The sequence below is a fragment of the Yersinia mollaretii ATCC 43969 genome (genome assembly GCF_013282725.1).
GTDB lineage: Bacteria > Pseudomonadota > Gammaproteobacteria > Enterobacterales > Enterobacteriaceae > Yersinia > Yersinia mollaretii.
In genome coordinates, this window is record NZ_CP054043.1 from 1,672,474 (window position 1) to 1,787,816 (window position 115,343).

Sequence of the window (115,343 nt, forward strand, 5' to 3'; positions counted from 1 at the left end):
TCCAGCAGGGCGATCGCTTGACAGTTTTGCGCTCGTAGATGCCCACTGAGGCCCTGTTTTTCGCGCAGATTAAAATAGCCGTGACGATGAAAACCACTCGGCAGCGGGCCTTTGTGCTCCAAAATAATATCGGCGGTATGCACTAAGGTGGTGACATCGCCCCACTCGGTCATGCTGTCCCAGATGCGGTCAAATTGATCGGCATCGACTAATACCCGCTGCGGCAAGGCGCGTACCACCTCTAGTGGGCTAACCTGATAATCCTGCGCAATTTGCTCCAGCGTGCCATCAGGTTGTGTGGCAAGGAATTCCGCGAGTGGCAGTGATGATTTGCTCATGAGTGATTTTCCGTAGTGATAAGTGAAGGGATAAGCTGTTGCAGCGCCTGCATCATATTGCTGGCCCAAAAACGGCCGCTGTCGGTCAGTCGCAGACAGAAGGTATTATCTTTCAGCAGGTTGTGTTGGTGCCATTGCGCCACTAGGGGCATTAGGGGGTAGGGATTGGCAATCAGCTCGCTCAGATCCAAACGGCCCACTTCAATGCCACTCTGTAATTTGGCCCACCACGGATGCTCGCCGCTGGCTTGCGTCATCATCATCAGCGGTTTTTGTCCGCTATCGATTAATTGATAGTAGTTATCCAGACTGCGATGCTGCATATAGGCGTGCCCCTGCAAGGAGCCGCCCGCTCCGCTACCCAGCGCAAGGCAATCGGCCCCTTGCTTGATCAGCAGATTGTACAAATTGCGTTCACGGGTGGTGCGCGCCCAGTGACTGTTGCTCAGTTGATGCCAGCCCGCCTGCGCAAGGCTATCGGCACCGCTACAGTAAAAGTCGCACTGCTGCGCCAGTGTCGGCAACGCTATCCGGTTATTTTCCACCGATTTTGCCAGCGGTGTGGTCGGCAACAGATTAAGGGCATAGAGATCAACACCATCCAGTGGTAACTGGCGCACGATAGCCAAATCTTCCTGCCAGGTTTCAGGGGTTTGATGGGGTAAGCCGAACATCAGATCACAGACCACCGCCGCACGATCACGGGCGGCCAGATCCGTCAGAAAGCGGATCGCCTGATCGCGATCCGCCTTGCGCCCCATGCGCTGACGAATGCGGGTGTTAAACGTTTGGATACCGATGGAGAAACGATTCGCCCCCGCTTCTAAGCAGGCATCGATCCGCTCATCATCAAAATTAAAAATGCGCCCTTCAACGGTAATCTCACAATCCGGTGCCAGTGGTAAGGTTTGGCGTAACTCGCCGATAATGCGGTGCAACTGTTGTGCGGAGAGCGCGCTGGGTGTTCCCCCACCGAAGTAGATGGCATGAATCGGCCCCCCTTGCAGTAGCGGGCTGTGGGCCTCCATGCTCAGTTCGCGCAGCAGATAATCGGTATAGCGCGCTGTACTTTCGGGTTGCAGCGGGTTTTGGTAGAAGCCGCAGAAGGTACAGTGGGTGGCGCAGAAGGGAATGTGTAAGTAGAGCAAACGTTTATTGCGGGGAAGCGCCTTTTGTAGCAGTGATTGCCAGCTATCTTGGAGCGACTCCGCAGGAAGCGGTCGGCTGTCGCGCCACGGCATGGTCGCCCAGCGCTTGGGGAAAGGCAGCAGCCCCGGTTGTGCATGATAGGGAACGAGATCAATATTCATAATTAACCTGTTAAGCGATAGATACGAAATTAAATGATAATCATAATCATTCAATCAATAGCTAAGGTTAGATATATTGATCTAAGTCAGAAAAGAAGGGCAAAAAGTGTTCAAATAGAGTGAAATGGAGCAAAAGGCTAACACCGTGCGAGCGATATCAGCCCTGCCCGTGACTCAGGAGAGGTAGCGTTGGAACCACGCGATGGTGCGTTCCCAAGCCAGATCGGCGGCGGCCTTGTCATAGCGCGGGGTCGAATCGTTATGAAATCCGTGGTTTACGCCGGGGTAGATATAGGCTTCGTAGCGTGTGCCTGCGGCCTTCAGTGCGGCCTCATAAGCGGGCCAGCCCGCATTAATATTGGTATCTAGCTCGGCATAGTGCAGTAACAGTGGGGCTTTGATGCGGGGGACATCTTCCGGTTTCGGTTGTCGGCCATAAAAGGGCACGGCAGCGGCCAGTTCGGGGTAGGCGACCGCCGCCGCATTTGCCACCCCGCCACCATAGCAAAAGCCGGTGATGCCGACCTTGCCGGTGGTGCTTTCATGGGTGGTCAGAAATTCTATTGCGGCGAAGAAGTCATTCATCAGCTTGGTTGGGTCTACCTGCGCTTGTAATTCACGCCCTTTATCATCATTACCGGGATAGCCGCCCACAGAGCTAAGACCATCGGGAGCCAGCGCGATAAATCCCGCTTTCGCCACGCGGCGAGCCACATCCTCAATATAGGGATTTAGCCCTCGATTTTCGTGAACCACCACCACCGCAGGCAGCGGGCCAGTTGACTTGGCGGGGCGCACCAAATAGCCGCGCACTTCGCCGTGACCATTGGGTGAGGGGTAGGTGATATAGGTGGCGATGATATCGGGATCAGTGAATTCCACTTGCTGAGCCAGCGCATAGTTTGGGCTGAGTTGGCCGAGCAGCGCCACAGCGGTCAGGCCGCCGACGGTATACTTTGTCGCCAGCTCAAGGAACTGCCGCTTGGTCATCCTGCCGTGGGCATAATAGTCATAGAGTTCAAGCAGTTCAGGGGGGAAATCTTTCGCGGTGAGACGGGTCATCGGCATACTCCTTCCATCGTGGGTTAAATCATAACTGAATAGATAGCAGAGTGTCGGCTGATTGCTTTTTCACCGCTTACGGCTGTTTGGCAGCCCACCAAGAGAGTAGGCGCAAGCAGGAGGAGTAATAGTCCTCTTCCGGCAGTAAAGTGGTGGTCAATTGGCTCAGATTGCCCAAGGTCAGGTCACGTACCGCGAGCATACCCGGCGGCAGGGAGTACTCGGCGGTGGCTCCGGTCACGACATTCACCCAAGCGGGCGTTTCCAGCCGTGCGAATCCTTGCCAATAGCGAGTGAACGGTGTCAGGGCATTTTTATTATTTGCCCCCCAACTGAGATAGAGCGGAATACGCACCGCATCGAAACTAAAGCGGGCAGGCCAGCCATTGGCGGGGGTAAAGCTGCCGTCAGACTGTATTGCCACCCAATCGGTTGGGAGATTCACTTTCCCCAATTTCATCGTGGATAATTGTTTTATCGCGTCACTGTTCAGATCTTGCCATATTTTTAAATGGCTATATTGGTAGAATGCTTGCCATGCCGGGAATATATAATAAGAGGGGTTTACGACGACATAACTGGTGTGATTAAAGCTGCTCGCCCCCGGCAACATAATATGATAACCAGCAAAGTTAATCACCGTATGCTTAATCACCGCGCTCTGAATTTTATTAGATTGCGTGATGTAGTCGCTATTCTGCCATTTATCCCCAGCCAACAAGAGCGCCCAAGCAATAAGGACATCGCCATCCGTCGCGTTATTTTTGTCCGCGACTTTGACTTTGGCATTTGGCTCATATCGCCATGAGAATAACTCGGTATCCTTATTGTAGAGAGTTTTATTTGTCCAATTCAGTAATGAATCAAATGTCGGTTTATCATCATTCAATACGGCCAACAGCATACCAAAACCTTGCCCCTCGGTATGGCTAATATCGTGATTGCCGCTATCGACAATACGCCCGTCGGGCTTAAGAAAACGACTTTTGAATTGCTCCCAACCGGGGTCCTGTGCCTGTACAGCGGCCGAAAATAGTAGGCCAAATAAGACACAGGCGGTAAAAACAAAACGCGTTGTTTTCTTGATTAGCATGATTTTCCTTAAATACCGCTCTTGTAACGGAAGACCAGTGGGCCTTCGATGTCACTCTCTCGCCACTGGGCATTCACTTCAGGGTGCCCCCCTTGCTGACTCAACCACTCGCCATAAATCCCGGCTAAAAAGGTGGCGAAGGCAATTTTCCACTGTTTTTGTTCACCGGCATTATCCGTGTCGGGCCAAGCACAGTGGGTTAATCTTATCTCTTGTTCATTGGCATCAAGGCGCACAAATCCCCAGTGATAGCTGGCCCATAACTGATTAATGTTATCTTCCAGCTCCCCCACGGTGTGGCTGAGAGGCAATGGCTGCTGTTGTGCCAATTTAGCTCCCATGCTGTGAAGAAAAGCGCGGGCATCAGCATCTTCAGCATTGGCCTGAATGCCTAAGAATAGGACTTGTACCACATTTTGCCACCCTGATTGATGCTGGCGTTGGCGGTAATAATCCTGTTGTTCTGAAAGATAGTTATTCTCTTGCATGATTATTTCCCATCCAACAAGTATCTGAAATAGACTAAGGCAGTGGTTTCGGAGTAGTCACCAAAAGTATCGTAGCCAACTTGACCGCCGATCTGCATATTTTTCTGTAAGTTATAGCTGCCATCCGCTTTAAAGTTATAGCCGATACCATTTTTACTTTGCGCCGCATAATGGGATTCGGTGCTATAACCGTCGCGGACATATTGCTCAAGCTGTGCTTGTAGTTCTGGATTATTCGGGAAGTACTTACTCTCATCCTGAGAATAGGACTGATAACCCACGGCCCCGCCCAATTTATAATTCCAGTTGCCATAATGCTGGCTATATTCCACCGGGAAGGAGACGCTGACATAATCTTGTGGGCTGAAGTAACCCCCTTGCCCAAAGCTGAAGTAGCTGAGATTTTTGGAGAAATTCATATAGCTGATGTTGACGCCGGTTTTTAATTCGCGATCGTCATAGCGATAAGGGCGAATATAAGCGCCGACCGAGGAGGTAATAGAACCGTTGCTCGGAACATTATCACCCAAATAGTTGTAATAATTGACGCCCGCATAAAGGCCCGCATCGCCATCATCATAGCTGAGGTTTAAGCCACCGCCATTTTTGGTCACCGCCCCCCACTGTTTACCGCTGATTCTATCTGTGGAACCCACATAGGAGAGCAAGCTGTCGGTTACTGGGCGGCGCTCGGCGGTCATGGCTAACTTAGCAAATTGCCCCAGTTTAGGTGCCCACTGCACGCCACCAATCAGGGAGCTCATATCTTGCCCTAATGGGGTGGTGCCGATATCGGCTTTATAATCTTCGCCCGCCAGAGCTAATGCCAATTCGACGCCCGATTCCTGTTGGGAACCCGGAGAGTCAGCGGTGAAATCATTGGGGTTAAAGGTTTGGGCGGTGGTTCTATTGCTCTCAGCCAATTGTCTTGCAAGAATGCCAGCATTTTCATTATTGGTAGCATCAAGACAATCCTGTGCTACTGCCGGAGATCTACAAGCGGCTTCTCTTGCAGTTTGAAGCGGTATCAAGGCCGCTGTAGCGTCTGCCAACACTTTGCCCGATGCCGCCGCCGCAAGTGCCGATGCCTCACTGGCGTTTTTGACTTCCAACCCCTGCTGCAATGCCCCAGTACCAAAGCGGTTGCTACCAGTGCCCGAGGTGGAACCGGCATTCAGTGAGGTGGGGGTGACGGTAAAGCTCAGGCGCGAGGTATCAAAGGGCACGCCAGCGAAGGTCAGCGGCGCTTTTGCTTCGGTCAATTGACTTAGGCCAGACTCCCCATCACGGCTGCGAATACTGATATTGCCCTGTGCCCAACTGGCGGTTTTATCCTGCAAGCTGTCCATCATCTGATCGACTTGTTTCAGCGTGCTGTTTTGCGCCACGTTGGCGGTGGCGGCGAGATTATTAACCCCGCCCGCCACCACATTGCCCGTGGCATTTTGCCACGGCAACACCGCGCCATAGATGGAACCGGTACGCGCTTGGGTGCGAGTGGTTTGATTAATAAAGGGATTGTCGGTTAACTGTAAGCCAGCAATATTGGCTCCACTGACACTGTCCGCGCCCTCCAGCCCAATCATCTTCCCTTTGGCTGAGCGCAATAAGGCCAGCGCTTGCTCGTGATCCCCCTCGGCCTCCGCAACTCTGGCTGCCAGTAATAAGCGCTCTGGCGTTCTCGGCCCACGCATCCCCAACATGAGTTGCCGGGCGCTCTGGACATCACCTTTTGCCAGTGCCACGTTAACTGCGCCCACCCGCGCGCCTTCATTCGCCGGATCACGTTTTAATAAGTAGGCATACACTTTGCCCGCTTCATCATTCATTTTGCCGGATTGATAAAGTCGGCCCATCGCCAGCATTAGGTCAATATTTTGCGGATCACTTTGCAGCGCCACAATCAACTTGTCATAGGCTGCCGCATATTGGCCCTGTTCCCGTAACTCATCGGCCTGATTGATGGCACTTCCCATGCGTAACCGACTGATTTCAATCGGCGAACTGCTGCTCTGAATCGCGGGGTTACTCAGCAAAGCTTCCGCTTCTTGTGTCAGGCCAGATTGCGTCAGCACACCAATCTGTGCCGCGTAATCGCCCGCTTTGCCATGAATGCCGCTACTGATATTTTTACGCACTAAACTCACCGCCGTGCTGCTGTCACCAGCGGTCATCAAATCTTTAGCCAGATTGCCGACATCAGAGGGGGCCGATGGCGGATTTTGTGCCAGCCCGCGCAAAATGACGGCAGCACTCGCCGAGTCGCCATTCGCCAGATAGGCTTCTGCGCTGGCCATTTTTTGATTAAATTCGACGCGCTCACTTAGCGCTCTAATCTCTTTAGTTTGGCGAGCCGGAGGGATCTGATTCAATAGGGCATTGCTGGTGGCCCAATCCTTATTTTCGGCCGCAAACAGGGCCGCCGCAAACACATTATCTGCTGGCGCACCCGGCGCTGAAGCTTCTGCCATCAGACTTTGCGCTTGAGCCGCATTGCCCTGTTGTTGCAGGATTCTGGCCATATCCAGACGCACCCAGATATTGGCGGGCTGTTTCGCCAGCGCTTGTTGCAGCAAGTTTAATGCGGCTTGTGGATCATTGCGCTGCAAGGCCAATGCCGCTTCACGGCGGATAGGTTCCACATTAATCCCGGCTGGCGCGGCGGCAGGTCTGAGGTTGCTCGGCACTGTTTGCAGAACTTGCTGCGCTTCAGCCCCCTGTTTTTGTTGCTGCAACACATAATAGAGACCCAGCTTGGCATCGTTATTTTGCGGCTGTTGCGCCAGTAGGTTGCGATATGCTTGCTCGGTGGCGCTTAAATCGCCTTTACGCCGCAACAGATCGGCCCGGAATAGCGCCACTGCCGTGCCTTTATCACCGGTGGCTTGCGCCAGTGGGGCGCTCAAGGCCAACGCGCTATCAATATTCCCGCTGGCGAGGGCTTTCTTGGCTTTATCCAGCTCGCCATAGAAATGCGCATCCTGTGCTTGGGCGGCCAATTGTGCGCTGTTTGCGCCACCTTGTTTCGCCGCCTGATTCAGATAATTTTCAGCATTGGCAAAATCACCGCTGCGTAAAGCAATAAACCCTAAGCCGGCTAATGCATCACCATCATTAGGGTTGATCGCCAGTACTGACTCAAATTGACTTTTTGCACTGACTAAATCGCCGCTATTGAGCTGGCTGTAACCTTGGCCTTTAGCGGCTCCACCAATATTTTTGTTATAATAATCAGCCACAACCTGATCATCAGGATGGCGCTGTTGATAAGCCTGATACAGCCCCTCATCGGCGGGCTGTGGTGTTATCCAGAGCAGCGTCTGCCGGAGAGCGGCATCAGCCTCACGATTATTTGCTGCCATACTATTGAGTATGGCAATACCATCGCGGCGTGTGGTTTGTTGGTAAGTCAGTGCCTTACCCAGTGCCACGCGGGCAGCAGTATCATTAGGGAGTTGTGCCACCCGCTGCTGTAATTCCGCGATAGCCGTTGGCAATGTGGCGGCATCACCCGCCATCGTTAAATAATATTCTACGGCCAAATTATCCAGCGGCTTATTACCGTTAAATAAATTCTGATAGCTCTCAAGCGCCTTGGGAATATTGCCCTGACTGGCGAACTGACGTGCCGCCGCCAATTGGCTTGGTGAAATGGACTGCATGACTTTGGCATTATCCAGTGACTGCAAACGTGGATCTTGCGGGGAGGCGGCGGTCAATTTTTTACGCCACTCGAGTGCTTGTTCTTTATCCCCTTTCTCTGAGGCGTAAAGTGACATCAAATAGAGCGCATCGACATTGTTAGGGTCGACCATCAAGATCTTCTGCAATGCATTTTCAGCCAGATCGTTATGCGCTTTCTCATGCCAATAGGCGGCCTGATCTAACAGCGCTTTTACCGCTGGTGTATTCTCCGCCGCTTGTACTAAAGCAGGAAGTGCAGCAAATCCGATCATCCCTGAGAGGTACAAGGCATTCATCACGGATGACTTTAGTTTACTTGACTTCATATCGCCCCCTGCTCGCAATAGTAAGGCCACGCCATCAACAATTTTATTATCATTTTTCAGGATCTTTACCCAAGCGTAATGCAGCACGGCGTTTTAATAGGCCATACATACTCAAACCAATAATGACGGAAATTAGCAGGGCGAGGAGTGCCAGAATTATAATATGCTGGCTGGCATACCAAACAATCATTTGATACCAAGGTAATTCCCCCCGAGGGAACTGCTCCCCGACGCTAAAACTGCGCACCCCATTTTCATTGGTAATAATGGCTAAATCACCCCGGACCCCAGCATTAACGGTGGATGATTTCAAATCGCCATGAATATTGGCTAATTGGTCATCACCCGTGGCGGTTGCCATTACCACGACTTTCTGTGGATTCCAGCTAGAGCGGAAACTCAGGAAACCCCGCCAATTATCAGTGGAGGAGAGGTAGCGGTCGGCTTCAACTTGCTGACGGAACCAAAAGCCGGTGAGGTAATCCATGACTTTTTCCACGGCTGACGGCTCTTTTACCGACAACGCTCCATTATCCAGACTGAATGATGTTCCGGTTAATAACGTCTGGGCGAAATTAGCCTTATCTAGCACCGAGACCACCAAAATATCATTTTCGGTAAAGAGCGGATCGCTGGAGGCATTATCTGGCACGCCCAGCTTGACGTTGACATGGATAATGGGTTTACCGGTTGAATTACCTGCGCGGGCAGCCAAATCCAGTAAAGTACGCACTTCAGTTTTACTCGGTTTTTCCGGCAATATAATTAAGGTTTGCGAGAAATCAGCCAAGCGGGTGAAAGGGAAGGATGCGCCGACAAAATATGAGAGATTCGGTAACAAGGTAAAGTGATGGGTGTGGCTCAAATCGATATAAGAATCTGGTTCAATTCGGCTTTTAATATTGTTGTTATTTAATAAATTGCACGGGGTGCCCGCTTTCGGGTTAATTGCGAAATAGAACTCCAGTTGGTTATCGCCATAAATCAAATAAGGGGATAGCCGTAGAGTGTAACTCTCCTGACGGGTATCACCGCCTACTGCCCGCCACAAGGATTCAACCAGCCCCTTCTTATTGACCGGCAAGTTATACAAAAACGTATCGTTAATAGACACGTTAAGCTGGGAGGTATTCTCATCAATCCAATTTTCAATGGGGAAGCGGTAGCCAATATGGATTGGAATGGTTTCGCCATCCCACATAAAGAGATCGGGTGCTGCGCGGAAACCCACACGAATGCCATCATGGTATATGCCATTGGCGGTCAGATCGTCGAGGCTGGGCACTAATGATTTCAGTAATACCGGATGTTCCGTATTAATCCAGCGTGGGGCGTCATAGGCTAGACTTTTCGGAATAGATTGCGGTTTAACATCCAGACTACTGACATCCTGTGGGAGTGCCGCTGATGTTAAACGCCATACAGCCTGTCGTAACTCTTCATCATTACGGCCAATGACCAAGAGTAATTTAGCCACCGGATTTTGCGGGTTATCAATTAATTGCAGACTCGGACCATTGCTGGGCGGCAAGACCAAATCCCCAATATGCTCGCCCGGCTTGCCAAATAGAATCCCATTCCCCTCAGGTAATGAATCAAATTGCACTGGGAAATCAATATCACGGTAATTGGCTTGATAACCAAACCAAGAGGCAACCCCTGCTGCAGCGGCAATCACATCAGCACGGATATTGGCTGGGAATGCCATCACCACTTTGGTCTCTTTCATCTGCATGATGTCAAAGAAGGGGCGGGGGAATATCCCCAGATTCTTACCAAGATTAAGTTGCTGCCCCTCTAAATGAATACTGGAGGTCGGTAAAATACTTACCCAGAACTTATTCAATTGGTCGGTTTCGCACTGCAACGCACTGTTGTCGCCAGTAATGCTCATGCTCAAATTATTCGTAGCAACCACCATCGCGGCGGGAACATCAACTTGATATATCGCGCTTTTATCGCTTGTTTGATTCAGTGGTATCGCACCTAAAGGTTGCCCGTTTAGCATTAACTGCAAACTGTAATTTTTGCTCGCTAATTCCGGCGATATTTTGAGTGCTAGTGATAACTTGGCGTTAGTAATCACCAAGTCATTTGGCAAAGTGAAAACAATACCGGATTGCAACTGACCCCCACTTAATAGCAGCCCGTTGGGTTGCCCCATATCCTTCACGGTAATATTGGTATTCACGATGGCATTATATGAAACCGGGCGCGTCACCAGAGTGGCATGATCCGTATTTGGCGCGATCGGCACTTCGGGTAATAGGCGATCTTCCGGTGCACTCACGGCCGCAGGATAATTCTCTGACGGAGGCACCCTCTCCTCTGAAACTGGGCTATCACTTTGTGGACGAGGTAATAAAGGGAAATCACCTTCAGTTGCCGCATCTGAAGTTTGTTGTTCTTGTCCTGCCCCCGAATGTGTGTCGGCAGCCAACCCACTGACAGGAATAAAAATCAGAGAATAAGAGGCCATCACAGTGGCAAACCAAACTGACGGCAATAGTTTGCTCAATGTTACCTTCATGCCTCATTTCCTTTTTCCAGCAGAACACGATTTTTCTTCTTGGCCCGGCGCTCTTTCCAAGGCAAATAAAAGAGTTCGAATGCGCAACGGGCAATACTACCCAATGAATGTAATGGCCGATCTTGAGGATGGGGATCAGTAATCCATGCATCAGCCCGCGCCAATACAATACGAACTAGCTCGCGGCGCTTATCCAACGGGATCTCACCAAACATCAAACGGACAGCCTCTGGCTCCACGTTAATCAACTTAACGGGCAGGCTGACGGCACCTCGGTGTAATAGTAATTCCACCTCTTCGATTCCTTCCGTCGGGTAATTATCTTTGGTAATTGCCAAACGAACGCCACCCATTGAAAGGTCGAGAGTGTGAGTACGCAGTGATATTCCATTGTCATAATGAATAATGGCGGGAACTTGAACATCAATCCGGATCGTTTTACGTGTCTGCCGCGTCTCTCTCGCGACAGAAATAGCAGCCAGTAAGATGATAACGCTGAAAGTGGCCCACGCCACGTTGAGTGCAATAACATTAGGATTAACGCCAAAGTAATCTGGCATTGCGACCCTAATTAAGCCCCATACAATACCCAGAAACATCAGAACGACCGCAATAATATGTGGGCGGACGATATTAAAATCGAAAAAGCTTTTATCGAGGAGATCGCCTTTATCTGTAACGTTAAATTTGCCACGTTTAGGTGAAATCATCGTGACAATGGTTGGAATAACCAAATGGAATGCCATCACCGTTTCGTAAACCTCACCCCAGAAGGAGTAGCGGAAACGGCCGTTACTGCGAGAGTTGATGGCAAGAGACATAATTAAGTGAGGCAGAACGTAAGCGAATATCAACTCTGCTGACGAGGCAATAATGCTCTGGTTAAAGAGCAGATAGCCGAGTGGGGCGAGTAAAAATATGACCCGTGGCAAACCAAATTGGTAATAGATCATGGCGTTGAGGTAGCACAATCTCTGAGGAAGAGAGAGTCCGCGACCTAGCAGGGGATTATCAACCCGGAAAATTTGTGTCATCCCCCGCGCCCAACGAGTTCGTTGGATGACATGCAGTGCTAGACGCTCAGTGGCTAAACCGGCGGCCAATGGGATAGCAATAAAAGCAGAGTTCCAGCCTAAACGCTGTAATTTCAAGGCAGTATGTGAATCTTCAGTCACCGTTTCTACCGCAAAACCGCCAATTTCATCCAAGGCACTGCGGCGAATGACCGCGCACGAGCCACAGAAAAATGCGGCATTCCAGTTATCATTTCCTTGCTGAATAGGGCCATAGAAGAGTGCGCCCTCGTTAGGCACATTACGACCCGTTGATAAATTACGCTCAAATGGATCGGGAGAATAAAAGTAGTGCGGTGTTTGTATCAGCGCGAGGCGTTTGTCAGCCAGAAAACTGCCTACTGTTGCTTGCAAAAAGCCTCGCGTGGCAACATGGTCGCAGTCGAAAACACAGATTAACTCACCGTGGGTAATTTTCATCGCATGATTAAGATTACCTGCTTTGGCATGGCGGTTATCATTACGCGTGATATAACCGACCCCAACATCCGCCGCAAATACGGCGAACTCAGTGCGTTTCCCATCATCCAAGACATATATTTTTAATTTTTCTTTCGGATAATCAATGCACTGAGCTGCAAGAATAGTGTCTCGGACCACATCAAGACTTTCATTATAGGTTGGGATATAAACATCAACGGTTGGCCATAAACTCGTATCTTCGGGAAGGGGTTCAATTGATCTTTTGAGTGGCCAGATTGTCTGCAAATAGCTAAGTGAGAGGATCACCCAAATATAGAGTTCAGCCGTGTAAAGCAGAATACCCAATATGGTTTCGGTCACTGAGCCAAAATGAAGGGTCTCAGTCGTCCGCCAATAGATATATCGAGATGACATCAAGAATGACAATACAGTCATCACAATGGTGACTTTCCTGCTTTTGCTTAAGCCAAGCAAAAAGAAAGCTGCAATGCTGAATATCCCAAAGATATACTGTTTATTACTGTCCATCGGAGTAACGATAACCAATATAGCAATCGGGAATAACAGTAATAACAGAAGATAAAAATGAATTTTCTTCATATTGAATTCAACCGCTAATTGTATAAGTCATGTTTAGGTGTCGAGTAAACTTCACCCCCACCGATTGTTATTCCCAAAATGGCAGCAATTTTTTTGCTAATAAGCTCAATATCAAATGCTGCCGCTGACACGGGACTGAAATCAATAATAGAACGTTGAGAAGCATTGGCTTCCGGGACACACTCATCCCGATGGATCATCCCTAATAACTTATCGCCCAAGCGCTGCTCAAAAAATTGCGATACATCATGGTTAATTTGGCGACGATTATCACTTTGGTTAACCACAAAATAGGTGCCTACTTTATTATCTAGCGGTGCGCCAATGAGTTTGCCTTTCTCCACCTGAGGTAGCAGCGATAAAGAGGCGGTGTCGGCTAGCATCACAACCAAATGCATATCGGCAATGCCCTGCATGGCTTTTAATGCTGGGCTGGGTCCCGGCGGAAAATCTGCAATGACCACTAATCCGGGATAATTCAAAACTGAATGCAACCCGCGTTGTAAAAAATGCGGGTCAGAAATTAATTCGTGTTCAAACGCCAGCCGCTTAGCTTCGTCAACATCACCATAAGGCAACACAAAAGTATTGGTGCCAGCCTTAAGAATAAATTGGCTCCAGTCGGAGGCATGGTCTGATTCAGAGACATAACCGCGCTCATCTGATAACGGCACACCAAAATGCAGGCGCAGCGCATTTTGTACATCAAAATCAATGACTAAAACTTTGCTACCACTGCGAGCCAGTGAGTGTGCCAAATTGGCGGCAAAAGTTGTTTTACCTACACCACCTTTCGGTGAACATATACAAACTAACGGCATAAGGCGATGCTCTCTAGCAGAGATTGTAAAGGAATATCCCGTGAGGACTCGGCAAAATCAGCCTGATGCGGTTGAGGCCATTTTGGCGAGAAAATATGTTTAAATTCAGTCTTATGATCTGAATCTAACTTATCAGATGATGAGGATAAAATTCGGGTAGCTGGTTTTGATTCAGCCATAGGCTGAATGACGGTTGAATGCCCAGAATGTGACTCAGGCGCTGGTGTGATCGGCGCAGGGAAAAGCGACTGCATGATGGCAGGGCGCGCGGTTGTTCTGGGATTCTGTAACACGTCATTATTGACCGACCGCGATCCACTCATCTTTTGTAGCGCGTCAGGTTCGGCAAACTCAGAGGCTGAAATAGGCTGAGGTGTCGGTTGTGTTGTCCGACCATTTTCTAGCAGTGAATTGTTCTCTTGCGATGACATCTGTTTTATTAATGCCCATGCAGATCCACTTTTTTGGCTTTCACTCTCAGATATTTCTTTATAATTAATGTCTTGCATATCTATTTTATCTTTAAACTGCTTAATATCATCATATTTATTCATCAGTACGCACCACTTTTGATACAAGACGTTTAAAATAAGTTAGGCCATAGCCTATTTTTCTGAGGTTTGCCTAGTAAAAATCTCATACAAACAATAATAGTTCCATAGCTTTATGATTATAATCTGATTAATACACTGTAATGCCATAAATATAGGGCGATATCACAAATTTTTTAGCATAACGTCAGATAAACTGGATTAACATTTTTTTCGGCGGATCGTGGTTTTTCTGCTCGCGATGCACAGTGGCGGTGCTAGTCGGCATAGGCATCAGAAAGCAAAAAACCAGCGGTTAGGCTGGTTTAAGGTTATTGGCAAAGTGCCAGCGGCAGAGTTGAACGTCGCTGGCGGCAGTTCCGCAGGGGAAGTGTCCCGCTTGTAGAGCGAATAACCGAACCAAAGACTCGGGTCAACGTCAGGCGATCATTGCTCTTCCTTATCGAGTACTTATCCTGAAAACAGTGCAATGAATATTTATTTGTAAATACTGATTAACTTCTCATGTATCAACTATTACTCTTATTTCTAATTTTCACTTTTCTATCAATTCTCTCCCCAGAAATCTTGTCATAATATCTCGAAGGCCATATTTCCGATGGATGTATACTTAAAAACTCTGCAATTATATATTCGCCTTTAGGCCATGGTCTTGTTAATGCATTTGCAAGAGTACATGAACTTAAACCAGAGTTTCGCGAAACAGCGGAGAGAGTAGATCCTTTTTTTCGGATCGCCGCTATTATATCTGAAGGATGCCAGTCCGGTATTTTATTAATCATAGTATTCCCTTTGATGTGATTTATACATGAATGCTATACAAGCATTAACAAACAACATCATAATACAATGTTGTTTTATGAGCTTATTCTAAATATTATACAGATACGGATAAGCAATAGATGGACACTAAAGTACAATATAGGACTGTACCTTAGAATGGATAATTAACTTTAAATAATAGTAAAGTGAAAATGTCAGATTGATTGTTAAACTTCTCCTATGTCAGACCTATGCATATTTAACTGTGCTATTATTATAAATAATTTGGTGGGCATGTTTTTAAAGAATGCAGAGATAATAGGATGAACATACATTTATTATAATAATCGGAGCAATAAATTAGTCTGTTATTGTTATTTTTAGGGGGGTGAAATAATTACATTCCATATACTGCAATATGAATGAAAAATTTTTATTAAGGAGGATGAAAATTGGCTAGGTTATTTTTCAATAACGAATTAATCAATACTACTATAAAGAAGCAACTTGAACAAAAACTTGAAAAGTATAGGGATATAAAGTATGCATATGCAATAATGAATAAAAAGAACCCATCTGATTTTGTGGTTATTTCCAATTGGAAGAAATGGTTTGAATTTTATACACAAAACAATTTCCAGTTTACAGACCCTGTTCTTCTCATGGCCGCACATCGAATTATGCCATTCTCTTGGGATGAGAATATTATACTTAAGTTTCCAAGGTTATTCGATATGGCAAAAGAGTATAATATGATTAATGGATATACCTTTGTCCTACACGATCAACATTCAAATTTGGTCGTTCTCTCTCTTAGTGCTGATAAAAATATAGATGTTGAGGAGATAATTGGTGATGATAAAGGTAATATTCAGTTGCTATTGATGATCACGCACGAAAAAATGACTTCACTTTATAAAGATCTGAATAGTAAGAACAACTATTATAAAATGAATGGAAATGAAATTTTTTCAAACCGTGAAAATGAAATTATTTACTGGGCGAGTGTGGGTAAATCCTATCAAGAAATAGCGCTTATTTTAGGAGTAAAACTAACCACAATAAAAAATCATATGGGGAAAGTAGTTAGAAAGTTAGGAGTAACTAATGCCAAGCATGCTATAAGTATTGCAGTTGAGCTACAACTGATTAGAACGGTTATTCCTAATATATAGAGGTGGCAGCCCAATTAAGCCTATCTTTAAATACATTTTTCCTAAGTAGAAACAATTCACTAGCGAGACCGTCGGTTAAGATTTTATAACTAACGTCAAATATTTCCATATTTTTATACATTCCATAGCTAAATTAATGTGAGGCCAAGTATTAAAAAATGCGAAGAGTCGCCTCAAGTCTTAATATATAAAACTCAATAAGTATAATCTTAACCGTATCCATAATAGGTTATACTAACTGAGACTAAAGATCCACCTTGGCTCACAAAGGATGAATTGCAAAATAAATATACCCACTCCCTATGTCCGTATGTGCTATATAAACACGTAGCGGTTATATGTTGCATTACACAAATTTAATTCTCGTTTTTTCTTTATAATGGACGAATAAATAGAATAATTCACAAAACGACCTGCTATTTAGGGGAGTAAACTTAGCATTCATCAGAACTTTTTTAGGAATATCAAAACAGATAGTTAATTTTTTACTAGGGGAAAACGCCTATAGGCTAGGTATTGACCTTATTGGCAGGAGGTAAACGGTGGAAGGTCCGAATGCCGTTGCTCTCTACACGCTACGATCCATTAATGCCGGAAAATTAGGGGAAACACTTTCATGCTTCCTCTTGTTGTAACTGAATGGAAAATATCCCACAAATGAAATGAATTTAACCTACATACTATTGATGGGTGAAACTATATTGTAAGGATGGTTATGTCTCAGTTATTTTATTATTAACTATAAATAACTATTTTTAAGGCTATAAATATTCTGGTGCTGACACTTATTTCTTCGTGTGAGTCGATATGGTATCCCACTTTTAAGATGTTTAAAGTATTTTTAATAAAAGGTCATTTTATGAAAAGGAATATTCATCCGCCCTATCTGTTCGCCATTTTGTTTCCCGTAATACTTATCTCGCCAGCCCTAGCAGAAACACCTTTCAAACCAGAACGAATTAGTGTTGAAAAAGAGCTTAGGTCAGGACCAAGTCTGTTTGTTATAGATCAAAGCTGGAGCGGCACGAGTAGCATTACTGTACTGTCTGCGGATGATTTGAAAACAAAAGGTAGTATTTCCACTGGCCTTATCGCACAGTTCCTTTTGTCAAAGAACAACAAGCAACTCTATACCGCCTCGGTATACCCGAAGCGCATTGTTTGGGGGCCAGTAGAAGCCGTCGTCCAGCAATTCGATGTGAAAACTCTGTCATTAACCAAAGAAATACCAACGTCACCGAAGATGGCGCAAGTATCGGCCAGTATTAATAGCTTCAGGTTATCGGCTAATGAAAAATATGCTTTTGTGCAAAATGCTACCCCCGCAGCCTCCGTCAATGTCATCGACATCACCAGCGGTAATACGTTGTTGGAAATTCCAACGCCTGGATGCTGGGGTATCTATCCTTCTGCTGATGATAATCGCTTCAGCGCGTTATGCGGTGATGGCACTGTTGCCAGCTATCAAATCGCTACCGACCAGAAAGATTATAAAGTAACCAAAAGCGACACTATTTTTGACGCGGATAAAGACCCGTTGTTTATCAGCTCACAGCGGGATGGCGATACGCTGATATTTACCTCTTTCAACGGCAATATGTATCTGCTGAATGACAAAGAGATAAAAGTGACACTGACCGATAAGTTCAGTTACACCAAAGGAATTAAAAGCCATTGGGTACCAACGGGCTTTGAAATTCTTGCCTTCAATAAGCCCAATAATCTGATGTTCATCACTATGTCCCCAAATGGTAAGGAAGGTAGCCATAAATATGGCGCAAAAGAGATCTGGGGAATTGATATGGCCAGCCGCAAGGTAATTACCCGTGTGAAAACTGTCGATACTATTTCGTTGGCCGTTTCACAAACCCAAAAACCAGAACTATTCGCACTGAGCGGAGGGGAGGGCGGCTCTGGCGGCACGGTGCTGAAATATATTTTCATCGGTCCTCAATTTACAGGGAAGGTCGTAGGAAAAGCAGCCAGATTAGGGACATTCAACCAATTTCTGATGGTGGATTATTAGTATGGCTTCCCAACTAATGGCGCTATGTCACTTTATGCTAATAACATTCATCGCTCTGTTATTTATTCAAACCGCCTTGCATAAAGGAAGTGATGTACGTCGTTTTTCAGGTTATGTGGCGAATTATCATCATTTGCTACAGCCATTCAGCCTGCCGCTCGCTTATCTGCTACTGACATTGGAAATAGCTGCTACCGCGCTGGCAATATTCCCCGCAACATCAGTATTTGGGCAAAGTCTATTCCTCATGCTTTTGGCACTGTACACCTTGATGATGATACTTGGTGTTATCGGTGGTAAACGCGCTATTGACTGCGGTTGCAGTGGCACCCCGATTATGGTGTCGCCGCAAACCGTGGTGCGCAACCTTTGCCTGATCATGCTGTGTGTGCTGATGATCGTGCTACCAGCAGTACCTATCAGCCAACCAACACTGACCGCCGCGATTATTGCCGGCTTCATATTGTGGATGGGATACCTCCTTACCGAACAGTTAATGCGTAATAGCGATCTGATAAATCGTTTCAGATATTCGCTTCATGATCAGGAGGCGCGATGAATACCGTAATTATTTTTGTTCTTGGAATACTTTCCGTTTTAGTTCTCTTATTAATTGTTGCTTTTATTGCCTTATCACGTCAGGTGGGGGTGCTCTTTGAGCGTATTACTCCTGTAGGAGCAATGCTAAATAATAATGGTCCTAAGACCGGTGAAATAACGTCAATTTACCGATTACTTTCGCTGAATAACGGTGAGATAACTATTGGGGGCCAGAAAAATAAGCATCAGTTGGTGCTGTTCATTTCCCCCACCTGCCCGATTTGCAAAGTGTTGTATCCCGTCATTGGCAGTATCAAAAAATCCGAATCGAAATGGCTTGATATTGTGCTGGCCAGCGACGGTGATGAACAGCAGCATCGTGCGTTTATCGAACAACAGCAGTTGGGTGATATTCCCTATGTATTATCACCGGAGTTGGGAATAGCTTGGCAGGTTGCCAAATTACCGTTCGCGGTATTGCTGGACGAGCAGGGAAAAATTATCTCAAAAGGACTGATTAATAATCGGGAACAATTAGAAAGTTTATTCAACGCCAAAGAAACCGGCTTCGCTTCCCTGCAAGACTATGCGCAAAAAGGCGCGCTCAACGTCAATCATTAACGATATTGGAGAACCACGATGAAATTACTTTCACAATTTTTTAGTTTATTGGACAAACTATCGGAAAGAAGTGTACGCCATTCCGCGCGCCATATTGGTCGCCGCCATTTTTTGACTAAAACCGGTGCTTTTCTCGTCGGCGCGGGCGTATTACCGCTACTGCCCTTCGATCGTTCGTCAGGATCAGCGTTTGCCGCCGGTAAACCAGCAGATGTAAATGAATGCAACTACTGGCGCTACTGCGCACTGGACGGCAACCTTTGTTCCTCTTCTGGTGGCAGCATTACGACTTGTCCGGTCGGCACTGAAACGTCCAAAACATCCTGGGTCGGTACTTGCCGTAACCCGCATGACAACAAAAATTATCTGGTCTCGTATAACGACTGTTGTGGCAAGACAACGGTAGCAAACTCTGTGAACTGCTTTAACAATCAAGGAGAGCGCCCTGGCTACCGTATGGGATTGCATAATGATATCAACTGGTGCATGGCGAATACCAATAAAGGCTACCACTGCACAGTTGCAACATTAGTGGGAATCGCTAATGAGTAAAAAAATGCGGCTCTCAGCGATAGCCTGTCTTCTGGTGGTAACGTGCTATGCCTTGCCAGCCAGTGCGTTTGATGGGCATGACAAGTTTGTCGCTAACTGTTCAGGGTGTCACGGTGAGAATGCAAAAGGCATTGAGGGTATGGCGCCATCACTCTATAACCCTGAACTGTGGGCCAAATTGGGAGACAAGCGTAATGACTATATTGCTGGTGTGCTCACCAGCGGGTTAAGCGGTACGCTAAAAACCAGTAACAGCAGCTTTGATGGCATGGTGATGCCACCACAGGACTTTATTGACACCGCGGATCTGGTGGCGATCACCCATTATATCCTCAATGAGATAAATCATGTAGAGGGTGGGCCGGGGCCGGATGCCGTGCTGATCGATAAGCTGAAAAGCGCCCCGAAATCTCACAAGGATTTACAGGCATTGCGTAATGGGGACTAAAAGATGGCGATCGGATTATTCAATGTGAACGCGCTACGAATCATTTTTACGCTTGTGTTGTTCTCCTGCCCGTTATGCCATGCCCTGGGTAATACGCCCGAACAGAATTATATCCTGAAGTGCTCTGGTTGCCATGATATGGACGGTTCAGGCTCAGTGGCGGGGGGAATCCCCCCTCTGCCGGGTTATCTAGGAGCATTTGTCAACGATGCGGATGGTCGTTTGTATCTGATGCATGTCCCTGGCATTGTCGCCTCTGGGTTAGACGATCAGCAAATCGCACAGCTAATGAATTTTCTCAATCAAAAGTGGGGTGATGTGCAGCAAGGTTCTCCTTTCACTGACGCAGAGGTAAAGCAATTACGCGCCATGCCTATGACAGATGTAGTGAAGTTACGCCGTCAGATTGTGCAACGCTTTCTCAGAGAAGGTATTGCGACCGGTGATTACCCTTGGCCCTGAATGTAACCAAATAATATATAGGTACTGTCATGGAAAGACGCCAATTCTTTAAATATTCTCTGTCCTCTCTGATGCTAGGAGGCTTGGTTAATCAGGTTCAGGGTGCAGATGCTCCGCATATTGACACGCCCGATGCCGACCTGTTGCCTGAAAATGCCCTAATAGCAGACCAGCCGCTTAAAATATTGGCGAAGCTGGCTAATGAGTCAACCAACAAAGGTGAATTTATCGCGGTGCTGACCGCCGAAGAGTGCCTCGTTCAACTGACGCACAATACCGCCCCCACCATTTGCTATGCCTATAATCAGCAGGTACCCGGCCCGCTGATAGAGCTAGAGGCCGGCATGAAAGTGCGGATAACCTTTGTCAATAACCTCAAAGTACCCAGCACTATTCACTGGCATGGACTACCGGTGCCACCCAATCAGGATGGGGGGCCGGACGATCCGGTCGCGCCGGGCACCACCAAAGTCTATGAGTTTCAATTACCGGACTCACTCTCCGGCACCTATTGGTATCACCCACACCCGCTTAAGGGTACGGCGGAGCAGTTCGCAAAGGGGCTGGCAGGGCCGATGGTTATCCGTCATCCGCAGGAGTCTCTGGGCGACTTACCGGAAACCCATTGGGTAGTCAACGATCTGCGGCTGGATAGTACCGGCAAGGTGCCGCCGCATACATACGCAGACTGGGTTGATGGCCGTGAAGGCGAGTTTGTGCTGCTTAACGGCCAGTACAAACCGCACATGACCCTGACCAGCCAGCAGCGGATTCGTATCTGGAATATGTGCAGTGCGCGCTACCTCAATCTCTCACTGCCGGGTTGCCAGTTGATACAGGTTGGTTCAGATGGTGGGCTGATGGAAAAGGCGTTGGCATCACAACACGACATACTGCTGTCACCCGGTGAACGTATGGAGGTGTTGGTCACCGGCGAAAGCGGTGAGTACGGCATTAATCTGCTGCCTTACAATCGCCATCCAATGATAAGCAAACCGCCGGAAACCGCACAGATAATCGCCAATGTCAGTTTCAAAAAAGAGGTTTCACCTACCGTAATCGGTATTGCATTACGGGCGATTGAGCCACTACTGGAGGGGACTAATGTGCTGCGTGCCATTATGAGCGAGAAAATGGCGGACATTATGAAAAATAAAGGGGGTATTCCACCACGCGCATTTCTTATCAACGGTAAAGACTTTGAGCTTACACGTATGGATCTGTACAGTCAGGTGGGTAAAGTGGATCACTGGCAGATTATTAATGCTACGACGATGGATCACCCATTCCATATACATGGTGGGCAGTTTCAGATAGTGCAACGAGTCTATCGTGGCCAGAAAACATTATCGGAGTGCCTTGCCTGGAAAGATACAGTCAATGTACGTCCCGGTGAGATCGTTCATTTGCTGATGCTACAGGATAAGCCGGGAATGCGTATGTTCCACTGCCACATTATTGAACACGAAGAACTGGGCATGATGGGGAATTTGATGGTGGTATAAGCCAAGTAAATCGCTGTCCATGGTCTGGTGAAGTGAGTCGATTAATTGTACTGAACTGGCGACAGGTCAAAGGATTGCGAGTGAATATGTAAGTTATAAGGTTAATGTATGTAAGATTATTCATTTTGTTATTTGACAGCAATACTCATTTAACTTGTTTTTTGGCACTTATTAATCCAATAAGTAATAAAAATAATTACAAACATAAGCATTATGAAATATTTATCATGTCTTATATTAAAGTGAACTTTAAGGTTTTAGGGGGTTTTATTTTTAATTAATAGATTTGGATTATAGGTTAAATGGAAATTACCTACAGTGTTGCGATGCTAAAAAATTAGGGGCGGTCGCGACCTTTCTAGCAGAATATACCTTAGCCTACTGGTATCGTTTTATTTCTCATTATTAGTTTAAGAAAATCTAACCAGTTGCCTGGTCAGATTTACCGCTATACTCGTTGGCCCTCGGTGCGATTAATTTGATAGTGCGTGTTGCGGGTGTACTCCTAGCCATCCAGGAGATGGTTCGCCTTTTACTTCTCCGAGATATAAACCAATTTGCGTACGGAAACGCTCCACAGCAGCACGGTCATTCATAAAGGCTTCAAAGGCTTTATGGCTGGTATTTTTGTATTCCCATATCGGTTTATATCCCTCGGGTGGTGTAACATCGGTACGTACAGACCACATGTACCATACTTCTTTCTGCGTTTTTTTGTCCAACAGCCAGTTTAGATAAAGTTTGGCTGCTTCTGGATGCTTGGCCTTTTTGAAAATGGCAGCCCGCTGTGCCCACGAAATAAAGGGATCATGCTCTGGCAAAATAAATCGTGAACGGGCCTTAGCATCAGGGACCAATGCCCCATCAGTCGAAAAGGTCGCCACAGCCTTACCACTTTCAACATCATCTGCTGGAGCTTGAGTTCCACGAACGTAGATAGGATTTTGCATGTTGAATTTTGCTACATAGTCCCAGCCATAGTGCTCTACTGCCTGTTTGAACCAAAAAAGAACGGCATCATCGTCATTAGGATAGGTGACTACAATTCTTCCTTTTAGCTCTGGGCGTAGATAATCTTTCATTTCGCGCGGCCAGTCTTTTTGTGCCAACAGCGTTGTGTTAACAACATTACTGAAAGCATCTACAAATACACCTGTCCAGGCTCCATCTTTATCGCGAAAATCCGGCCAAATCTTATCCCAACCCACCGGTTTGTAATTGAGTAATAGGCCATCCTGCTTCCAACGTGGATAATCTTGCAGTGTTTGTAATTGTGCGATATCGGGTATTAGCGAGTCCGTTGCCAGTTGATTATCAATACGAGCGTCATGGAACTTACTGTAGTCAACGATAACGTCCAGCTTCATCCCAGGGAATCGGTCTTCAAATGCCTTTTTAATTCCATTTTGCTGCGTTGACGTGTCTCCACCTGCGTAGACAATAACGGTACCTCCTTCATCTAGCGCGCTTCGATACAGTTCATCCAGAGAACGCGTTTCTTGCACTGCCGTTGCCTGCGTGGAAAACGAGATCATCGTCGACATAACCACACAACATGCAGTCGCTGCTTTTATCTTGTTATTCAATAAGTTCATAATGTGCCTTGATTGTATTTTTATCCATTTATTATTGTTGGATGAGGGGCTATAAAACACATACAATGCCATCCGTTATGGCATTTACCTCCGGATGAAGAAGATAGAGTCAGTAGAGATTCGCTATATTTATGTCATTATGGCATGTACAAGTCTCCACAAAATAAAAAACAGATATACCGTAAAAATAACGAACCAACTCTTATCAGAGTCTCTATTGCTTTTATATAAAGATAGAAGATAAGACCAAACTTATAAATTAACTACCACCACACTCTACTTGAAATATAGTGATAACATCACGTAATTATTTTAAGGTAATAAGAGACTACCATCAATTATTAAAACATTGTGCTTAACTTAGTAAAATATACAAACCACCCATAACAAAAATAGCTACAATGCAACACATTGTTTTTATTTTACTTTTATAGCTTTACGCATGAAAATAACGATAATTACTGAAAACCAAAAACTATCGGCGTATCGCCTTTAAGCAAGACGCATTCCGTTACAGAATAAAGTAAATAGAAATGTTTAATTATTGATATTTGTATGACATTTTATTTTTGATGTTTATAGAACATTTAATGGCTAAATCATTTTATTTTTCATAAAAACTATTTAGTATTGTACGTCTAATTAAAAATGCAACTTTAAAGCTATGTTCTGATTAATAAGAAACCATGCCTGAAAATATCGCTGATACATTTCGTAAGTCCTATCGCTGCTAATAACTAGTAGCTTAATATTATCCCACAAAAAATGAAAAACAATGACAACAAATATTGACGTACCACACACGGCAACGCCCGACTCAAGCTTGAGTTGGAAACATTTTCCAGCGGGTAAAGATGGCTTCTATCGCTCTCCGGTTTTGATAACTGGTGCCAGAGAAGCAGTGCTCATTGATGGCGGTTTTACTTTATCTGATGGCAGGTATTTACTTGAAGCTATCAAGGAAACAGGGAAAAAGTTGACGACTATCTACATTAGCCAAAGCGATCCAGACTATTACTTCAGCCTTGCCCCCATCAAAACCGCATTTCCAGATGTACGCGTTATCGCTGCACCAGAAACCATCGACGCTATCAAAAAAAGTGTTGATAAAAAAATTGAGGCTTGGGGAACTCAGCTTAAGGATAACGGACCTCAATCCTTTGCTGATATTGTTATGCCAGAACCATTTGATGACCCAGAGATAAATCTGGAGGGCCATTCTCTCAAGATTATCAATGCCGTAGGTCTTGCCAATCGCCGTTACATCTGGGTTCCTGCTTTGAGTGCTATTTTCGGTGGCGTGTTACTGTTTTCTGGCACGCATGTCTGGACTGCTGACACCGTAGGTGCTGAAGCCCGTGCTTGTTGGCTAAAAAATCTAGAGTCGATGGCATCATACAAACCCACTGTTGTCATCGCTGGGCATATGGAACCAGAGGCAGCTATTGATAATTCGGCGATAATTTATACTCGGGACTATTTACTGGCCTTCGAAGATGAACTTGCAAGGGCCAGTGATAGCGTAGAACTTATCATAGCAATGACACGCCGATATCCCGATGCTGGGATGGAGATTGCACTGAAAATTGGTGCAAAAGTTGCTAAAGGCGAAATGAGTTGGGGGTAAGAGCACTGATCCTTTTATAGATGACGCGCAGGTGATCCATAAGGTCCACTTTTTAAACTGTGGCCGTTGTGTTTACCGTGACATCTTGGGCCTCAACGGCAGTAAGGCGACGGCCCCGTAGGGGTGAGTCCTGCTTGCAGGGCGAATAATCGAACGGCGTTCGATGGAGAGTCCAGACGCCAGAAAGCAAAAAACCAGCCGTTAAGCTGGTTTCTTTAAATATGGTGCCCGGACTCGGAATCGAACCAAGGACACGGGGATTTTCAATCCCCTGCTCTACCGACTGAGCTATCCGGGCAACGGGGCGCATTAAACCGTATTGGCCGCTGATCGTCAACGAATTTATCGCTTAAAACCGTTAAAACTGTGCTGATCGCTCTCTTTTCAGGCAAGAACAGGTGAAATCCACCTAAATTGCCCTCAAATTCTATTTGAAGTCGTTAGCTCAATGCGCCATTTTTACGGCATTGGGCGACATCCAATACATCTTCTGCCAGCTGTTTAGCAACGTCAACATCTTGTAGTTGGCGCTTGACCAGTAGTTTGCTCAGGCAACCTTCCAGAATCAGCTCCATCTGTTGTGCGACCATGCCCGCATCATCGGCATCCATTTCACGCAACAGCTCTTGCGTATAGAACAGCGATGCTTGTTTTTGCTGTTCTGCCAACTGGTGAATCGGGTGTTGATCATCGGGATAGAAACTGCACGCAGCAATAAACAGACAGCCGGGATAGCGCTGATTCTGTACTTGTTCACTGAGCGTCTGATAGCGTGCTAACAGTTTTTGCTTCGGTGATAGGGTTTCGTCTAGCTGCAACTGACGCCGCCAAGTATCTATTTGCTGGCCATGGTAGCGCAGGCAGTCATACAGCAGAGCCTCGCGATCGGGCCAAAAACGGGTTAGGTCACTGACTTCAACCGAGACCTCTTTTGCCAGCATCTCCAGAGTGGTATTTGCCAGTCCTTGTTGCTCTAACAGATTGAGCGCACTGCTTAATACTTGTTCACGTTGCACGTTGCTCTCCTCCAACTTCGTCTCTGGCAAGTGTGGTTTACCTTGGCCTATTGCGCAAATAGTGCCAGCGGCAGAGAGTTCAAAACGGATTAACACTCTCCACCTGCCGACTCTGTACCTTATCACTACTGTGGCGAGATCTGGCGAACTCTTTAGTGGCTTATCGATAGCATCCTAATCGTTAGGTGATTTTCCGTGCCCAGAGTCTGTGAAGCAGTCCGCATTGTATTGTGCATCTGCCTATAAGCATTCGCGAATAACTTATTATTCCTGTTCTTTTGCCCGATGGTTTATTGGAACGTGGTTTCTATAATGATTACCGTGAATTGTAGCGATACTGAATCGTACAGAAACAGGCACAAAATTAAGCCACAAAATGCTGCGGTGTGTGCTGGCAACCTGAATTGCATAACGTCCTGCATCGAGCCTTCGTTCAGACCGGGCGTTCTATCATAAGGATCGAAAATGAGTCTCCCAAATTATCCTAATCAGTTCCGCCGCAACCTACAGCAAGGGCAAACCCTGATTGGCTGCTGGAGTGCGCTGGCAAATCATATCTCAGCGGAAGTTCTGGGTCTGGCGGGGTTTGATTGGTTGGTATTGGATGGTGAACACGCCCCGAATGATGTCACGACATTTATTCCGCAGCTTATGGCACTGACAGGCAGCGGCAGCGCTCCCGTGGTGCGCGCCCCTTGCAATGAGCCAGTTATTATTAAGCGCTTATTGGATATCGGTTTCTACAACTTCCTGATTCCTTTTGTTGAGAGTGAAGAGGAGGCTATCCGAGCAGTGGCCTCAACCCGCTATCCGCCCGCAGGGATTCGCGGGGTTTCCGTTTCCCATCGTGGCAACCATTACGGCACTGTGCCGGACTACTTCGCCACCATCAACGACAACATTACTGTGCTGGTGCAAATCGAAAGTCAGCAAGGGGTCGATAATCTGGATGCTATCGCCGCCGTCGAGGGGGTGGATGGCATATTTGTCGGGCCGGGGGATCTCTCCGCTGCGCTGGGTTATTTGGGGCAGCCAAACCATCCCGAAGTACAAAAAGTGATTCGCCATATTTTTGACCGCGCCAAAGCGCAGGGTAAGCCGAGTGGCATTCTGGCCCCCGTTGATGCTGATGCCCGCCGCTATCTGGAGTGGGGTGCCACCTTTGTGGCCGTCGGCAGTGATTTGGGGGTATTCCGCAGTGCAACTCAGGCGCTGTGCGACAAATTTAAGAAATAGTAGTGATTAAGAAATAGCAGTGAGTCTGTTTCAAGCATTCAGCGCTGCCGTATTGACGGCCTTGCGACTTAATTGAGGAGTGACAAATGAAAATCGGCTTTATTGGTTTAGGGATTATGGGAAAGCCAATGAGTAAAAATCTGCTGAAAGCAGGTTACTCATTAATGGTCCTTGATCGGAATGCTGCGGCACTGGATGAGCTGCTCAGTGCTGGCGCGACAGCGGCTGCCACCCCAAAAGCGCTGGCAGCAGAGTGCGACATTATTATCACTATGTTGCCTAACTCACCCCATGTGAAAGAGGTGGTGTTAGGTGAGAACGGCGTGATTGAAGGGGCAAAACCGGGGGCTGTGCTGATTGATATGAGCTCGATTGCCCCTTTAGTCAGCCGTGAAATCAGTGAAGCACTGGCGGTAAAACAGGTCGCCATGTTAGATGCGCCGGTCAGTGGTGGCGAGCCAAAAGCCATTGATGGCACCTTGTCCGTGATGGTCGGTGGTGATAAAGCGGTGTTCGATAAGTGCTTCGACATTATGAAAGCCATGGGGGGTTCCGTGGTGCATACCGGAGATATCGGTGCTGGTAATGTGACCAAACTGGCTAATCAGGTGGTGGTGGCGCTGAATATTGCGGCGATGTCTGAAGCGCTGGTCTTGGCGACCAAAGCGGGCGTGAATCCTGATCTGGTGTTCCAAGCCATTCGTGGTGGGCTGGCGGGCAGTACTGTACTGGAAGCCAAAGCGCCCATGGTGATGGATCGTAACTTCAAACCGGGCTTCCGCATTGATTTACATATTAAAGATTTGGCTAATGCTCTCGACACCTCCCACGGTGTGGGGGCGCAATTGCCACTGACTGCGGCCGTCATGGAGATGATGCAGGCGCTGAAAGCGGATGGATTGGGTGATGCCGACCACAGCGCGTTGGCCTGCTATTACGAGAAATTGGCCAAAGTTGAAGTGGCACGTTAATTGTTGAAGTGACACGTTAATCAGTGGCGTCGGCACTCTCGGGTGCTGACCATTGAGTAGCAAAGCTATACTGATAAGCATCCCGATATCCTGAGCGGCTGGTTGATAAAGTCGGAGCCTGCGTGACGTCGGATAGCTCATGAGATTGAATCATTTATGAAAATAGTCATCGCCCCGGACTCTTATAAAGAAAGTTTATCCGCGCTAGAGGTTGCGGTGCAGATTGAAGCGGGTTTTCGCACTCAGTTTCCTGATGCGCACTATATCAAGTTGCCGGTTGCTGATGGTGGCGAAGGCACAGTAGAAGCCATGGTCGCAGCAACCGCAGGTCGGATTATCAAGGTCGATGTGACCGGCCCGTTAGGGGATAACGTCGATGCTTTTTACGGGATCTCTGGTGATGAGAAGTGCGCCTTTATTGAAATGGCGGCCGCCAGCGGGCTAGAGCTTGTGCCGCTGGCGCAGCGCAATCCACTGAAAACCACCTCCTATGGCACGGGTGAACTGATTTTGCATGCGCTGAATCAGGGGGTGAAACATATCATTATCGGTATCGGTGGCAGTGCAACCAATGATGGCGGTGCGGGTATGGTACAGGCGTTGGGGGTTAAGTTGCTGAATAAGCAGGGCCAGCCGCTGGGGTTGGGGGGCGAGAAACTGGCTGATCTGGATGTGATTGATATCACCGCTCTCGACTCCCGAATTCAGCAGTGCCAAATTGATGTCGCCTGTGATGTCACCAATCCACTGACCGGCCGTGAAGGGGCCTCGGCAGTTTTCGGGCCGCAAAAAGGCGCGACACCTGACATGATCGCTCAACTGGATGAGGGGCTATCGCACTATGCTGGCGTGATTAAACGCTATCTGGATATTGACGTTGATCAGGTCGAAGGGGCGGGGGCGGCAGGAGGGTTAGGTGCGGGACTGCTCGCATTTTGTGGGGCGACCTTAAGCCCCGGCATTGATATTGTGACGGATGCACTCGGTCTGGACGCACTGGTGCGGGACGCCACTTTTGTGATTACTGGCGAAGGGCGCATCGACAGCCAAACCATTCACGGCAAGGTCCCTATTGGGGTCGCCAGAGTGGCTAAACGTTATAACAAGCCAGTGATTGGGATTGCCGGGAGCCTGACAGACGATGTGGATGTGGTCTATGAGCATGGTCTGGATGCGGTATTTAGTGTGATTTACAGTATTTGCACCTTAGAGCAGGCGCTAGATAATGCCGCCGATAATGTGTTCAGAACCGCACGGAACATCGCCGCGACACTGGCGATAGGTATAGCGGCGGGCAAAGCCTAATTTTTGGGAGGTCAGGGCTAACGATGAATTGGCCCTGATCTCCTGACTGGCAGCCCACATTTCTCGCAACACCCCGCCTGCATTCGCCATTTTTGTGACCCTCACCGCAACTCTTTCTCTTCGTCATGTAAGTTGGGCATTTGTCCAATGTAATCCCCCATCAGACCGCCTATGCTGGTGCATCAGCCCAGATTGAGGCCTTCCATGAGTGTATATAATCTTGACCCCCGGCTAGCCCAAGAGATCGTCACCCGCACCATGAAGATCATTGATACCAATATTAATGTGATGGATGGTAAGGGGCGGATCATTGGCAGCGGCGATGAAGAACGCCTCGGCGAGTTACATGAAGGGGCGCTATTGTCGCTCTCTCATGGACGGATCGTCGATATTGATGAAGCGGTAGCTCGCCAGTTGCACGGCGTGAGGCCGGGGATCAACCTGCCGCTGCGCCTTGAGGGGGAGATCGTCGGGGTGATTGGTTTGACCGGCAATCCGGGCCAACTACGGCAATATGGCGAACTGGTCTGCATGGCCGCAGAGATGATGATGGAGCAGGCGCGATTAGTGCATCTGCTGGCGCAAGACAGCCGTTTACGTGAAGAGCTGGTACTCAACCTAATTCGTACTGAAGAGATATCACCCGCGCTGATTGAATGGGCGCAGCGGCTTGGGGTGGATATCAATGAGCCGCGTGTGGTGGCGGTGGTGGATGTGGACAGCGGCCAGTTGAGTGTTGACAGCGCCATGTCAGAGTTACAGGAGCTGCAAACCCTGCTGACGACACCGGAGCGTAACAACCTGATTGCGATTGTCTCCCTGACTGAAATGGTGGTGCTGAAACCGGCGCTGAACAGTCATGGCCGCTGGGATGCCATTGACCATCGGCGGCGGATGGAGTTGTTACTCTCCCGCATGACGGAGCGAGGCCGCCTGCGGGTGCGGCTCTCATTGGGGAACTTCTTTACCGGCCCCGGCAGCATTGCCCGCTCATACCGCACTGCCCGCACCACCATGGCGGTGGGCAAACAGCGGTTGCCGGAGCAACGCAGCTACTACTATCAGGATTTGGTGCTGCCGGTCCTGCTGGACAGTCTGCGGGGTGGCTGGCAAGCCAATGAGCTGGCGCTGCCGTTAGCCAAATTGCGGGCAATGGACAGCAATGGCCTGCTGCGCCGGACGTTAGCCTGCTGGTTTCGTAACAATGTACAGCCAACGGCGACGGCAAAAGCGCTATTTATTCACCGTAACACCTTGGAATATCGGCTGAATCGAATTTCTGAGCTGACGGGGTTGGATTTGGCGAACTTCGATGACCGCCTGTTGCTGTATGTGGCCTTGCAGTTGGGGGAGCAGGAATAGCGGGGTGAACAAAAAAGGCCGAGTCAGTGACCCGGCCAGAGAAGGATGCAGAAAGTGTTAGGTCACAGGTGCTGGGTTAAACACCGCCAAGGCATTGCGCAGCCCCCATTGATCTGACCAAGTGCGTTTGCGGTCACTGGCAATATCCAGAATCAATTCAAACAATTGCTGGCCGACCTCTTCGATGGTTGCATCACCAGTGGCAATGGTTCCGGCATCAATATCCATCAAATCATGCCAGCGATTAGCCAGATCAGTGCGCGTCGCCATTTTGATCACCGGTACTGCTGCTAACCCATAAGGGGTGCCGCGCCCGGTGGTGAACACCTGCACGGTAATGCCAGAGGCCAATTGTTGGGTGCCGCAGACGAAATCACTGGCGGGTGTGGCGGCAAAGATCAGCCCCCGTTTGGTCGGGCGCTGACCGGGAGAGAGCACTTCAGAAATGGCGCTGCGGCCCGATTTGGCAATCGACCCCAGTGCTTTCTCAACCACATTTGCCAGCCCGCCCTTTTTATTCCCTGGCGAAGGGTTAGCGCTGCGGTCAGTTTTACCGGTTTCGAGATAGTCATCGTACCATTTCATCTCTTCGAGCAGCCTTCTACCCACCTCTTCGTTGACGGCGCGCGGTGTTAACAAATGGATGGCATCGCGGACTTCGGTCACTTCCGAGAACATGACTGTCGCCCCGCAGCGCACCAGCAAATCGGAGGCGTAGCCCACCGCAGGGTTAGCGGTCACACCAGAGAAAGCATCACTGCCACCACACTGCATACCCACCACCAGATCAGCAGCCGGGCAGGTCTCGCGCTGGCGCAGGTTCAGGCGTTGCAGGTGCTTTTCAGCCACTTGCAGGATCTCATCGACCATTGAGCGGAAGCCCACATGTTTCTCATCCTGTAGGCGCACAATATTGCTCTCATCCAGTGAGATCACCTGCACATCCGGCGTCCCTTCCAATAGGCGTTCAGGTTGCAACTTTTCACAGCCGAGGCCCACCACCATGACTTCGCCACCAAAATTGGGATTGAGTGCCAGATTGTGAATGGTGCGAATGGGCACAACCGCCGCGGGGGCATTGATGGCAACGCCGCAGCCATAAAGGTGATTAAGTGCGACCACGCCATCGACATTTGGGTATTTCGGCAGCAGTGTGCGCTCAATGATATTGACCACATAATCGACGACGCCCGCCACACAATGGACGCTGGTGGTAATGGCAAGCAGGTTTTTGGTGCCGACACTGCCGTCCGCGTTGCGGTAGCCCTCAAAGGTGTAACCCTCCAGTGGCGGCAATGGGGCGGGGACGGCGGTGGCAAGGGGCAAGGTTTCCAGCGCGGGGGCGGCGGGTAACTCGACCAGTGATTCATCTATCCAGCCACCACGGGCAATATCACGGACGGCCAAGCCAATCACCTCGGCATAGCGAATAATCGCCCCGCCTTTTGGGATGTCAACCAAGGCGACTTTATGGCCTTGCGGGACATGCTCAATCAGTTCGAGGCCACATTTAAACCGGGTGCCAGCACAAAGCCCATTGTTATTCACCACAATGGCAACGTTATCCGCGTCCTGCACTTTAATATAAAGCGGGTTATCTACAGGACGATTACAAGTGCTCATAATATTATCCTTATAATATTTATATCGATAATATAACTGTTATTCTTCTCAATACAGCCATTGTTTATCTTGAATACGATTCGTCTTAAATTCTATTTTTATGCCACTAGGATGTTTTCAATTCCAGTCGCTTAATATCGCCGACAATAAATAAGTAGCAGAACATCGCCATCAGAGCAGAACAACCCACAAAGATTAATGCGGCATTAAAGGAGTGTAACTCCTTAACCAAGTAGCCGATAACCAAAGGGGTGACGATAGAGGCGACATTACCAAAGACGTTAAACATCCCGCCGCACAGGCCCACAATCTCTTTGGGTGCGGTATCGGCAATCACTGGCCAACCCAAGGCACCGAAACCTTTGCCGAAGAAGGCTAATGCCATCAATGCAACGACCACAAAGTCGCTGTCGACGTAGTTACACAGAATAATACTGGATGCCAACAGCATCCCTAACACGATAGGGAGTTTACGGGCGAAGGTCAGTGAATGGCCGCGCTTAATGAGTGAGTCAGAGAATACGCCGCCTAATACACCACCGGCAAACCCGCATAAGGCGGGAACAGATGCCACCATGCCCACTTTTAAAATAGACATCCCTTTATCTTGCACTAGATAAATAGGGAACCAGGTGAGGAAGAACCAGGTAATGGTATTAATAAAGTATTGCCCAAAGAAGACGCCCAACATCATTCGACTGGATAACAATTGCTTCATGTAATCTAATTTAGGACCACTTTTATGACCGTCGGGTTTCTTGTGATCCATATCAACAACGGCACCGCCTTGTTTGATGTATTCAAGCTCCGAAGCGGACATATCAGGGTGATCAGTGGGGTTATGAATAAATTTAACCCAAGCGATGGTTAATACAAAACCCAACCCGCCCATGACGGTAAATACATGCTGCCAGCCCCAAGCAAAGGTTAAATAACCTAGTAGTGGAGAGAAGATAGCCAGCGAGAAGTATTGTGCAGAGTTAAATATGGCTGATGCCGTGCCCCTCTCTTTTGTCGGGAACCAAGCCGCGACAATTCTGGCGTTAGCCGGGAAAGAGGGTGCCTCAGAAAACCCTAACATAAAGCGCATGATAAACATTGAGATAGCAGCATAAGCTATCGGGAACATGTCAACAAAGCCTTGCGTAAAGGTAAAGAGTGACCAGAAGAATAAACTGTAGGTGTAGACACGTTTGGAGCCGTAGCGGTCCAGCAGCCAGCCACCTGGTATTTGCATCAGCAGATAAGCCCAACCGAATGCAGAGAAGATATACCCCATTGCCACGGCATCTAATTGCAGCTCTTTTGCCACTTCGGTGCCCGCAATGGATAATGTTGCCCGGTCAGCATAGTTAATTGCCGTCACAATAAAGATAATCAGTAATATTATATATCGGACGTGGGTCCGTTTTTCAGGTACAGCGGCTTCCAGACTCATTTTTATACCCTCTATAAATCATTTTTTAGGCTGCCGCATTTATGTTCGTTATGAATAAGATGCAATAACCTATTTTTTTATTTGGTGTCATATAAATGCAAAATTTAATTCTAAAAATGTCTTCGTTAGCGCTGTGGTCATTATATGGATATGGGCAATAAATCGCATTGTGCATCGGCCCAAAAAAATGTGGGTAAATGATTTAATTGTTGTGTGGCTGTACAGCACAATGGGCTTAACATCACAATTCATCTTGATTTTAATAAAATTCGGCTGATATCTGGAATTAAAGTGATCTAGATCACTCTTTAATCAGTGAAACCCAGCGATTAATTAAAGGGTCAGTTCATCCTGAACAAATTAATCCCCTTTATAAAAAAGAATAAATGGGGCAATCCCCTATTTTGAATCTCTTTCTCCCCAGTTTAATACTTTTTCATTAGTGCATTTGCCAATTTAATTAACTAAAAATATCGACAATAGCCCAATTCTTTTGCATCAAAAATTAATTGTAATAATACCATATTATAGACACTATGTTTGTAAGGTTAATGAATTGGTAGAGTTGTGAAACGTTGTTGCAAATAATAACTATTTATCCGGCAATGGTATGACTTCTGGGAAGAAATAAGATGAATCCATTTATTGTTGCTGATGCCGAAAGCTGTATTGGGTGTCGGAGTTGTGAAGTGGCTTGTGTGGTGGCACATCATGAGGGCAAATTCCCTGATAAACCGGAATACTTCACGCCACGGCTTAAGGTGTTTAAGGGCCGGCAAGGTTTTAATGACCCCCATGGTGTTAATGGCACATTGAGTGCGACGGCGGTCTTTTGCCACCACTGTGAAGACGCCCCTTGTGCCAGCACTTGTCCCAATGGGGCCATTGTTGAGATGAATAACAGCATTCAGGTTATTCAGGAAAAATGTATCGGCTGTAAAACCTGCATGATTGCCTGCCCATTTGGCATGATGACGGTGGTGACTGAGACAGTCCAGCCTGCCAGCCATCGTCTGGCCGATGCTTATCAGCGTACTGAGGCCCAGAAATGCGACCTTTGTATTGACCAACCTGATGGCCCCGCCTGTATCAAAACCTGCCCAACTCAGGCGCTGACACTGGTCGATCAGCACTATCTGCTGAGTCAGCAGCGGCTAAAACGTCAGCGCACGGCGCTGAATGAGCACAATGGCCGCCTGTTTAGCAGTGCCACTTCTGCGGGTGTGACACACTCTTTCAGCCCGCTGAGCAAAAATATCCGCGATGCTGCCCCGGTCAATTTGTTACAGCGCCCACGCACCCCAAGGCGGGAGCCGAAAAAGCTCCCACTGGCGGAACGGAAAAGCAGCTTTGCTGAAATCTATCTGCCGTTCACCGACGGCCAGATCAATGAACAGGCTGAGCGCTGCTTGAATTGTGGCGATAAAACTATCTGCCAGTGGAGTTGCCCGCTACACAACGCGATTCCAAAATGGATTGCTTTGGCCCATCAAGGGCGCATCCATGAAGCGGCAGAATTATCCCATCAAACCAGCAGCTTGCCGGAGATCTGTGGCCGCGTCTGCCCACAAGATCGCCTGTGTGAGCAAGCTTGCACACTCAATGACCACGACGGTGCTGTCACCATTGGTCAGATTGAGCGGCATATCACGGAAACCGCATTAGCCACGGGTTGGCGACCCGATATGTCGCAGGTCAAACCGACAGGCAAGCGGGTGGCGATTATCGGCGCAGGGCCAGCAGGTTTAGGTTGTGCAGATATTCTGGTACGCAATGGCATCACGCCCGTGGTGTTTGACCGCTACCCCGAAATCGGCGGTTTACTGACCTTTGGTATCCCCGCATTCAAATTGGAAAAAGGGGTGATGAGCCGTCGGCGTGAGATCTTCAGCGAAATGGGGGTCGAGTTTTGCCTGAATACCGAGATTGGTCGCGATATCACCATGGAGAGCTTGCTCAGTGATTACGACGCGCTCTTTCTGGGGGTTGGCACCTACCGCTCGATGCGCTCCGGGCTGGAAAATGAAGATGCCTCAGGGGTTTACGATGCCCTGCCATTCCTGATTGGTAATACCCAACATCTGATGGGCTACACCGCCAGCAGCGATCACTCCTATGTCAGTATGGAAAACCAGTATGTCAGCATGGAAAACCAGCGGGTGGTGGTGTTGGGCGGCGGCGATACGGCGATGGATTGTGTGCGTACCTCATTGCGCCATGGGGCCGCGAATGTCATTTGCGCCTATCGTCGCGATGAAAAGAACATGCCAGGCTCCAAACGCGAGGTCAAAAATGCGCGTGAAGAGGGGGCTGAATTTATGTTCAATCTCCAGCCGCAACGGATTGAGATCGATGAACAGGGGCAGGTGACGGGCATCAAAATGGTGCGCACCGAAATGGGTCAGGCGGATGCCAAAGGGCGGCGGCAGGCGCAGCCTATCGCGGGTTCCGAACATATTATTCCTGCCGATGCGGTGATCATGGCATTTGGTTTCAGCCCACACCGCATGTCGTGGCTAGCCGAGCACAATGTGGTGCTGGATAAACAGGGGCGGGTGGTTGCGCCGACTATCTCTGGCTACCCCTATCAAACCAGTAATCCCAAGATCTTCGCCGGGGGGGACATCGTGCGCGGCGCGGACCTGATTGTGACTGCCATTGCCGAGGGACGCAAAGCGGCCGAAAGCATTGCTTATTATCTTAACGTTTTGTAGCTGATTAATGTCTTGTAGCTGGTGGTCAGGAGAGAAGATGAACCGATTTGTTATTGCCGATATGACCCAGTGCATTGGCTGCCGCACCTGTGAAATCGCTTGTGTGGTGGCCCACAGTGCAGATAAAAGGGCCAGCACTCTGACGCCGGAACAGTTCCACCCGCGTCTAAGCGTAATGAAAAGTTTTGCGGTCAGCACCCCGATTCTCTGCCATCAATGTGAGGATGCCCCCTGTGAGAACTCCTGCCCAAATGGGGCAATTGTTACTGGCGAACATGGGGTGCAGGTGTTGGCTTCGCGCTGTATCGGCTGCAAAACCTGCATGTTGGTCTGCCCATTTGGGGCGATGAATATCATTGAGCAGGCGAGCCATCACAGCCCCGTGCGGGCGCAGGCGCACAAATGTGATTTGTGCCATACGCGGGAGGCGGGTCCGGCCTGCATTGAAGTTTGCCCCACCAAAGCACTGAAACTGGTGACGCCGATGGCCTTGGAAACACTACAGCGGGAACGGCAATGGCGCGCGGCTCGTGGCGCGACATCAAGTATCACCCGTTAAATTATATGGTCATAAGCTCCTGTGGACATAAGTCCCTGTGGCCATCAGTAAGGATAAGAAAATGGACAAGATCCTCACGGTCTGCCCCTATTGTGGCTCCGGATGTAAGTTGAATTTATTGGTTGAAGGCGGCGAAATTGTCGGCGCACAGCCCGCCAATGGCGTCACTAATCAGGGCGAATTGTGCCTAAAAGGCTACTACGGCTGGGATTTTCTCAATGATACTCGTCTGCTGACCCCTCGGCTGACCGCCCCCTTATTGCGCCGTCAGCGGGGCGAGGCGTTTCAGCGCGTGAGCTGGCAAGAAGCCATTGCTTTCATTACGGCCAAACTGAAAATCATCAAAAAAGAGAGTGGGCCAGATGCCATCATGATGACTGGCTCCTCCCGTGGGCCGGGGAATGAGGCCAATTATGTGATGCAAAAGTTTGCTCGCGCCGCCATCGGCACCAACAATATCGACTGCTGCGCTCGCTTGTGCCACGGCCCCTCGGTGGCGGGATTGCAGCAAACGCTGGGTAATGGCGCGATGAGCAACTCCATCGGCGAAATCGAAAATACTGACTGCGTGTTGGTCTTTGGCTATAACGCCGCCGACTCTCACCCGATCGTCGCACGGCGGATCTTAAAGGCTAAAAGCAAGGGCGCGAAACTGATCGTCTGTGATCCACGGCACATTGAAACCGCCCGTATTGCCGATCAATGGCTGCCGCTGAATAATGGCGCGAATATGGCCTTGGTGAATGCCTTCATTTATGTGCTGATTGAAGAGAAACTCTACGACGATCACTATGTCCGCGCCCATACTCGCGGCTTTGATGAGCTGAAGGCGGGCGTGGCGGAATACCGCCCAGAAGAGGTTGAGCAGATCACCGGATTACCTGCATCAGCGGTTCGTCTGGCGATGCGCACCTATGCCGCCGCCCCGGCAGCCACCATTTTATGGGGCATGGGGGTGACGCAATGGGGGCAGGCGGTGGATGTGGTGAAAGGGCTATCTTCGCTGGCGCTATTAACGGGCAACCTCGGTCGGCCCAATGTGGGGGTCGGGCCGGTGCGCGGCCAGAATAATGTACAGGGAGCTTGTGATATGGGCGTCTTGCCCAATACCTTCCCCGGTTATGAGAAAGTCACTGACGATGCGGCCCGAGGGCGTTTTGCAGCGGCTTGGGGGGTGCCTGAGTTACCCGCCCATGTGGGCTACTCGATTACCGATGTCCCCCATAAAGTGGCGGACGGCAAGCTGAAAGCCTATTACGTCTTTGGCGAAGATCCGATTCAGACTGAGCCGGATTTAGCCGCCATGCGGGCGGCTTTTGCGGCATTGGAGCTGGTGGTAGTGCAGGATATTTTTATGACCAAAACCGCCGAGCTGGCGGATGTGGTGCTGCCCGCGACGTCGTGGGGCGAGCATGAAGGGGTCTATACCAGCGCGGATCGTGGTTTCCAGCACTTTAACAAAGCCATTGAGCCGAAAGGGGATGTGAAGCCAGATTGGGAGATCATCAGCCTCATCTCCACGGCGATGGGCTATCCGATGGCCTACCAGAACACCCAGCAAATCTGGGATGAGATGCGCAGTCTATGTCCCCCTTTTTATGGCGCGACCTACGAGAAAATGGCTGGTCTGGGCTATGTGCAATGGCCCTGCCCGAGTGAGGATCACCCCGGTACACCTTATCTCTATACTGATAGCCAGTTTGCGACCGAGGATGGCAAAGGCGTGCTGAGCTGTGCGCCGTGGCAGCCGCCCCATGAGCAGACAGACCGCGATTATCCGCTGGCACTCTGTACTGTGCGCGAAGTAGGGCACTATAGCTGCCGCTCCATGACTGGCAACTGCGCCACCCTGAAAATTTTGGCTGATGAACCGGGCTATGTTCAGATTCACCCTGATGATGCCAGTCAGTTAGACGTTATCGATCAAGCGCTGATTTGGATCGCTTCCCGACGCGGTAAGGTGATCGCGCGTGCCAGTGTGACTGAGCGGGCGAATCGCGGCGCGGTGTATATGACCTATCAGTGGTGGATTGGTGCCTGTAATGAGCTGACGGTGGACCATGTTGATCCGGTGTCAAAAACACCGGAATTCAAACACTGTGCGGTCAAAGTGGAGGCTATCGGCGATCAACGTGCAGCAGAACAGTATGTCGAGCAGCAATATCACCTGCTGAAAAAACGGTTACTTGATGCGGCGACGGTCCAGTAATGGCTGAGTTATCACGGCTGAGCTAAGCGGGCTACCGCCGCTGGTTTTGTAGATGCTGCAAGAACTCAGCGGCATCCATAAAACCGGTCACTCTGGCGGCGGTTATCTCGTTCCCCTGTGCATCGAAAAACAGGATAGTCGGTAAACCCAATACATTTAGTTTTTTCAACATCGCCGCCTGTTCGGCGCTGTTAGCTGTTACATCGGCCTGAATCAGCACTGTATCGGCTAACTGGCGCTGCACTTGATCATCACTGAAAGTGTATTTTTCAAACTCTTTGCAGGCGACACACCAGTCGGCGTACAAGTCCAGCATCACCGGCTTGCCCTCTGCTTGGGCTAATGCGGCTTGCAACTGCGGTAAATCAGCCACTGGCTTAAACGCCAAATGCTTAATCTCATGCTGTGATGTGTTGCCGTTGAAGGCCCAATCCTGTAGCGGACGGGCGGCGATCAGCAAAGCCGTCAGCAGCAACAATTGGAAGGCTCGCGCCCAACCCGAGTGGGCTTTCAGACTCAAGACAAAGGCCCAACCGAAGAAGGTGACGGCCAGCAGGCTCCATAAGCGCAAGCCCCAGACATCCCCTATCACCCTCTCCAGCAAGAAGACCGGCAGCGCCAGAATCACGAAGCCGAAAGCCTCTTTGACATACTGCATCCACGGGCCGCTGCGGGGGATCAGCTTGTTGCCGAACAGCGTCACAATCACCAGCGGAATACCCATCCCCAACGCATACAAATAAAGCGTACCGCCACCTGCCAGCATATTCCCGCTTTGTGCGATATAGAGCAGGATGGCGCTCAGCGGAGCGGTGGTGCAGGGCGAGCAAATCAGACCCGCCAGTGCGCCCATGGCAAAAACGCCCGCCAGTGAGCCGCCGCGTTGGCTGCTGCTCCACTGTACCAGCCGAGTTTGCAGTGACGAGGGCAGTTGCAGCGAATAGAGGCCAAACATGGATAGCGCCAGCAGCACGAACAGCGCCGATAGCCCAATCAACACATAAGGGTGCTGTAGCCCGGCTTGAAATTGTAAACCCGCCGCTGCTACCACCAAGCCGAGCAAGGTGTAAGTCAGAGCCATCCCTTGCACATACACCACCGCCAACAGCAGTATCCGCCGCTGGCTGTGGGGCTTCTCACGGCCAAGAATGATGGCTGAAATCAGGGGGTACATCGGCAATACGCAGGGGGTAAAGGCGATGCCGATGCCAATAAGCAGCGCCCATAATGGCGAGAAGGGCAGCTCCGCCGGAGCAGGTGTTGGCTCATTCGCCGCAGTGGGGGTGGCATCGGTGACGGGCGCGGCGGTTGCACTGGCGATGACAGCGGCAAGTGGCACTACTCGTGTTTCCGGTGGGTAGCAGAAGCCAGCCTCGGCGCAGCCCTGATAGGTCACACTGACACTCGCGCCATCACCCGCCTCTGTAATGGGGATTTTTAGTGCTAATTGCTGTTTAAAAATTGCCACTTCGCCATAGAATTCATCATGATGCGCTCTGCCTTCCGGTAGAGTAAACGCGGCAAGGGTGGCATTTTTCGGCACAATTTTTATCTGTTGGCGATACAGATAGTAGTCGGGATGGATCTGCCAACTCAGGGTGAGTTGGTCGCCTTGTTGGCGAAAATCAAAGGCAAACGCTTGATCCACCGGAATAAACCGGCTCTGGCTGCTTTTTTGACCAAAAGCGGCGTTATCACCAAAGAGTGAAGCCTGTGCGCTGTGCGGCGCGAGTAACATGCTGCACAGCAGCAGAATCAGAGTAAGGAAGCGTTGAGCCATGACAGGTAATCTTTATCTCCGTCCCGTACCGGTAACACCAGCAATTCCGGTGTTTGGTAGGGGTGATGCTGTTTGATATAACTGAGAAGTGCAGGCTGATGAGCCGTGTTGCTCTTGAACAAGAGCTGGACTTCATACTCTTGCTGGAGCTTGCCTTCCCAGTAGTAAATCGAGGTCGCACCCGGCAGTAAAGTTGCGCAGGCGGCCAGTTTCTCCCCCAGAACCTGCGCGGCTAAATCCTGCGCGCTGGCTTCATCAGGGGCGGTGCACAATACCACAATTGCATCACAAATTATTGCATCACAATCAGACATTTTAACCTCATAGGCCGGATGACGTAGATGAAGAAGTGAACACTATAACGCGAGCAGGGGCTGGTCAGAAGATGATTTATATCACAGTGGAATAGATGCGATGACGCTCGCAAATGAGAGTGGGGCGCATCGCGCGCCCCATTTACAACTGATAGATTACAGAACCAAACCGCCCATCACGAAGCCGAAACAGACGGCCAGTGCTACCCCGATGGTGCCGGGGATGAAGAATGGATGGTTAAACACGAAGCGACCAATACGTGTGGTGCCGGTATCGTCCATTTGTACTGCGGCGACCAGTGTTGGGTAGGTCGGCAGAATGAACAGGCCAGAAACTGCGGCGAAAGACGCAATGGCCGCCAGTGGTGAAACGTTCAGCGCCATTGCCATTGGCATCAATGCCTTGGCCGTCGCCGCTTGAGAGTACAACAGTGCTGAACAGAAGAAGAAGATAACCGCCAGCAACCATGAGTGAGCTTGAATCAAGCTGCCCGCCGTCTCTTTAATCCACTCCAGGTTGTGCTGCACAAAGGTATCGCCTAACCAAGCTACACCGAGGATACAGATACAGGCACTCATACCGGCTTTGAAGGTACTGGAGTTCAGGATGGAGTCAGTATCCACCGAGCAAACCAGCGTGGTGATGGTTGCCACACTCAGCATGATAATCAGGATGGCATTCGTGGTGTTCATCAGCGGTGTTGCCACCAGACCGACACTTGGGCTGTTGATGATGGCATAAGCCACCACACACAGGACGCCCGCCAAGAACAGCAGCACTGAGGTTTTAGCCCGTGGTTTGATCACTTTTACTGTGTCGCCACGTAATGTTACCAAGCCCTCTTCCAAACGTTTCAGGTAGATTGGATCATCTGACAGTTTGGAGTTAAAGCACAGAGAGACGATAAACGACATCACCAGCACTGCACACAGGGTGGATGGAATGACGATCATCAGCAGATGCAAGTAGCTGACACCGTGGCCTTCCATGACCGAAGACATGTAGACCACTGCCGCAGAAATAGGCGATGCGGTGATGGCGATTTGCGCGGAAACCACTGCGGTAGAGAGCGGGCGGCAAGGTTTGATGCCTTGTTCTTTTGCCACTTCTGCAATCACTGGCAGGGCGGATAGCGAAATGTTACCTGTCCCGGCAAAGATGGTCAGAAAATAGGTGACCAGCGGTGCAAGAATAGTGATGTGTTTTGGGTTCTTGCGCAGTAACTTTTCAGTTTGCTGTACCAGATAATCCATACCGCCTGCCACCTGCATCGCAGAGATTGCAGCAATAACGGCCATGATGATTGAAATAACGTCGAAGGGAATGCTGCCGGGTTTGACGCCAATAATCGCCAATACCAGAACACCAATCCCACCTGCAAAGCCGATACCGATACCACCTAACCTGGCCCCTAAAAAAATGGCCAGCAGAACGATGACTAATTCTACGGCTATCATAGTGTTTACTCCTTGATCCAAATGAAAAATAAAAGTTAAAGGTTTGTATTTGTCAGAAAGTAAAAAGGCACGCTGTCCAGAGGAGCATGCGTGCCTTATAGGGCTACCGGATGATTATTTTATTGTTCATTTTCATCGGTATAACGTTTCGCTTTATAGGCCGGATGCATCAGGTTCTCAACAGAGAAAATGTCGTCCAGCTCGGCTTCAGTTAATAAGCCGCGTTCCAGAACCACTTCCCGTACATTCTTACCGGTTTCCGCACAGATCTTGCCCACGATGTCGCCGTTATGGTGACCAATGAATGGGTTGAGATAGGTGACGATACCGATGGAATTAAAGACGTAACGCTCGCAAACCTCTTTGTTGGCGGTAATGCCGTTAATGCATTTTTCCAACAGGTTGTAACAAGCATTTGTCAGGATGTGGATGGACTCAAACATCGCCTGGCCAATCACTGGCTCCATCACGTTCAATTGGAGCTGACCTGCTTCGGCCGCCATAGTAATGCAAGTGTCGTTACCAATCACCTTAAAACAAACCTGGTTAACAACTTCTGGAATCACCGGGTTCACTTTTGCAGGCATGATTGAAGAACCAGCCTGCAACTCAGGCAGATTGATTTCATTCAGACCGGTACGTGGACCGGATGACAGCAGACGCAAGTCATTACAGATTTTTGACATCTTAACGGCCAGACGTTTCAGGGCGCTGTGCACCATCACATAAGCACCGCAGTCGGAGGTCGCTTCAATCAAATCCTCGGCTGGGATGCATGGCAATCCACTGATTTCAGAGAGTTTTTTGATTGCCAGCTCTGAGTAGCCTTCTGGGGTATTCAGCGCGGTACCGATAGCAGTCGCGCCGAGGTTAACTTCCAGCAGCAACTCTGCGGTACGTTGCAGGTTTTTGGTCTCTTCGTTCAACAGCACTTGGAAAGCGCGGAACTCCTGACCCAGTGTCATTGGCACTGCATCCTGTAACTGGGTGCGCCCCATTTTCAGAATTTTCTCGAATTCTTTGGATTTTCTACCGAAACCTTCGCCTAATTCATTGATCGCATCGATCAACTTCATAATGGAGGCGTAGACCGCAATGCGGAAGCCGGTTGGGTAGGCATCGTTGGTGGACTGACATTTGTTCAGATGGTCGTTAGGGTTAAGGTATTGATACTCGCCCTTTTGGTGACCCATCAGTTCCAGACCGATATTAGCCAGAACCTCGTTGGTATTCATGTTCAAAGAGGTGCCTGCACCGCCTTGGAACACGTCAACCGGGAACTGATCCATACACTTCCCTTTATCCAGAACTTCGTCACATGCCTGAATAATGATGTCAGCAATCTTACGAGGGATTGTGTGTAGCTCTTTGTTCGCCATTGCCGCCGCTTTTTTAACCATAACCATGCCGCGTACAAATTCTGGAACATCACTGATTTTACTGTTACTGATATAGAAGTTTTCAATCGCACGCAGGGTATGAACACCGTAGTAAGCCTCTGCGGGGACTTCTCGTGTACCTAACAGGTCTTCTTCAATACGAATGTTATTTGACATGAGAACCTTCTCTAATGTGCTGTCTTGTTTTGTATTTGTTAACTAAATTATGCCGCCGTGGACGCAATATGATGCCATGATGAACCTCTCATGCGGAAAGATTGACCATTCATCTTCTTGCTAACAGGATCATATGCTGCTTATCAATAAAAAGCCTTGAACTAGGATCACTATATGGTCGTAATTAATTGAGATGATCTGATATCTGTGATTTCACTCACAGTTAGACTAATTAGTAATAAAAGTATCTCATCAGCTTGAAAAGCACATCAGCGACCACCATTTCATTAGTGTCGACCCAGGTTGAAAGGGGGAGCTGACGCCTAAATCCGCAAATAAGGGGAAATAAGAGCAGAGTCAGCACCAGTTGGGTTAAGGTTTTCATGGTATCTGTCAGGCAGGGTTACCTGATGAGGGGTACTGAATGATTGGAATAAGGAGAATGCGGTGCGTTGGTTACCGTTAGCGCTGATATTTTTATTGGCATACATAGAAATATCGATATTTATCAAGGTCGCAGCTGTGTTGGGGGTCTTGGTGACCTTGCTGCTGGTGATCCTAAGCTCCTGCGTGGGGATATCTCTGGTGCGCAACCAAGGGATAAAAACTTTCATGCAGATGCAGCAAAAACTGGCGGCAGGTGAAAGCCCGGCGGCAGAGATGGTCAAGAGTGTCTCGCTGATTTTAGCGGGCTTCTTGCTGCTGATCCCCGGCTTTTTCACCGACTTCCTCGGTTTGCTGCTACTACTACCACCCATTCAAAAATCGTTGACGCTAAAACTGATGCCACATCTGAACATTTATCGTGGCAGCGGTTTTGGCACAGGCAGCGGCCCAATGGGCGGCGGAAATACCTTTGACGGCGAGTTTCAGCGTAAAGCCGATGATCGCTACACCGTAGAGCATCGTCCCGATGAGGATGATAAACCTACAGATAATCGTTTTAAAGATGATAGATAAGCGGTAGGTTTTACTAATAGCTTGTTTATTAATCATAAATTCACAGTGTTAATTTCACGGTTTTCTTTGGGTAGGGGCGAGAAAGTGGATAAAACAACCCACTTTCGGGCGAGAAAAAAATGAAATTTTTTTTGTCGTCTCCCTTGAAGCGATAGGAGGTCGCCCCCATTAAGAAAGCCACGGTATCGGTTATGAAGGCAGACCGATATTAATCCTAAATCTGATACGGACCTTCTCATAGGAGAGCTATCAATGAAAATTCGTCCATTGCATGACCGCGTTATCGTCAAGCGCAAAGAAGTTGAATCCAAATCGGCTGGCGGCATCGTTCTGACTGGCACTGCAGCGGGTAAATCTACCCGTGGTGAAGTTCTGGCAGTCGGCAATGGTCGCATCCTGGATAACGGTGAGATCAAGCCGCTGGATGTGAAAGTAGGCGACATCGTTATTTTCAACGATGGTTACGGCGTGAAGTCAGAGAAGATCGACCATGAAGAAGTGTTGATCATGTCCGAAAGCGACATTCTGGCAATTGTTGAAGCGTAATCACGCTCTCTAATCTTCTGAACTGAACGAGTTAAGGGAAATACCAATGGCAGCTAAAGACGTAAAATTCGGTAACGACGCACGCATCAAAATGCTACGCGGCGTAAACATCCTTGCTGATGCAGTGAAAGTGACCCTGGGCCCGAAAGGCCGTAACGTAGTTCTGGATAAGTCTTTCGGCTCTCCAACTATCACCAAAGACGGTGTATCAGTTGCACGTGAGATCGAACTGGAAGACAAGTTTGAGAACATGGGCGCACAGATGGTTAAAGAAGTTGCCTCTAAAGCGAATGACGCGGCGGGTGACGGTACCACTACTGCAACTGTATTGGCGCAATCCATTATCACTGAAGGTCTGAAAGCCGTTGCGGCTGGCATGAACCCAATGGACCTGAAGCGCGGTATCGACAAAGCAGTTATCGCTGCGGTTGAAGAACTGAAAAAACTGTCTGTACCTTGCTCTGATTCTAAAGCCATTGCTCAGGTGGGTACCATCTCTGCAAACTCCGACTCAACCGTGGGTGAGCTGATCGCACAAGCGATGGAGAAAGTGGGTAAAGAAGGCGTTATCACCGTTGAAGAAGGTTCTGGCCTGCAAGACGAGCTGGACGTTGTAGAAGGTATGCAGTTCGACCGTGGTTACCTGTCTCCTTACTTCATCAATAAACCAGAAACAGGTTCTATTGAACTTGAAAGCCCATTCATTCTGTTGGCTGACAAGAAAATCTCTAACATCCGCGAAATGCTGCCAGTACTGGAAGCCGTAGCGAAAGCCGGTAAACCACTGCTGATCATCGCAGAAGATGTTGAAGGCGAAGCGCTGGCGACTCTGGTCGTTAACACCATGCGCGGTATTGTGAAAGTCGCAGCTGTTAAAGCACCTGGTTTCGGTGATCGTCGTAAAGCCATGCTGCAAGACATCGCAACCCTGACTGGCGGTACTGTTATTTCTGAAGAGATCGGTCTGGAACTGGAAAAAACCACTCTGGAAGATCTGGGTCAGGCAAAACGTGTTGTTATAAACAAAGACACCACCATCATCATCGATGGCGTAGGCGACGAAGCTGCAATTCAGGGCCGTGTGACTCAGATCCGTCAGCAAATTGAAGATGCGACTTCTGACTACGACAAAGAAAAACTGCAAGAGCGTGTGGCTAAACTGGCTGGCGGCGTTGCCGTTATCAAAGTTGGCGCCGCAACTGAAGTTGAAATGAAAGAGAAGAAAGCACGCGTTGAAGATGCTCTGCACGCAACCCGCGCAGCAGTAGAAGAGGGCGTTGTTGCTGGTGGTGGTGTTGCACTGATCCGTGCGGCATCTGCTATCACTGCTTCTGGCCTGAAAGGCGACAATGAAGACCAGAACGTCGGTATCAAAGTTGCTCTGCGTGCGATGGAATCTCCACTGCGTCAGATCGTAGTTAACGCTGGTGAAGAAGCCTCAGTTATCGCGAACAACGTTAAAGCGGGTTCAGGTAGCTACGGTTACAACGCATACAGCGAAGAGTACGGCGACATGATCGCGATGGGTATCTTGGATCCAACTAAAGTGACTCGTTCTGCTCTGCAGTACGCAGCCTCTATTGCTGGCCTGATGATCACCACCGAGTGCATGATCACTGACCTGCCACGTGATGACAAAGGCGGTGATATGGGCGCTGGCGGCATGGGTGGTATGGGTGGCATGGGCGGCATGATGTAATCCTCCCCACACCTTCGTGTGCGAAAAACCCGGTCAATTTTGGCCGGGTTTTTTTATATATTTTGCTGATTGGATTATTTTTCCGCCGTTGCTTTCTGCTCGCTGGCAAAGAATAAGTATGTCGGTAGGTTAGCTTCGCGGGAGCCGATAATGGTTTCAATATTAGCGTCGGTCATTGCGCAGAAGGAAACCTCGCGGGCGTCTTTTTCCCATGCGGCTTTAATCACAGGGGTAATATCTTCAGAGTTACGATAGCTGCCATCCTTTCCCATCCATATCCGTGCTACATGTTCCCCACCACAAACAGGAGCGTTTTCCTGCGTTAGATTACCTTCATCCCAGTTAGTGGCTGTTTGATATAGATAGAGCATATGGCTATTTTCACTGGTGGTATTGCCACTGTGTAAGCGCAGAGCGATACCTGTATAAGGTGTTGCTTCCAGTGATTTCTCGTCAGGCAGCTTGAATTTGAAGTAGGTTGTTTTCTTTTGATCTGTCAGGCTGACGGTACCTTGCTGGGTGAGCATAACTTTTTCGTTGCCGAAATTGATATTGGCAAAATTACCACCGCGCGTATAGCTATCGTCGCTGACGGTTTCATGGAAGCTCGGAATGTTTTTATCACATAAAATACCGCTATTAAGACAGTTTTCAACGGAATAGTTGATCGTTTTCTCCTGCCAGCCGTTAAAGAAATCGGCATGCGCGGTATACAGACTCCCCCATTTTGGCTCAGCGCGGCCATTCACCATCGTCGGATTCATAGATAATCTGAGCGTGGACAACTCGGTCCCTGCGGGAAGACTATAGGCAACATTAAACTGCAACTGTGGGATTTTAATCGGGTAGTTTGCCGGGCAAGCACCGTCAATGTCGTGTACTGCATTACGTGGCCCATGATGTGGGGGCTTCAGGTTTTTACCATCCCAGCAGTTAGCGAAAACGTAGGCCAAATTGAATTGCGTATTTTCTCCGTCGTAGAGTGGGCATGACGTGGGAGGATTATCAGAATAGTCACCATTGTGTTGATCTGTTTTGCAAAAATAGGAAACGTTGGGTTTGGCGGTCGTGCTTTCGTGTTCCCCTATCATCAACTGTAGGCCTTTGGGGAAGGCGACTACTGGGTAGCGGGTATCAGTATTACGATAATAGGTTTTCATATGGATGGGTTTGATTATCTCGCCACTACGACTATCCATTAGCTGTGGTGCCCAGTAGGAAGATCCGTCTATCGCCGAGGTACAGGTATTATCAGGGTCGGCAAGCAGTGAATCTGCTGTCGTATAGGCGTTAGCCGTTTTGTTGCCGAAGAAATCATGCACCATGGATTCGCCGGGGCGGCCAAATGCCATCATAGGATCGTCAGGTAGTGTGTGGGACAATACGCATTCAACGTTGAACTGCCCCCATTTTTTTACTGTGGTTGATTCCTCTGCGCTAGCACCGCCGCTGAGCCCGAGAATTACACTGCCGGATAGCAGAAGTAATCCCCTCTTTGTCTGTATATTCATTTAAGGAATGTGCCTTTTACGTTGGTTTTATCCATAAAAATGGATCAAGTGAAGTCCTGAACTCTATCTTTAAGGCGACATAAAAAACTTCGGAATATTCATTAAAAGGTATTAAATTCCACTTAAATAAGGCGAATTCCTTCATTATGTTTTTAAGCATCATGGAAATTCTGTCATTGGGATATCCTGATGCTCTGACGCAATATTCGTATTTATCGGCGATAAATGTTTTCAGTGTGATGTTTGCGAGCTTTGCCGCACTGTATTTGATGATATTTTTGCAGACTGGGCGGATTTAGCTGGTAAAATGATATTTCATCAGCGGTCGCTTGAGGCGTGGATTAGGCATCTGTGAGCATACTTATGGCAATAGATGTTTAAAAAATAGCAACGCTTTCTGAGAAACATTTGCGAAATTCTCAATATCAAATGGGGAACAAGATGCAGATTAAAGTATTACTTGGTCTTTCAGCAGCGTTGTTGCTGGCAGGTTGTAGCTCCACAAACCAATTGAGTTCGGCGGGCGAGCAAGTAAAGTTCTCCGACACTAAACCGGGTAGTGAGTGTCAGTTGGTCGGTCAGGTGACTGGGGTTCAGAGTAACTGGTTATCAGGTGGTGGCGGTGAAAGCAGCTCTATGCGCGGTGCAGCAAATGACCTGCGTAATAAAGCAGCAGCGATGGGCGGCAATGTGATTTATGGTGCGACCAGCCCGAGCGAAACCTTCTTATCGAGCTTTGCACCACTAGACAGCAAAATGGTTGGCGAAGTTTATAAGTGCCCTTGATAGTTGAGGCTTAGGCACGAGTTGAAATAAGGGGATGCTATGGCATCCCTTAATTATTCGTTTTTCCGGTCACTCACTCTGCATCAATCGAAGATCCAGTGGTGTTTTGCTGGGTTGCCCGCCGATCTCTCGCGCCAGACGTGGGACCAGATAACCCGATACACGGCTGAGTAAGCCCTTCATTAGCTGTCGCGCTTCATCATCATCGACCATAAAGTGAGCCGCGCCTTGCACTTTATCTAATACGTGAATGTAGTAAGGTAAAATTCCTGCATCAAACAAGGCATTACTTAATGCTGCCAGTACATCCGCATCATCATTGACACCACGTAGCAGCACACTCTGGTTTAATAGTGTCACACCCGCTTGTTTTAGCTGCGCCATACTATCTCGCAAGGATTGATCGATTTCATTTGTATGATTTATATGTGTAACCATCAATACCTGTAACCGTGAATCGCCCAGCCGTTGGCATAAGGCTGCCGTGATTCGTGCAGGGATCACGACTGGTAGCCGAGTATGGATACGTAACCGTTTGATGTGGCTGATGCTTTCTAACTCATCCAATAACCAACTTAGCTCACTGTCTTTTGCCATCAACGGGTCTCCGCCCGAAAAGATGATTTCATCCAGCTCAGGATGTTGGCGGATATAATCCAGCGCCTGATGCCAATTGGCTTTATTGCCTTGGTTATCTTGATAGGGAAAATGGCGGCGGAAACAGTAGCGGCAATTGACGGCACAACCGCCCTTGACCAGTAACAGAGCGCGGTTGCGATACTTATGTAACAGGCCGGGTACCACGCTACGTTGTTCATCAAGCGGGTCGTTGGTAAAACCGGGGGCAGCGATAAACTCTTCGCGTGCGGTGAGCACTTGAAGTAATAATGGGTCCGATGGATCACCTGGCTGCATACGCGCGACGAACGCGCGTGGTACTCTTAGCGGGAATAAACGGCGCGCCGCTGTGCCTTGTTGCAGGTTAGGGTGTTCATTTAAGAACAGAATTCGTAGCAATTCGTCCGGATCAGTAATTACATCGGCGAGTTGTAGCAACCAATCTTCTCTAATTGGCATGTTTCGGGTTACAATACTTGCCATTTTTTAGGCTTACTACCAGTTTCTTGAGGACCATCATGGCCAGTTATTATAGCAACGATTTTCGTCCCGGTCTTAAAATCATGTTCGAGGGCGAGCCTTATTCAGTTGAGTCCAGCGAGTTCGTAAAACCAGGCAAAGGCCAAGCTTTTGCTCGTGTTAAGATGCGCCGTCTGCTGACTGGCGGGCGCGTTGAAAAGACCTTCAAATCAACAGATTCTCTGGAAGGTGCTGACGTTAACGACCTGAACCTGACTTACCTGTACAACGACGGTGAGTTCTGGCACTTCATGAATAACGAGACTTACGAACAGCTGCAAGCTGATGCAAAAGCGATTGGCGACAACGGCAAATGGCTGGTTGATCAGGCCGAATGTATCGTAACTCTGTGGAATGGCCTGCCTATCGCAGTCACCCCACCAAACTTTGTTGAACTCGAAATTGTTGACACTGACCCAGGTCTGAAAGGGGATACTGCCGGTACAGGTGGTAAACCTGCGACGCTGAGTACTGGCGCTGTGGTCAAAGTGCCATTATTCGTACAGGTTGGCGAAGTCATCAAAGTTGATACTCGCTCTGGCGAATATGTTTCTCGCGTTAAGTAATTAACCGTAGAAACAGGCAAGAAATACCGAATTGAGTTAACTGTTTTGACCGTATTGAACAGTTAACTAATATAATACCCCAGTAATTGGTTAATAAATCCAAGTGCTGGGGTTTTTTATATTTATCGATTATTGAGTCAGCATCCATTACTAAGATTAATGGGGGAAACTAATATCGACAACCTGATAAAAAGCATGATTGGTATCAGCAATATCCCAAGCGGCGAGAATAACATGGTATCCCGAGCGGTCTAGCGGCAAAGAGCATTGATGTACTACTCTGGTATTAGGTACCCTGCCATTATCATTATATTGACAGAATGGAACTAAATCAAAAGAAGCTCGTGTGAGGGGGTGCGAACTATTCCATCCTTGCTTGGTCAGGTAATAACGCCAATGGGTTGTGCTATGGGTTGCCGTAAGTTGCCATTGAAGATTCATTGTTCCACTATGAACATTTGTTTTCTGCCAGCGAGTCGGTGTTTGAGCATCCAATGCCGAAAATGGGTACATACCGCCACTGGCTATACGCCCATCTTCTGGGCCTGAATAGGGGAAGTTTTTATAGCCCTCAACACTTTGTGGTTCATATTGAACGGCACCACAGTAATGATTGATCCCTTGATAACACAGATAAGCCCGACTGGGTGGGGATTGAATATACCCATGAGCGTGGGCAAGTGAAGAGAAATAGCTGGATAAGGTTAAGGTGCCCGTCAGGATTAATATATTAGCGCGAATGTATTTCATGGTTATTACCTTTTTAGATTAGAAATAACATTTATAGTTTTGTTCTTATAAAATAAATGACGTTAATATGTTCTTGAATGCTATTTTTATAATGTTATTGTGGTGTTGGCTCATGTTTATATTTACTGAGTTTTATCATTCGCGCAATAATTTAATATGATAATTGTGTTTTATAAATTAATTGAAAGACTACCATGCAAACATTATTTTTATTTCGCATTGGCAGCAAAGATAATCCAATAGGTTTAGAGGCGAGTTTTGTCGTGAGCTGATAGGGTGCAGATCTAGTGCGCCCTATCAGGGGTTGATCGCAACTGAGGATTACGGTGCTATTCCTGCTTTACCCAAATCAACTTATCGATCGGGAAACCATAATCTTTGGCGACTGACAGAAGTTTTTCGCGCACATCGGCGCTGAGGGTTGGTGTGCGGGATAGAATCCACAGGTAATCGCGATTTGGCCCGCTGACGAGTGCGTAGGAATAATTATCATCTAATTCAATAATATTATAGCCGCCATAGAAAGGCCCGAAGAACGATACTTTGAGCGAGGCTAGTTGTGGTGAGCCAATAAAATAGGCTTTCCCAATACTCTCTTGCCATTGCTGTTTTCTCGCATTATAACCTCGGTTAATCACTTTTACGCCGCCATCATCACGGGGCGTGTAATTGGCAGTGACATGATCCAGCCCGCGTTCAAAAGAGTGATCCAGCCGAGCAATCTCATACCATGTCCCAAGATAGCGCGGTAATTGGAAGTTATCGACGATCTTTACGTCTTTTGGCGGTGTGACACTGCAGGCGACAGAGAGCAGAGTTGCCGTCAATACAGATAATTTTGACCACAGACGCATCACTATTCCTCACTATTTCAGTCGGTAACTTATCACTGAGAATAGCTATCATCTATAAGGGAAGCAAATGGATGAGTATAAGCTAGTGGCAAGAGGCAAAAAAAACGGCCCGGCAAAGGCGCGGACCGTTGATAGGGCGTGGGTAATTACAGTGTTAGGACACCGATGATGGCAACCACACTCAGAATAGCGGCTAAGCCATAGAACACCCATTTCCCGGCTGGGACGTGGATTCTTAAATCATGCATGGCGTGATGGATACGGTGTAAACCGCACCACAGTGGCAGAATAATCATCAGCAACAGGAATATCCGGCCAATAAAACTCTGACAGAACGCCAGAATACGCTCATAGCTCAGCGCATCACCTGGAAAGGCACCCAAGGGCAGCAGAATGGCAACCAGCAGAATAACCGCAGGGGCAATGATGGCGCTCCACATACCGCCAGCACCAAACAGGCCCCAGAAGATAGGTTCATCGGAGCGTTTAGGAACTTGATTCATCTTGTTTTCCTCCGGGTTAGAGTAAGGCAACGGCCAAAATAATCGCGGTAGCCACGACCGTCACAACCCACAGCGCCTTGATAACTGGCTCTGGACCCATTTTTTCGCTATTAACGATAATATTGGCGGCCTTTGGTGCCAGTTCAAACCAAGTTTTGGTATGTAACACTGCGGCCAATAACGTAATAATATTGATCAGTAACACCAGTGGATTTTGCAGGAAACCGACAAAACCTTCCCAGCCAGCAGGGCCACTTTTCAACGCAAATACGCCGTAAATCATCAGAATACTGAACCAGACGGTTGGAACCGATGTCCCTTCACGCAACATATAAAAGCGATAGAAACCCAGTTGTTGCCACCAGTTTGGGGCCATGGTGCGGACATAAGCTTTACGTTTAGTCGTCATTATTGTCTCCCCTCCCTTATTGTGGTTTCAGCATGGCGATCATGAAGTCTTTAGCACTCTCGACCTTGCCTTGCTGGATAGCCGCTGCCGGATCAACGTGTTTAGGACAAACTTCAGAACAGTAACCGACGAAGGTACAGCTCCAAACACCATTTTTACCGTTAAGCTGCGGCATGCGCTCTTTCTTGCCGTGGTCACGGTTATCCAGATTGTAACGGTGAGCCAGCGTGATCGCTGCCGGGCCGATAAACTCTGGATTCAAGCCAAACTGCGGACAAGCGGCATAGCACAGACCACAGTTAATGCAGCCGGAGAACTGATGGTATTTTGCCATCTGAGCTGGCGTCTGCTTATTCGGGCCATCTTGAGGTTTGCGTTCGTTGCCGATAATGTAAGGTTTGATTGCTTCCAAACTTTCGATAAAGTGAGTCATATCAACCACTAAATCGCGTTCGATTGGGAAGTTACCCAGCGCCTCGACCTTCATCCCGGCGGTATATTCGCGCAGGAAGGTTTTACAGGCGAGTTTAGGCACTTTGTTAACCATCATGCCGCACGAGCCGCAAATCGCCATCCGGCAAGACCAGCGATAAGAGAGATCCGGTGCCAGGTTATCTTTGATATAGCCCAACGCATCCAGCAGAGAAGTTTGCTCATCGTAAGGTACTTCAAAGGTTTCGAAGTGAGGTTCGCTATCACGTTCTGGGTTATAGCGCATGACCTCCATTTTCAGGACTTTCATATCAGTCATTCGCCTGCTCCTTATCCTTCAAATCTTTTGCATCTTTTGCATCTTTCGCATCTTGTGCGGTGGCTTCACCACCATAAACACGTTTTGCCGGTGCCAGCTTGGTAATTTTCACGTCGCTGTACTCTAGGCGTGGTGCGCCGCCGGGGGTATGGAAGGCCAGAGTATGCTTCAGGAAATTAACATCATCACGCTCGGTGCAGCCTTCATCCAGACGCTGATGCGCGCCGCGAGACTCTCTGCGGTTCAGTGCTGAGTGAGCCATACATTCAGCCACATCTAAGCCATAACCCAGCTCAATGGTGTACAGCAGATCCGTATTGAAAACACTGGAGGTGTCGGTAATTTTCACACGCTTGAAGCGCTCTTTCAGCTCAGCCAGTTTATCCACGGTTTTCTGCATCAGTTCCGGTGTGCGGTAAATGCCGCAACCTTCTTCCATCGACAGACCCATCTCATCGCGGATTTTGGACCAATTCTCCGTCCCTTCCTGTTTCATCAGGTTGCTCAGGCGAGTTTCAACATCACGGGTTTGGGCATCCAGCGCGCTGCCGTTTGCAGGGCCAGTTTCCATGGCGCGCAGTGCCGCTTGTTCGCCTGCCACGCGACCAAAGACCACTAATTCGGCCAGTGAGTTGGAACCTAAGCGGTTAGCGCCGTGCAGACCAACGGAAGAACATTCGCCGACAGCAAATAGCCCTTTGATGCGGGTTTCACACTGCTGGTTAGTTTCGATACCGCCCATAGTGTAATGTGCGGTTGGGCGCACTGGGATTGGCTCTTTTACTGGGTCAACACCCACATAGGCTTTCGCCAACTCGCAGATGAACGGCAGGCGCTCAAGCAGTTTTTTCTCGCCCAGATGGCGCAGATCCAGATAGACCACATCACCACGTGGTGTGGCGATCGTGCGGCCAGCGCGCCATTCATGCCAGAAGGCTTGCGAAACTTTATCGCGCGGGCCTAATTCCATGTATTTGTTTTTTGGCTCGCCGAGCGGGGTTTCTGGCCCCATGCCGTAATCTTGTAAATAACGGTAGCCATCTTTGTTGACCAGAATACCGCCCTCACCACGACACCCTTCGGTCATCAAGATGCCAGAACCCGGCAGACCGGTGGGGTGATATTGCACAAATTCCATATCCCGCAGCGGGACGCCGTGGTGGAATGCCATCCCCATACCATCACCGGTAACAATACCGCCGTTGGTGTTATAACGATAAACACGACCTGCGCCACCTGTCGCCATGACTACCGCGTTCGCCCGGATTTGCACTCGGGTACCTTCCATCATATTCATGGCAACAACACCACGCGCTTGACCATCATCGACCAGAATATCTAGAACGAAATGTTCATCAAAGCGCTGAATTTGCGGGTACTTCAACGAGGTTTGGAACAGGGTATGCAGCATGTGGAAGCCGGTCTTATCGGCGGCGAACCAAGTACGTTCAATTTTCATCCCACCAAAGCGGCGAACGTTAACTGAACCATCAGGTTTGCGGCTCCACGGGCAGCCCCAAATTTCCAGTTGTGCCATCTCTTCCGGGCAGCTGTGAACAAAATGGTCAACAACATCTTGTTCGCATAGCCAGTCACCACCGGCTACGGTGTCGTGGAAATGATAGTCAAAGGTATCGTGGTCCTGCGTGACGGCGGCTGATCCCCCTTCGGCAGCCACGGTATGGCTACGCATCGGGTATACTTTCGAGATCAGAGCAATCTTCAGCTGAGGGTTGGCTTCCGCTGCGGCTATTGCTGCACGTAAACCAGCGCCTCCGGCCCCGATAATGGCAAGATCGGCGTTAAAGGTTTGCACTGCGCTTCTCCATTGTTCAAGTGAAATACCCGGCATACTTCAAGCTGCATGTGCGTTGGCTGCTTTCGTTCACCCCAGTCACTGACCTGAGTAAGCTCCTGAGGGTTTGTTCAATTGCCGCCTTCCTGCAACTCGAACTATTTTGGGTATATATAATTAAAGCTATATTTCTTTAAAATTATTATCACGCTAACTTATTAGTGAGCGGCCAGAATGATGATATTAAGAATAGCTATTTCTTACTTTTTGTATGGGAATAATTATACCCAATGCTAAGTAGCAGAAATTTGATGTGATCGATTGTTTTGTTTTATTTGAACCGCCTCAAGGGCATTACTGACAAAAACGTGATCCCAAACAGGATCTGCTGGGCATAACAGTTTTTTGCAGAGTGAAATGCTGAATTCGAGGGGATAATTGCCTAGAGGGGTGACAGATTTGTCTGAGGGGATGGATGCGGGTAGACTGCACCCCCTGTTTGATTTCGGAGTTAACCACCATGAGCGAAACGGCAAGCTGGCAGCCGAGTGCACCTATCGCCAATTTGTTGAAGCGCGCAGCAATAATGGCAGAGATCCGGCGCTTTTTTGCCGATCGTGGCGTATTAGAAGTTGAAACGCCCACCATGAGCCAAGCGACAGTGACGGACATTCATTTAGTCCCATTCGAAACCCGGTTTGTTGGCCCGGGCGCTGCCGATGGTTTGACGCTGTACATGATGACCAGTCCGGAATACCACATGAAGCGCCTGCTGGCGGCGGGCAGTGGCTCTATCTATCAGTTGGGCCGCAGTTTTCGTAATGAAGAAGCTGGCCGTCATCACAATCCTGAATTCACCATGCTTGAATGGTATCGCCCACATTATGATATGTATCGCTTAATGAATGAGGTGGATGACCTGTTGCAGCAAATTCTGGATTGCAATAGCGCCGAAACACTCTCTTATCAGCAAGCTTTCCAGCGCCATCTGGGTATTGACCCATTATCAGCAGAGAAAGCGCAATTGCGTGAAGCGGCAGCAAAACTGGATCTAAGTAATGTCGCGGATACCGAAGAGGATCGCGATACACTGCTGCAACTGCTGTTCACCGTGGGGGTCGAGCCGCATATTGGTCGTGATAAACCAGCCTTTGTTTATCATTTCCCTGCATCACAAGCTTCTCTGGCGGTCATCAGCACGGAAGATCACCGTGTAGCCGAGCGTTTTGAGGTTTACTTCAAAGGTATTGAGCTGGCAAATGGCTTCCATGAGCTGACTGATGGCGATGAACAACTGCAACGTTTTGAGCAAGATAATCGCAGCCGTGCTAAACGCGGTTTACCGCAGCACCCGATCGACATGAATCTGATCGCTGCCCTGAAACATGGCTTGCCGGATTGTTCTGGTGTGGCACTCGGGGTTGATCGTTTGGTGATGCTGGCGCTGAATGCAGAGCGGTTGAGTGATGTTATCGCCTTCCCAGTCGATATTGCCTAATTCCTCTTCGTCCTTGGCGCCGCCGCGGTGTTCGCTGCACTCGCTCACCCGAATCACTTACGACAGTAAGCTCATCGGGATGCGCTCACTTGCTGCCTTGCTGCAACACCAATGACTTTGAGGAATGTGAGTGTCCTTGGCGCCGCCGCGGTGTTCGCTGCACTCGCTCACCCGAATCACTTACGACAGTAAGCTCATCGGGATGCGCTCACTTGCTGCCTTGCTGCAACACCAATGACTTTGAGGAATGCGAGTGTCCTTGGCACCGCAGCGGTATTAAAAGAAATGCCCTGACCTGTGAAGGTTCAGGGCATTTTTGTTTCTTACTCACTGATTGATCTTACAAGCTGCCCGGCGTGCGGCTGCGATTTGACGAAACAACACGCCCACGCCCCAGTGTTTCCAGACGCGCCTGGAATGGCGGGAATGGCAGGGTAATGCCGTGCTCGCGGTAACCGGCCAGAATCAGCTGGTGGATCTCATGGCGCAGCGGCATGCGGTGGCCCATTTCGGCGGCGTAAATTCGCAGTTCGAAAATCTGAATCCCTTGCTGGAGATCGACCAAATAGACCTCCGGTGGCGGGTTATCCAATACCAGCGTACAGCGGCGCGCAGCGGTGAGTAAAACTTCAGTCACCTCCTCACTGCTGGTTTCAGCCGGTGCTGGCACTGTCAGAACCACACGGGTAATCGAATCCGACAGGGACCAGTTAATAAACTGCTCAGTAATAAATGCCTTATTCGGCACAATGATCTCTTTGCGGTCCCAGTCAGAGATAGTGGTGGCGCGAGTATTGATTTTGGTCACGCTACCGGTGAGATCACGGATAGTCACGGTATCGCCGATGCGGATCGGTTTTTCAAACAAAATGATCAAACCAGAGACGAAGTTGGCGAAGATCTCCTGCAAGCCGAAGCCCAAACCTAAACCCAGTGCGGCAACCAGCCATTGGAATTTCGCCCACTCGATTCCCAGCATTGAGAAGCCAAGTAATCCACCAAACAGGATCAACAGATATTTAGTGATCGTGGAGATGGCATAGCCGGTTCCCGGCGTCAGATCCAAATGCTGCAATAGCGCCAGTTCCAGCAGGGCGGGCAGATTACGCACTAACTGTGTGGTTACAATCATCACCAGAATGGCGATCAACAGTGAGCCCATGGTGATCGCTTGCACCGACTCTATGCCGTTAATGGTGGATGAAACATCCCACAGGCGAATGTTTTCCAAGAAACCAAACGCGGAATGAATCTCAGACCAGAGTGCGATCACGGAAACCAAGGCGATCATGGTGAGGATCGATCGCACCAGCCGCAGTGACTGGGCGCTGATCACATCAAGATCAATGACCGGCTCTTCGACATCAATGGAACCTTCGGTGCTGTTATTGTGCGGGGTGTCATCTTCGCCCCGCGCACGTTGCGCCAGAATGTCGGCTCGCCGCTGTTTCGCGCGGTCAAAGGCAATGCGGCGGCGCTGAATTAACATCCAACGGCGGATGATATGGTAAACCACCAACAGGAAGAACCAAATGGCGACCGAGGTCTCCAAACGCGCCAGTAGTGCCTGTGAGGTGGTGAGATAGCCGAGCGCTGCTGCTAACGCGGCAATCAATGGCGCAGAGAGCAGCAGCCCCCACAGCGCCGAGTTAACCATGTTCTCGCCTGACCCTTTTTTATCCAGATAGAGTGGGATACCCGCCCGTTTCAGGCTGTTGGTCACCAGACTTAAGGCAATACACAGCAAAATAAAGCATAACCGACCCAGAGTGCCGGCGAATTCACGGTCGTTATAATTCTCAAAAGTGATCAGGGCCATCATCAATGGAATGATCAGCCACACTGACATGCGATAGAAGCGCATGGCCCGCCCGACTTGCGCCGGTGACCAGCGGAAATGGGTGATAAACAGGCCATGGGGATGGGCAAACGCAGCGCTGATCATAAACACCCAAAGCACTGGCACGGTGGCGGTGACGGCATTGCCAATGGCGATAGCCATTGGGTAGGACCAAGCATTTTGCAGGCCATAACCGAGGGCCGCCCATAGCACAGGCAGCGGCAGAGCCATCAGAATCGACCAAAATACGGTTCGTAATGTCAGAGAGAAATGGTCTTGCGTGACCTTACCCACTCGGCTACTGGCGCGCTCAAGGAAGGCATGATAGTGGCGGCGTGAGCTGATACTGAAGCCAACAAACAGCAGAGCGCCAATAATCGGCAATAATGTCTCTTGGCTGGTCATCATCATGACGAATGCACCGCTCAGCTGTGAAAGGGTATCCAGAGACAGCAGGCGGGTTAGGTCATGGGCGACGTTAATCGGGTATGAGAGTGATATCGGGCTGACATCCGCGACCCAGAACAAGTAGCGGTGCGTGGCCTCGCGGACTTCACTCAGTGCATCCACCAACTGACTGTTTGCCACTTTCAGTTTGGTTAGCTCGAGGATCTGCGAGTCATAGCCGGAGAGCAGCGAGTTAAGCAATTCATGCTGAGTGCGCCACTGGGCATCCAGAATGCGCTGCTGCTCAGTGGTTAATGGTGTGCCATCATCTTGTTTTAATTTGGTATTTTGCTGCTGCAACTTATCCAGCATATCTTCATACTGCAGACGCTGAACCCGCAGTTGTGCCATATCACGATCCAACTGCTGTGACTTAGGCACCTCGGGCAATCTTGCGACCTGTGCGCGTAGTGTCTCACCCAGTGCGGTCGAAACACCCAACCACTGGGCTTGCTCACGAATGGTGCTGAGTGCCTGCCGGACTTGCTGTGTCTGTGATACGGCCTGACGTTGCTGCGAAGAGATAAGATCAATGCGCTGGGCTTGCTGATTCAGCGCCTGAGAGAGATCACGGTTTATCTGCAACTGCTGAGTGATGGATTCAGGCAAATTACCACCTTGCTCGGCCAGCAGTTCGGTGCGCTCCAGTGCCTGTTCTGCTGCCTGTTGGCGCTGATTATTCAGTGTGTTACGCAACGCCTGAAGCTGGGCATCCACCCGCTCTTGGCGCTTTTTATACAACTCGGCCCGCAGCCGTGATAACTCCTGCCGATTATTGGCTGAAAGCTGAGAAAGCTCTAACTCATTGGCTTTGGCTTTGCGTGCGACCACTTCAGCCTGTAATAGCGCCAACTGCGCCTGTGCGACAGGGTTTACTGGGTTACTTTGTGCCTGAAGTCGTGTGTTGATTTCGGTCAGAATTCGCCGCGCTTCTGACTGCTGCTGCGGCAACTGGTTGAGGGACTCACTGATCTCACGTGCGCGATCTTGCTCTTGCTGCGACAGGCGGTTCAATTCCAGCAATTGGCTGCTGATCTGCAGCACCTGCTGTTCCAACTCAGGCGTGGATAAATTGCTGGGAACAGGCAGGGGTTTATCCCCTTCCTGCGCCAGTTGTTGACGTAACTCACGGGTCAGTTTGGGGAAGTCATCAATCGCCTTTTGATACTGCTGGGCGCGGATATCAGACTCTTTGGCATCCGCCAGCCAGCTAAGGGCACCTTGCAGCGCCTGAATAATTTCTGCCTGATTGGCCATCCCTTTATTGGCCTCAGCCTGCTTCAGCTCTTGCCGGAGCTGATCTTCATTGGGCTGAGTTGCCGCCTGAAGCGGCAGGGAGAACAACATGACAATCGATAGCAATAGGCCAAAAGTCAGCCACTTGCCTAAGGACAATGAAATTATTGGGCGCACGCAAAGGTTCCTTAACATCAGTGACGTCCTCAGTATCAGGCTAGCACGGCGGGCTAACAGGGGCGGCTTCGGCTAAGACCTCACCCATGCGGGTAACGGAACCACTGTTGAGCTGTGGTGCCAGATACACTTTGCCTTCAGCAAACAAGTTGATGACGGTGGAGCCTAATTTAAAGCGGCCCATCTCTTGCCCTTTCTCCAGTACAACCGCGCCTTCAGTGCCGGCTTGCGGGTAGGTCCAGCGGCGAATAACGCCCTCGCGAGGTGGGGTAATGGTACCTGCCCAGACAGTCTCGATGCTGCCAACAATAGTGGCTCCGACCAGAATTTGTGCCATTGGGCCAAAATCTGTATCGAAGATGCAGATCACGCGCTCATTGCGGGCAAACAGATTCGGCACATTCGCGGCGGTCAATGGATTGACCGAGAACAAGTCGCCTGGCACATAAATCATTTCACGTAATACACCGTCACACGGCATATGCACGCGGTGATAGTCACTCGGGGCCAGATAGGTGGTCACAAACTGACCATTCTGGAACTCGGCGGCCAGCATATAGTTACCTGCTAGCAGCGCTTCCAGAGTGTAGTGGTGGCCTTTGGCCTGCAAAATTTGCCCATCATGAATCGCGCCTAACTGGCTGATTGCACCATCAGCAGGTTGGGCCAACAGGTTAGCTTCAGCGACGATCGGGCGCACACCCGCACGTAGCGGGCGGACGAAGAATTCGTTAAAGCTGCGATAGGCGGAGAATTCAGGATCCTGCGCTTCTTTCATATCGACTTTGTAATAACGGGCAAAGGCTTTGATCACCAGTTGAGTCAACCAGCCGCCTTGCTTATCTGCGCCCCAGCCAGCCAAACGGGTCAGGCCCTGTTTTGGGAGCAAATATTGTAATCTGATTTTGATACTGTCTAGCACGTCGACCTCATTAGATAAGTACATTTTTACTTGGCGTTGCTGCGCTCTAAGCGGCAACGCCAACTATTTTGGCTTATGGGTATCACAGGGGGAAGCCCGTGGTTAAAACATCATTTTTCGTCGCTATCTGATGTTTTGCGGGGTTTCGCCTGCTCCATACTTTCCAGAATTCGATGGTAATTATCGAAGCGCTCTTCGGCAATTTTGCCTTGCTCTACAGCTTCACGTAGGGCACAGCCGGGATCATTGCTATGGCTGCAATCACGGAATTTGCAATGACCGAGATAATCACGGAATTCGACAAATCCTTGGGTGATTTGTTCCGGTGCCAGATGCCAGAGGCCAAATTCACGCACCCCCGGTGAATCAATCACATCGCCGCCATGCTGGAAATGATATAAGCGAGCGGCGGTGGTGGTGTGCTGACCCAGACCGGAGTTACCCGACACCGTATTCACCAAAATTTCATTATCGGTTGGCGGTAACAGGGCATTTAACAGGCTGGATTTCCCCACGCCAGACTGACCGGCAAAGATACTGATTCGCCCAGCCAGCGCCTGTTCAAATGCTTCCATCCCTTCACGGGTTTGGCTCGAAACCTCCAGCACGTTGTAGCCAATGCGGCGATAGATATCCATCATGCCATCAACGAATTTACGGCCATCGGCATCCAGTAAATCGATCTTGTTCAGCACGATTAATGGCTCGACCTCCAGTGTTTCACAGGCCACCAGATAGCGATCGATAATATTGAGTGAAAGTTCGGGTAAGATCGCCGATACGATCACGATCTGGTCGATATTGGCGGCGATCGGTTTCACGCCGTCATAGAGATCAGGGCGCGTTAGCACGGATGTTCGCTCATGAACCGCTTCGACAATACCTTTAACCCGCACCCCTTCCTGCGCTTGCAAACCGGGACGCCAGACTACACGGTCACCGGTCACCAGTGACTTGATGGTACGGCGGATATTACAACGGTGCTGAACACCATCGGTGGCTTCGACATCAGCATGTTGGCCGAAGCGACTGATTACGATACCTTCTTGCGCATCGCCAAGCTGAGAGTCATCTAACTCAGGTTTTCTATCAGTGCGTAGCCGGCGCTGATGGTTAGCCTGTACACGGCGTTGCTGACCTTTCGACAGTTTATTCTTACTCACTGTGCCTCACTTGAATCTGCATATATCGCTGGTTGCGACCAAAAGGGCTATGATACACATTATTTTATCATTTGACCGTTTGTTCGGTTGTCTCACCCGCTAACAGGCAGGAAATAAAATGGCAGAGAACCAAAATAATTTGATCTGGATTGATCTGGAAATGACGGGCCTTGATCCTGAACGGGATCGGATCATCGAGATCGCGACGCTGGTCACTGATGCTAATCTGAATATCTTGGCGGAAGGCCCAGTTCTGGCGGTCCATCAGTCGGATGAGCAGCTTGGGTTAATGGATGAGTGGAATGTACGTACTCACACCGGCAGTGGTTTGGTGGAGCGGGTTAAAGCTAGCCCATTCAGTGACCATGATGCTGAACTGCAAACCATTGAGTTCCTGAAGCAGTGGGTTCCGGCAGGGGTGTCACCGATTTGTGGTAACAGTGTGGGTCAGGACCGCCGCTTCCTGTTCCGTTACATGCCAGAGCTTGAAGCCTATTTCCATTACCGCTATTTGGATGTCAGCACATTAAAAGAGCTGGCGCGCCGCTGGAAACCTGAGATTCTGGCCGGTTTCAAGAAGCAGAACACCCATCAAGCACTGGATGATATTCGTGAGTCCGTGGCCGAGTTAGCCTATTATCGCGAGCATTTTATCCAATCTTAATTACTGGTGCTGGTAAAAACATCACATTGCTGTTTTAATCAGCACTTGAATCGAAAAATGATTTTTTTGCTTTCAGGGGCTTGCGGCAAAACGGATTTCTCGTATAATGCGCACCCCGTACCGATGAAGAATTCGCAAGCCTGCGGAGACAGATTTAGTACAGGAAAATAGTATTTAGTGTAGAAAATTAGTATTCAGGGCGGGAATAGCTCAGTTGGTAGAGCACGACCTTGCCAAGGTCGGGGTCGCGAGTTCGAGTCTCGTTTCCCGCTCCAAATAGTGAAAAGTAGTGGCAGAAGCTAACAGTATCAGTGAACCCTCACTAATACATGTGTGCGGGAATAGCTCAGTTGGTAGAGCACGACCTTGCCAAGGTCGGGGTCGCGAGTTCGAGTCTCGTTTCCCGCTCCAATCTTCAGCCATGAATACCAATGCCGTCAGATGACAGCAGGGTGCAACAGCATCTCAATGCGGGAATAGCTCAGTTGGTAGAGCACGACCTTGCCAAGGTCGGGGTCGCGAGTTCGAGTCTCGTTTCCCGCTCCAAAATTTTTACTCAATCCAAATTTAATTATCCACAGCCATGTCATGCGCTGTACCGTGCCGTACATACAATGTATTAACTTCTTCAACAGAGTTATCCACAATTTCTGTTCTTTTTATATTCTGCTTATAATTTGAACGATTCTATTTCGTGTTTTCTATCCGATTGATTTATTGCGATATATTTTTATGTGAAAACGTTATACCGATCACTTGTGCTTTTTTTTGCGCTTGATTGCCAAGGCGTTTTTATTTTTATGCACAGGAAAACTCCGAGTTCATTCATTATAAAAATATATAAAAAAAGCAATGCCCCAAAGCGGTTGAGCTTCGGGTAAAAAGGGGATCAGGCATCTCTGGGTAAGCCTTTTTCAATGGCTCGCACCAGCCGTTTTTTCTGTGGCGATTGAACATCCACAATCAGTGTAGACCGTCTTTTCAATTGTTGTGATATTGCCCAATCAATATGTTCATCCAGCATCGGATCAATACCCCGACGTGCTTCCAGTGCTAACACAATAGTGTCGAGATAGGGCGCATTCCCCAGTGCCACCGAAATATTGCGTAACCAGCGCAAGTGACCAATCCGCCGGATGGCAGAACCTTCCGTTACCCGCAAAAATTTCTCTTCATTCCAAGCAAATAAATCCAGTAACTCTGGCGTATGCAGCACGGCGCGCGGACTAAAATCTTCTTCATCCGTTAATTGGGAGAAGCGGTTCCAAGGGCAGATGAGCTGGCAATCATCACAGCCATAAATACGATTGCCCATCAGTGGGCGAAACTCTTCAGGTATCGCCCCTTCCAGCTCAATGGTGAGATAAGAGATACAGCGGCGGGCATCGACGGTATAGGGGGCGACGATGGCCCCAGTCGGGCAGGTGGTGATGCAGGCGACACAGCGGCCACATTGCTCTTCTTGTGGCTTATCGACGGGCAACGGCAGATCAATCAGCAACTCGCCCAGAAAGAACCAAGACCCCGCATCACGATTTAAAATTAGTGAGTGCTTGCCAACCCAGCCAATTCCAGCTTTAGCTGCCAACGAGCGCTCCATGATGGGGGCGGAATCGACAAATGGGCGGAAATTGATTGCTTGCTGTTCGAGGCAATAACTTTGGATCTGGTCACCCAATTTCTTCAGCCGTTGGCGCAATAATTTATGGTAGTCACGGCCCAATGCGTAGCGGCTCACATAACCTAATGATGAATCTTTCAATGTGCTGGCAAAGGCCGCCTTGGCGGGCAGATAATTCATCCGCACGCTGATCACCCGTAATGTCCCCGGCAATAACTCATGGGGCCGGGCGCGCAGCATACCGTGGCGGGCCATCCAAGCCATTTCGCCATGATATTGTTTATCAAGCCAAGCCTGCAAACGCGGTTCTTCCGCAGACAAATCAGTATCGCAAATGCCTACTTGCTGGAAACCTAGCGATTGCCCCCATTGCTTGATATGTTGGGCTAATTGATTCAAATCGAGGGGGTGTGCCATGACGGACCATAGTAAGAAACAAATCGGGGTTAGTTTACCACACTCTGTTTTTTCTGCGGACTGGGTGCGCCAAAACGAGGCCATTGCTGCGGCACACTTCTCCCTGACCCTATTTGATCTGATGGTCAGAGCGGGTGATGCGGCATTTGAACTGGCGCGAAAACAGTACCCTGCCGCCCGCCATTGGCTTATTTTATGCGGTCACGGCAATAATGGCGGTGATGGTTATATCGTGGCTAGCCAGGCATTGGCGGCGGGTTTGAATGTGACACTCATCGCCTGCCCGGGCAATCGGCCGTTGCCCGCCGAAGCGCACCAAGCGCAATCCCAGTGGTTAGCAGCAGGGGGAGTGATTAATCCACCTGATATGCCGTTGCCGCAACATGTCGATTTGATTATCGATGGGCTGTTGGGTATTGGCCTTCGCTCCGCGCCGCAGGGCGTTTATGCGGCCCTCATTGATACCGCGAACCGCCATCGGGCGGCGAAGATTGCCTTGGATATTCCCTCTGGACTCAGCGCTGACAGCGGTGCCGCCCCCGGTTCCGTCATTCGTGCGGATCACACCCTCACTTTTGTGACGCTGAAACCCGGCTTGCTCACCGGTCAGGCCCGTGATTGGGTCGGCCATTTACACTGCAATGACCTGGGACTGACGTCATGGCTCGCCGCTCAACCCGTACAAATTGAGCGCATGACCGCCGAACATCTGCCGCACTGGCTCAAACCGCGTCGCCCCTGTGCTCATAAAGGGGAGCATGGACGATTGTTGCTGGTTGGCGGTGATAAGGGGCTAGGGGGGGCGATTCGGATGGCGGGTGAGGCCGCGCTGCGTAGCGGTGCCGGGCTGGTGCGAGTGCTCACTCACATTGAGCATGTGGCACCGATTTTGGCCGCTCGCCCAGAGCTGATGGTACAAGAACTAACCGATGAAACCCTTGAGCAAAGTATTCGTTGGGCTGATGTGTTAGTGGTTGGGCCGGGGTTAGGGCAATCTGACTGGGGCAAGAATGCGCTGAATTTATTGCAACAAAGTGATAAACCAGCATTATGGGACGCAGATGCACTCAACTTACTGGCATTAAATCCTCTGAAGCGTCAGAATCGGGTATTGACCCCACATCCTGGAGAAGCAGCCCGCCTGCTGGGGTGTCGCGTCGCTGATATTGAGAGTGACCGCTTACTTTCCGCCCGTAACATCGTTAAACAATATGGTGGTGTGGTGGTATTGAAAGGGGCTGGTACTCTGATTGCCAGTGAACAGGGCGAGATGGCGATTGCTGATGTCGGCAATGCGGGTATGGCCTCCGGTGGCATGGGGGATATTCTGTCTGGCATTATTGGTAGTTTGATAGCACAAAAGCTGGTGCTGTATGATGCTGCCTGCGCGGGTTGTGTTGTGCATGGCGTTGCCGCAGACAAACTGGCTGAAGTTCAAGGCACCCGGGGTTTACTGGCGACAGATTTGCTGCCGGTGATTCCGAAGTACGTTAATCCTGAGTTAGCAAGATAGATATCACAGAATGAAAGAACTCGTTTTACCTTTGCCTGATGAGGCAGCGACCGTTGCATTAGGGGCCACTTTGGCCCATGCCTTCAATGGTGCCAGCGTTATTTATCTCTTCGGCGATTTAGGGGCCGGAAAAACGACCTTTAGCCGTGGTTTCCTTCAGGCCCTTGGCCACCTTGGGCATGTTAAAAGCCCCACTTATACCTTGGTTGAACCCTATGCGTTGACCCCAAGACCGGTCTACCATTTTGACCTCTATCGTCTGGCAGATCCTGAAGAGTTGGAGTTTATGGGGATTCGCGACTATTTCGATAAACAGGCAATTTGTCTGGTGGAGTGGCCGCAGCAAGGGGCGGGATTCCTGCCTCAGGCGGATGTAGAGCTGCATTTGGCTTATCAGGACGAAGGGCGGGAGGCCCGTCTGATTGCCATTTCTGATGCTGGTGCTGATGTATTGCGCCGTTTAGCTGCTGTGCAAGGATAATTTGATAATGATGCATGGCTTAACAAAATCCGTTGGCATGAGATTAGTCAATCGCTGGAAACGCCCATTGGCCTCGCTACTGCTGGTTATGGTGGGATTATTCACCTTGCCTTCAGCACTGGCGATGAAATTGACTGATATTAAGGTCAACAATGGCCCAACTGAAAGTCGCGTGACACTCAGTTTTGATGGCAAACCGATCTACGCCTTTTTCTCTTTAAACGCGCCAGAGCGTGTCGTGTTGGATGTCCGCCAAAGTGGCAATCTTTCAGGTCTACCGCTTGAGTTTAGCGGGCAGAATCTGCTGAAAAGAATCCGCTCCAGCACCCCAAAAGATGAGCAAAGTACCCGTCTGGTATTGGAACTGACGCAAAAAGTGAAGACCCGCGCTGTCACTCAGCAGTCGGGCAACAATTACACCGTCGTCATTACCATGACCGCCACGGATAGCGCCCCTGTTCGCCAGACACAGGTCTTAAGCCAGACCAATACACCTAGCCCTAATGCGGGGCGATTGACGTCGCAAGCAACAAGTTCGGCTCCCGCTGCACGCATAACCAACTCCAATACCACTTCAGTGGCGAAAAATCCGTTTAACAACAAACCCACAGTAGTGGTGAGCAGCGAAAGCACCACGACGAATACTGCCCGCCCGATTAAAACCGCCAGTGTCGCGAACAGTGATCGGGTTGTGGTGGCGATTGATGCGGGCCACGGTGGTCAAGATCCCGGTGCAATCGGGCAAAACGGCTTGAAAGAGAAGAATGTCACTATTGCCATCGCCCGTCGGCTTGAAGCGCTACTCAATAGTGACCCGATGTTTAAGCCGGTGTTGACCCGTAATGGCGATTACTTTATTTCGGTGATGGGCCGATCTGACGTGGCGCGGAAACAGAGCGCTAACGTGCTGGTTTCCATCCATGCTGATGCGGCGCCTAACCGCAGTGCCACGGGAGCCTCGGTTTGGGTGCTCTCCAATCGCCGTGCAAACAGTGAAATGGGGAGCTGGCTGGAGCAACATGAGAAGCAATCCGAGCTGCTCGGCGGCGCGGGCGATGTGTTGGCAAACACCGCGTCGGACCCCTATTTGAGTCAGGCGGTGCTGGATCTGCAATTTGGTCACTCCCAGCGAGTGGGGTATGACGTCGCCACCAAAGTGCTGCGTGAGCTGCAAAATATTGGCGATATCCATAAACGCCGCCCTGAACACGCCAGTCTTGGGGTGTTGCGTTCACCGGATATTCCGTCGTTGTTAGTGGAAACCGGCTTTATCAGTAATAGTACGGAGGAGCGGCTGCTTGGCAGTAGCGCGTATCAGGAGAAGATTGCTCAGGCCATTTATAAAGGCTTGCGCAGTTATTTCCTCGCGCATCCGCTACAAGCCGACCCAAAGGTCGAAAACCGTCCGCTAATCGAAACAGCGGCGGTTGATTCATCTTCATCGCGTTCACGTGTTAATCAGCCTGATCCGGTTGTCAGTAATGCGCAAAGCGGCAGAGTATCTGCCACCAAAACGATTGCGACGGGTAAAAGCCAGATCCATAAAGTGCAACGTGGCGAAACCTTATCCGGAATTGCCAGTCAATACGGTGTCAGTATGGCGGTGTTGCGGCAGAATAATACGCTGAAAAATGATGTGGTCTGGGTAGGGCAGCGGTTGAAAGTCCCGGCCTCCGGCAGTACGGCTGCGGCAGTTACGCCAAAAGCAGCCACGTCAAAAACAACCGCGTCAACTAAAGCGAAATCGAATAAAAGCCAGCCCGTTAAGCATCAGGTAAAACGCGGCGATACGTTATCCGCCATTGCCGCCAGATACGGTGTGTCGATGAGCGAGATTGAGCGGGCGAATAAGATAAAGTCAGGTAACGTCCAACTTGGGCAGACCCTCACGATTCCACAATCGTAAGCGAAAGGAACTGCTATGCCGATTCAGATTCTGCCACCACAGCTCGCGAACCAAATTGCCGCCGGTGAAGTGGTAGAACGGCCTGCATCGGTAGTCAAAGAGTTGGTCGAGAACAGTCTGGATGCGGGTGCGACGCGGATTGATATTGATATTGATCGTGGTGGGGCAAAACTCATTCGTATCCGTGATAACGGCTGTGGGATTAACAAAGAGGATTTGGCACTGGCATTGGCGCGCCATGCCACCAGTAAAATAAGCTCGCTGGAGGATCTGGAAGCCATCCTCAGTATGGGGTTTCGCGGTGAAGCACTGGCCAGTATCAGCTCCGTCTCTCGCCTGATTCTGACGTCGCGCACTGCCGAGCAAAATGAAGCTTGGCAGGCTTACGCGGAGGGTCGCGATATGGCGGTGACCATCAAACCCGCCGCGCATCCTGTGGGCAGCACCCTTGAAGTACTGGATCTCTTTTACAATACGCCTGCCCGCCGCAAATTTATGCGCACTGAAAAAACTGAATTTGGTCACATTGATGAAGTGGTGCGGCGCATTGCGTTGGCGCGCTTCGATGTAGCTATCAACTTGAGTCATAACGGTAAGTTAATGCGCCAGTACCGTGCAGCCACCGACCCATCACAGCATGAGCGCCGTTTGGCCAGCATCTGTGGCCCGGCGTTTTTGCAGCATGCACTGGCGATCTCTTGGCAGCATGATGACTTAACGATTCGTGGCTGGGTGGCTGATCCGGCGGCGAGCCGCACACTCAGTGAAATGCAATATTGCTACGTGAATAGCCGCATGATGCGCGATCGGCTGATCAACCATGCGATCCGTCAGGCGTATCAGGATTTACTCAAGGACGACCAACAGCCCGCCTACGTGTTGTATCTGGATATCGATCCCCATCAGGTGGATGTTAATGTACACCCGGCTAAACATGAAGTGCGCTTCCATCAGGCGCGTCTAGTACATGACTTTATCTATCAAGCCGTGACCACGGTGTTACAACAAGCCGCTACCCCAGTTCTGAACGTCAATGAAGATGGCGAAGAGATCGAAGCTCCGCGCTGGCAGCCGGAAAATCGCGTCGCGGCTGGGGTTAATAAATATGCACAACCGGAACCGACGAAAACCCTTCCGATAGAGCGAAACGCGGCTACTGAGCGAGTATCATCGGTCCGTGAACATGCGGCCCCCGCTTACAGCACGGGCCAGCCTTACCAGAAACAGCAAGGTGAGTTATATCGCCAGCTGGTGCAACCGGCTGTTATGACTCCGCCAGCAGAACTCCGCGCTCCGGTAGTTGCGCCGCCGAAACCACGGCCAACACCTGCTGATGCTCCTCTTCAAGGCGATCATTACAGTTTTGGCCGAGTGCTCACGGTATTTCCACCTTGTTATGCTTTGATTGAATATAAGCAAGGCATAGCATTACTGGCACTGAAGGTTGCAGAGCGCTGGCTGAAACAGGCTCAATTAAACCCGCCGCCAGAAGGACTGCGTCCTCAGCCGTTACTCATCCCGTTAAAACTGACATTAGCTAAAAATGAGGCCGCTGCTTGCCAGCGCCACCAGAACTTATTGATGACGATGGGGATAGAGCTGGCTGTTGAACACGGAAGAGGGACCTTACGTGCAGTATCTTTACCATTACGCCAACAAAATTTACAAAAACTGATACCGGAACTGTTAGGCTATCTGTCGCAGCATGAAGAGATATCGCCTGATGCTTTGGCCACATGGATTGCACGCTATCTTGGCAGTGAACATGAGGTATGGAATGTGTCTCAAGCGATACAGTTATTGACGGATGTTGAGCGTCTTTGTCCACAGCTGGTGCAATCACCCCCTGCTGGGCTATTACAACCTATTGATATAAAGGCTGCATTGGCAACCCTGACTCATGAATGATATTGAAAATCGAGACCGGCCACCGGCAATCTTTGTTATGGGGCCAACTGCTTCAGGTAAAACAGCGCTCTCAATTGCGCTGAGACAGCGGCTACCTGTGGAGTTAATCAGCGTAGACTCTGCCCTAATCTATCGTGGCATGGATATCGGCACGGCTAAGCCCAGTGCAGAAGAGCTGGCGTTAGCGCCACATCGCCTGATTGACATCCGCGATCCGGCTGAATCCTACTCGGCCGCTGATTTCCGTAAAGATGCATTGAAAGAGATGGCCGACATTACCGCTGCCGGGCGAATTCCGCTGTTGGTGGGGGGAACGATGCTCTATTTTAAAGCGCTGTTGGACGGTTTATCGCCGTTGCCCTCCGCCGATCCGCAGGTACGCCAGCGTATTGAAGAGCAGGCGGCGGAGCAGGGTTGGGAGGCATTACACCAGCAATTGGCTGACATCGATCCCGTCTCGGCGGCGCGAATTCATCCTAATGATCCCCAACGGCTCTCTAGAGCACTGGAAGTTTTTTTTATTTCAGGTAAAACTTTAACGGAACTGACTAAAATTTCGGGTGAAACCTTACCTTATCGGGTTCACCAATTTGCGATTGCGCCTGTTAGCCGAGAGCTTCTGCACCAGCGGATTGAATTACGTTTTCATCAGATGCTGGCGGCAGGGTTTGAAGCAGAGGCTAGGGCGCTTTTTGACCGTGGTGACTTGCATACGGATTTGCCTGCCATTCGTTGTGTGGGATACCGGCAGATGTGGTCATATCTGTCCGGTGAGATTGATTACAACGAAATGGTTTACCGCGGAGTTTGTGCGACACGTCAACTGGCAAAGCGCCAAATGACTTGGTTACGGGGCTGGAGTTCAGTTCAATGGCTCGACAGTGATAAGCCGGGAGAGGCTTTAGACTCTGTAATACAGGTTGTTAGTGCATAGGTTGAATGATTGTGTACAATTGATTAGTACTCAACGCGCGGATTTTTTTTTACGCAGTTTATTTTTGAGCCGATAGGTTCTTAGTTAAAAACAACAAGCAAATAAGGAAAACATAGAATGGCTAAGGGGCAATCTTTGCAAGATCCGTTCCTGAACGCATTGCGTCGTGAACGTGTTCCGGTTTCTATTTATTTAGTGAATGGCATTAAACTGCAGGGCCAGGTTGAGTCTTTTGATCAGTTTGTCATTCTGTTAAAGAACACAGTTAGCCAGATGGTTTATAAGCACGCCATCTCTACTGTAGTGCCTTCCCGCCCGGTTTCGCATCACAGCAATAATCCGAGTGGTAGCACCAATAATTATCATGGTAGTAATCCGTCTGCGCCTCAACAGCCGCAGCAGGATAGCGATGACGCTGAATAAAGCGCATTGTTGGTCGACCATGACGGAGAACATAAGCAACGGATTCGGGCTTATGTTCTCCGCACTAGCGGTTTTGATCCGTTTGAGAGGTTGCACGTTTGTTTGACCGCTATGAAGCCGGTGAGCAGGCCGTACTGGTCCATATCTATTTCTCGCAAGACAAAAACTCAGAGGATCTGCGCGAATTTGAAGCGTTGGTATCTTCTGCGGGCGTAGAGGCTTTGCAAATTGTGACGGGTAGTCGCAAAGCACCACACCCTAAGTACTTTGTTGGCGAAGGAAAGGCCGTAGAAATTGCTGACGCGGTGAAAGCCAGTGGCGCGTCTGTTGTCCTGTTTGATCATGCCCTATCCCCAGCGCAAGAGCGAAATCTTGAGCGTTTGTGTGAGTGTCGAGTCATTGATCGTACTGGGCTAATTTTAGATATTTTTGCCCAACGGGCCCGTACCCATGAAGGTAAATTACAGGTCGAGTTAGCGCAATTGCGCCATATCGCGACCCGTTTGGTACGTGGTTGGACGCATCTTGAGCGTCAAAAGGGGGGGATTGGCCTAAGAGGGCCAGGTGAAACCCAGTTGGAGACTGACCGCCGTCTGCTACGCGACCGTATCACTTTGATTTTAAGTCGTTTAGAGCGTGTGGCAAAGCAGCGAGAGCAAGGGCGGCGTGCGCGTACCCGTGCTGATATTCCGACAGTATCCTTGGTGGGATATACCAACGCCGGTAAATCCAGCCTGTTTAACAAAATTACGGCAGCTGATGTTTATGCGGCTGACCAATTATTTGCCACACTGGATCCAACGTTACGCCGCATTAATGTGGCTGATGTGGGGGATACAGTATTGGCGGATACGGTAGGTTTTATCCGGCATCTGCCGCACGATCTGGTTGCTGCTTTTAAAGCAACACTACAAGAGACGCGGCAAGCTTCATTACTGTTACACATTATCGATGCAGCTGATCCTCGAGTCACTGAGAATATGGCCGCCGTCGATACTGTTTTGGCAGAGATCGAGGCCGATGAAATACCTACATTATTAGTAATGAATAAAATTGATTTGTTGGATGATTTTGTCCCGCGAATTGATCGCAACGAAGACAATCTGCCAGTCAGAGTTTGGCTTTCTGCCCAAACCGGCGCAGGGATCCCGTTGCTCTTTCAAGCGTTGACGGAACGCCTTTCAGGTGAGATCGCACACTATGAATTGCGTTTACCGCCTCAGGCAGGTCGTCTACGTAGCCGTTTTTACCAGCTTCAGGCAATTGAAAAAGAGTGGATAGACGAGGACGGGAACGTCGGTATGGTGGTCAGAATGCCTATCGTGGATTGGCGTCGTCTCTGTAAACAAGAGCAGGAATTGATCAGTTATATTACTAGTGAATCTGGTGTAGTTAATTAGTGGATTATCTGATCTTTCTTGTGAAAATAAGAGCCAGCGTCTTTGGCATGTGCTCTTGGCCTGAAGAAAACCAATCATAGAAGAATGGAGCTAAAACATGGCGTGGAATCAGCCCGGTAATAACGGACAGGACCGCGATCCGTGGGGGAGCAGCAATAATAATGGCGGCAACTCTGGCGGAAATAACAATAATAAAGGTGGCCGTGACCAAGGGCCGCCTGATCTGGATGATATCTTCCGTAAACTGAGCAAAAAACTGAGTAGCCTCGGTGGCAAAGGTGGCGGAAGCGGTAATGGCAACAATGGCGCAACACAAGGTCCTGGCTTCAGTGGGCGTATTGTGGGCATCGCGGTTGTGGCGGTTGTGGTTATCTGGGCGGCAAGTGGTTTCTATACAATTAAAGAAGCCGAGCGCGGTGTTGTGACTCGCTTGGGTAAATTAAGCCATATCGTGCAGCCTGGTTTGAACTGGAAACCGACCTTTATCGACGAAGTGACCCCAGTTAACGTTGAATCTGTGCGTGAATTGGCCGCTTCTGGTGTCATGCTGACCTCTGATGAGAACGTGGTTCGCATCGAGATGAACGTGCAGTATCGCGTGACTGACCCGGCCGCTTATCTGTTTAGCGTGACGAATCCGGATGATAGTCTGCGTCAGGCAACAGACAGCGCCGTGCGTGGTGTTATCGGTAAATACACCATGGACAAAATTCTCACCGAAGGCCGTACCATCGTGCGTAGTGACACTCAGCGTGTACTGGAAGAGACCATTCGTCCGTACAACATGGGGATAACACTGCTGGACGTTAACTTCCAGGCAGCACGTCCGCCGGAAGAAGTTAAAGCGGCATTTGATGATGCGATTGCAGCCCGTGAAAACGAACAGCAGTACATTCGTGAAGCGGAAGCCTATACCAACGAAGTCCAGCCACGTGCTAATGGTCAGGCACAGCGTCTGTTAGAAGATGCCCGTGCTTATGCCGCACGTAAAGTGTTGGAAGCGCAAGGTGAGGTTGCTGGTTTTGCCAAGTTGTTGCCTGAGTATAAGGCTGCACCGGAAATTACCCGTGAGCGTCTGTACATCGAAACCATGGAGAAGGTTCTGGGCAAAACGCGCAAAGTGTTGGCTAGCGATAAAGGCAACAGTTTGATGGTGCTGCCATTGGATCAAATGCTGCGCGGTCAAGGCGCAGATAAAGCGGATGGCAACAAAGACACCAGCCTGCTTCGTTTGAATCCGCCTTCCTCTGCTAATAGCAGCCAAGAGTCTGGTGCAAGTAACTCAAGCTCAACCAGTGGCTCTATCATGGATCAGCGTCGAGCGAATGCTCAGCGTGATACTTCCACTCGCGTAGGGAGAGAATAACCAATGCGTAAGTCTATTTTACTTATCGTCGTTGTGGTGTTAGTCGCACTCTACGCTTCGCTGTTTGTGGTACAAGAAGGTCAGCGCGGGATCGTGCTGCGCTTTGGTAAGGTATTGCGTGATAGTGATAACAAGCCTCTGGTGTACGCACCGGGCCTGCACTTCAAGATACCATTTATCGAAACAGTGAAGACGTTGGACGCCCGTATTCAGACCATGGATAACCAGGCTGACCGTTTCGTGACTAACGAGAAGAAAGACCTGATTGTTGACTCCTACCTGAAATGGCGTATCAGTGATTTCAGCCGTTACTATCTGGCCACCGGCGGTGGTGATGTATCTCAGGCTGAAGTGCTGTTGAAACGTAAATTCAGTGACCGTTTGCGTTCTGAAATTGGTCGCCTGAATGTTCGCGACATTGTCACCGACTCTCGTGGTCGCCTGACTTCAGATGTGCGTGATGCACTGAATACCGGTAGTGTTGGTGATGAAGCTGTCACGACTGAAGCGGATGATGCGATTGCTTCAGCAGCGGCCCGTGTTGAACAGGAAACTCGTGGCAAACAGCCAGCGGTTAACCCGAACAGCATGGCGGCACTGGGTATCGAAGTGGTTGACGTACGAATCAAGCAAATCAACTTACCAGCTGAAGTTTCTGATGCAATCTTCCAGCGTATGCGTGCTGAACGTGAAGCGGTAGCCCGTCGTCACCGTTCACAGGGTCAGGAAGAAGCAGAGAAGTTGCGTGCAACGGCTGACTATGAAGTGACACGTACACTGGCAGAAGCAGAACGTCAGGCGCGTATTACTCGCGGCGGCGGTGATGCAGAAGCGGCTCGTCTGTTTGCTGATGCATTCAGCAAAGACCCAGACTTCTATGCCTTCATTCGTAGCTTGCGTGCGTATGAAAATAGCTTCAACAGCGGCAATGATGTGATGGTGCTTAGCCCGGACAGTGATTTCTTCCGCTACATGAGATCACCGGATAACTCCAGCAAACGTCCATAACGGCTGTTGTTACAGCGCGTTTTGACCGAAACAGCAAGGCCCGTTCACGCGGGCCTTTTCTATTTGAGCCCGTTTTTATCTTTTGAGACAGACAATGAATTCAACCATTTTGTTAGCATTGGCACTGGTTTTGGTGCTGGAAGGTCTTGGCCCGATGCTTTATCCCAAAGCCTGGCGCAAAATGATTCAGGCAATGACCCAATTACCGGATACCACATTACGCCGTTTTGGCGGTGGATTAGTGGTTGCAGGCGTCGTTATCTACTACATGTTGCGTAGCCGCATGGGTGGCTAAATGTAAGCACAAAAATTGTTCAGTTATGTGTTAAAAAGTACTGAAAGCCGCCGTATGAGATGTTAGAATCCTTTTTTAAGCAACCTGGTGATTTTTGAGATGGGTAAGAACGTCGTCGTACTGGGCACCCAATGGGGTGACGAAGGTAAGGGCAAGGTCGTTGACCTGCTGACTGAACGGGCTAAATATGTTGTGCGCTATCAAGGTGGTCACAACGCTGGCCACACTTTGGTTATCAACGGTGAGAAAACCGTTCTTCATTTAATTCCCTCAGGTATTCTGCGTGAAAACGTAACCAGCATCATCGGCAACGGTGTTGTACTGGCACCTGACGCTTTAATGAAAGAGATGACAGAACTTGAAGCGCGCGGTATCCCTGTTCGTGAGCGACTGTTACTCTCCGAAGCATGCCCATTAATCCTGCCTTATCATGTGGCACTGGATAATGCGCGTGAAAAAGCACGTGGTGCAAAAGCCATTGGGACTACCGGTCGTGGTATCGGTCCTGCCTATGAAGATAAAGTTGCCCGTCGCGGTCTGCGTGTAGGTGATTTGTTCAACAAAGAAACCTTCGCGATCAAGCTGAAAGAGATTGTGGATTACCACAACTTCCAGTTGGTGCATTACTACAAAGAAGACGCAGTTGACTACCAAACGGTGCTGGATGATGTATTGGCTATTGCCGATATTCTGACCGCCATGGTGGTTGACGTTTCTGAATTGCTGGATAATGCCCGCAAGCAAGGCGAGCTCATCATGTTCGAAGGCGCACAAGGCACCTTACTGGACATCGACCACGGTACTTATCCGTATGTCACCTCATCTAACACCACTGCGGGCGGCGTAGCGACAGGTTCTGGCTTGGGCCCACGTTATGTTGATTATGTACTGGGTATCGTTAAAGCTTATTCTACTCGTGTAGGTGCAGGTCCATTCCCGACTGAACTGAACGACGAAACAGGCGAATTCCTGCGTAAGCAAGGTAACGAATATGGCGCGACCACTGGCCGTAGCCGTCGTACTGGCTGGTTGGATATCGTTGCCGTGCGCCGTGCTGTGCAGATCAACTCCCTATCTGGTTTCTGCATGACCAAACTGGACGTGCTGGATGGTCTGCAAGAAGTGAAGCTCTGTGTTGGCTACCGCATGCCAGATGGCCGCGAAGTGGATACCACCCCACTGGCTGCTGAAGGCTGGGAAGGTATCGAGCCTATCTACGAAACCATGCCAGGCTGGTCAGAAACCACCTTTGGTGTGAAAGAACACAGCAAGTTGCCACAGGCAGCCCTGAACTACATTGCACGTGTAGAAGAGCTGACAGGCGTTCCGGTTGATATCATCTCTACCGGTCCTGATCGTGATGAAACCATGATCCTGCGCGACCCATTTGATGCATAATTGATGATTGATTGGCTAACCGCCAAAAATCAGCATTCAGATGTGCGTGTTTGAAGTAATAGCCGGGCTTGCGTCCGGCTTTATTGTTTGTGCTCTTCTTGCATTTGCTGCAGGTCTACAACGCCAATGAATTTGGGGATGAAATCTAGGCTGAAATTGCCCCCAATATGCCGTTTTACATCAAAAAACTCACCCGCCACCTAAATGATTAGCCGCAAGCTTTATGGCTGGTTTATCATTCAAGGTATATATCAGTCATACTTCAAGTTGCATGTGCGTTGGCTGCCTTCGTTCACTGATGTAAGCTCTTGGGAATTATGAGCCTCATTAGAGGCTCACCCTACGGGCCAGCACTTGTGCTGTTCAAAATGGTTTACAACCAATTTGTCGCTCGGTGGCCGCTTTCCTGTAACTCGAATTATTTAGGATATAAGTTTCTAAATAGCACCTAGAATCGCACTTATGACCGATCAAAAATGTGTCATCTTAGATGGGTTTAAGCCGGGTAAACTGATACTCAGGGGTATACGTGCAGTTAACAAGTTTTACTGATTATGGTTTGCGGGCGCTTACTTATATGGCCTCGCTGCCTGAAGGCCAAATGACCAGCATTTCTCAGGTCACTGAAGTCTATGGCGTGTCTCGCAATCATATGGTTAAAATAATCAATCAGTTGAGCCGTGTCGGGTTGGTAACGGCGGTGCGGGGCAAAAATGGCGGGATACGGCTGGGTAAGCCTGCCGAGCAGATTCGAATTGGTGACGTTGTGCGCCAGCTTGAGCCACTCTCTTTGGTGAATTGCAGTAGCGATTTTTGCCACATAACACCCGCTTGCCGCTTGAAACAAGTGCTTAATCAGGCGGTACAGAGTTTCCTTAACGAGCTGGATAACTATACTTTGGCTGACATGGTCCAAGATAATGCCCCGCTCTATAAACTATTACTTGTTGAGTAGTTTTTATAATAAAACATGTGTATGCCCAATAGATTTGCAAGGTGCAGCAACCCCCTGCAACTTTAAGTCCGAAAGGGATACAGCCTGCTGCTGACAACGGAGGAACCGCAATGTCACAAGATCCATTCTTGGAACGAGAAGCAGAGAAATATGAGTCACCGATCCCGAGCCGGGAATTCATTTTGACTCATCTCGCCAAGCGCGAAACACCTGCCAGCCGTGAAGAGCTGGCCAATGAACTCAATTTAACTGGCGAAGAGGCTCTAGAGGCTCTGCGTCGCCGCCTGCGCGCGATGGAGCGTGATGGGCAGTTAATCTTCACCCGTCGCCAGTGCTACGCCTTGCCGGAGCGTCTGGACTTATTACGCGGTACTGTTATTGGTCACCGTGATGGTTTCGGTTTTTTACGGGTTGAAGGCAGCAAAGACGATCTCTATCTCTCTGCTGAACAGATGAAAACCGCGATTCATGGCGATGTGGTATTGGCCCAAGCCGTTGGTGCTGATCGCAAAGGCCGCCGTGAAGCGCGTATCGTGCGAGTATTGGTACCGAAAACCAGCCAAATCGTGGGCCGCTACTTTACCGACGCGGGTACGGGTTTTGTGGTGCCCGATGATGGTCGCTTGAGTTTCGATATTCTGATCCCACCCGAGTCTATCAATGGTGCGCGGATGGGTTATATGGTAGTGGTGGAGCTGACCCAACGCCCAACTCGCCGCACCAAAGCCGTCGGTAAGATTGTTGAAGTCCTCGGCGAGAACATGGGCACCAGCATGGCGGTGGATATCGCGCTGCGTACTCATGAAATCCCGCACACGTGGCCGCCTCAGGTAGAAAAACAGGTCGCAGACCTGAAAGAACAAGTGCCGGAAGAGGCGAAAAAAGGGCGGGTGGATTTACGCAACCTGCCACTGGTCACGATTGATGGCGAAGATGCCCGTGACTTCGATGACGCCGTGTATTGCGAGAAAAAACGCGGTGGCGGCTGGCGTTTGTGGGTTGCCATTGCGGATGTCAGCTACTATGTGCGACCGCGCACGGCACTGGATGATGAAGCCCGCAGCCGTGGTAACTCAGTCTACTTCCCGTCGCAAGTGATCCCGATGCTGCCGGAAGTGCTGTCAAACGGCCTCTGTTCCCTAAATCCGCAGGTAGACCGCCTGTGTATGGTGTGTGAGATGACCATCTCCGCACAGGGCAAGCTTTCATCCTCCAAGTTCTATGAAGCGGTGATGAGCTCCCATGCACGCCTGACCTACACTAAAGTGTGGCGCATCATTGATGGCGAAGAGTCGCTGCGTGAGCAATATAAGCCGCTGGTGCCGCATCTGCTAGAGCTGCATACCATGTACAAGGCGCTGGATCAGGCCCGTGCTGAGCGGGGCGGTATTGCGTTCGAAACCGAAGAAGCCAAGTTCATTTTCAATGCCGAACGGCGCATTGAACGCATCGAATCGACGGTGCGTAATGACGCGCATAAATTGATTGAAGAGTGCATGATTTTGGCGAACATCGCCGCCGCGCGTTTTGTTGAGAAACACAACGAGCCGGCCCTGTTCCGCGTGCATGATCGCCCAAGTGACGACCATATCTCAGCGCTGCGTAGTGTGCTCAATGAGCTGGGTCTGACACTCGGTGGTGGCCTGAAACCTGAGCCGAAAGATTATGCGGTGTTGATGGATGAAGTCGCCGACCGCCCGGATCATGAGATGCTGCAAACCATGCTGCTACGCTCAATGAAACAAGCGATTTACGATCCGGAAAACCGGGGGCACTTTGGTTTGGCGCTGGCCTCCTATGGTCACTTCACCTCGCCAATTCGCCGCTATCCTGACTTGGCGATGCATCGGGCTATCAAGTACCAGCTCGCCAAAGAGCAGGGCAATGTGAAAGAGCGCTGGACACCGACCGGCGGCTGGCACAGTGAGTACGAAGAGATGCTGCAATTGGGCGAACACTGCTCAATGACTGAGCGCCGCGCGGATGAAGCTACCCGCAATGTGGCGGACTGGCTGAAGTGTGACTTTATGCAGGATCAGGTGGGCAAAGAGTTCACCGGTATTATCGCCAGTGTCACTGGCTTTGGCTTCTTCGTGCGCCTCGATGATCTGTTTATTGATGGGCTGGTGCATGTTTCCAGCCTGGACAATGACTACTACCGCTATGACAATATTGGCCAGCGTCTGATCGGCGAATCTTCCGGTATGGTTTACCGGTTGGGTGACACCGTAGAAATTCGCGTGGAAGCGGTGCATATGGATGAGCGCAAAATTGATTTTGCTCTGGTCTCCAGTGCGCGTAAGCCGCGTGGTGAAGGTAAAACCGCCCGTGATAAGGCGAAGAAAGCCGATGGTCAACGCAGCATGCGTGACACCTCATCAAGCCGTGGTGGTCGTGGCAGTGCATCCGGTGCGCCGCGTCGTGATCGTGCGCCAACAGGCGATCGGGCACCGGCGGGGGCGGGGCAAAAACGGCCTCGTCGCGCTAAAAAGCCCGCGAACTTCGAACCGGACAGTGCTTTCCGCCCGGTAGAGGCCGCCGCGCCGCTGGATGATAAAGCGATCGCTGAGAAAAAAGCCAAAGCGAAAGCAAAAAGAGCTTCCGCTAAAACGAAAAAAATTGCCGCCGCCACCAAGGCCAAGCGCGCGAAGAAGAAAACCAGTAGCGATCAGTCGTGACCGCTGTTGCCGGGTGGCTTCGGTCACCCGCATTAATTTAATCATTGGCAGGCCAATCCGACCCTGCCAACACATGTAAAAGAGCATCATGAGCGAAATTATTTACGGCATTCACGCCGTCAAAGCCCTGCTAGACAACGACCCACAACGTTTTCTGGAAGTTTTTATTCTGAAAGGCCGTGACGATCGTCGCCTACAGCCATTGGTCGCGGAGCTGGAAGCGGCCGGGTTAGTGATTCAGGTTGCCAACCGCCAGTGGTTGGACGCGCAGGTGGAGGGGGGTGTCCATCAGGGGATCGTCGCGCGAGTACGTGAAGGGCGTCAGTATCAGGAAAATGATCTGCCGGCCTTGCTGAAAAGCGTGGAGATGCCTTTCCTGTTGGTGCTGGATGGCGTGACTGACCCCCATAATTTGGGTGCCTGTTTACGTAGCGCGGATGCTGCTGGCGTCCACGCTGTCATCGTGCCTCGTGATCGTTCCGCCCAGCTCAATGCGATTGCTAAAAAAGTGGCCAGTGGTGCTGCCGAAAACGTGCCATTGATTAAAGTGACCAATCTGGCGCGCACCCTGCGCGTGCTACAAGAGCACAATGTCTGGATTGTGGGCACAGCGGGTGAAGCGGACCACACACTGTATCAGAGCAAAATGACTGGGCCGATGGCACTGGTGATGGGGGCGGAAGGCGAAGGTATGCGCCGTTTGACTCGTGAACACTGCGATGAGCTTATCAGCATTCCGATGGCGGGAACCGTCTCTTCGCTGAACGTCTCGGTTGCCACTGGAGTCTGCTTATTTGAAGCTGTGCGCCAGCGATCGCTGAAAGCGTAATCTCACTTTCGTTAAGCTGAGTCAAAAAGCCAACATTCACGGATGTTGGCTTTTTTATTTTTAATCTTGGGAATTAATCCAAATTATCAGTGAGATGTCGGTATTTGATTCCTGTTTGTGATGAGTCTGTCAGCAAAAAAAACCACCTGCACCATACTTAACCCTGATTTATGAATGCCGATTAAACATTCATACCTAAGATCACTGGCGCTACCGATCGCTTACCCCCTCTGTAGCGCCAAATACGCAGGGCATAGTACCTAAATGGAGGAAGGTATGGAGTGGCAGACTCACTTGGTTTTCAATCAGCCTGAACCCTTATCGAACAGCAACTTATTTCTGTCTGATATGGCATTGCGGGAAGCTGTGGTACGAGAGCACGCGGGTTGGGATGGAGAGGCACTCTCTCTGATGGGGCTACAACTGGGTTCGCAGGAGTCACTGGAGTTAGGGCGGTTGGCAAACAATAACCCACCTGAATTATTGCGTTACGACGCCGCTGGTCAGCGATTGGATCAGGTGCGATTTCACCCTGCGTGGTATGTGTTGATGCAGGAGTTGGTCAAGCATCGGGTGCATAATCTACCTTGGCAAGAAGATGCCCGTATCGGCTCCTTTGTGGCGCGAGCAGCACGTTTTATCCTCCATGCACAGGTAGAAGCAGGGTCGCTCTGCCCCATTACCATGACATTTGGTGCCATTCCGTTGTTGCAACAGACTCTCCCGCCACTATTTAAAAACTGGCTACCGCCGCTGCTTTCAGATCGCTATGACTCCCACCAGACCGTCGGGAGTCAGAAGCGGGGTTTGCTGATTGGCATGGGCATGACGGAAAAACAGGGCGGGTCTGATGTGCTCAGCAATACTACCCGCGCGGAGCCATTGGGTATGCGCGGTAATGGTGAGGCTTATCGTCTGGTGGGTCATAAGTGGTTTTTCTCGGTGCCGCAAAGTGATGCACACCTTGTATTGGCGCAGGCCGAGGGAGGCTTGTCTTGCTTCTTCTTACCTAAAATATTGCCTGATGGCACCTATAACGCCATTCGATTAGAGCGGCTGAAAGATAAGCTTGGCAACCGATCGAATGCCAGCAGTGAAGTTGAATTTGATCAAGCCACCGCATGGCTGTTGGGGGATGAGGGCGACGGCATTCGCCAAATCCTGAAAATGGGCGGCTATACCCGCTTTGATTGCGCGCTGGGCAGTCATGGCCTGATGCGCCGCGCCTTCTCTGTCGCGCTGTATCACGCCTGGCAGCGGCAGGCTTTCGGCAAGCCATTGGTAGACCAACCCTTGATGCGGCAAGTACTGAGCCGCATGGCATTGCGTCTGGAGGGGCATACGGCACTGCTGATGCGTTTAGCCCGCGCATGGGAAAAGCCCAATGAGGCTCACGAGCAGATATTCAGCCGCCTGCTAACCCCAGCGGCAAAGTACCGAGTCTGCGGGCAGGGCAGCGCCTTTGTGGCCGAGGCGATGGAGGTGCTGGGCGGGATTGGTTATTGCGAGCAGAGCGAACTGCCCCGGCTTTATCGTGAAATGCCGGTCAACAGCATTTGGGAAGGCTCCGGCAACATTATGTGTCTTGATGTGCTGCGGACATTTCGCAAGCTGCCCATGGCAATCGAGATGCTACAGCAGGAGTTCTATCCGGTGCGCGGGCAGAATCGGTTGTTTGATCGCGCATGGCGGCAGTTGCAACAGCGGCTGAAAAACCCTAAGGAAGAGCAGGGGCGAGCGCTCACCCAACAGCTATTTGATCTGTGCTGCGCGGCGCAATTACTGCGTTTCGCCTCACCGCCGCTGGCTGATGCTTGGTGCCGCATGACACTCGATCATCGTGACCAATATATGTTACCAGAAGCCATTTGTGCGCCGTTGCTAAGCCGTGCGACGGGGCTATCGGTATAACATTTATGGATGCCACCACTATTTGTATAACAGCGCGTTAGCATACCAACTGCCGGGATAAATGCCGTCGGACATCATGATAATCAAATAGTAGGGCGCGCCACTGGCGTTGGCCCTACGCTTAATTTCTGCTTCTACATCCATTGGGCTACCAAATACTTGAGCTGAAACCGTGCCCACTTTTTGTAAGTTGAGGCTCTGGGCGCGAGTAATTTCCTGCGCATAAGGCTGGAGTGCAGGTGGGGGAACCGGCGTGACATGAAAAGCACTGCAAGCCGATAGCCCTAAAGTCAGCAGCAACACGCTCATCACCGTTTTTATCTTCATTATTGCCTCTTAGCCCATTATATCTTGGAAGAAATTGATTTAAGACTTTATAACCTGATTTGGGCACACTGCATTTATCCAGTATAAGCCTGTTTTCGGGCTTACATTGCGCCTGACAAATACTCCGCCTGATAAATATAGGATTGCCGCCATGATTGAGATGTCGCTGGAAAACATTAATGGTATTGAGGTGATACATTCTGCCCCTGCGGGTCAGCGTCAGCAACCGCTACCGACCATTTTCTTCTATCATGGCTACACCTCGTCAAAAGAGGTTTACTCCTATTTCGCCTATGCCTTCGCCCAAGCGGGCTTTCGCACCATTTTACCCGATGCGGATAAGCACGGTGCGCGCTTTAACGGCAATGAAACTCAGCGGTTATCCCACTTTTGGGAGATTCTAAAATCAAACATTGATGAGCTGCCGGCGCTTAAACAGCATTATCAGCAGGCGGGATTGATTGAGGGCGGTCGTATCGGCGTGGCGGGAGCCTCAATGGGGGGAATGACCACATTGGGGGCGTTTGCTCGCTATCCGTGGGTGAGTGTCGCCGCTGACTTTATGGGCTCAGGTTACTTCACCTCACTGGCCCGCAGCCTGTTTCCCCCACTGGAGGCGGGGCGGGAGGTCAGCCCGGCGGCATTTGAGCGCCGTTTAGCACCGCTGGCAGATTATGATCTCACTCATCAGTTGGAAGCCATCGCCGATCGGCCACTATTGGTTTGGCATGGGGAGGCGGATGACGTGGTGCCAGCTGCCGAGAGTGAGCGGTTAGTTCAGGCATTGAGGGAGAGTGGGCGTGATCAGCACTTGACGTATCTGACGGAAACGGGGATTGGTCATAAGATCACGCCAACGGCCTTGGCTGCGGGAACCGACTTTTTCAGCAAATATCTATAAAAAACCCCCGACAAGCGGGGGGAAAGGATGCGAGGACGATCTATTTTTATCGGTATTTCTCTGGTGTTGTATTTATCTATTGAATCTTAGCGATAGAGAATGGCATTAACGTGCATGGAGCTATTATCGCCGGGTTCATGCATCGCAATAATCTGGTAAGAGCTGGCACCGCGTTCATCGGCTAATTTGCTGACTTGTGCAGTCGCATCATCAGGAGAGATCACATTGTGACCCAGTGATAGTGCACCGACACTGACACGCTGTTGCTGCATAGCTTGTTGAGCGGTGATTTCTGTGGCGGCGAATGTGCTGGTGGATAATACCAAGCCGAGTACGGCTGCGATGGCGAGTGTGTGTTTCATAGGTGACTCCAATCTCTTATACCCGTCATCCTTCACGCTGCAGGTGTGTTGGCTGCCTTCGTGCAACTCAAATGATTTAGGGTATGTTTATATACTTTGAATAACTTTCGGTTTGCTTCGCCGCTTGTTATGCGGTGGATGTAAATAATTCTAGTCGCTTTTGTTAATTTAAAAATACGTGAAGATTGATTCACTTAATCAAAAAAAATGAATAACATTTATGCTGAGCTAATGATTTCATTGAAAGATTTAGTTAACTAATGGATAGATAGCCATTGATTAATTAATGAACAAAAAGTGCGGTTTTTGCGAAGTCATGGCCAGAATAAGAATAAATCCCCGTCAGTCCTTGAGTTTCCAGCGGCCCGCAAGTATAGTTACGCGTCATTTTTCAGCCGCACACAAACACGTTCCTTGCCTCCATGGGCCGCGGTTGACCCTATCAGGAGGCTGAATAATCCGTAAGGAGCAATAATCGATGCGTCATTACGAAATCGTTTTTATGGTCCATCCTGACCAAAGCGAACAGGTTCCGGGCATGATCGAGCGCTATAGTGCAACCATCACTAATGCTGCTGGTACGATCCACCGTCTGGAAGACTGGGGCCGCCGTCAACTGGCTTACCCGATCAATAAACTGCACAAAGCCCACTACGTTCTGCTGAACGTTGAAGCCCCGCAGGAAGCGATCGATGAGCTGGAAACAAACTTCCGCTTCAACGACGCCGTTATCCGTAGCATGGTTATGCGCGTTAAGCACGCGGTAACTGAAGCATCACCAATGGTTAAAGCGAAAGACGAACGCCGTGAGCGTCACGACTTCGCGTCAGAAGCCAATGATGATTCCGAAGCTGGGGATTCTGAAGAGTAATTGCCGTGGTGACCACTAATCGTCTGGTACTCTCTGGCACTGTGTGCAAGACCCCGGTTCGAAAAGTCAGTCCTTCTGGTATCCCGCATTGTCAATTTGTGCTTGAGCATCGATCAACACAGCAGGAAGCCGGATTTAGCCGACAAACATGGTGCAGAATGCCCATCGTTGTTAGCGGACAAACGTCACAAGCATTAACTCACAGTATAACGGTCGGCAGTCAGTTAACCGTTGAAGGCTTCATTAGCTGCCATCAAGGTCGCAATGGGCTGAACAAACTGGTTCTGCATGCCGAGCAGATTGAATTTATAGATTCTGGAGACTAGCCTAATGGCACGTTATTTCCGTCGTCGCAAGTTCTGCCGTTTCACCGCGGAAGGCGTTGTAGAGATTGATTATAAAGACATCGCTACGCTGAAAAACTATATCACTGAAAGTGGTAAAATTGTTCCGAGCCGTATTACCGGTACTCGTGCAAAATTCCAGCGTCAGCTCGCTCGTTGTATCAAGCGCGCTCGCTACCTGTCTTTGTTGCCGTACACTGATCGTCATCAGTAATCGGCCACTGTCCATTAACGACTTTGAGAGGATAAGGTAATGCAAGTTATTCTGCTTGATAAAGTAGCAAACCTGGGCAGCCTGGGTGACCAAGTGAACGTTAAAGCGGGCTACGCTCGTAACTTCCTGGTTCCACAAGGTAAAGCTGTTCCGGCAACGAAGAAAAACGTAGAGTTCTTTGAAGCACGCCGTGCAGAATTGGAAGCCAAATTGGCTGACGTTCTGGCTGCTGCACAAGCTCGCGCAAATAAAATTAACGAACTGGTCAGTGTCACCATCGCTTCTAAATCTGGCGATGAAGGCAAACTGTTCGGCTCTATCGGTACTCGTGACATCGCTGACGCTGTAACAGCGGCTGGTGTTGACGTGGCTAAGAGCGAAGTTCGTTTGCCGAATGGCGTTCTGCGTACCACAGGTGAGCATGAAGTTCACTTCCAGGTACACAGCGACGTATTCGCAAAACTGAACGTGATCGTGGTTGCAGAAGCGTAAGTTACGCTGTTGTTAACCTGCTAAAACGCCAGCCTTGTGCTGGCGTTTTGCTTTTTGGCAGATAAGGAAACTGATCACCCATGAAGGTCATCACACGGAAGCGTTAGAACGAAGAGCCCGGTTCCAATAGTTCAAATTTGCACTCCTCGGCAGCGACGCCTGAGCATTGGTAGATATTAAAGAAGGCGGTCTGTTGGTGCTTCCAGTGGGGTTTTCCACTAATGGATGCCATCCAGGTCGAATTTCCGTAGTACATATCTAGCTTCCTACCCTGCGCCTCTAAGTTATAGGTGCACTTTTGAAACTTTCCCTGCTTGCTGATGCCATCTTTATCGCCATTGTTATCGATAATCAAAAGCGCTTCGCTAAAGTCTTGAATAGCACCATGCTGATTAGTATTTCCTTGCAAAGTCCCAATCCACTCCTCTCCCCCCATCGCTGGGGCAGTATAAATTCCATTCATCTGTTTAATGGTGTCAATCGCTGGACAGTGGAGTGTAGCGAATACGCTAAATGGGGTCAGTAGCAACACAAAAGGTAATTTACATTTCATATCATGATTACTCCCTCTCATTATATAAGGTGGCGATCCGTTGATGGATGGCGTTAACCATCCAGCAAACAACCTAATTCGAGAGAGACAGCGTGACAATATCAAAGAAGCTTAGGGGAGAAACAGAAGTGGCTATGGGGTGTGCTGGTTAACGGTCACGGCGATAACTGCCATCACTTTGCCGAGTAAACAGCACTTCTGTGTTAGCGGTGGTTTCAATGGCCAGTGCGGCAACCACACCTTGTGCATCGAGCATGATTTTGACTTCTTGCCCCGCTTTCAGGTTACTCAGTGGCTTATCGCTACCTTCAACCTGCGCCATCGCGAAGACCTCATTAACCGGTAGATTATTGTCACGGAATAGCTGCGCCAGTGTTTTTCCTGATTCAATCTGATAACTCTGCCAGTTTCCCTGTAAAGTATTGGGAATAACTGGGGGAGCCACCGTTGGCGGTGGCGGAGCATCAAGATTGTCCTGCAATTGAGCCTGTAGAGGCACGTCAGTAGACGGTGCGCTAATGGGGAATGAACGGTCGGTATTATCGCGTGACACGGGCCACAAGAGTGCCAGTAGCAGCACAGCGGTGACGATAATGATCCAGCGACGGTGGAAGAGCGGCAATGGCTCCATCCACTGAAAACTGTCCGGCAAATGCCAGATTTTCAGCAGCAGCCCTTTAATACCGGTTTCCGGTATGGCCGTCGCTACCGCTTCAGAGGCAATACTATTTTCCTTAGTCGTACTCTTTTCCGTAGCAGCACTCTCCTCAACAGGGGAAATGTGTTCGGATGCACTCACTTCGGACATCAGGTTTTGCTCATCAGCTGCTTTGGGAGCTGGCAAGATCTTCTGCCTAATCGTTAGCCACGTGTGCAGCAATGGCTGATAAACCCGATTACTCTTCCTTCTCCTGGGCGCGATTCTGCCCATGGTGACCTCTCTTCAACGGCGTAAAACGACATAAATAATAATATGGCGGTGAATCTTGTAGTCTTCTAAGTATATACCCTTCCTACCCGAAGTTGCCGCGTTGCTAACTGCCTGATGCCAAAAGGCAGAAGATTATAATACCTAAAAGGGGTATTTCCCGTTAGCCTGCTGCCATTGTTTCTTTTTCTTCGACAAAAGTCATCATTCACGACGCAAGATTTTACCGCGCTCCCCTGCTGCTGTTATGCTTGCGGCTTCGACATGAATAAGCGACTAAAGGAAAATCCATGACAACCCCTTCTTTTGATAGCGTTGAAGCGCAAGCGAGCTACGGGATTGGTTTACAGATCGGGCAGCAATTGCAAGAGTCCGGGCTGGAAGGTTTATTGCCAGAAGCACTGTTGGCAGGTTTGCGTGACGCGATGGAAGGGAATACACCGACCGTCCCTGTTGATGTGATACATCGTGCATTACAAGAAGTGCATGAAAAAGCGGATAAAGTCCGTGTTGAGCGCCAGCAGGCGTTGGTAGAAGAGGGGAAAACCTTCCTCGAAGAGAATGCCAAGCGTGATGATGTGACCACCACTGAGTCTGGTTTGCAGTTCTCCGTGTTGCAGGCTGGCGATGGCCCGATTCCATCCCGTCAGGACCGCGTACGTGTGCATTACACCGGGCGTTTGGTTGATGGTACCGTGTTTGATAGCTCGGTTGAGCGTGGTCAGCCAGCTGAGTTCCCTGTCAGTGGTGTTATCCCTGGCTGGATCGAAGCGCTATCCATGATGCCAGTGGGTTCTAAATGGAAGTTATACATCCCACACAATCTGGCCTATGGTGAGCGTGGTGCGGGTGCAACTATTCCTCCATTCAGCGCATTGATGTTTGAAGTAGAACTGCTGGAAATTCTGTAAGTTCTGCGGGCAAGGTTATGACGAAGGGCGACGCAATGTCGCCCTTCTGCTTTTTATTTTCTGTGATAATCACTGCCAGCTAAATTATTCACCCTTTAATGCGCGGGGAAACAGCAAATTGTTCTCCAGATGAATATGTTCCATCAGGTCAGTCATAAATTCATTGATGCCGGTGTAGAGCGCGCGCCAAGTATTACAAGCGCCCTCTGGCGGGGTCATATTTTGCGTTAGCTGTTTTACCACTTCCAACTGTTGCCCAACCGCATCGTGTTCTGCTTCCATCACAAATATCGGGCCACCCGCCTGAGAACCCATGCCACGCTGGATCATCGGGAACAGGATTTGCTCCTCTTTATACATATGTTGGGTTAGCTCCTCTAGAATCGCTGTGAGCTCTGCGGCTAGCCCGCGTGGGCAGGCTGGTTTTTCGCCGTGTACCCGTTCAACTTTCTCAGCCATCAGAATCAGCTCCGGCAACTGCTCGCGATGGCGGTTATGGTAGCGGCTGATAATAAAATCAATCAGGTTTGTCAGTGGTTGCCGTTGCCAATCTTCCGATGATGGCGGCTCGGCTTGCAATGCACTCAACTGCGCCTCCAACTCATCAATATCTAGTTCTAACTTATTCGCTGCGCGTAATAGTGTTTGCTTACCACCACAGCAGAAATCGAGTTGATAATGGCGAAATAGCTTTGTAGCGCGAGGAATGGCGATAGCCAGCGCACCCAGAGATTGATTGCGGTAATCCATAATGACACCTCATTGAGTAATTAAATATCTATAACATGTATAATAAATGCATGTTATAGATTGCGATATAACCACAAAGAGGTATTGGAAGTCACTAAAGCGCCCGTTAAGGCGCTGTAGTCAGAGATTATTTCTTCTGCAAATCGATACGATAAACTTCAAATCCAATCTCATCAGTACCCTGTGCTGTCATCGGGTACTGTGCTTTTTGCTTAATAAATTCAGCCGCTTTGGTGCTTGGCGAGGTTTCAAAACGGATATCCAGTGGCTGCTTGCTCTCCAGCGTGGCCAGACGCCAATTGTTATCGGCTTGTGGCGTCACCTGCCCCTGTTTTTTTGTTTCAGCGCTAATATAAGCCGACAGTACGGCTCGGTTTTCATCCGGTGACGCGAAAGCAATATGGCTATCACCCGTTCCGGCAAATTTGCCACTGTAAGCACGGTAATTATTGGTGGCGATCAGGAATGTTGCCTTTGGATCGATAGGCTTACCATTAAACGTCAGATTTTTGATACGCTCAGCTTTATCGTTGATCAGCGTACATTCGCCGTCATAGCGCGCGGGCTGGCTGACATCGATCTCATATTTAACGCCATCAATGACATCGAAATTATAGGTGCGGAAGCCATCCCAGTTGATCAGCGATTGTGGCTTGCTGCTGTTCACGTCAATTTGATTGAATTGCGCAGCGGAGCACTCCAGCCACTGTTTCACCTCAGCACCACTAGCTTTCACCACCACCAGCGTGTTCGGGTAAAGGTAGAGATCAGCGGCATTGCGGAAGGTCAATTCACCTTTTTCGACTTCTACAAAACTGGCGGGATCATTTTTACGTCCACCGGCTTTAAACGGCGCGGCGGCAGAGAGCACCGGCAATTCGGCTAAATCAGGATCGCCTTGGATATAGTGTTCGGTATAGGCGCGCTGGGCATTATTCACTATCTGAACTGTTGGGTCATCTTGGATTAGTGCCAAATAACTGTACATATTGTCTGATGCTTTGCCGATCGGTTGGCTAACGAAATCACGGGTGCCCTGATGATCTGCTGCCAGCACTTTGACCAGATTTGCATTCTCTTCCGCCAGCGACTTTTGCGTCGCTTTATCGAAAATAGGGCGAGCTTCAGCCTTGGCCTGAGTCACCTGCCATGAGCCTTGGTCATTATTCAGCACCAAATCGACCACCCCCAGATGATCACCCCATTGGCCGGGCATCACCGCTGGAACACCGTTTAATGTGCCCTGAGCGATATCCGCACCTTTAATGGCGGCAAAATCTTTGCTGGGGAACACAGCATGGGCGTGACCGAACATGATGGCATCAATGCCCGGAACTTGGCTGAGATAGTAAACCGAATTCTCAGCCATCGTCTTATAGGGATCGCTGGAGAGGCCAGAGTGCGGGATAGCAATCACCAAATCAGCCCCTTGCTTGCGCATCTCCGGCACCCATTTTTTAGCGGTTTCGGTGATGTCGTTGACGGTAACTTTACCGGTTAGGTTCGCTTTGTCCCAAATCATCACTTGCGGAGGCACAAAACCGATATAGCCGATGCGCAGGTTATGGGTTTTCCCCTCACGATCTTTTACTGGTGTGTTGACAATCAAATAGGGCTGAAAGAGCGGCTTACCGGTTTTTACATCAATCACATTGGCGTTCACATAGGGGAATTTTGCGCCCGCCAGTGATTTTTTCAGATAATCCAAACCGTAATTAAACTCGTGATTACCGATGTTACCCACCGCATAATCCAGTGTATTCATCGCCTTATAGACGGGATGAATCTCACCCGCTTTCAATCCTTTAGCCGCCATATAGTCGCCAAGCGGGCTGCCCTGAATCAGATCACCATTATCCACCAGTACGCTGTTGGTCGCCTGCTGGCGAGCCGCTTCAATCAGACTTGCGGTGCGCACCAGACCGAACTTCTTGGTAGGTTTATCTTTGTAGTAATCGAAATCCATCATATTGCTGTGCAGATCGGTGGTTTCCAGAACACGCAAGTCTAGGGTCGCGGCTACGGACGCCGATGTCGCGACTGTAATCAGGCTGGCAATGAGGGATAACGTCAGGGGACGCTTGATCATGGCTTTCTCCATTAAGAACTATTATACCTGTCATCTTTCACGTTGCAGGGTTGTTGGCTGCCATCACTCACCCAAGTCATTGAGTTATCTAACTCCTTGGGTTCATTCAGTTGCCGCCTACCTGCAACTTGAAATCTATTAGGTATAGACATGTATCGCAAAATAATATGTAACTTTAAATAATTGCTAAAACAAAGTGTGAAGTTTGGCAGAAAATAAGGCTGGATACCGCGCAGAGGCTCACAGTTGTCACAGGTCAATGCCACTGATTTTATAAGCAGTTTTCTGGCGGATATGGCTATTTATCAGGAATGTTATTAGTCTTCTGGCGAGTGGTAAGTCTTTAGATGAGTCATGCTTTACGTTCTAAAATGAATATAAGACAAGAGGAAACTTCCGGGAGCCACTTTCAATCTTTTAGAAGCCACTGTCGATAAAGTGTATTCTGACTCTCAATATTCAATACCAAGGGGTGGATGATGTTAGAGCAAATTTGCCAGTTAGCCCGCGAGGCAGGCGTGGCGATTATGGCGGTCTATCAGGGTGAAAAGCCCCTTGATGTGGCCCATAAAAAAGATGATTCACCTGTGACTGCCGCTGATCTGGCGGCTCACCAAATTATCAAAGCCGGATTAGCTGCATTAACTCCCGATATTCCGCTGTTGTCTGAAGAGGACCCACCGACTTGGGCGGTACGTCAGCATTGGCAGCGCTACTGGCTGGTTGATCCGCTGGATGGCACTAAAGAATTTCTGAATCGCAATGGCGAGTTTACCGTGAATATTGCGTTGATCGATCATGGTGAGCCAGTGCTGGGTGTCGTCTACACCCCGGTCACGGAGGTGATGTACAGTGCAGAAAAGGGTCAGGCGTGGAAAGAGGAGGGTGGTCGGCGTATGCAGATTCAGGTGCGTGATGCCATTCCGCCGCTGGTGGTTGTGAGCCGTTCTCATAGCGATGCTGAGCTGGAGGATTATCTGGCGCAACTGGGCGAGCATCAGACGGTATCGGTCGGCTCGTCACTCAAGTTTTGTTTGGTGGCCGAAGGAAAAGCTCAGCTCTATCCCCGCTTCGGGCCAACCAATGTATGGGATACCGCAGCGGGACATGCTGTTGCTCTTGCCGCCGGAGCACAGGTTCACGATTGGCAGGGTAAGCCACTCTCATATACCCCGCGTGAATCATTCCTGAACCCCGGCTTTAGAGTGTCGCTATTCTAGTTTACTGCTTAACAAGCTGGTGCAGTTGGTCGATGACCTGCTGCACCTCTTCTGCTGTCAGCGCGCCATCTTTGACAAAATTGACATTCCCTTGCTGATCCAGCACCACGATGGTGGAGCTTTTATCCGCTAAGCCCCAAGCCTTTTTGACATTCCCGTTGCTGTCGACCACAAACTGCGACCAAGGGAATTCGCGCTTATTGCTTTCAATACTATTACGCACAAACATAGCTGTCCCGATAATGGCGTCATCGGTATTGACGATTGTCGTCGTTTGGTAATGTTCGTGTGGCAGATTAGCGTGCTTGATGGCCTCGATTAAGGGCGCATTCAGCTCTTTTGCCGAAGTCCGCCCAGCAATATGCTGGACGACTCGCACTTTGCCGGGGAGCTGCGAGCTATTCCAGCTTTTATAGCTAAACTGATCAGCAGCCTTATCATAATTTAGTTCACCTTTATCGCTGACGCCCACCGGGGGGACTCGTTGGTTATTCTGAATAGAATGGGCGCTGACCAGTAGCGGTGTGAATAGTAGCGACAATATCAGCAGGCTATTTTTTATCATGTGATGTCCTTGGGGATCTTATGGGGAGTCTCGACTTATCCCTGAATGCAGACTACAGGTAAGTTTTCCAATAATAGGTGCTGATCAGTGGTCTGTCCTGTTAGTTGAAAAAAAATGTTTCCGTCAGTAACTAGATGGTTATTCTGTTAATGACTCTCATTTAATCCATCTCTCACTGTAATTTTATGTAAACCCAGCATCAATGACTAATTATGGGGGAACTTAAGCCCATACTCTAGGTCTACTTCTCTGCAATTATCTTACGCTACCTGTGATCTTGGTCGCTAAGGCGTCAGAAGGTGTGTGCATTGGTGTTATGGAGGAAAGTAAAACAATGAGGATCTTCCAACGTTACAACCCGGCAAAAGTCGCGATGTATGTTAAAACGTTATTCCGTGGCCGTCTGTATATCAAAGATATGGGGGCTTTTGAGTTTGACAAGGGCAAGATTTTAATCCCGAAAGTTAGGGATAAACGCCACTTTGAGGTGATGTCGGAAGTTAACCGGCAAGTGATGCGTTTGCAGTCTGAAATGGGCTGACACCCTGCTTAATTGCAGTGGCAGGGTTGTTAGCGGCAGAAGTGCTGCCTCTCTGTCACTCCAATGATGTTGGGTATGACATTATCTTGAACAAAATTAATTGCGGCCCCTTTATTGGGGCCGCAAATGTTTTAAAGCATCACTCATTCAAGCTATGAATCTACGCATCACTGCTTTCGTGTGGGGCTTTGGGCAGGATCGGTGCGGGTAAATCACTGAGTTTGGTCACCAGTAACTGATCGATTTTGTAGCTATCGATATCCACCACTTCAAACTTGTAGCCCGCATATTTAACGAAATCAGTGCGTTTTGGGATTTTACGCAGCATATACATCATAAAACCGCCGATGGTTTCATAATTGCCCGATTGCGGGAATTCATCGATATGCAGCACGCGCATGACGTCCTCAATGGGAGTGCCACCCTCAATCAGCCATGAGCTTTCATCACGGGCGACAATCTGTTCCTCCTGCCCTTGACCAACCAAATCCCCCATCAGCGTGGTCATCACGTCATTCAGGGTAATTATCCCAACCACTAATGCATATTCGTTGAGAATAACGGCAAAATCTTCCCCGGCGGTTTTAAAGCTTTCAAGCGCCTCAGAAAGTGTCAGGGTATCTGGGACAATCAGTGCGGAGCGGATTTGCACCCCACTGCTCAGCACCAGACTTTGGTTGCCCAACACCCGGTTCAGCAAATCTTTGGAGTCAACATAGCCTACCACTTGGTCAATATGACCATCGCAGACTAGGAATTTAGAGTGTGGATGAGTTGAAATCTTCTCTTTGATGCTGTCTTCGCTCTCCCGCAGATCAAAATAGATCACACTTTCGCGCGAGGTCATTGAGGAGGGCACCGTGCGTGACTCCAGCTCGAAGACGTTTTCAATCAGCTCATGCTCTTGCTTGCGCAGTACACCTGCCAATGCACCGGCCTCCACGACGGCATAGATATCATCTGATGTGATGTCGTCATTACGAACCATTGGCAGTTTGAATAGGCGAAAGATCAGATTCGCCATCCCATTGAAGAACCAAACTAATGGGCGACAAATCATCAGACAGAAGCGCATCGGGTTGACGATCCGAACGGCAACCGCTTCAGGTGAAATCATACCGATGCGTTTCGGGGTTAAGTCGGCAAACAGAATAAATAAGCTAGTGACCAGAACAAATGAGCAGATAAAGCTGACCTGATCGGCAAGCTCAGGTGACATAAAGCGCTCAAACACCACTCTGAAAGAGGGTGAGAACGCGGCATCACCGACGATACCCCCGAGGATGGCGACGGCATTCAGCCCAATTTGAACGACGGTGAAGAAAATCCCCGGCGTCTCTTGCAATTTAAGGACCCGCGCAGCATTGATATCGCCGTCGTCGGCCAGAAGTTTTAACTTAATTTTGCGCGAAGCGGCCAATGAAATCTCTGATAACGAGAAAAAGGCGCTCACCGCAATTAAAAAAAGAATCAGTAAGATACTGTTTAACATAATCTATCCGTGTCGTACCGACGATGCGCCGGCGATCGTAAGGAAGGGCCATACTGTTTAATTCAATGGGTTCATTGTTGAATTCAAAATAACGGCAGAAAACCGTTTTCGGGCCGAGTGAACAGCCCGAAAAGAGTATAGCAGTAGCGGTAAGAGCGCCGCCAGCCTTACAGATTGGGCGGCATACAAACGCCAATGCCGCCTAGTCCACAATATCCATGTGGATTTTTGTACAAATATTGCTGGTGGTCATCCTCGGCATAGTAAAACGGCAAGGCAACCGCAATCTCACTGGTAATCGCGCGGTGATCACCGGCTTGCGCCATCGCTTGTTGGAACTGGGTTTTGCTCTCTTTAGCTTGCGCTTCTTGCTCGGGAGTTAAAACGTAAATCGCTGAACGGTATTGGGTTCCGACATCACCCCCCTGACGCATTCCCTGAGCTGGATCGTGATTTTCCCAGAAAATCTGTAATAGTTGCTGATAGCTGATGATAGCCGGATCAAAGACCACGCGAACCACCTCGGCATGTGCCGTGCGGCCACTACAAACCTCATGATAGGTTGGGTTTGGCGTGTAGCCACCGCTATAGCCCGCACCTGTGCTATAGACGCCCGGCTGTTGCCAAAATAGACGCTCGACCCCCCAGAAGCAGCCCATGGCGAAGATGGCAACCTCCATCCCCTCGGGGACATGCGTCATAGAGTGACCATTCACCACATGGAGAGTTGCGACCGGCATAGGTGTCAGTCGCCCCGGCAAAGCATTCGCCGCATCAATGACGGCAGATTTATCAAAATTTTGCACCAAAATAGGCTCCGATGTGTACAGTGAATCCTAAGTTTACAGTAAATTGCTAACAAGATGTTTACAGTGAATGGCTATAGACGGTTGTATCTGACGGCGAGTTTGCACACAATAAGAACCATTCTGCATTAATGTAGCGAATTAAGGTGGAGTTTTAGGTATAACGCGCTTAAATCGCACTTTAAGTGCGGGATGATTGTGTCAGTGATGAAACGTCCGTGAGATGGTTTACAGGAAAGTATACCCAATAGGTTTCAAGATGCGGGAAGGCGGTAAACAAGAGCTGCCAACACTCCGCAACCTGAAAGATTAAGGGGATAAAATTAATTAGGAGCGCGCGTGCCACGATACCCAATCCTCTGTTTTTTGTGTGTATTGCTCGCCACACCTCTCGCCTATGCTGCCAATGTGCGGTTGCAGGTTGAAGGTCTTAGCGGGGATTTAGAGAGAAACGTCAGGGCACGTTTATCCACAATTGGCACTGATGAAGTCACAGCTGATGGCCGTTTCCGCTCACGGGTGGATGAAGCTATTCGGCAGGGTCTGCGAGCTTTAGGCTATTACGACCCCACAATTACCTTTGATTTACAGTCGCGTCCCGCGCCTGCCCGCTCCGTTTTAATTGCCAAAGTGGTGCCCGGCGAGCCGGTTTTAATTGCCGGTGTTGATATCGATCTGCAAGGTGGGGCGAAAACAGACCCCGACTATCTGGCACTGGTGCGCCGCGATACCCCCAAAATAGGCTCAATCCTCAACCATGGCGATTTTGATAATTTCAAAAGTTCGCTGACTGGCTTGGCACTGCGCCGAGGTTACTTCGACGCCAATATGATCAAAAGTGAGTTGGGTGTTGCTGCCGAACTGCGCAAGGCATTCTGGGATATCGATTTCGACAGCGGAGAGCGCTACCGTTTTGGCAAAGTTGTTTTCCAAGGGTCACAAATCCGCGAGGATTTTCTACAAAATTTAGTGCCTTTTCATGAGGGTGAATACTATACCTCGGATGAACTGGCCGAACTAAACCGCCGTCTGGCGGCGACGAACTGGTTTAACTCCGTGGTGGTTTCACCCGATTTCCGTGATGCGAGAGAAACCAAAATCTTGCCACTTGATGCCGTTGTCACCCCGCGAACAGAAAACACTATCGAACTGGGGGGCGGCTATGCCACGGATGTTGGTCCGCGCCTGACCGGTAGTTGGCGCAAGCCGTGGATGAACTCTTACGGACACAGTTTGACCACCAGTACCACACTTTCCGCACCTGAGCAGACACTGGATTTCAGCTATCGTATCCCGCTGCGAAAAAACCCACTTGAGCAGTACTATCTGCTACAAGGCGGGTTTAAGCGCACGGATCTCAATGACACCAATTCTGATACCACCACGCTGAACGTGGCCCGATTCTGGGATCTCTCCAGTGGTTGGAAGCGCTCAGTTAACCTGCGTTGGAGCCTCGATCACTTTACCCAAGGTAGCGTCACTGATACCACCATGCTGCTCTATCCGGGGGTGAATATTAGCCGTACCCGTCAACGAGGCGGGGCGATGCCAGTCTGGGGGGATAGTCAGAATTACTCTATTGATTGGTCTGATACCACATGGGGATCTGATGTCGATTTCGGCATATTCCAGGCGCAAAACGTATGGATTCGGACACTGGGTGAGAAAAATCGCTTTGTGGTGCGGGGCAATTTAGGGTGGATTGAAACCAATAACTTCGACCGAGTACCCCCCTCACTGCGCTTCTTCGCTGGGGGGGACCGCAGCATTCGTGGCTACAAATTCCGCGATATCTCGCCGCGTGACAGCGAAGGTAAGCTGACCGGTGCCTCTAAACTGGCCACCGGAACGCTCGAATATCAATATAACGTGACTGGCCGATGGTGGGGCGCGGTATTCGTCGATTCGGGTGAAGCGGTGAATGACATTCGCAAGAGTGATTTCAAAACCGGTGCCGGAGTGGGGGTGCGTTGGGCTTCTCCGGTCGGCCCGATCAAGTTGGATATCGCGAAACCTATTGGTGACAACACCGCACATGGCGTGCAATTTTACATCGGTTTGGGGCCTGAACTATGAGGTGGGTAAAGAGACTCAGCATCGCATTTTTGCTCATTATCCTGCTGCTGGTTGGGGCGCTGGCGGGTTTGCTTGGCACTACCAGTGGTTTGCATTTTCTGATCAACAGCGCTGCGCGTTGGGTGCCGGGCTTGGATATTGCCAGTGTCACTGGCGGCTGGCGCGACCTCACGCTAAAAGGCATTCAGTACCAAATGCCGGGTGTCACCGTGAAAGCGGGCCAATTTCATCTCTCGTTGCAGCTCTCTTGCCTTAAACGTAGCGAGCTATGCGTTAATGCGCTGACCGCGCAAGATGTGGATGTGGTGGTGGATACCAAAGCCATGCCTCCTGCGGCTGAAACCCCCGCCAGCACTGAGCCGATGGGTGAGCTAAGTACCCCGTATCCCATCACTTTACGTATGCTGTCGCTGAATAATGTCAAAGTTACTATTGATGAGACGGCGATTTCGCTGGATGAATTCCGCACTGGCGCACATTGGCAGCAGCGCGTGCTGAACTTAATGCCAACTAAAATCAGTGGGTTATTGATAGCATTGCCGAAAACCGTGCCAACCGTCGTCCCTGATGCCGCTAAACCTGCGGTTGAAACTGCCCTTGCTGTTAAAGAAGCGGTTGAACAACAAGCCGCTGCTCCCTCTGTGCCAGAAACCCCGCTGGGTGAAAGTTTAAAAGCCTTGTTTGCCAAGCCGTTACTGCCGGAGTTGCCGGACTTCCGTTTGCCGCTGGATTTACAAATTAAATCGATCTCGGGGCAGCAACTCAGGTTGACGGGCGACACCGAGGTCGTGATCAACAGCCTTTTATTGCAAGCTAGCACGCAAGATCAGCGCATCGCACTGGATAAATTAGAGATCAAATCGCCACAGGGCGGGTTGTCAGCCCAAGGTGAGGCGACGCTGGCCGATAAGTGGCCGCTGAGTCTGGTCGTCAACAGCTCGCTGAATATTGAGCCGCTGAAAGGCGAAAAAGTGAAGTTGACCATCGGCGGCGCGTTGCGCGAGCAACTCACCGTGGCGCTGAATTTATCTGGCCCGGTGAGTGTGCAATTGGACGCGGAAACCTCACTGGGGCAGGCGGGTTTACCCGTGGCGTTAACCCTACAAAGCAAGCAGTTGCGCTGGCCGCTGGCGGGTGAACCTGAGTACCAAATTGATAATCTCAGAATGCGTCTCAATGGGCAGGCGACCGATTACGCGCTCTCAATTCGCTCTGATTTGAAAGGTATTGATTTGCCGCCTGCGGTATTGACGCTGGATGGTAAAGGAAATGTCGAGCAATTCAATCTGACCCGTTTACGGCTGGCGGCGCTGCAAGGCAATACTGACCTGAGCGGTGTGGTGGATTGGAGTAAGGCGATCAGTTGGAATTCGGTATTGACTCTATCGGGCATTAACACCGCGAAGCAGTGGCCGGAGTGGCCAGCAAAACTGAATGGCAAGATCGTGACGCGCGGCAGTGTCTACGGCGGTAGCTGGCAGTTACAGGTGCCGGAGCTGACACTTGACGGCAATGTAAAACAGAATCGTGTGACGGCCCGTGGTTCATTGACGGGGAATGCGGCGGGTCAGTGGCATATTCCTGGCATCAATCTGGCGTTGGGTCGTAATACGCTGGATGTGAAAGGCGATCTTACTGATCAATGGCTGCTTGATGCCAATGTCGATGCACCACAGCTTGATGGTGCCTTGCCCGGATTGGCCGGGGTGGTGAAAGGCGCGTTGAGATTACGCGGTAACCTCAATGCCCCACAACTACTGGCCGATCTCACCGCCAACCGCCTGCAATGGCAAGAGTTGAGTATCAATCGAGTGAGGATCGAGGGTGACGTTCGCTCAACAGATCAAATTCAAGGCCAACTCGCCATCCGCGTTGAGCAGCTCAAGCAAGCTGATTTCGTGGTCAGCCTATTGACGCTGGATGCCCGTGGCAGTGAAAAACAGCATCAGTTGCGGCTAAACATGCAGGGTGAACCGGTTTCTGGTCAGCTGGCGCTGGAGGGGAGTTTTGATCGTCAGCAGGAGCGCTGGCGTGGCACCCTCAATAATACGCGCTTTGATACGCCGATAGGTGAATGGCGTTTGAGTCGTGCTATTGCCTTGGATTACCAAAATACGCTACAGCGGGTCACTGTCGGGCCGCATTGCTGGCTTAATCCGAATGCGGAACTGTGTATCCCAAGGGCGATTGAAGCTGGCCCGAGCGGGCAGGCGAGTGTGGTGCTCAACCGCTTTGATTTAGCCATGATAAAACCTTTCCTAGGCCCGGATACTACCCTGAGCGGGGTGTTTACTGGGCGGGCTGATGTCAGTTGGAAAGCGGGGGGTAGCTTGCCGGATGTGCGGGTATCACTCAGCGGTAATGGCGTCAAAGTGCAACAAGTGGTACAGGGTAATCCGCTGCCAATTGCTTTTGAAACGCTGAATCTTAATGGCGGACTGACCAATGGGCAAGTGCGGGCTGACTGGCTTATCAAGCTGGTGAATAACGGCCAGTTCTCAGGACAGGTGCAGGTCGCCGATCCCGAAGGGCGGCGTAATTTATCCGGTAATATTGCTATCAGTAATCTCTCGCTGGCAATGATTAACCCGATTCTCAGTGACGGCGAAAAAGCCGCTGGCCTGTTAAATGCCAATTTACGGCTCGGGGGTAATGCAAAAAATCCTTTAGTTTTCGGTCGGTTAGCTTTGGATAATGTGGATGTCGATGGCAGTTGGATGCCATTTGATATTACCGAAGGGCGGCTGGCGATGAATTTCGACGGTATGACCTCAACACTGGATGGCTTGATTCGCACCTCTCAGGGGCAGCTCAATCTGTCCGGCGATGCCGATTGGCGTGATATCAATGCTTGGCGCGCCCGTATCGCGGCCAAAGGCAACAAGTTGCGTGTCACTATTCCACCGATGGTGCGAATAGATGTCTCCCCAGATATTGTGTTTGAAGCGACTCCACAACTGTTTACTCTCAATGGGTCGGTGGATATCCCGTGGGCACGTATCACTGTGCAGGAAGTGCCAGAAACGGCGGTCGGTGTCTCGCCAGATGAAGTGATGCTTAACAACGATCTGAAGCCGATTTCGCCCCGCTCGACCAGTATTCCCATCAACAGTAATCTGGTCATTCGAGTGGGTAATGATGTTCGCCTGAATGCTTTTGGCCTGAAAGCCCGCTTGCAGGGCGATTTGAAAATGGTTCAAGATCAGCGCGGATTAGGTCTGAACGGGCAAATTAACATTCCATCCGGTAGCTTCCGCGCTTATGGGCAGGATTTGATCGTCAATAAAGGGGTATTGCTGTTCTCCGGCCCGCCGGACCAGCCGTTACTCAATATTGAAGCAATACGAAATCCTGATGCGACCGCTGATGGTGTGACTGCGGGTGTGCGGGTGACTGGGATGGCAGACTCGCCACGGCTAGAGATATTCTCAGATCCGGCGATGTCACAGCAAGAGGCGCTATCTTACCTGCTACGTGGGCAGGGGCTGGGCAATTCAGGAGCAGACAGTGGCTTGATGACCTCAATGTTAGTCGGCATGGGGGTTGCGCAAAGTGGTAAACTTGTGGGTAAAATCGGCGAGGCATTTGGGGTCAGCAACTTAGCTCTAGATACTCAGGGAGTTGGCGATAGCTCACAAGTGGTCGTGAGCGGCTATGTCACCAAAGATCTGCAAGTCAAATATGGCGTGGGTATCTTTGACTCGCTGGCAACGTTAACATTACGTTATCGGTTGATGCCAAGGTTGTATCTGGAAGCGGTGTCTGGTATTGATCAGGCATTAGATGTGCTTTATCAGTTTGAGTTCTAACAATGAGAATTATTGTCTACGGTAGTTTACGACGCAAACAAGGTAATAGTCATTGGATGACGGACGCTCAGTTGCTGGGCGAACATGATCTCGAAGGCTATGAAATGTACAATTTAGGTCACTATCCGGCGGTTATCCCCGGAGACGGCACAGTGCATTGTGAAGTTTATCGAATTAACTCGTCGATTATGAATGAGTTAGATGAGCTTAAAAGTAATACCAAGGATTATCGGCGTGAATTGATTCAGACGCCTTATGGCAGTGCGTGGATATATCTTTATCGTTTACCGATCGAAGGGGTACCACGGATCTACAGCGGCGATTGGCTCAAACGCCATGAAGAAAATGATAAGCCGTCACCTTAGAGTGTGCTAAGTGCAAATTTAAAATAAACACGCGTTCGAAATAAAAAAAACACCGCCCAATTGAGTGGTGTTTTTTTATCGGCAAAACAAAGAATTACTTCTTCGCGCGCTCGAAAGAAGAGAGGATCTCAGCTTTAGCGGCTGCGGCATCTTCCCAGCCGTCAACTTTCACCCACTTGCCGGTTTCCAGATCTTTATAATGTTCAAAGAAGTGTTTGATCTGCGCTTTCAGCAGTTCTGGCAGGTCTTGCACGTCTTTAACGTGATCGTACTCTTTGGTCAGTTTGCTGTGTGGAACCGCCACCAACTTGGCATCTTCGCCAGCTTCATCAGTCATTTTCAACACGCCAACTGGGCGGCAACGAATCACTGCGCCCGGCTGCAATGGATAAGGTGTTGGCACCAACACATCAACCGGGTCCCCATCTAATGACAAGGTGTTGTTGATGTAACCGTAGTTGCATGGGTAGAACATAGCGGTAGACATGAAACGGTCTACAAACAGAGAGCCAGTCTCTTTATCGATTTCATATTTAATCGGGTCAGCATTCGCTGGGATTTCGATCACAACATAAATATCTTCTGGCAGGTCTTTACCTGCGGGTACGTCGTTCAAGCTCATGTCGGTTTCCTTTTATCAAACCAGAAATGGAGTGCTGGCTATTATAGCCAAGTCTTATGTGAATTCCCGCCCTTTTCACTGCTATACGGCGGTGAGATTGCCTGAGTCAGGGCCATTTCATTGAGATAAAATCCCGTCATTCGCTAAATGTATCTATTTTAAGCTGTTTTTCCGGTGATGGTTCAAGCTGACCCGCGTGTAGCCGATAACTTAATCAAACAATAAGAGAGTCCGCTGTACTGCTAACACTTTGTAATCTTAATCATTTGCACACAACCGGAAAAATACCGATGTTAAAAAAGATTACCATTAAGAATGGGCTTATTGCTCAGTTATGCCTTATGTCATTGATCTTATTAATTGTTAGCGTGATCGGAATTAATTCCATTCAGGAAAGCTCACGTTCATTACAAATCATCAATCAAATTCAGGGGGAGGAGCTGGGATCTTTGTCGAATAGCTTTACTGCCACATTGAGTGCCAGAACTGAAGCTGCACTGGCGATCCATCAACTAGAGATTGGCCTGATTGATGAGTCGTTACAAACTGCAAAGCAGGCGGAAGGCTCGCTGGCATTATCGCAAAAAGAGATGGCACGTTTTGTCAGCGCAGTATCTGACCGGGGAGATGGGCAGGAACTGGCAATTAACATTCAAAAAAGTTATAAAAATTATGTAGATAAAGGTGTGTTGCCGATGCTGGCTGCCATCAAGGCGGGTTATGCCGATGAGTATTACGAGGTGCTGGAAAAGAGTATTACTGATATCAGCAAAGCGTTTAATAATGACGTTGCGACCTTTCGTAGCTATGCGCTGGATGCGGGCCAACGGCAAATCGATGGAGCTAACAGTGCCGCCAAAATCAAGTTGGCGATCATTGTCGCGGCGGGTGTGATCACTTTGATCTCAGCGTTGCTGGCATGGTTTGCACTCAAATACATTATTTTACAGCCTTTAGAGCAATCAATTCATCAGTTGGAATTTATAGCCTCTGGTGATTTGACCCACAGTATCAACAGTGAGGGCAATACGGAACTGGCGCGGCTCGCCAAAGCGTTGCAGGTCATGCAGCAATCGCTGGTGGTGTCAGTGAGCAATGTCCGTGATGTGGGCGGGCAGATTGGTGTTGGTTCGCGGGAGTTAGCAGCAGGTAATACTCATTTAGCGGAACGTACCGAAGAGTCGGCCTCTTCACTAGAGCAAACTGCGGCTAGCATGGAGCAATTGACCTCGACCGTAAAAATGAATGCTGAAAACTCTGATCAGGCAAATCGCTTGGCGATGAGTGTATCGGATATTGCCAATAAAGGCAGTGAGGCCGTCAGCCATGTGGTTGATAAGATGCAGGCCATTACCTCCAGTTCACGGCGTATTTCCGATATCATTGCCGTGATTGACGGTATTGCATTTCAGACCAATATTCTGGCGTTGAATGCTGCGGTTGAAGCCGCCAGAGCGGGTGAGCAGGGGCGCGGTTTTGCGGTGGTCGCTGGCGAGGTCCGTAATTTGGCCCAGCGCAGTGCGCAATCGGCTAAAGAGATCAAAGATCTCATTGTGGAGTCGCAAAATCGAGTGCGGGAAGGTGCGGATATGGCGGAATCTGCGGGTAAAACCATGCATGAGATCGCCAGCGAAGTCAGTCGGGTAACGGCATTGATGCGCGAAATATCAGCGGCAAGTTATGAGCAAAGTAGCGGCATTGAGCAAGTGAATGTGGCTATTGCACAAATGGATCAGGTTGCTCAGCAGAATGCCACATTGGTGGAACAGGCCGCAGCCGCAACGCGCTCATTAGAAGAGCAAGCCGATGCATTATCAGCCAGCATGGCGGTATTTAAATTGCAGGGGGATAAACTGGCGCTCGAAGTATAAAAAAAACAGCGGCTTAGGGGCCGCTGTTTTCTGTCGCTATCGGGCTAATTACTTGGCTTCTTCATCCGGGAATTTGGCAATAAAGCCTTCCGCGTCTTCAACCATGGATTTTGTCCCGACAAAGAACGGTGCGCGCTGATGCAATTTCTCCGGCACGATATCCAGAATGCGGTTAACCCCATCGGTTGCTTTACCACCGGCTTGTTCCGCGAGGAATGCCATTGGGTTGCATTCGTACAGTAAACGCAGTTTCCCTTGTGGATGGCTGGCGGTGCTTGGGTAAATATAGATACCGCCTTTCAACAGGTTACGATGGAAGTCGGCCACCAATGACCCAATATAGCGCGAAGTATATGGCCGCTGGGTCGCTTCATCCTGCTCTTGGCAATACTTGATGTATTTCTTCACACCCAGTGGGAATTTAATGTAGTTCCCTTCATTGATGGAGTACATGCAACCGGTTGCGGGATAGCGTACTTTTTCGCCGGATAAACAGAAAACACCCAGTGACGGATCATAAGTGAAAGTATGAACGCCATAACCTGTGGTATACACCAACATTGTTGAAGAACCGTAGACCACGTAACCTGCCGCCACTTGCTTGGTGCCCGGTTGCAAGAAGTCAGCTTCAGTAATTGGCGTGCCAAATGGGGTGATGCGACGATAGATGGAGAAAATAGTACCGACGGACACATTCACGTCAATATTTGAAGATCCATCCAGAGGGTCCATCAGAACCACATATTTGGCATTTTCTGCCCGCCCGCCATCAAAGATAACAATGTCATCTTCCTCTTCCGAGGCGATACCGGCAACTTCACCGCGTGCTTTTAGGGCCGCTTTCAATTTTTCATTGGCAAACAGATCCAGTTTCATCTGGTCTTCGCCCTGAATATTGGAAACACCGCTGGCACCTAAAATATCAACCAAACCTGCTTTGTTGATATCACGATGAATAATCTTTGCGCCGAGTTTGATTGCTGAAAGTAATGCAGTTAATTCGCCGGTGGCGTGAGAGAAGTCTAGCTGTTTCTCAACGATGAATTCGCCTAACGTTTTCATGACTCAATCCCTGGATCTACGGTTAAATATCGATTTATTAACGAACAACTCACCTGATGGCAGCAGTGTAGCCCAAAGATAAGAATGATTCATAGGCAATTCCGTTTCTTCTCTTTGATTCTGAGCGGTAGAATGGCTGCAAACTCGAAGCTTATTAATACGGAAAATTTATGCGCATTCACATATTAGGTATCTGCGGCACTTTTATGGGCGGTCTGGCGATGCTTGCCCGTTCATTAGGTCATGAAGTGACGGGAGCGGATGCTAACGTGTATCCACCGATGAGCACACTGCTGGAGAATCAAGGGATCGATTTGATCCAGGGATATGATCCGGCTCAACTGAATCCTGCACCGGATTTGGTCATTATCGGCAATGCCATGACCCGTGGTAACCCCTGCGTCGAAGCCGTATTAGAGCAAGGTATTCCTTATGTTTCAGGGCCGCAATGGCTACATGACCATGTGTTGCCAGAGCGCTGGGTATTGGCGATAGCCGGTACTCACGGCAAAACGACCACTGCCGGAATGGTGGCCTGGATACTGGAAGCCTGTGGTTATGAACCCGGTTTTGTGATTGGCGGGGTGCCGGGCAATTTCGATGTCTCAGCCCGTCTAGGTAACAGTCCATTCTTTGTGATAGAAGCGGATGAATATGATTGTGCCTTCTTTGATAAGCGCTCTAAATTTGTCCACTACAGCCCAAGAACGCTAGTGATGAATAATCTTGAGTTCGATCATGCTGATATCTTTGACGATCTTAAGGCGATTCAGAAGCAATTCCACCATCTGGTGCGCTTAGTTCCCGGCAAAGGCAAAATCATCGTGCCAGATAATGATAATCACTTGAAGCAAGTGATGGCGATGGGGTGCTGGAGCGAGCAAGAGTTGGTAGGCGAAACAGGCAGTTGGCTTGCACGTAAAGTCTCGACCGATGCCAGCGTCTATGAAGTGTTTCTCGATAATGAATTAGTGGGCGAGGTCAGTTGGTCACTGGTGGGTGAACACAATATGCATAACGGCTTGATGGCTATCGCCGCTGCCCGTCATGTGGGAGTTTTGCCAGCAGATGCTTGCCGGGTACTGGGTGATTTTATTAATGCCCGCCGTCGGTTGGAGTTGCGCGGCGAAGCCCATGGTGTCACGGTTTATGATGATTTCGCCCACCATCCAACCGCAATACTGGCGACTTTGGCGGCACTGCGCAGCAAAGTCGGTGGAACCGCTCGGATTTTGGCCGTTTTGGAGCCGCGTTCTAACACCATGAAATTGGGGTTATGCAAGAACGAGCTGGCACCTTCATTGGGCCGTGCGGATGAAGTGTTCCTGTTCCAACCGCAGCATATCCCTTGGCAAGTGGTGGAAGTGGCCGAAGCTTGCATTCAACCTGCGCATTGGAGTGCTGATATCGATACGTTAGTCGATATGATTGTGAAAACAGCCCAACCCGGCGATCACATCTTGGTGATGAGTAATGGCGGCTTTGGTGGGATTCATGACAAGCTCTTGAGTTCACTGAGTAAAAAATCTGCGCTAGAAGCTGAGTCTCAGGATTAGGTTAGACAAAAAAATCCCCCGCAGAGCGGGGGTAAAAGGGTTCGTCGGATAGACGACGAGGGATTATTCAGCGTGGTGCTCTCTTAGCTCATCGATTCAATCAATACTCTATTCAATATGCTGAAAATGATTTTTCTCTATTCTCAACCGATTGAATAAACCATCAAACTTGAAAGTATGCCCCTTCAAACGGGGCATACTTTCATACTTAGCGTGTAATCTTATTTGTAAGCTTTAGCTGTGGCGTGCCAGTTATTTTCTTCACGCACTTCAATCACTTTATAAGCTTTAGCGCCCATTGCATCTGCTTTATCAGACAGTGCCTGACGGATATCAGAAGGTGCGCCGTTAAGGCCACTGACGGTAATGGTGCCCATTGGCTGCATGTTAGCGGCTTGAGTGTCATTGATAGAATCAGCTGCAAACACGCCGAATGACAGTGCAGATAGAACGCTCATTGTTGCGATAGTAGTTTTAATGTTCATGTTATTGCCTCTATTTATTCTTTTATCACTTCAAAGGAAGTGTGATTTACGTCACGAAAATGAGTATACATCTAGTAACTGAGAATATTAATAGCGCGCTAATAATATTTATGGTCACTTTTCCGATGGTTACTATTTTTTAAGAACGAAAAGGAATAAAAAATGGCTAAAAAACAGCATGTTTTAGTTAAAGTCTACTATTTTCAATCGGATAAGTGTTTTTGACTAAAAGTGCGAATGGATACGATGGGTTTGACCATGAATAGAGTTAACGTGGTGTTTTATTGCCATTTTAAAAAGAGTAGGCAGTGAAATGCCCTGCTTGGCTTTAGAAAGTTGAGTGTGAGGAGTCAGGAACCGTAGCTGGTAAAGAGACCTAAAAAGAAATAATGCGGCAGATATGCCGCATCTATATACACCAGATATTAAAAAGTGGGATTAAAGCTCTTGATCGAATAGCCCGAGGATAGCTTCATGCAGTTGCTTAACGGTGAAACCTCTGGCTGGTGTCGTGAAGATGGTATCGTCGCCGGCAATACTGCCGAGAATACCCTCAGCCTTGCCTAATGAGTCCAGCAGGCGGGCGATCAGCTGAGCTGCACCAGGGCTGGTATTAATCACAACCACGGAATCATTATAATCAACATCTAATACCAGGTTCTTCAGCGGGCTGCTCGTTGTCGGCACACCTAGCTCTGCGGGTAAGCAGTAAACCATCTCCATTTTTGCATTACGCGTCCTGACTGCGCCGAACTTGGTCAGCATGCGTGACACTTTGGATTGGTTAATATTTTCAAAACCTTCTTCCTGCAAGGCCAAAACGATCTCACCTTGAGAACTGAATTTCTCTTCTTTCAATAACGCTTTGAACGCCTTGATAAGATCTTCTTGTTTTGCGGGATTACGCATTTGCTATGCCCTGAGTAGTCAATAGTGAATAGGATTATTATGCATATAAATGAATTTTTATTCAACATGACTGTGGAGTATTAGCGATAAAAGCATTGATATCAAGGTATGGCGAAGTTTTAACATCATCATACTGTTACAGTTATGCTAAATCAGCATGTATAGAGATTCGGCCTAAGTAACCAAAATGTTATTAAAATGATGTTGTTTTGATGTTACAGAAGGGTGTAATGTAACCGCGAATTAACCTGTCATGAATGCTCCAGTAAATTTTAGAATAATGTGCGCTATATCATTAACGAATAAGCGATTTAATCTAAAATACATAAGCCCTATGCGCCTTTTTGATGCGTGATATCTCAATCTGACTGTTAATAGATTGTGTTTAAAATTACAATAAATTAAGGTGCGTAACTAGATGAATTCACGGCAAATTTAAATTAAATATAATAAGGAGTATAGGATGAAAGTTGCAGTTCTCGGTGCTGCTGGTGGTATCGGCCAGGCCCTCGCTCTTCTACTCAAGACCCAGCTTCCTTCAGGTTCAGACCTCTCTTTATATGATATCGCGCCAGTCACCCCTGGTGTTGCGGTTGATCTGAGCCATATCCCGACCGCTGTTAATATCAAAGGTTTCAGTGGTGAAGATGCTACCCCAGCACTACAAGGGGCCGATATTGTTCTGATTTCTGCTGGCGTAGCTCGCAAACCAGGTATGGATCGTTCAGATCTGTTCAATGTTAATGCTGGTATCGTTCGTAATCTGGTTGAGCAAATTGCGCGTACTTGCCCTAACGCTTTAATTGGCATCATTACCAACCCAGTTAACACGACTGTCGCGATCGCAGCAGAAGTGCTGAAAAAAGCCGGTGTTTACGATAAAAACAAATTATTTGGTATTACGACACTGGATACCATTCGCTCTAACACCTTCGTTGCTGAATTAAAGGGTAAGCAGCCTCAGGATATCGAAGTGCCAGTGATCGGTGGTCACTCTGGGGTGACTATTCTGCCATTGCTGTCGCAAGTTCCCGGCATTAGCTTTACAGAGCAGGAAGTTGCCTCTCTGACTAAGCGCATTCAGAATGCAGGGACTGAAGTTGTTGAAGCAAAAGCCGGTGGCGGGTCAGCGACACTCTCCATGGGGCAGGCTGCGGCGCGTTTTGGTCTTTCTTTGGTGCGTGCTTTGCAAGGCGAAAGCAATGTTGTTGAATGTTCTTACGTTGAAGGTGATGGCAAGTATGCTCGCTTCTTCGCTCAACCCATCTTGTTGGGCAAAAACGGCGTTGCAGAACGTAAAGATATCGGCAAACTGAGTGCTTTTGAGCAGCAAGCGCTGGAAAGTATGCTTGATGTGTTACACCAAGATATTGTGTTGGGCGAAAAATTCGTCAATAACTAATATACCTTACTTGGCGTTGCAGAGGTGCAAATGACCCCCGCTTACCGATTCACTGAGTTGAGTCAGTTTGTTGGGGGGAGTTACCGCTTTATTGCAACGCCAATGACTTTGGGTATAGGTAACACTATGTAGAAGTCGGGGACAGCACTGCCCCTAATATGGCATTATCAACCGCCGGAGCAGATCGCCGACGGTTTTTTTATGCCGAAATAATAGTCTGCCGTATCCTCACTTTTCGGTCGAGAAGTGCTCCTGTTTTTGCGTCAAAATAGCGTGTTGGCCAGATTTCTGAAGGATGAATGTTCAGACACTCTGCAATCAACCATTCCCCCTTTGGCCAGGGGCGAGTCAATGCATTGGCAAGCGTGGATGAACTTAATCCTGCTTTGCGAGAAAGTGCGGCCAGAGTTGTGCCTTCTTTACGTAGTGCAGCAATGATGTCGGCTGGGTGCCAATCAGATTTCCTTAAAATCATCTTTAATCCTTTTTTTTTCTAAGCAGCTGACGCGTTAGTGATATAAATAACGGTACATTGTTAATCGGAACGTGAACATAAAGTGACCATTTAGAAAGATCATATCATTTATTTCTAAAAAGATTTCAAATGTTTTCTAAATATTCCTTTTTTGTGTCATAACGCATACTAGGAAGCAACGCCATGAAAAAAGAGTGGTTTGCCGCTAAGGAACTGGCAGGTCTTGAGGGGTTACCGTCATCACCACAAGGAATCAACCTCATGGCCAAACGTGAGGGATGGGAGCAGCGTCGTCGCCGTGGTGTTCAGGGAAAGGCGGTGGAATACCATGTTGAAAGCTTACCCAGTACGATACTGAATTCATTGCAGCTAAGGGAAGAACCAGCACAATATACGCCGGTACGGCAGGATCCAGTGAACATTTGGATAGAAGCCTATTACCAACTTACGGAAGCGGAACGTGCACAAGCCATCGCATTTTTGCTACGAGAAGGTGTTGGGGCACTCATGAAACGCTTGGTTTGAAAGTGAATCAGCGGGGTCGAAATGAACTCGGGCAGTAATGTCCCGAGTTTCTAAATAATTTCTTAAAATGCGCGTTGGACAGCAATGTGTGCCAATCCTTCTAGTGCTAGTCGATACTCACTTTCAGGTAGAATCTGTAATGCAGCAATAGCTTTATCCGCTTCCTCTTCAGCACGCTGGCGAGTGTAATCCAGTGAGCCACACTGCTGCATTGCGGCTAAGACGGGCTCAAGCAGATGGCGACCATTACCCTGCTCAATGGCTTGCCGAATCATCGCTTCTTGCTCAGAAGTGCCATTACGCATCGCATGCAGCAATGGAAGTGTCGGCTTGCCTTCGTTCAGGTCATCACCCGTGTTTTTACCCAATGTGGTACCATCTGAACTGTAATCCAGCAGATCATCAATCAA

The 115,343-nt window shown here is 49.4% G+C and carries 99 protein-coding genes and 4 tRNA genes (2 of these 103 only partly in view); 56 read left to right on the forward strand and 47 right to left on the reverse strand.

The features are described from left to right. The 11 genes from hutX to HRD69_RS07485 all read right to left on the reverse strand — a co-directional run. Nucleotides 1-338, reverse strand: partial view of a heme utilization cystosolic carrier protein HutX gene (gene hutX, locus HRD69_RS07435; protein WP_032813292.1) — the 5' portion only. 178 nt of this gene lie to the left of the window's left edge; the window shows 338 of its 516 coding nt (coding positions 1-338); the start codon lies at nucleotides 336-338; its stop codon lies off the left edge, out of view. Next, on the reverse strand, nucleotides 335-1,648 hold the full coding sequence (gene hutW, locus HRD69_RS07440) for a heme anaerobic degradation radical SAM methyltransferase ChuW/HutW (protein ID WP_004873986.1): 1,314 nt from the start codon (nucleotides 1,646-1,648) through the stop codon (nucleotides 335-337). Before hutW ends, hutX begins: the two co-directional genes overlap by 4 nt. 174 nt (nucleotides 1,649-1,822) lie before the next feature. Beyond that, on the reverse strand, nucleotides 1,823-2,710 hold the full coding sequence (gene yghX / locus HRD69_RS07445; protein ID WP_032813291.1) for a YghX family hydrolase: 888 nt from the start codon (nucleotides 2,708-2,710) through the stop codon (nucleotides 1,823-1,825). 76 nt (nucleotides 2,711-2,786) lie between these two features. After that, complete coding sequence (locus HRD69_RS07450) at nucleotides 2,787-3,803, reverse strand: family 8 glycosyl hydrolase (protein WP_004873984.1); 1,017 nt, start codon at nucleotides 3,801-3,803, stop codon at nucleotides 2,787-2,789. Nucleotides 3,804-3,811: 8 nt separating this feature from the next. Beyond that, nucleotides 3,812-4,291 (reverse strand): cellulose biosynthesis protein BcsD, encoded by a 480-nt coding sequence (bcsD, locus tag HRD69_RS07455; protein ID WP_004873983.1) that lies wholly within the window; start codon nucleotides 4,289-4,291, stop codon nucleotides 3,812-3,814. Between the two features lie 2 nt (nucleotides 4,292-4,293). Beyond that, nucleotides 4,294-8,301: a cellulose biosynthesis protein BcsC gene (locus tag HRD69_RS07460; RefSeq protein ID WP_032813290.1), complete on the reverse strand. Its 4,008-nt coding sequence runs from the start codon at nucleotides 8,299-8,301 to the stop codon at nucleotides 4,294-4,296. 49 nt (nucleotides 8,302-8,350) lie between these two features. Next, nucleotides 8,351-10,831 (reverse strand): cellulose biosynthesis cyclic di-GMP-binding regulatory protein BcsB, encoded by a 2,481-nt coding sequence (gene bcsB / locus HRD69_RS07465; protein WP_071984816.1) that lies wholly within the window; start codon nucleotides 10,829-10,831, stop codon nucleotides 8,351-8,353. Next, nucleotides 10,828-12,927, reverse strand: coding sequence for a UDP-forming cellulose synthase catalytic subunit (gene bcsA / locus HRD69_RS07470; protein ID WP_004873980.1), 2,100 nt, complete (start codon nucleotides 12,925-12,927; stop codon nucleotides 10,828-10,830). Before bcsA ends, bcsB begins: the two co-directional genes overlap by 4 nt. A 14-nt stretch (nucleotides 12,928-12,941) precedes the next feature. Then, on the reverse strand, nucleotides 12,942-13,748 hold the full coding sequence (gene bcsQ / locus HRD69_RS07475) for a cellulose biosynthesis protein BcsQ (RefSeq protein WP_032813289.1): 807 nt from the start codon (nucleotides 13,746-13,748) through the stop codon (nucleotides 12,942-12,944). After that, entirely contained in the window at nucleotides 13,739-14,302 is a 564-nt protein-coding gene (gene bcsO / locus HRD69_RS07480) for a cellulose biosynthesis protein BcsO (RefSeq protein WP_004873978.1), read from the reverse strand. The genes bcsQ and bcsO overlap by 10 nt, the downstream gene beginning before the upstream one ends. A gap of 506 nt (nucleotides 14,303-14,808) precedes the next feature. Beyond that, on the reverse strand, nucleotides 14,809-15,081 hold the full coding sequence (locus HRD69_RS07485) for a helix-turn-helix domain-containing protein (RefSeq protein WP_032813288.1): 273 nt from the start codon (nucleotides 15,079-15,081) through the stop codon (nucleotides 14,809-14,811). A 432-nt stretch (nucleotides 15,082-15,513) separates the two neighbouring features. On the opposite strand from HRD69_RS07485, the gene HRD69_RS07490 reads away from it, so the two are divergent. The 8 genes from HRD69_RS07490 to HRD69_RS07530 all read left to right on the forward strand — a co-directional run bounded on the left by HRD69_RS07490 (nucleotide 15,514) and on the right by HRD69_RS07530 (nucleotide 22,390). After that, nucleotides 15,514-16,236, forward strand: a complete 723-nt coding sequence (locus HRD69_RS07490; protein ID WP_004873976.1) for a helix-turn-helix transcriptional regulator — start codon at nucleotides 15,514-15,516, stop codon at nucleotides 16,234-16,236. An 859-nt stretch (nucleotides 16,237-17,095) separates the two neighbouring features. Beyond that, nucleotides 17,096-18,262, forward strand: a complete 1,167-nt coding sequence (locus tag HRD69_RS07500; protein ID WP_080544985.1) for an amine dehydrogenase large subunit — start codon at nucleotides 17,096-17,098, stop codon at nucleotides 18,260-18,262. 1 nt (nucleotide 18,263) lies between these two features. Further along, complete coding sequence (locus tag HRD69_RS07505; protein ID WP_204365650.1) at nucleotides 18,264-18,821, forward strand: MauE/DoxX family redox-associated membrane protein; 558 nt, start codon at nucleotides 18,264-18,266, stop codon at nucleotides 18,819-18,821. Next, complete coding sequence (locus HRD69_RS07510; RefSeq protein ID WP_032813287.1) at nucleotides 18,818-19,423, forward strand: thioredoxin domain-containing protein; 606 nt, start codon at nucleotides 18,818-18,820, stop codon at nucleotides 19,421-19,423. The genes HRD69_RS07505 and HRD69_RS07510 overlap by 4 nt, the downstream gene beginning before the upstream one ends. Nucleotides 19,424-19,441: 18 nt before the next feature. Continuing rightward, on the forward strand, nucleotides 19,442-19,975 hold the full coding sequence (locus tag HRD69_RS07515) for a methylamine dehydrogenase light chain (RefSeq protein WP_004873972.1): 534 nt from the start codon (nucleotides 19,442-19,444) through the stop codon (nucleotides 19,973-19,975). Further along, a complete protein-coding gene (locus HRD69_RS07520; RefSeq protein ID WP_198431991.1) occupies nucleotides 19,968-20,423 on the forward strand; it encodes a c-type cytochrome in 456 nt (151 codons plus the stop codon). The genes HRD69_RS07515 and HRD69_RS07520 overlap by 8 nt, the downstream gene beginning before the upstream one ends. A gap of 3 nt (nucleotides 20,424-20,426) precedes the next feature. Further along, nucleotides 20,427-20,885, forward strand: coding sequence for a c-type cytochrome (locus HRD69_RS20500; RefSeq protein ID WP_198431990.1), 459 nt, complete (start codon nucleotides 20,427-20,429; stop codon nucleotides 20,883-20,885). A 29-nt stretch (nucleotides 20,886-20,914) separates the two neighbouring features. After that, a complete protein-coding gene (locus HRD69_RS07530; RefSeq protein WP_032813285.1) occupies nucleotides 20,915-22,390 on the forward strand; it encodes a multicopper oxidase family protein in 1,476 nt (491 codons plus the stop codon). 473 nt (nucleotides 22,391-22,863) lie between these two features. On the opposite strand, the gene HRD69_RS07535 is transcribed toward HRD69_RS07530, so the two are convergent. Beyond that, on the reverse strand, nucleotides 22,864-23,934 hold the full coding sequence (locus HRD69_RS07535) for an ABC transporter substrate-binding protein (protein WP_244262982.1): 1,071 nt from the start codon (nucleotides 23,932-23,934) through the stop codon (nucleotides 22,864-22,866). 826 nt (nucleotides 23,935-24,760) lie between these two features. Here HRD69_RS07535 and HRD69_RS07540 point away from each other — a divergent pair. Beyond that, a complete protein-coding gene (locus HRD69_RS07540) occupies nucleotides 24,761-25,612 on the forward strand; it encodes an MBL fold metallo-hydrolase (protein WP_050413171.1) in 852 nt (283 codons plus the stop codon). 222 nt (nucleotides 25,613-25,834) lie between these two features. On the opposite strand, the gene HRD69_RS07545 is transcribed toward HRD69_RS07540, so the two are convergent. Further along, nucleotides 25,835-25,910, reverse strand: a tRNA-Phe gene (locus tag HRD69_RS07545). A 142-nt stretch (nucleotides 25,911-26,052) separates the two neighbouring features. Beyond that, nucleotides 26,053-26,628, reverse strand: a complete 576-nt coding sequence (locus tag HRD69_RS07550; RefSeq protein WP_032813283.1) for a transcriptional regulator — start codon at nucleotides 26,626-26,628, stop codon at nucleotides 26,053-26,055. A 465-nt stretch (nucleotides 26,629-27,093) separates the two neighbouring features. Between HRD69_RS07550 and garL the strand changes: the two genes are divergently transcribed. From garL to HRD69_RS07570, 4 genes are all read left to right on the forward strand, one after another. Continuing rightward, complete coding sequence (garL, locus tag HRD69_RS07555) at nucleotides 27,094-27,864, forward strand: 2-dehydro-3-deoxyglucarate aldolase (protein ID WP_004873963.1); 771 nt, start codon at nucleotides 27,094-27,096, stop codon at nucleotides 27,862-27,864. An 86-nt stretch (nucleotides 27,865-27,950) separates the two neighbouring features. After that, the gene (garR, locus tag HRD69_RS07560; RefSeq protein WP_004873962.1) at nucleotides 27,951-28,835 is read left to right on the forward strand and encodes a 2-hydroxy-3-oxopropionate reductase; all 885 of its coding nucleotides are present in this window, start codon (nucleotides 27,951-27,953) and stop codon (nucleotides 28,833-28,835) included. 156 nt (nucleotides 28,836-28,991) lie between these two features. Beyond that, entirely contained in the window at nucleotides 28,992-30,140 is a 1,149-nt protein-coding gene (locus HRD69_RS07565; RefSeq protein ID WP_004873961.1) for a glycerate kinase, read from the forward strand. 204 nt (nucleotides 30,141-30,344) lie between these two features. Next, nucleotides 30,345-31,502 (forward strand): CdaR family transcriptional regulator, encoded by a 1,158-nt coding sequence (locus HRD69_RS07570; protein WP_004873960.1) that lies wholly within the window; start codon nucleotides 30,345-30,347, stop codon nucleotides 31,500-31,502. A gap of 57 nt (nucleotides 31,503-31,559) precedes the next feature. Here HRD69_RS07570 and garD read toward each other — a convergent pair whose 3' ends face one another. Both garD and HRD69_RS07580 read right to left on the reverse strand, forming a co-directional pair. After that, nucleotides 31,560-33,125: a galactarate dehydratase gene (garD, locus tag HRD69_RS07575; protein WP_032813281.1), complete on the reverse strand. Its 1,566-nt coding sequence runs from the start codon at nucleotides 33,123-33,125 to the stop codon at nucleotides 31,560-31,562. Between the two features lie 106 nt (nucleotides 33,126-33,231). Then, nucleotides 33,232-34,563 carry an MFS transporter gene (locus HRD69_RS07580; protein WP_004873958.1) on the reverse strand — a complete coding sequence of 444 codons (1,332 nt, stop codon included), beginning with the start codon at nucleotides 34,561-34,563 and terminating at the stop codon, nucleotides 33,232-33,234. Nucleotides 34,564-35,195: 632 nt separating this feature from the next. Here HRD69_RS07580 and aegA point away from each other — a divergent pair. From aegA to fdhF, 3 genes are all read left to right on the forward strand, one after another. Continuing rightward, nucleotides 35,196-37,277: a formate-dependent uric acid utilization protein AegA gene (gene aegA, locus HRD69_RS07585; protein ID WP_004873957.1), complete on the forward strand. Its 2,082-nt coding sequence runs from the start codon at nucleotides 35,196-35,198 to the stop codon at nucleotides 37,275-37,277. A 37-nt stretch (nucleotides 37,278-37,314) separates the two neighbouring features. After that, entirely contained in the window at nucleotides 37,315-37,836 is a 522-nt protein-coding gene (locus tag HRD69_RS07590; protein ID WP_004873956.1) for a 4Fe-4S binding protein, read from the forward strand. A gap of 61 nt (nucleotides 37,837-37,897) precedes the next feature. Further along, the gene (gene fdhF, locus HRD69_RS07595) at nucleotides 37,898-40,045 is read left to right on the forward strand and encodes a formate dehydrogenase subunit alpha (RefSeq protein ID WP_032813278.1); all 2,148 of its coding nucleotides are present in this window, start codon (nucleotides 37,898-37,900) and stop codon (nucleotides 40,043-40,045) included. 31 nt (nucleotides 40,046-40,076) lie between these two features. Here the strand turns inward: fdhF and HRD69_RS07600 are convergent, their stop codons facing one another. From HRD69_RS07600 to aspA, 4 genes are all read right to left on the reverse strand, one after another. Then, nucleotides 40,077-41,825 (reverse strand): protein-disulfide reductase DsbD, encoded by a 1,749-nt coding sequence (locus HRD69_RS07600; RefSeq protein WP_032813277.1) that lies wholly within the window; start codon nucleotides 41,823-41,825, stop codon nucleotides 40,077-40,079. Then, the gene (gene cutA / locus HRD69_RS07605) at nucleotides 41,801-42,139 is read right to left on the reverse strand and encodes a divalent cation tolerance protein CutA (RefSeq protein WP_004873953.1); all 339 of its coding nucleotides are present in this window, start codon (nucleotides 42,137-42,139) and stop codon (nucleotides 41,801-41,803) included. Before cutA ends, HRD69_RS07600 begins: the two co-directional genes overlap by 25 nt. A 156-nt stretch (nucleotides 42,140-42,295) precedes the next feature. Further along, complete coding sequence (locus HRD69_RS07610; RefSeq protein ID WP_004873952.1) at nucleotides 42,296-43,597, reverse strand: anaerobic C4-dicarboxylate transporter; 1,302 nt, start codon at nucleotides 43,595-43,597, stop codon at nucleotides 42,296-42,298. A 119-nt stretch (nucleotides 43,598-43,716) separates the two neighbouring features. Beyond that, on the reverse strand, nucleotides 43,717-45,153 hold the full coding sequence (gene aspA, locus HRD69_RS07615) for an aspartate ammonia-lyase (RefSeq protein WP_004873951.1): 1,437 nt from the start codon (nucleotides 45,151-45,153) through the stop codon (nucleotides 43,717-43,719). A gap of 447 nt (nucleotides 45,154-45,600) precedes the next feature. On the opposite strand from aspA, the gene HRD69_RS07620 reads away from it, so the two are divergent. The 3 genes from HRD69_RS07620 (at nucleotide 45,601) to groL (ending at nucleotide 48,358) form a co-directional block, all read left to right on the forward strand. Next, nucleotides 45,601-46,113: an FxsA family protein gene (locus HRD69_RS07620; protein WP_032813275.1), complete on the forward strand. Its 513-nt coding sequence runs from the start codon at nucleotides 45,601-45,603 to the stop codon at nucleotides 46,111-46,113. A gap of 252 nt (nucleotides 46,114-46,365) precedes the next feature. After that, the gene (locus tag HRD69_RS07625; RefSeq protein ID WP_004391824.1) at nucleotides 46,366-46,659 is read left to right on the forward strand and encodes a co-chaperone GroES; all 294 of its coding nucleotides are present in this window, start codon (nucleotides 46,366-46,368) and stop codon (nucleotides 46,657-46,659) included. A gap of 46 nt (nucleotides 46,660-46,705) precedes the next feature. Beyond that, nucleotides 46,706-48,358 (forward strand): chaperonin GroEL, encoded by a 1,653-nt coding sequence (groL, locus tag HRD69_RS07630; protein ID WP_032813274.1) that lies wholly within the window; start codon nucleotides 46,706-46,708, stop codon nucleotides 48,356-48,358. 74 nt (nucleotides 48,359-48,432) lie between these two features. Here the strand turns inward: groL and HRD69_RS07635 are convergent, their stop codons facing one another. After that, nucleotides 48,433-49,869, reverse strand: coding sequence for a DUF1996 domain-containing protein (locus HRD69_RS07635; RefSeq protein ID WP_032813273.1), 1,437 nt, complete (start codon nucleotides 49,867-49,869; stop codon nucleotides 48,433-48,435). A gap of 441 nt (nucleotides 49,870-50,310) precedes the next feature. Between HRD69_RS07635 and HRD69_RS07640 the strand changes: the two genes are divergently transcribed. After that, nucleotides 50,311-50,655: a DUF4156 domain-containing protein gene (locus HRD69_RS07640; protein ID WP_004873944.1), complete on the forward strand. Its 345-nt coding sequence runs from the start codon at nucleotides 50,311-50,313 to the stop codon at nucleotides 50,653-50,655. 69 nt (nucleotides 50,656-50,724) lie between these two features. Here HRD69_RS07640 and epmB read toward each other — a convergent pair whose 3' ends face one another. Beyond that, on the reverse strand, nucleotides 50,725-51,756 hold the full coding sequence (gene epmB, locus HRD69_RS07645) for an EF-P beta-lysylation protein EpmB (RefSeq protein WP_032813272.1): 1,032 nt from the start codon (nucleotides 51,754-51,756) through the stop codon (nucleotides 50,725-50,727). A 35-nt stretch (nucleotides 51,757-51,791) separates the two neighbouring features. Between epmB and efp the strand changes: the two genes are divergently transcribed. Then, on the forward strand, nucleotides 51,792-52,358 hold the full coding sequence (gene efp, locus HRD69_RS07650) for an elongation factor P (protein ID WP_004873942.1): 567 nt from the start codon (nucleotides 51,792-51,794) through the stop codon (nucleotides 52,356-52,358). A 156-nt stretch (nucleotides 52,359-52,514) separates the two neighbouring features. Here efp and HRD69_RS07655 read toward each other — a convergent pair whose 3' ends face one another. The 6 genes from HRD69_RS07655 to frdA all read right to left on the reverse strand — a co-directional run bounded on the left by HRD69_RS07655 (nucleotide 52,515) and on the right by frdA (nucleotide 57,441). Then, entirely contained in the window at nucleotides 52,515-53,108 is a 594-nt protein-coding gene (locus HRD69_RS07655; RefSeq protein ID WP_004873941.1) for a lytic polysaccharide monooxygenase, read from the reverse strand. A gap of 329 nt (nucleotides 53,109-53,437) precedes the next feature. Further along, nucleotides 53,438-53,962: an outer membrane lipoprotein Blc gene (blc, locus tag HRD69_RS07660; RefSeq protein WP_004873940.1), complete on the reverse strand. Its 525-nt coding sequence runs from the start codon at nucleotides 53,960-53,962 to the stop codon at nucleotides 53,438-53,440. A 146-nt stretch (nucleotides 53,963-54,108) separates the two neighbouring features. Beyond that, on the reverse strand, nucleotides 54,109-54,465 hold the full coding sequence (gene frdD, locus HRD69_RS07665) for a fumarate reductase subunit FrdD (protein ID WP_004873939.1): 357 nt from the start codon (nucleotides 54,463-54,465) through the stop codon (nucleotides 54,109-54,111). A 16-nt stretch (nucleotides 54,466-54,481) separates the two neighbouring features. After that, complete coding sequence (frdC, locus tag HRD69_RS07670; RefSeq protein ID WP_004873938.1) at nucleotides 54,482-54,874, reverse strand: fumarate reductase subunit FrdC; 393 nt, start codon at nucleotides 54,872-54,874, stop codon at nucleotides 54,482-54,484. 16 nt (nucleotides 54,875-54,890) lie between these two features. Next, nucleotides 54,891-55,625, reverse strand: coding sequence for a succinate dehydrogenase/fumarate reductase iron-sulfur subunit (locus HRD69_RS07675; RefSeq protein ID WP_032813271.1), 735 nt, complete (start codon nucleotides 55,623-55,625; stop codon nucleotides 54,891-54,893). Next, nucleotides 55,618-57,441, reverse strand: a complete 1,824-nt coding sequence (gene frdA / locus HRD69_RS07680) for a fumarate reductase (quinol) flavoprotein subunit (RefSeq protein ID WP_032813269.1) — start codon at nucleotides 57,439-57,441, stop codon at nucleotides 55,618-55,620. The genes HRD69_RS07675 and frdA overlap by 8 nt, the downstream gene beginning before the upstream one ends. Nucleotides 57,442-57,940: 499 nt before the next feature. Here frdA and epmA point away from each other — a divergent pair, with 499 nt between their 5' ends. Further along, nucleotides 57,941-58,918 carry an elongation factor P--(R)-beta-lysine ligase gene (gene epmA, locus HRD69_RS07685; RefSeq protein ID WP_032813268.1) on the forward strand — a complete coding sequence of 326 codons (978 nt, stop codon included), beginning with the start codon at nucleotides 57,941-57,943 and terminating at the stop codon, nucleotides 58,916-58,918. A gap of 340 nt (nucleotides 58,919-59,258) precedes the next feature. Here epmA and mscM read toward each other — a convergent pair whose 3' ends face one another. The 3 genes from mscM to rsgA form a co-directional block, all read right to left on the reverse strand. Continuing rightward, nucleotides 59,259-62,618, reverse strand: coding sequence for a miniconductance mechanosensitive channel MscM (gene mscM, locus HRD69_RS07690; protein ID WP_004873934.1), 3,360 nt, complete (start codon nucleotides 62,616-62,618; stop codon nucleotides 59,259-59,261). Nucleotides 62,619-62,658: 40 nt separating this feature from the next. Next, a complete protein-coding gene (gene asd, locus HRD69_RS07695) occupies nucleotides 62,659-63,540 on the reverse strand; it encodes an archaetidylserine decarboxylase (RefSeq protein ID WP_032813266.1) in 882 nt (293 codons plus the stop codon). Nucleotides 63,541-63,650: 110 nt separating this feature from the next. Beyond that, entirely contained in the window at nucleotides 63,651-64,703 is a 1,053-nt protein-coding gene (gene rsgA, locus HRD69_RS07700) for a small ribosomal subunit biogenesis GTPase RsgA (RefSeq protein ID WP_004713646.1), read from the reverse strand. 118 nt (nucleotides 64,704-64,821) lie between these two features. Between rsgA and orn the strand changes: the two genes are divergently transcribed. From orn to HRD69_RS07720, 4 genes are all read left to right on the forward strand, one after another. Continuing rightward, nucleotides 64,822-65,367: an oligoribonuclease gene (gene orn / locus HRD69_RS07705; protein ID WP_004873932.1), complete on the forward strand. Its 546-nt coding sequence runs from the start codon at nucleotides 64,822-64,824 to the stop codon at nucleotides 65,365-65,367. Between the two features lie 199 nt (nucleotides 65,368-65,566). Next, nucleotides 65,567-65,642, forward strand: a tRNA-Gly gene (locus HRD69_RS07710). Between the two features lie 60 nt (nucleotides 65,643-65,702). Next, nucleotides 65,703-65,778: transfer RNA gene (locus HRD69_RS07715), tRNA-Gly, on the forward strand. A gap of 59 nt (nucleotides 65,779-65,837) precedes the next feature. Then, nucleotides 65,838-65,913, forward strand: a tRNA-Gly gene (locus HRD69_RS07720). A gap of 343 nt (nucleotides 65,914-66,256) precedes the next feature. Here the strand turns inward: HRD69_RS07720 and queG are convergent. Further along, a complete protein-coding gene (gene queG, locus HRD69_RS07725; RefSeq protein ID WP_004875472.1) occupies nucleotides 66,257-67,405 on the reverse strand; it encodes a tRNA epoxyqueuosine(34) reductase QueG in 1,149 nt (382 codons plus the stop codon). On the opposite strand from queG, the gene nnr reads away from it, so the two are divergent. The 15 genes from nnr to HRD69_RS07800 all read left to right on the forward strand — a co-directional run bounded on the left by nnr (nucleotide 67,404) and on the right by HRD69_RS07800 (nucleotide 86,410). Continuing rightward, the gene (gene nnr / locus HRD69_RS07730) at nucleotides 67,404-68,918 is read left to right on the forward strand and encodes a bifunctional ADP-dependent NAD(P)H-hydrate dehydratase/NAD(P)H-hydrate epimerase (protein WP_032814644.1); all 1,515 of its coding nucleotides are present in this window, start codon (nucleotides 67,404-67,406) and stop codon (nucleotides 68,916-68,918) included. The two genes, queG and nnr, sit on opposite strands and share 2 nt — an antisense overlap. A 10-nt stretch (nucleotides 68,919-68,928) precedes the next feature. Then, nucleotides 68,929-69,399 (forward strand): tRNA (adenosine(37)-N6)-threonylcarbamoyltransferase complex ATPase subunit type 1 TsaE, encoded by a 471-nt coding sequence (tsaE, locus tag HRD69_RS07735; protein WP_004875470.1) that lies wholly within the window; start codon nucleotides 68,929-68,931, stop codon nucleotides 69,397-69,399. 79 nt (nucleotides 69,400-69,478) lie between these two features. After that, complete coding sequence (amiB, locus tag HRD69_RS07740; RefSeq protein ID WP_032814652.1) at nucleotides 69,479-71,305, forward strand: N-acetylmuramoyl-L-alanine amidase AmiB; 1,827 nt, start codon at nucleotides 69,479-69,481, stop codon at nucleotides 71,303-71,305. Between the two features lie 15 nt (nucleotides 71,306-71,320). After that, nucleotides 71,321-73,213 carry a DNA mismatch repair endonuclease MutL gene (mutL, locus tag HRD69_RS07745; RefSeq protein ID WP_004875468.1) on the forward strand — a complete coding sequence of 631 codons (1,893 nt, stop codon included), beginning with the start codon at nucleotides 71,321-71,323 and terminating at the stop codon, nucleotides 73,211-73,213. Continuing rightward, entirely contained in the window at nucleotides 73,206-74,147 is a 942-nt protein-coding gene (gene miaA, locus HRD69_RS07750; protein ID WP_032814641.1) for a tRNA (adenosine(37)-N6)-dimethylallyltransferase MiaA, read from the forward strand. The genes mutL and miaA overlap by 8 nt, the downstream gene beginning before the upstream one ends. A 117-nt stretch (nucleotides 74,148-74,264) precedes the next feature. After that, nucleotides 74,265-74,570, forward strand: coding sequence for an RNA chaperone Hfq (hfq, locus tag HRD69_RS07755; protein WP_004392473.1), 306 nt, complete (start codon nucleotides 74,265-74,267; stop codon nucleotides 74,568-74,570). Between the two features lie 98 nt (nucleotides 74,571-74,668). Continuing rightward, nucleotides 74,669-75,970, forward strand: coding sequence for a ribosome rescue GTPase HflX (hflX, locus tag HRD69_RS07760; protein WP_004875466.1), 1,302 nt, complete (start codon nucleotides 74,669-74,671; stop codon nucleotides 75,968-75,970). A 97-nt stretch (nucleotides 75,971-76,067) separates the two neighbouring features. Further along, nucleotides 76,068-77,336: an FtsH protease activity modulator HflK gene (hflK, locus tag HRD69_RS07765; protein WP_004875465.1), complete on the forward strand. Its 1,269-nt coding sequence runs from the start codon at nucleotides 76,068-76,070 to the stop codon at nucleotides 77,334-77,336. A gap of 3 nt (nucleotides 77,337-77,339) precedes the next feature. Then, the gene (gene hflC, locus HRD69_RS07770) at nucleotides 77,340-78,344 is read left to right on the forward strand and encodes a protease modulator HflC (RefSeq protein WP_004875464.1); all 1,005 of its coding nucleotides are present in this window, start codon (nucleotides 77,340-77,342) and stop codon (nucleotides 78,342-78,344) included. A 94-nt stretch (nucleotides 78,345-78,438) separates the two neighbouring features. Then, complete coding sequence (locus HRD69_RS07775; protein WP_004875463.1) at nucleotides 78,439-78,639, forward strand: DUF2065 domain-containing protein; 201 nt, start codon at nucleotides 78,439-78,441, stop codon at nucleotides 78,637-78,639. A 99-nt stretch (nucleotides 78,640-78,738) separates the two neighbouring features. Beyond that, complete coding sequence (locus HRD69_RS07780) at nucleotides 78,739-80,037, forward strand: adenylosuccinate synthase (protein WP_032814639.1); 1,299 nt, start codon at nucleotides 78,739-78,741, stop codon at nucleotides 80,035-80,037. A 529-nt stretch (nucleotides 80,038-80,566) separates the two neighbouring features. Then, nucleotides 80,567-80,992 (forward strand): nitric oxide-sensing transcriptional repressor NsrR, encoded by a 426-nt coding sequence (gene nsrR, locus HRD69_RS07785; protein WP_004875460.1) that lies wholly within the window; start codon nucleotides 80,567-80,569, stop codon nucleotides 80,990-80,992. A gap of 110 nt (nucleotides 80,993-81,102) precedes the next feature. After that, nucleotides 81,103-83,670: a ribonuclease R gene (gene rnr / locus HRD69_RS07790; protein WP_032814638.1), complete on the forward strand. Its 2,568-nt coding sequence runs from the start codon at nucleotides 81,103-81,105 to the stop codon at nucleotides 83,668-83,670. Nucleotides 83,671-83,758: 88 nt separating this feature from the next. Beyond that, nucleotides 83,759-84,499, forward strand: coding sequence for a 23S rRNA (guanosine(2251)-2'-O)-methyltransferase RlmB (gene rlmB, locus HRD69_RS07795; RefSeq protein WP_004875458.1), 741 nt, complete (start codon nucleotides 83,759-83,761; stop codon nucleotides 84,497-84,499). Between the two features lie 264 nt (nucleotides 84,500-84,763). After that, the gene (locus HRD69_RS07800; protein WP_004875457.1) at nucleotides 84,764-86,410 is read left to right on the forward strand and encodes an isovaleryl-CoA dehydrogenase; all 1,647 of its coding nucleotides are present in this window, start codon (nucleotides 84,764-84,766) and stop codon (nucleotides 86,408-86,410) included. Between the two features lie 18 nt (nucleotides 86,411-86,428). On the opposite strand, the gene bsmA is transcribed toward HRD69_RS07800, so the two are convergent. Then, nucleotides 86,429-86,737, reverse strand: coding sequence for a biofilm peroxide resistance protein BsmA (gene bsmA, locus HRD69_RS07805; protein ID WP_004875456.1), 309 nt, complete (start codon nucleotides 86,735-86,737; stop codon nucleotides 86,429-86,431). 151 nt (nucleotides 86,738-86,888) lie between these two features. Between bsmA and yjfP the strand changes: the two genes are divergently transcribed. Then, nucleotides 86,889-87,638, forward strand: a complete 750-nt coding sequence (gene yjfP, locus HRD69_RS07810) for an esterase (RefSeq protein ID WP_004875455.1) — start codon at nucleotides 86,889-86,891, stop codon at nucleotides 87,636-87,638. 86 nt (nucleotides 87,639-87,724) lie between these two features. Here the strand turns inward: yjfP and HRD69_RS07815 are convergent, their stop codons facing one another. Further along, nucleotides 87,725-88,000 (reverse strand): YdgH/BhsA/McbA family protein, encoded by a 276-nt coding sequence (locus HRD69_RS07815; protein WP_004875454.1) that lies wholly within the window; start codon nucleotides 87,998-88,000, stop codon nucleotides 87,725-87,727. Between the two features lie 478 nt (nucleotides 88,001-88,478). Between HRD69_RS07815 and rpsF the strand changes: the two genes are divergently transcribed. From rpsF to rplI, 4 genes are read left to right on the forward strand one after another with little or no spacing between them, the layout of a single operon-like run. Then, nucleotides 88,479-88,871, forward strand: coding sequence for a 30S ribosomal protein S6 (gene rpsF, locus HRD69_RS07820; RefSeq protein WP_002210153.1), 393 nt, complete (start codon nucleotides 88,479-88,481; stop codon nucleotides 88,869-88,871). Between the two features lie 5 nt (nucleotides 88,872-88,876). Further along, on the forward strand, nucleotides 88,877-89,197 hold the full coding sequence (gene priB / locus HRD69_RS07825; RefSeq protein ID WP_048619007.1) for a primosomal replication protein N: 321 nt from the start codon (nucleotides 88,877-88,879) through the stop codon (nucleotides 89,195-89,197). Nucleotides 89,198-89,201: 4 nt separating this feature from the next. Continuing rightward, on the forward strand, nucleotides 89,202-89,429 hold the full coding sequence (gene rpsR / locus HRD69_RS07830; protein WP_005272652.1) for a 30S ribosomal protein S18: 228 nt from the start codon (nucleotides 89,202-89,204) through the stop codon (nucleotides 89,427-89,429). A 39-nt stretch (nucleotides 89,430-89,468) separates the two neighbouring features. Beyond that, nucleotides 89,469-89,921, forward strand: coding sequence for a 50S ribosomal protein L9 (gene rplI, locus HRD69_RS07835; RefSeq protein WP_004875451.1), 453 nt, complete (start codon nucleotides 89,469-89,471; stop codon nucleotides 89,919-89,921). Between the two features lie 103 nt (nucleotides 89,922-90,024). Here rplI and HRD69_RS07840 read toward each other — a convergent pair whose 3' ends face one another. Then, a complete protein-coding gene (locus HRD69_RS07840) occupies nucleotides 90,025-90,474 on the reverse strand; it encodes a DUF3757 domain-containing protein (protein ID WP_004875450.1) in 450 nt (149 codons plus the stop codon). Nucleotides 90,475-90,622: 148 nt separating this feature from the next. After that, entirely contained in the window at nucleotides 90,623-91,405 is a 783-nt protein-coding gene (locus tag HRD69_RS07845) for an OapA family protein (RefSeq protein ID WP_032814636.1), read from the reverse strand. A gap of 287 nt (nucleotides 91,406-91,692) precedes the next feature. Between HRD69_RS07845 and bamJ the strand changes: the two genes are divergently transcribed. Then, nucleotides 91,693-92,313 (forward strand): BamJ family beta-barrel-assembly machinery protein, encoded by a 621-nt coding sequence (gene bamJ / locus HRD69_RS07850; protein WP_004875448.1) that lies wholly within the window; start codon nucleotides 91,693-91,695, stop codon nucleotides 92,311-92,313. Between the two features lie 84 nt (nucleotides 92,314-92,397). Here the strand turns inward: bamJ and ytfE are convergent, their stop codons facing one another. After that, a complete protein-coding gene (gene ytfE, locus HRD69_RS07855; protein ID WP_004875446.1) occupies nucleotides 92,398-93,063 on the reverse strand; it encodes an iron-sulfur cluster repair protein YtfE in 666 nt (221 codons plus the stop codon). A gap of 127 nt (nucleotides 93,064-93,190) precedes the next feature. Then, on the reverse strand, nucleotides 93,191-95,164 hold the full coding sequence (locus HRD69_RS07860) for a bifunctional 2',3'-cyclic-nucleotide 2'-phosphodiesterase/3'-nucleotidase (protein WP_004875445.1): 1,974 nt from the start codon (nucleotides 95,162-95,164) through the stop codon (nucleotides 93,191-93,193). Between the two features lie 467 nt (nucleotides 95,165-95,631). On the opposite strand from HRD69_RS07860, the gene cysQ reads away from it, so the two are divergent. Next, nucleotides 95,632-96,372 carry a 3'(2'),5'-bisphosphate nucleotidase CysQ gene (cysQ, locus tag HRD69_RS07865; RefSeq protein WP_032814635.1) on the forward strand — a complete coding sequence of 247 codons (741 nt, stop codon included), beginning with the start codon at nucleotides 95,632-95,634 and terminating at the stop codon, nucleotides 96,370-96,372. A 1-nt stretch (nucleotide 96,373) separates the two neighbouring features. Here the strand turns inward: cysQ and HRD69_RS07870 are convergent, their stop codons facing one another. Next, on the reverse strand, nucleotides 96,374-96,937 hold the full coding sequence (locus tag HRD69_RS07870; protein ID WP_004875443.1) for a YtfJ family protein: 564 nt from the start codon (nucleotides 96,935-96,937) through the stop codon (nucleotides 96,374-96,376). 334 nt (nucleotides 96,938-97,271) lie between these two features. Between HRD69_RS07870 and HRD69_RS07875 the strand changes: the two genes are divergently transcribed. Further along, nucleotides 97,272-97,478, forward strand: a complete 207-nt coding sequence (locus HRD69_RS07875; RefSeq protein WP_032814647.1) for a DUF1107 domain-containing protein — start codon at nucleotides 97,272-97,274, stop codon at nucleotides 97,476-97,478. A gap of 160 nt (nucleotides 97,479-97,638) precedes the next feature. Here HRD69_RS07875 and paeA read toward each other — a convergent pair whose 3' ends face one another. Together paeA and msrA are read right to left on the reverse strand one after the other, a co-directional pair. Continuing rightward, nucleotides 97,639-98,970: a polyamine export protein PaeA gene (gene paeA, locus HRD69_RS07880; RefSeq protein ID WP_004875441.1), complete on the reverse strand. Its 1,332-nt coding sequence runs from the start codon at nucleotides 98,968-98,970 to the stop codon at nucleotides 97,639-97,641. Nucleotides 98,971-99,137: 167 nt separating this feature from the next. Beyond that, nucleotides 99,138-99,776, reverse strand: a complete 639-nt coding sequence (gene msrA / locus HRD69_RS07885) for a peptide-methionine (S)-S-oxide reductase MsrA (RefSeq protein WP_004875440.1) — start codon at nucleotides 99,774-99,776, stop codon at nucleotides 99,138-99,140. Between the two features lie 339 nt (nucleotides 99,777-100,115). Between msrA and tamA the strand changes: the two genes are divergently transcribed. Genes tamA through HRD69_RS07900 form a run of 3 tightly spaced genes read left to right on the forward strand, consistent with a single transcriptional unit; the run spans nucleotide 100,116 to nucleotide 106,026 of the window. Further along, nucleotides 100,116-101,852 carry an autotransporter assembly complex protein TamA gene (gene tamA, locus HRD69_RS07890; protein WP_032814634.1) on the forward strand — a complete coding sequence of 579 codons (1,737 nt, stop codon included), beginning with the start codon at nucleotides 100,116-100,118 and terminating at the stop codon, nucleotides 101,850-101,852. After that, nucleotides 101,849-105,661, forward strand: a complete 3,813-nt coding sequence (gene tamB, locus HRD69_RS07895) for an autotransporter assembly complex protein TamB (protein ID WP_032814632.1) — start codon at nucleotides 101,849-101,851, stop codon at nucleotides 105,659-105,661. The genes tamA and tamB overlap by 4 nt, the downstream gene beginning before the upstream one ends. 2 nt (nucleotides 105,662-105,663) lie before the next feature. Next, nucleotides 105,664-106,026 carry a gamma-glutamylcyclotransferase family protein gene (locus HRD69_RS07900; RefSeq protein ID WP_032814630.1) on the forward strand — a complete coding sequence of 121 codons (363 nt, stop codon included), beginning with the start codon at nucleotides 105,664-105,666 and terminating at the stop codon, nucleotides 106,024-106,026. A gap of 94 nt (nucleotides 106,027-106,120) precedes the next feature. On the opposite strand, the gene ppa is transcribed toward HRD69_RS07900, so the two are convergent. Next, nucleotides 106,121-106,648, reverse strand: a complete 528-nt coding sequence (ppa, locus tag HRD69_RS07905) for an inorganic diphosphatase (RefSeq protein WP_004875436.1) — start codon at nucleotides 106,646-106,648, stop codon at nucleotides 106,121-106,123. Nucleotides 106,649-106,938: 290 nt separating this feature from the next. On the opposite strand from ppa, the gene HRD69_RS07910 reads away from it, so the two are divergent. Continuing rightward, nucleotides 106,939-108,519, forward strand: coding sequence for a methyl-accepting chemotaxis protein (locus tag HRD69_RS07910; protein WP_004875435.1), 1,581 nt, complete (start codon nucleotides 106,939-106,941; stop codon nucleotides 108,517-108,519). Between the two features lie 48 nt (nucleotides 108,520-108,567). On the opposite strand, the gene fbp is transcribed toward HRD69_RS07910, so the two are convergent. Further along, entirely contained in the window at nucleotides 108,568-109,581 is a 1,014-nt protein-coding gene (gene fbp / locus HRD69_RS07915) for a class 1 fructose-bisphosphatase (protein ID WP_004875434.1), read from the reverse strand. Between the two features lie 170 nt (nucleotides 109,582-109,751). On the opposite strand from fbp, the gene mpl reads away from it, so the two are divergent. Next, the gene (gene mpl, locus HRD69_RS07920) at nucleotides 109,752-111,137 is read left to right on the forward strand and encodes a UDP-N-acetylmuramate:L-alanyl-gamma-D-glutamyl-meso-diaminopimelate ligase (protein WP_004875433.1); all 1,386 of its coding nucleotides are present in this window, start codon (nucleotides 109,752-109,754) and stop codon (nucleotides 111,135-111,137) included. A 221-nt stretch (nucleotides 111,138-111,358) separates the two neighbouring features. Here mpl and yhcN read toward each other — a convergent pair whose 3' ends face one another. Beyond that, entirely contained in the window at nucleotides 111,359-111,622 is a 264-nt protein-coding gene (gene yhcN / locus HRD69_RS07925; protein WP_032814628.1) for a peroxide/acid stress response protein YhcN, read from the reverse strand. 438 nt (nucleotides 111,623-112,060) lie between these two features. Then, nucleotides 112,061-112,531 carry a transcriptional regulator ArgR gene (gene argR, locus HRD69_RS07930; RefSeq protein ID WP_004875431.1) on the reverse strand — a complete coding sequence of 157 codons (471 nt, stop codon included), beginning with the start codon at nucleotides 112,529-112,531 and terminating at the stop codon, nucleotides 112,061-112,063. Between the two features lie 463 nt (nucleotides 112,532-112,994). Here argR and mdh point away from each other — a divergent pair, with 463 nt between their 5' ends. Further along, nucleotides 112,995-113,933: a malate dehydrogenase gene (mdh, locus tag HRD69_RS07935; RefSeq protein WP_004875430.1), complete on the forward strand. Its 939-nt coding sequence runs from the start codon at nucleotides 112,995-112,997 to the stop codon at nucleotides 113,931-113,933. A gap of 199 nt (nucleotides 113,934-114,132) precedes the next feature. On the opposite strand, the gene HRD69_RS07940 is transcribed toward mdh, so the two are convergent. Then, nucleotides 114,133-114,408 (reverse strand): helix-turn-helix domain-containing protein, encoded by a 276-nt coding sequence (locus HRD69_RS07940; protein WP_032814626.1) that lies wholly within the window; start codon nucleotides 114,406-114,408, stop codon nucleotides 114,133-114,135. A gap of 183 nt (nucleotides 114,409-114,591) precedes the next feature. Between HRD69_RS07940 and HRD69_RS07945 the strand changes: the two genes are divergently transcribed. After that, nucleotides 114,592-114,933, forward strand: a complete 342-nt coding sequence (locus HRD69_RS07945) for a DNA-binding protein (protein WP_004875429.1) — start codon at nucleotides 114,592-114,594, stop codon at nucleotides 114,931-114,933. Nucleotides 114,934-114,995: 62 nt separating this feature from the next. Here HRD69_RS07945 and ispB read toward each other — a convergent pair whose 3' ends face one another. Continuing rightward, nucleotides 114,996-115,343, reverse strand: partial view of an octaprenyl diphosphate synthase gene (ispB, locus tag HRD69_RS07950; protein WP_004875428.1) — the end only. The gene runs 624 nt beyond the window's last position; the window shows 348 of its 972 coding nt (coding positions 625-972); the start codon falls outside the window, past its right edge; it ends in the stop codon at nucleotides 114,996-114,998.

Coding starts and splice junctions, on each gene's coding strand:
- hutW (WP_004873986.1), bottom strand. CDS start 1,648: ATGAATATTGATCTCGTTCCCTATCATGCACAACCGGGGCTGCTGCCT.
- yghX (WP_032813291.1), bottom strand. CDS start 2,710: ATGACCCGTCTCACCGCGAAAGATTTCCCCCCTGAACTGCTTGAACTC.
- HRD69_RS07450 (WP_004873984.1), bottom strand. CDS start 3,803: ATGCTAATCAAGAAAACAACGCGTTTTGTTTTTACCGCCTGTGTCTTA.
- bcsD (WP_004873983.1), bottom strand. CDS start 4,291: ATGCAAGAGAATAACTATCTTTCAGAACAACAGGATTATTACCGCCAA.
- HRD69_RS07460 (WP_032813290.1), bottom strand. CDS start 8,301: ATGAAGTCAAGTAAACTAAAGTCATCCGTGATGAATGCCTTGTACCTC.
- bcsB (WP_071984816.1), bottom strand. CDS start 10,831: ATGAAGGTAACATTGAGCAAACTATTGCCGTCAGTTTGGTTTGCCACT.
- bcsA (WP_004873980.1), bottom strand. CDS start 12,927: ATGAAGAAAATTCATTTTTATCTTCTGTTATTACTGTTATTCCCGATT.
- bcsQ (WP_032813289.1), bottom strand. CDS start 13,748: ATGCCGTTAGTTTGTATATGTTCACCGAAAGGTGGTGTAGGTAAAACA.
- bcsO (WP_004873978.1), bottom strand. CDS start 14,302: ATGAATAAATATGATGATATTAAGCAGTTTAAAGATAAAATAGATATG.
- HRD69_RS07485 (WP_032813288.1), bottom strand. CDS start 15,081: ATGATTAATAAAATACCGGACTGGCATCCTTCAGATATAATAGCGGCG.
- HRD69_RS07500 (WP_080544985.1), top strand. CDS start 17,096: ATGAAAAGGAATATTCATCCGCCCTATCTGTTCGCCATTTTGTTTCCC.
- HRD69_RS07505 (WP_204365650.1), top strand. CDS start 18,264: ATGGCTTCCCAACTAATGGCGCTATGTCACTTTATGCTAATAACATTC.
- HRD69_RS07510 (WP_032813287.1), top strand. CDS start 18,818: ATGAATACCGTAATTATTTTTGTTCTTGGAATACTTTCCGTTTTAGTT.
- HRD69_RS07515 (WP_004873972.1), top strand. CDS start 19,442: ATGAAATTACTTTCACAATTTTTTAGTTTATTGGACAAACTATCGGAA.
- HRD69_RS07520 (WP_198431991.1), top strand. CDS start 19,968: ATGAGTAAAAAAATGCGGCTCTCAGCGATAGCCTGTCTTCTGGTGGTA.
- HRD69_RS20500 (WP_198431990.1), top strand. CDS start 20,427: ATGGCGATCGGATTATTCAATGTGAACGCGCTACGAATCATTTTTACG.
- HRD69_RS07530 (WP_032813285.1), top strand. CDS start 20,915: ATGGAAAGACGCCAATTCTTTAAATATTCTCTGTCCTCTCTGATGCTA.
- HRD69_RS07535 (WP_244262982.1), bottom strand. CDS start 23,934: ATGTCGACGATGATCTCGTTTTCCACGCAGGCAACGGCAGTGCAAGAA.
- HRD69_RS07540 (WP_050413171.1), top strand. CDS start 24,761: ATGACAACAAATATTGACGTACCACACACGGCAACGCCCGACTCAAGC.
- garL (WP_004873963.1), top strand. CDS start 27,094: ATGAGTCTCCCAAATTATCCTAATCAGTTCCGCCGCAACCTACAGCAA.
- garR (WP_004873962.1), top strand. CDS start 27,951: ATGAAAATCGGCTTTATTGGTTTAGGGATTATGGGAAAGCCAATGAGT.
- HRD69_RS07565 (WP_004873961.1), top strand. CDS start 28,992: ATGAAAATAGTCATCGCCCCGGACTCTTATAAAGAAAGTTTATCCGCG.
- HRD69_RS07570 (WP_004873960.1), top strand. CDS start 30,345: ATGAGTGTATATAATCTTGACCCCCGGCTAGCCCAAGAGATCGTCACC.
- garD (WP_032813281.1), bottom strand. CDS start 33,125: ATGAGCACTTGTAATCGTCCTGTAGATAACCCGCTTTATATTAAAGTG.
- HRD69_RS07580 (WP_004873958.1), bottom strand. CDS start 34,563: ATGAGTCTGGAAGCCGCTGTACCTGAAAAACGGACCCACGTCCGATAT.
- aegA (WP_004873957.1), top strand. CDS start 35,196: ATGAATCCATTTATTGTTGCTGATGCCGAAAGCTGTATTGGGTGTCGG.
- HRD69_RS07590 (WP_004873956.1), top strand. CDS start 37,315: ATGAACCGATTTGTTATTGCCGATATGACCCAGTGCATTGGCTGCCGC.
- fdhF (WP_032813278.1), top strand. CDS start 37,898: ATGGACAAGATCCTCACGGTCTGCCCCTATTGTGGCTCCGGATGTAAG.
- HRD69_RS07600 (WP_032813277.1), bottom strand. CDS start 41,825: ATGGCTCAACGCTTCCTTACTCTGATTCTGCTGCTGTGCAGCATGTTA.
- cutA (WP_004873953.1), bottom strand. CDS start 42,139: ATGTCTGATTGTGATGCAATAATTTGTGATGCAATTGTGGTATTGTGC.
- HRD69_RS07610 (WP_004873952.1), bottom strand. CDS start 43,597: ATGATAGCCGTAGAATTAGTCATCGTTCTGCTGGCCATTTTTTTAGGG.
- aspA (WP_004873951.1), bottom strand. CDS start 45,153: ATGTCAAATAACATTCGTATTGAAGAAGACCTGTTAGGTACACGAGAA.
- HRD69_RS07625 (WP_004391824.1), top strand. CDS start 46,366: ATGAAAATTCGTCCATTGCATGACCGCGTTATCGTCAAGCGCAAAGAA.
- groL (WP_032813274.1), top strand. CDS start 46,706: ATGGCAGCTAAAGACGTAAAATTCGGTAACGACGCACGCATCAAAATG.
- HRD69_RS07635 (WP_032813273.1), bottom strand. CDS start 49,869: ATGAATATACAGACAAAGAGGGGATTACTTCTGCTATCCGGCAGTGTA.
- HRD69_RS07640 (WP_004873944.1), top strand. CDS start 50,311: ATGCAGATTAAAGTATTACTTGGTCTTTCAGCAGCGTTGTTGCTGGCA.
- epmB (WP_032813272.1), bottom strand. CDS start 51,756: ATGGCAAGTATTGTAACCCGAAACATGCCAATTAGAGAAGATTGGTTG.
- efp (WP_004873942.1), top strand. CDS start 51,792: ATGGCCAGTTATTATAGCAACGATTTTCGTCCCGGTCTTAAAATCATG.
- HRD69_RS07655 (WP_004873941.1), bottom strand. CDS start 53,108: ATGAAATACATTCGCGCTAATATATTAATCCTGACGGGCACCTTAACC.
- blc (WP_004873940.1), bottom strand. CDS start 53,962: ATGCGTCTGTGGTCAAAATTATCTGTATTGACGGCAACTCTGCTCTCT.
- frdD (WP_004873939.1), bottom strand. CDS start 54,465: ATGAATCAAGTTCCTAAACGCTCCGATGAACCTATCTTCTGGGGCCTG.
- frdC (WP_004873938.1), bottom strand. CDS start 54,874: ATGACGACTAAACGTAAAGCTTATGTCCGCACCATGGCCCCAAACTGG.
- HRD69_RS07675 (WP_032813271.1), bottom strand. CDS start 55,625: ATGACTGATATGAAAGTCCTGAAAATGGAGGTCATGCGCTATAACCCA.
- epmA (WP_032813268.1), top strand. CDS start 57,941: ATGAGCGAAACGGCAAGCTGGCAGCCGAGTGCACCTATCGCCAATTTG.
- orn (WP_004873932.1), top strand. CDS start 64,822: ATGGCAGAGAACCAAAATAATTTGATCTGGATTGATCTGGAAATGACG.
- nnr (WP_032814644.1), top strand. CDS start 67,404: ATGACGGACCATAGTAAGAAACAAATCGGGGTTAGTTTACCACACTCT.
- queG (WP_004875472.1), bottom strand. CDS start 67,405: ATGGCACACCCCCTCGATTTGAATCAATTAGCCCAACATATCAAGCAA.
- tsaE (WP_004875470.1), top strand. CDS start 68,929: ATGAAAGAACTCGTTTTACCTTTGCCTGATGAGGCAGCGACCGTTGCA.
- mutL (WP_004875468.1), top strand. CDS start 71,321: ATGCCGATTCAGATTCTGCCACCACAGCTCGCGAACCAAATTGCCGCC.
- miaA (WP_032814641.1), top strand. CDS start 73,206: ATGAATGATATTGAAAATCGAGACCGGCCACCGGCAATCTTTGTTATG.
- hfq (WP_004392473.1), top strand. CDS start 74,265: ATGGCTAAGGGGCAATCTTTGCAAGATCCGTTCCTGAACGCATTGCGT.
- hflK (WP_004875465.1), top strand. CDS start 76,068: ATGGCGTGGAATCAGCCCGGTAATAACGGACAGGACCGCGATCCGTGG.
- hflC (WP_004875464.1), top strand. CDS start 77,340: ATGCGTAAGTCTATTTTACTTATCGTCGTTGTGGTGTTAGTCGCACTC.
- HRD69_RS07775 (WP_004875463.1), top strand. CDS start 78,439: ATGAATTCAACCATTTTGTTAGCATTGGCACTGGTTTTGGTGCTGGAA.
- HRD69_RS07780 (WP_032814639.1), top strand. CDS start 78,739: ATGGGTAAGAACGTCGTCGTACTGGGCACCCAATGGGGTGACGAAGGT.
- rnr (WP_032814638.1), top strand. CDS start 81,103: ATGTCACAAGATCCATTCTTGGAACGAGAAGCAGAGAAATATGAGTCA.
- rlmB (WP_004875458.1), top strand. CDS start 83,759: ATGAGCGAAATTATTTACGGCATTCACGCCGTCAAAGCCCTGCTAGAC.
- HRD69_RS07800 (WP_004875457.1), top strand. CDS start 84,764: ATGGAGGAAGGTATGGAGTGGCAGACTCACTTGGTTTTCAATCAGCCT.
- bsmA (WP_004875456.1), bottom strand. CDS start 86,737: ATGAAGATAAAAACGGTGATGAGCGTGTTGCTGCTGACTTTAGGGCTA.
- yjfP (WP_004875455.1), top strand. CDS start 86,889: ATGATTGAGATGTCGCTGGAAAACATTAATGGTATTGAGGTGATACAT.
- HRD69_RS07815 (WP_004875454.1), bottom strand. CDS start 88,000: ATGAAACACACACTCGCCATCGCAGCCGTACTCGGCTTGGTATTATCC.
- rpsF (WP_002210153.1), top strand. CDS start 88,479: ATGCGTCATTACGAAATCGTTTTTATGGTCCATCCTGACCAAAGCGAA.
- rpsR (WP_005272652.1), top strand. CDS start 89,202: ATGGCACGTTATTTCCGTCGTCGCAAGTTCTGCCGTTTCACCGCGGAA.
- rplI (WP_004875451.1), top strand. CDS start 89,469: ATGCAAGTTATTCTGCTTGATAAAGTAGCAAACCTGGGCAGCCTGGGT.
- HRD69_RS07840 (WP_004875450.1), bottom strand. CDS start 90,474: ATGAAATGTAAATTACCTTTTGTGTTGCTACTGACCCCATTTAGCGTA.
- HRD69_RS07845 (WP_032814636.1), bottom strand. CDS start 91,405: ATGGGCAGAATCGCGCCCAGGAGAAGGAAGAGTAATCGGGTTTATCAG.
- bamJ (WP_004875448.1), top strand. CDS start 91,693: ATGACAACCCCTTCTTTTGATAGCGTTGAAGCGCAAGCGAGCTACGGG.
- ytfE (WP_004875446.1), bottom strand. CDS start 93,063: ATGGATTACCGCAATCAATCTCTGGGTGCGCTGGCTATCGCCATTCCT.
- HRD69_RS07860 (WP_004875445.1), bottom strand. CDS start 95,164: ATGGAGAAAGCCATGATCAAGCGTCCCCTGACGTTATCCCTCATTGCC.
- cysQ (WP_032814635.1), top strand. CDS start 95,632: ATGTTAGAGCAAATTTGCCAGTTAGCCCGCGAGGCAGGCGTGGCGATT.
- HRD69_RS07870 (WP_004875443.1), bottom strand. CDS start 96,937: ATGATAAAAAATAGCCTGCTGATATTGTCGCTACTATTCACACCGCTA.
- HRD69_RS07875 (WP_032814647.1), top strand. CDS start 97,272: ATGAGGATCTTCCAACGTTACAACCCGGCAAAAGTCGCGATGTATGTT.
- paeA (WP_004875441.1), bottom strand. CDS start 98,970: ATGTTAAACAGTATCTTACTGATTCTTTTTTTAATTGCGGTGAGCGCC.
- tamB (WP_032814632.1), top strand. CDS start 101,849: ATGAGGTGGGTAAAGAGACTCAGCATCGCATTTTTGCTCATTATCCTG.
- HRD69_RS07900 (WP_032814630.1), top strand. CDS start 105,664: ATGAGAATTATTGTCTACGGTAGTTTACGACGCAAACAAGGTAATAGT.
- ppa (WP_004875436.1), bottom strand. CDS start 106,648: ATGAGCTTGAACGACGTACCCGCAGGTAAAGACCTGCCAGAAGATATT.
- HRD69_RS07910 (WP_004875435.1), top strand. CDS start 106,939: ATGTTAAAAAAGATTACCATTAAGAATGGGCTTATTGCTCAGTTATGC.
- fbp (WP_004875434.1), bottom strand. CDS start 109,581: ATGAAAACGTTAGGCGAATTCATCGTTGAGAAACAGCTAGACTTCTCT.
- mpl (WP_004875433.1), top strand. CDS start 109,752: ATGCGCATTCACATATTAGGTATCTGCGGCACTTTTATGGGCGGTCTG.
- yhcN (WP_032814628.1), bottom strand. CDS start 111,622: ATGAACATTAAAACTACTATCGCAACAATGAGCGTTCTATCTGCACTG.
- argR (WP_004875431.1), bottom strand. CDS start 112,531: ATGCGTAATCCCGCAAAACAAGAAGATCTTATCAAGGCGTTCAAAGCG.
- mdh (WP_004875430.1), top strand. CDS start 112,995: ATGAAAGTTGCAGTTCTCGGTGCTGCTGGTGGTATCGGCCAGGCCCTC.
- HRD69_RS07940 (WP_032814626.1), bottom strand. CDS start 114,408: ATGATTTTAAGGAAATCTGATTGGCACCCAGCCGACATCATTGCTGCA.
- HRD69_RS07945 (WP_004875429.1), top strand. CDS start 114,592: ATGAAAAAAGAGTGGTTTGCCGCTAAGGAACTGGCAGGTCTTGAGGGG.